This window comes from Alphaproteobacteria bacterium PA2 (assembly GCA_002256425.1).
In the GTDB taxonomy this organism is placed as follows: domain Bacteria; phylum Pseudomonadota; class Alphaproteobacteria; order Caulobacterales; family Caulobacteraceae; genus Phenylobacterium.
Window position 1 is genome coordinate 1 of the sequence record NKIZ01000001.1, and the last position, 113,978, is coordinate 113,978.

Sequence of the window (113,978 nt, forward strand, 5' to 3'; positions counted from 1 at the left end):
AGACGGGGAAGGATCAAGCCGTCTGGCCCGCTCGCTCCGAATTCGCAGGGACACTTTCGCCCACCTCGCTTAATTACGAGTAAACAAGACAGTATTGATCAGATTTTTCTTATGGTTTACTGAAATTTACAATTATATTCTGTTAACCATGTTACAAAACTGAGGCCAATTCGGGCGTTTGGACTTAATGATTCTCGCGCGCGCGTGAGTCTGCTGAAATTCAGCCTTTGTTGACCATTCCCGGGGATTCTGGGGAGGAAGGTTTTCTCGGGAAAAATTCATGCGACGCCTGCTTGCGACAATTCTCGGCTCACTGATCGTGGGTCTGGCCCCGGCGTCCGCCATTGCACAGGACCTGCTGACCGTCCCCATGGACCACAGCGTGAGGTTCGCCCTGCCACCAGGTTCCAAGCGGGTCATGCTTGGCGCGCCCGGCGTTGTCGACATTACAGTTCTGGACATGAGCACCGCCGTCCTGCTTGGCCGCACCTATGGCGCGACTAACATTCTGGTCCTGGACGCCACCGGCCGCACCCTGATGAACCAGGAAGTCGTGGTCGCAGACTCAGGGGTCGGCAGGGTCACCCTGGTGACAGGCTCGGCGGGTGGAGAAGGTCCAGCAACAGTATCTGTCCAGAACTTTGCCTGCAGTCCGCGCTGCAACCGTTACCCCTTGCCTGGGGAATCCCAGGTGGATGCGGGCATCTATACCGGTGAGTACACGGCCTATCCGGGTCGCGTTGGTGGAGGCGGCTCCGGTCCGGCCGCACCCGCTGCACCTGCGGGCCCCCTTGGCGCCATGACCGCCCTGGCCGGCGTTTCCCAGGCCATGGGCTCGGTCGCCGGCGCCGGAAAGGGCGTCGGCCCTTAAACTTCCGATTCAGCTAAGTCTGATATCGAAAAGGCTCTGTCATGAAGAGTCTGACCTGATGCAAACTGAAAAGCCTGATCGGAACCTCATCAAGAGGTTCCTGAAAGCAAAGCGGGGAGCCGTGGCGGTTGAGTTCGCCATCATCCTCCTGCCGTTCCTTGTCCTGATGTTCGGGACAGTTGAACTTGGCATGGTCTTCATGACGTCCTCGACCCTCCAGAACGCCACGGACGAAGCGGCGCGCAGGATCCGGACCGGCGAATTCCAGGCGACGAGCACGACCAAGGCCCAGTTCAAGACCCTGGTCTGCAACAATATGAGCTGGCTGAAGACATCCTGCGCCGGAAACCTGACCGTCGACGTTCAGACGTTTTCGGACTTCGGCGGCATTGGCGGCGCGGCGGGGATCGACCCGGCCAACTTTGACCCCAATGACACCTGCTGGTCTCCGGGTCAGGCCGGGGACATCGTTCTGGTGCGGACCTATTACAAGTGGCAGATCTTCACACCCTTCCTGGACCAGTCCCTGGTCAATATGGGCGACGGCAGCAGCCAGCGCCTGATCACCACGGCCGCCAGCTTCCGCAATGAGCCCTGGTCAACGACAGCCCCGGCAGGTGCAGCATGCTAAAACGGCTTTCCAGGGATCAGCGCGGTTCCGCCGCTGTCGAGTTCGCCTTCATCGCGCCCATCATGCTGCTCATGTATTTCGGCCTGGCTGAGATGACCCAGGGCATGATGGCCAGCCGTCGGGCCCACCACGTCGCCTCGACCATTGGCGACCTTGTGACCCAGTCTCCTTCGATGAACCAGGCTTCGATCGACGACGTCTTCCTGATCGGCGACGCCATCCTGAAGCCCTTCCCGACCGGAACCCTGTCCATGCGGGTCAGCAGCATCAAGGCTGATGCCGGCGGCAACCTTTCGGTGGTCTGGACGAAGCACAAGGGCAGCTTTGGTGATCTCACCAGCGCGGCGAGCCTGCCGTCGGGCCTCCTGACCCCTGACGAAAGCGTCGTGGTCGCGGAAAGCTCGTACACCTATACCTCACCCATCCAGCAGACCCTGCCCTCGCCGGTGAGCTTCAAGGCGACCTATTATCTCAAGCCGAGAAAAAGCAAGGAAGTGAAGTGGCTGCCCTAGGGCCGCCTCGCCACTGACCTGAGTTGCAGGAACCTGCCCCGTCCGCTGCGACCAGCGGACCCGGTTTCCCCATGAGCGCCGCAGCTCCCGAGCCTGATGTACCCACATCAGGAATGACAGGGTCTCGACTCCGGCGCATTCCAGTCCGAAGATCGGGGAAACAAACCCAGGGAAGGGAGTGAAACTCATGGGGCTCTTGAGCGGTAAGGTCGCCATCATAACGGGCGCTGGCGGGGGTCTGGGCGAGGCCTATGCCAAGCTCTTCGCCAGGGAAGGCGCCAGCGTTGTCGTCAACGACCTGGGCGGATCCCGGGACGGCTCGGGCGAAGGGTCGGTCTCTGCGGCGCAGAAGGTGGTCAATGACATTGTTGCGGCTGGCGGCCAGGCCGTGGCCAATGGCGACGATGTCTCGACCATGGAGGGCGGCGAAAACATCCTCAAGACGGCCCTCGACGCCTTTGGTCAGGTGGACATTCTGGTCTGCAACGCCGGAATTCTCAGGGACAAGTCCTTTGCCAACACCAGCGAGGCCGATTGGGACCTGGTGGTGAAGGTGCATCTGAAGGGCACCTATTGCTGCACCATGCCGGTCTGGAAGTGGCTGAAAGATAACGGTAAACCCGGCACAATCATAATGACCAGCTCGACCTCGGGCCTCTATGGCAATTTCGGCCAGTCGAACTACGGCGCCGCAAAGGCCGGGATCTACGGCTTCATGCGCGTGCTTTCCATCGAGGGACGCAAGTACGGGATCCGGGTCATGGGCCTCGCGCCAGGCGCCTTCACCCGCATGACCGCCGACCTGCCTGGCCGTGTCGGTCGCGACCCGGAACCCATGAGCCTGCCTGAGAACATTGCGCCAGGCGTGCTGTACATGGCCTCGGACCTGGCGGCCGATCACACCGGCAAGGTCCTGGGCGTTTCATCGCGCGGCGTTCGGGAAATCAAGATGCTGCAGACCGACGGCTTCAACCCGGGACGGCCCTACACCGCCCAGGATGTCGCAGAGCATGCGGCTGACGTCTTCTTCCCGGCGGCGCCGGAGCGGACTGCGGCTAGCTAGGACCGAAGGATGCAAGCCGGGCGTCCAGCCGATCACGGACGCCCGGCCATTCATCGGCCAGAACCGAGAAAATGACCGTATCGCGGATTCGACCCGTCCAGGTCACCCGGTCCTGTCGCAATATTCCCTCCTGGACCGCTCCCAGCTTGAGCACCGCCGCCCTCGACCGGGCGTTTATGGCGTCGACCCGGTAGACCACCCGCCGGGCGCCTGAGTCGAAGGCATGGCCCATCATCAGCCGCTTTGCCGCCGGATTGACCGCGCCGCCCCGGACCTGGGGGTGGTAATAGGTGCCGCCCACCTCGACACTGGCATCGGCTGAATCCGCGCCTATGTGGCAGGTCATGCCCATGCAGCGGTCCCCAGCCATGACGGCGTACTGCATCCAGCTGCCGTCAGCCTGGCTCTTGACCAGGTGGTCCTCCCAGCGCCGGTCAAAGGCTTCGCCCAGCATGGAATAGGGATAGAGCAGGTTCCAGGTGTCCGGATCAGCGGCGCAGGCTGCGCGCAGGTCTTCCCTGTGTTCGGCGCCCAGGGGCTCGAGCCTGACCCAGGTGTTCTCCAGACCCTGCAGGGTGAGCTTCATGCCCCATGGCCTTTCAGATAGAGTTGGGCGGCCTGGAACAGGTAGGTGACACCCACGGCGGTGACGATCCAGCGGGTCCAGGACTTGAAGTTCACATCGCTCATCCGGTCGAGGATCCGCCCGCCCGCCACCGTACCCAACATGGACAGGGGAATGGCCAGGGCGAAGACCGGCCAGGGCGGAAGTCCAACAGAGCCGTTGGCGAACAGGGGCGCGCCATAGACCAGGATCTTGGCCAGATGGCTGAAGACCTGGGTTGCAGCCTTGGTGGCGACAATGGCGTGACGGGTGAGGGCTGTGCGCACGAAGAAGATGTCCAGCAGGGGGCCGGCAACACCTGCGGTCAGGTTCAACCCTGTTACCAGAAAGCCCGAGACCAGGGCGTGAAGCGGTCTGGCCGCATCCAGCCTCAGCCAGGATTGCGGAATCCACAGCAAGCCCGGCACCAGACCCAACATGAGGAAGAGCGCCATTTTCGAAGGGGAAAAGGCGATCATGGCCACCACAATTCCTGCAGCCAGAGACGACAGGCCGTAGAAGGCGACAATGTCCCACCGCACATGTCGGGCGTGCAGTATGGCCCGCCAGCCATTGGCGACCAGCTGCAGCAGGCCATGGGTGACGAAGGCGGCCGAGACCGGCATGAGGAAGGCCAGGCCGCCCATGAGGACAAGGCCTCCGGCCATGCCGAACACACCTGACAGCATGGCGGTGAGAAAGGCCAGGATCGCCAGGATCATGCCACTGACAAAAGCGCTCACCGGGAAATCCTCTTGTAGAACAGGACGGTTCCGGTCAGAGCGCCGTCCGGCATCAGGGCGAAGTCGGGAATGACGCCGACCCGGGTCCAGCCGCCTCGGGCATAGAGCCGCTCACCGGCGCCGCCTTCGGCCGTGTCGAGGGTCAGAAGGGTCAGGCCCAGGTCCCGGGCGGCGTCTTCCGCAGCTGTGAGCAGGGCCTCGCCTACCCCCTGACGTCGACCGCGCCGATGGACCAGCATCTTCGCAACATCCCCCCGGTGCGGCTGATTGTCGACGCCGGCGGGAATGACCTGGACCACACCGAGGATGCCGTTGGAATCCGCGGCCGTGATCACCACACGGCCGTCGACTTCAGCGGCGTCGGCCACGCCCATCCAGAAATCTGTCGCCCGCCGCAGGGTCAGGGCCGCCATGAAACTGACCGACGCTCCGCCGTCGACGCAGTCCTTGAGCACGTCGCCCAGGGCGTCGGCCGCGGCGCGGACCTCAGATGGCTTCAGCCGGGCGATCTTCAGGGCGTGGGTCATGGGATGGCGAAAACTCTATACGGTTTGCGCGCACCTGGTCGAGCCCGGGCCTGCAACCTGCGTCCATTGACAGGTGGCAGTCCTGCAGCGCTATGAAGACAAACTACATATCGCTGGCTAAAGATGGCTCCATGTTAAGAAGCCTGTCCCTTGCGTTGACGATGCTCATCCTTGCGGCTCTCCCGTGCACCGGGGTTGCAGGACAGGTGCGCGTCGCGGTCGCCGCCAACTTCGCGGAGCCGGCCCAGGACCTTGCGACGGCCTTCAGAATCCGGACGGGAGACACTGTTGTCCTGAGTCCGGGTTCGAGCGGTCAGCTCTATGTCCAGATCGCGCACGGGGCGCCCTACGAGGTCTTCCTCAGCGCCGATGTGGATCAGCCAGCAAGGGCGGAAATCAACGGGCTGTCGGTGAAGGGAACCCGGTTCACCTATGGGACAGGCAGGCTGGTCCTGTACTCCACAAGGTCGGGTCTGGTGATGGACAAGGGTGCAGTCCTTGGGGCGGGTGACTTCAACAAGCTTGCTATCGCCGATCCGGCGACAGCCCCCTACGGCAGGGCGGCGGTCGAGACCCTCAGGAAGATTGGCCTTTATGACCGGGTGAGCCCGAAACTGGTCACCGGCACTTCCATCACCCAGGCCTTCCAGTTCGTGGAAACTGGCGCCGCCGACCTCGGATTCGTCGCCCTGTCCCAGGTGATCCGCAAGCCGGGCGGCTCGCGGTGGCTTGTCCCGGTCAGCCATCACGCCCCCGTCGCCCAGCAGGCCGTCCTGCTCAAGAGGGGCGACTCCAATCCTGCAGCCCGGCGCTTCCTGGCCTTCCTGAAGTCCCGGGAGGCCAGGTCGATCATCTCCAGCTATGGCTATGAGGTTCCCTGACCGTGCAGGAGGTCATCTGGACAACCTTCAGGCTGGCGACCGTGACAACGGTGCTGCTTATCCTGGCTGCAACGCCAATAGCGTGGATGCTCTCCCGTCGGCGAAGCTGGTGGAAGGACGCCCTGGGCGCCCTCCTGTCCCTGCCCATTGTCCTGCCGCCCACTGTGCTGGGCTTCTACCTGTTGCTGGCCCTGGCGCCCCAGAGCCCGATCATGGCCCTGTTGCATCCCCTGGGCGTCCAGTCCCTGGCCTTCACCTTCACGGGCCTGGTCATTGGCTCCATGGTCTACTCCCTGCCCTTCGCCATAACCCCGATCCGCAACGCCTTTGAGGCCATGGGTGAGGGTCCAATGGAGGTGGCGGCGACCCTCAGGGCATCGCCCCTGGACGCCTTCATTTCGGTAGCCCTGCCCCAGGCCAGACGCGGCTTCGCCAGCGCCGCCATACTGGTCTTCGCCCATACGGTGGGTGAGTTCGGGGTGGTGCTGATGATCGGCGGAGCCATTCCGGGGCAGACCGAAGTGGTGTCTGTCCGGATCTATCAGCTGGTGGAGTCCCTGAAATTCGGCGAGGCCCACCTGCTGGCGGCGGGCCTGATGGCCTTCGCCTTCTGCGTCCTGATGGCCATTTCCATCCTCGACCGCCCGGGCAAGGCGCCATGACCCAAGGGCTGACAGCACATCTGACGGGGCAGGTCGGAACCCTGTCCCTCGACATCGACCTCTCCCTGCCTGCAACCGGCGTGACCATGCTGACAGGCCCTTCGGGGAGCGGAAAGTCGACCCTGGTGCGGGCCCTGGCCGGCCTGATCCGGCTGAAGGGTGACGTGCGGATTGGCGGGGAAACCTGGCAGGACACGGACATTTTCCTGCCCCCTCACCGCCGCGCGATCGGTCTTGTCTTCCAGGACGCCGGCCTGCTGTCGCATCTGAGCGTTCGTGGCAATCTGGAATTCGGCCGCCGCAGGGCGCCGCAGCCATACGCCATCCAGCTTGACGACGTGGTGGACCTGATGGGGCTCTCCGGCCTCATTGACCGCAGCACGGTCAGACTTTCAGGCGGCGAGCGGCAAAGGGTCGCAATCGCCCGCGCCCTGCTGACCCAGCCCCGTCTGCTGCTGATGGACGAGCCCCTGTCCAGCCTGGACCCGGAAAGCAAGGCGGCGATCCTGCCCTATCTGCAATCCCTGCATCAGGCCCTGGACCTGCCAGTCCTCTATGTCGCCCACGCCCGCGACGAGATCGCAGCCATCGGAGACCGGATCGCCGTCATGGCGGCGGGGCGGATCCTGAGCCTGGAAGATGCAAGGCCAGGCCCGGGCCTGGAAGGTCGTACGCAGGGCGAGATCAACGCCCTGGCCCGCGCGGCGCTGGACGCAGGGCTCTCGCCCCGCGTCAGCGACTGATCCTACTTTACCGGAAGGTTCTCGGCGCCGGTGCAGACAGCGGCCAGCAGGGCCTTGTCTTCGGCTGACTCAACCTTCTTGGACGGGGCGGAACGCCAGTCATCCGGAATGGCCAGGGGCTTCTTGGGCGAATAGCCCGAAACGAGAAGTATGGTCTGCGCCTTGCAGTCCAGGGCGACCACCGAACCCACGCCGTCCGCAGCGCCAGGCGCCGAGGGACCCATGCGCGGCGAGGCGGCGACCTTGCCGACGGCCGACAGGGCGACAACCCGCTGGGACTTGGCGTCCCGATAGGAATAGTCGGCGTCATAGGACCACTGCAGGTTATTGGCGCTGACGGCGGAATAGCCCTTCCAGGTCTCGGCATGGACGGCGCCGGCTGCGGCCAGGGTTGTGAACAGGGCGGTGGCGATGACGCGACGCATGGATTTTTTCCTCAAAATTCCCTCGGCGCGGACCCTAACGGCAGACTTGGGCGGCACCAAACGCTTTTCTGCCGCGCAGTTTTGAGGAACCCGCGCCTTGACTCTGCGGGTCGCCATCCCTAACTCCCCACCGGGTTTGGCACTCATGGGCCGCTAGTGCTAACAGCGCGCCTCGAGGTCAATCCGACCCATACATCAACCGTTCCGTACGGAGAGAAAAAGACATGGCGTTTCGTCCCCTGGGAGATCGCGTCCTCATCAAGCGCATCGAGGAAGAAGAAAAGACCAAGGGCGGGATCATCATTCCCGACACCGCCAAGGAAAAGCCGCAGGAAGGCGAAGTCGTCGCCGTGGGCCCCGGCGCCCGTGACGACAGCGGCAAGGTCCAGCCCCTGGACGTGAAGAAGGGCGACCGCATCCTGTTTGGCAAGTGGTCCGGCACCGAAGTGAAGATCGACGGTCAGGACCTCCTGATCATGAAGGAAAGCGACGTTCTGGGCATTGTTGAATAGCCCTCGACCTACGTCGTACATCCCAACACCTATTTGAAAGAGCACACAGAAAATGGCCGCTAAAGACGTCTATTTCGGTTCCGACGCGCGCGATCGCATGCTGCGCGGCGTGAACATCCTCGCCAACGCCGTGAAGGTCACCCTGGGTCCCAAGGGCCGCAATGTGGTGATCGAGAAGTCCTTCGGCGCTCCGCGCTCCACCAAGGACGGCGTCTCCGTCGCCAAGGAAATCGAACTGTCTGACCGTTTCGAGAACCTCGGCGCGCAGATGATCCGCGAAGTCGCCTCCAAGACCAATGACAAGGCCGGCGACGGCACCACCACCGCCACCGTTCTGGCCCAGGCCATCGTCACCGAAGGCCTGAAGGCCGTCGCGGCCGGCATGAACCCGATGGACCTGAAGCGCGGCGTCGACAAGGCCGTCACCAAGGTCGTCGAGGAAATCAAGAACACCTCGCGCAAGGTCACCGCCAACTCCGAAATCGCCCAGGTCGGCACCATCTCGGCCAATGGCGACGCCGCCGTCGGCGACATGATCGCCAAGGCCATGGACAAGGTCGGCAATGAAGGCGTGATCACGGTTGAAGAAGCCAAGACCGCCGAAACCGAACTCGACGTCGTCGAAGGCATGCAGTTCGACCGGGGCTATCTGTCCCCCTACTTCATCACCAACGCCGAAAAGATGGAAGTCGAGCTCGACGAGCCCCTCATCCTGCTCTTCGAAAAGAAGCTCACCTCCCTGCAGCCCCTGCTGCCGGTCCTGGAAGCCGTGGTCCAGTCGGGTCGTCCCCTGCTGATCATCGCCGAGGACGTTGAAGGCGAAGCCCTGGCCACCCTGGTGGTCAACAAGCTGCGCGGCGGCCTGCGGGTTGCAGCGGTCAAGGCTCCGGGCTTCGGCGATCGCCGCAAGGCCATGCTGGAAGACATCGCCATCCTAACCGGCGGCGAGCTGATCAGCGAAGACCTGGGCATCAAGCTGGAAAACGTCACCCTGGACATGCTGGGCAAGGCCAAGAAGGTCTCCATCACCAAGGACGACACCACCATCGTTGACGGCTCCGGCGCCAAGGACGGCATCGAGGCCCGTATCGGTCAGATCAAGCGTCAGATCGAAGACACCTCGTCCGACTACGACAAGGAAAAGCTGCAGGAACGTCTGGCCAAGCTGGCCGGCGGCGTTGCGGTCATCCGCGTCGGCGGTTCGACCGAAGTCGAAGTCAAGGAACGCAAGGATCGCGTTGACGACGCCCTGAACGCCACCCGCGCTGCGGTGGAAGAAGGCATCGTCCCCGGCGGCGGCGTGGCTCTGCTGAAGGCCTCCAAGGTTCTGGACGGCTTCAAGGGCGACAATGCCGACCAGGAAGCCGGCGTGGCCATCGTCCGTCGCGCCCTGCAGGCTCCGATCCGTCAGATCGCCGAAAACGCCGGCGTTGAAGGCTCGATCGTTGTCGGCAAGGTCCTGGAAAACAGCTCGGCCTCCTTCGGCTTCAACGCCCAGACCGAAGAGTATGTGGACATGATCGCCTCTGGCGTCATGGACCCGGCCAAGGTCGTCCGTACGGCTCTGCAGGACGCGGCCTCGATCGCCGGCCTGCTGATCACCACGGAAGCTGCCATCGTCGAAAGCCCCAAGAAGGCTAACGCCGGCGGCGGCGGCATGCCCGGCGGCGGCATGGGCGGCATGGGCGACATGGACTTCTAGGTCCAGACCCAGTCGATCAGGATCGAGGGCGGAGCTGAAAGGCTCCGCCCTTTTTCGTTGGGCCCTAGGCCCTGCGGGGGGTCATGTCGCCGATCACCATGGCGCCGACCCAGTTGGTCAGTCCGGTGACGACCGCCGCCAGAATGCCGGCCAGCAGACCCTGAACCACAAAGCCCTTCAGCAGGAAGGCCACCAGCAGGATCATCCCGCCGTTCAGGACCAGCAGGAACAGGCCCAGGGTGATGAAGGTCAGGGGCAGGGTCAGGATGAACAGTATGGGCCGGACGATGGCGTTGACGATCCCCAGCAGCAGGGCGGCCAGGATCAGGGTCGTATTGTTGTCATAGGAAACCCCGGGCACAAAGTGCGCCGCCAGGGCCAGGCCCACAGCGCCGAAGGCCAACCGAACCAGGAATTTGAACATTTTCGCGTCTCCCAAGGGGGTGTCTGCAGAAACATGGGCCGGGAGACGAGGCCGTGCAATGCCTGGCGCCCGCCATCAGGATTTCACGCATGTTTCAGTGACGGCGCCAATTTCGCCCCTTGTGGCGCCTAGGCTGGGACAAACGTGAAGGACCAGGACCCATGTCTCCCAGATTCCCCGTCATCGCCCTTGCCGGGCTGACCATCATTTCCGGCGCCGCCGAGGCCCAGCCAAGGGACGCGCGGCCGGGGCCGCCGGGTGATGGACCTCCGGGGCAAGGACGGCTCTTCATCAGCCCGTCCGGCGAGCCCTTCCGTCACGGCCAGGGTGCGGCGGCCTGGTTCGCCCAGACCGATGCCGATCACGACGGCGCCGTGACCCTCGTTGAATTCCGCAAGGACGCCTCAAGGGCGTTTGCCCTGCTGGACAGGAATTCGGACGGCGTGATCGATGGGCCTGAGACCACGTACTATGAAAATGAGCTTGTCCCCGAAATCAGCCAGACCACCGGAGATGGTGACCGGGGTCCATCGGGAGAGAGGGGCGGACGCGGAAGCCGCGGCCGACCGCCTCCTGGCGGGCCAGGGCCGGACCGCGAAGGCAGGGGTGAACCACCTCCGTCAGGAGGTCGCAATGGCGGGACACCGAGGCAGGGGGCAGGCCGATTCGCCTATCTTGATATCCCCGAGCCCATACGCGCCGCAGACCTCAACCTCGACTGGCGGGTGACAGGCGCCGAGTGGCTGAAGGCCGCAGACCGCCGTTTCGCAATGCTGGACACCGGCGCGCTGGGCAAACTGACGCCGGAGACCCTGCCGCGCCTGCCTGGTCCCCCGCCCCCGCGGGGCTCTAGGCGACCGCCACGGTGAGGTCGGGAATGGTCTGGGACAGCCTGCCGCCAACGCGCAGCGGCTCTACTCTGACAGCCAGACCCGTCCGGTCATCGGTTTCCACAAAGACCCCGCAGACAGTCGCGGGCCCTTCGGCGGGCTTGTAGCGGCCCCCGGCTATGCGGGTGGTGAAACGGCGAAGGGGCTCTTCCTTCTGATTGCCGATGACGCTGTCATAGTCGGCGCAGGCCCCGGCGTCGGTCTGATAGGCAGTGCCGCCATTCAGGATCTGGCAGTCGGCTGTGGGGACATGGGTGTGGGTGCCCACCACAAGACTGGCCCGGCCATCGCAGAAGTGACCCATGGCCATTTTCTCCGACGTCGCCTCGGCGTGCATGTCGACCACCACGGCGTCAGCCGCCATGCCCAGGGGGCATTTGTCCAGCTCGCGGTCGACAGCGCTGAAGGGGTCATCCAGGCTGTCCATGTGAACCCGGCCCAGCAGGTTGATCACCAGTATGCGCTTGCCGCTGTCGGTCTCGAACAGGTTGGCGCCGCGACCCGGCGCGTCCGACAGGACCGAATAGTTCAGGGGCCGGATCAGTCGGGGTTCGCGGACAATATAGGTCAGGGCTTCCTTCTGGTCCCAGGAATGGTTGCCCAGGGTCAGGCAGTCGGCGCCGGCCTCGAACAGCTCCCGGGCGGTGTTTTCGGTAATGCCGAAGCCCGCCGCTGCATTCTCGGCATTGACGATGACGAACTCCAGGCCAAGGCGGCGCTTGAGGTCCGGCAGATGATCAGCCAGCCCGTCCCGACCGGCTCGGCCGACGACATCCCCGAAAAAAGCAAAACGCATCCGACTAGGTCCTAGGTTCTTTGGGGGACGATATAGCCGGTTTCCGTGAGAATGGCGTCCAGGGATTGATCGTGCTCGATCATGGGGGCTTCCTCCACCTCCAGACCGGCATAGGCCAGGCCGATGGCGAGCACCCGTCCCTGTCGCCTCAGGGCTTCCAGGGTGCGGTCATAGAAGCCTCCACCCTGCCCCAGCCGTCCGCCGCGACGATCGAAAGCCAGCAGGGGGATGATGAGGACATCCGGGGTCACGCTCGCTGCAGCCTCGGTCGGCGCCGGAAGTCCCATGGCGTCCGGGGCCAGACCATCGCCCTGGCAATAGGCCCGGAAGATCAGGGGCGAGGCGGGCGCCAGGCAGACCGGCAGGGCCAGCAGTGCGCCGCGTCCCTGCAGGACTTTCAGGACAGGTCCGGGATCCAGCTCACCGCCCATGGGCAGATAACCACCGACCGTGGCAGGCTTGAGACCCTTGGGCAGAAGCTCTGCGGCTGCACCCGCAGCCCCGGGAAAGCGATCGGCGAGGTCCCTGCGCAGACTGCGCTGGACGCGGCGGAGGTCGTGCTTGGAGGCCATGGCGACCCCTTTTACGGATGGGGTGGCGGCGCCGCGAGAACCGTGAAGGGCGGTTTAATCCCCTCGACCTGGATAACCAGGTGGGCGCCGTAATGCCCAGGCCCACGGGCCAAGACAGGGACAGCTCCCTTCGAGACAATTAAGGTCGCTGGGATAAGTTGCCTTCGACGCGAGCCGCAGCAAGACCCGCCGCCTGATAGAATAGGCCATTGCGCGGAAAATGTGAGGGGCGATCTGCCCTTTATTCAGCCGCCAGCTTTTCCAGCTTCCGGGCGGCGTTTTCCAGGGCCAGGGTCGAGCGGGTTTCCAGCCGGGCGTATTCCGACTGCAGGCGGGCGTGCTCGGTCTGCATGACCGACAGTCGCGCCCTGGCGTCGGTCAGTTCGTCGGCCAGCAGCAGGGCGCCCATCAGGAACAGACGGGTGTCGCCCAGCTGGCCCATATCCTTGGAAACACTGCGAACCTGCTGGTCAAACAGCCGGGCCAGCTCCATCAGGTGGGCTTCCTGCCCGTCCTCGCAGCCAACCGCGTAGGGCCGGCCATTCACTGTCACCGTCACCTGGGCCATCAGGCGTCCTCGCTTTGCGGTTCAAGGGCGGCGTTGATTTCCTCGATGGCCTTGGCGAGGGCTGCAGAAGCCTCGGCGCCGGCCAGTTCCAGTTCCTTTTCCCGGGCCCGAGCCTCGGCCAGCTCCCTGGCCAGGCGCTCACGCTCGGCGTCCGAACCCGGGGTCACGGGCGCACCCGAGGCGAGCTTCTGCTCAACCAGGGAAATCGCGCGATCCAACCGTTTGACGGCCTGATCGAATAGGCTCTCCTCGCGGTCCATGTCCTGCTCCGAAGTGTGTCCGGAAGACTATAGCGCGGGCAGGGCGGCGTCTGAAACCCGTTACCTTCCTTGACCCTGAATTGCTTGCGTGCGACCCCGCGCCCGCAAGTTCCTTTTCACGCCCCGGAAGCTCAACATGCCCGCGCCCATTCAGACCATGGCCAATGCGATCCGCGTCCTTTCCATGGACGCTGTCCACCATGCGAAATCCGGCCACCAGGGCATGCCCCTGGGCATGGCCGACGTCGCCACTGTCCTGTGGACCCGGTTCCTGAAGTATGATCCGGCGCGGCCGGCCTGGGCCGACCGGGACCGGTTCGTCCTGTCAGCGGGCCACGGGTCCATGCTGCTCTATTCCCTGCTGCATCTGACGGGGTTCAAGGCCATGACCATGGACCAGATCCGCAACTTCCGTCAGTGGGGCTCCAACACCCCCGGCCACCCGGAATACGGCCACACTCCCGGCGTCGAAACCACCACTGGTCCCCTGGGCCAGGGCATCGCAACTGCGGTGGGCATGGCCATGGCCGAGCGCCACCTGGCCAACCGCTTTGGCGCAGACCTGGTGGATCACCGGACCTGGGTCATCGCCGGCGACGGCTGTCTGATGGAAGGGATCAGCCATGAGGCCGCTTCCCTGGCCGGTCGCCTCAAGCTGAGCAAGCTAACCGTCCTGTTCGATGACAACAACACCACCATCGATGGCTATGCGACCCTGGCCGAAACCGGCGACCAGCTGGCGAGGTTCAAGGCCTATGGCTGGGCGGTGAAGGCCGTCGACGGCCATGACTTTGCAAAGATCGCCGCCGCCATGCGCTGGGCGACCAAACAGGACCGCCCCACCCTCATCGCCTGCAAGACCAAGATCTCCAAGGGCGCCGGCCCCAAGGAGGCCGATCCCCACAGCCACGGCTACGCCCTGATGGACGCCGAAATCGCTGACGCCCGCAAGGCCATGGGCTGGGACCTGCCGCCCTTCGAGCTGCCTGATGAGGTGCTGAAGTCCTGGCGGTCCGCGGGTCGCAAGGCCGGCAGGGCGCGCAAGGCCTGGCAGGCACGTCTGGATGGATCCAGCCACAAGCCGGAGTTTGAACGGGCGATCAATGGCGACCTGCCCGCCGACGCCTTCGCAAAACTCGACGCCTATATTGAACAGGCCGTGACCACCAAGCCGGCGGCGGCGACCCGCCAGCATTCAGGCTCAGCCCTCGAGCATCTGGTTCCGGCCATTCCGGAACTGATCGGCGGCTCGGCTGACCTGACCGGTTCGAACAACACCTATGTCAAGGGCACCAAGGCCTTCGACCTGCCCGACTATGACGGCCGCTATGTCCACTATGGCGTCCGCGAGCACGGCATGGCTGCAGCCATGAACGGCATGGCCCTGCATGGCGGGATCATTCCCTTCTCCGGCGCCTTCCTGGTGTTCTCGGACTACAGCCGTCCCTCCATCCGTCTGGGGGCCCTGATGGGGACCCGGGTGATCCACGTCATGACCCACGACTCCATCGGGGTCGGCGAGGACGGTCCAACCCACCAGCCGGTGGAGCATGTGGGCGCCCTGCGGATGATCCCGAACCTGAACGTCTATCGCCCGGCTGACGCAATCGAGGCGGCCGAGTGCTGGAAACTGGCCCTGTCCACCAAGACCACGCCGTCGGTCATGGCCCTGTCCCGCCAGAAGGTTCCTGCGGTGCGCACCGAGGCGGCAAATGAGAACCTGTCGGCCAGGGGCGCCTATGAGCTGAAGGCCGCCAGCGCCGCCGCCAGGGTGACCATCTTCGCTTCCGGCACCGAAGTCTCCATAGCCGTCGCCGCCCGGGACATGCTGGAAGCCGAGGGCGTGCCCACCCGTGTGGTCTCGACCCCCTGCTGGGATCTCTTCGAAACCCAGAGCGCCAGGTACAAGGCTGAGGTCATCGGCAAGGCCGATGTCCGCGTCGCGGTGGAAGCCCAGGTCTCCTATGGCTGGGAGCGGTTCATCGGTGAGAACGGCGCCTTTGTGGGCATGACCGGCTTCGGGGCCAGCGCCCCGGCCGAGCGGCTCTACAAGGAGTTCGGGATCACTGCTGAGGCGGTGGTCGCCGCCGCCAAGGCCAAGCTCGGCTAGGATCAGATCATGCGCCTGGGAACGCCCCTTTCGCCCTCCGCCGTCCGGGTCATGCTGCTGGGGTGCGGCGAGTTGGGCAAGGAAGTGGCCATCGAACTGCAGAGGCTGGGCTGCGAAGTGATCGGGGTGGACCGTTATGCGGACGCTCCGGCCATGCAGGTGGCTCACCGCAGCCACGTGATCGCCATGACCGACGCTGCGGCCCTCCGCGCCCTGGTGGAGGCTGAAAGGCCGCACCTGATTGTCCCGGAGATTGAGGCCATCGCTACGGACGAACTGGCGCGCATTGAAGCCGATGGCCTTGCCACGGTCATTCCTACCGCCCGGGCCGCCCAGCTGACCATGAACCGCGAGGGCATCCGCCGCCTGGCGGCAGAGACCCTTGGCCTGCCCACCAGCGCCTATGCCTTCGCCACCAGCGAGGCCGAACTCGCCCTGGCGGCGAGGGAGGTCACAGGCTTTCCCTGCTTCATCAAGCCGGTGATGAGCTCATCCGGCAAGGGTCAGTCTTTTGTCGAAGGACCGGAGGGCATTGCCGCAGCCTGGGCCTACGCCCTTTCGGCGGGCCGGGTCTCGGAGGCCAAGGTGATCGTCGAGGGCCGGGTGGATTTCGATTTCGAGATCACCCAGCTGACCATTCGCGCCCGGGACGCCGACGGAAACATCCAGACCCATTTCTGCGCCCCCATCGGCCACAGACAGGTCAAGGGCGACTATGTGGAAAGCTGGCAGCCCCAGGCCATGTCGCCGACGGCCCTTGACCGCGCCCGGGCCATAGCCAGGGCTGTAACCGATGATCTGGGCGGGCTTGGCCTGTTCGGGGTCGAGCTGTTCGTGAAGGGCGACGAGGTCTGGTTTTCCGAAGTCAGCCCCCGACCCCACGACACCGGCCTGGTCACCCTGGCCACCCAGAGCCTCAGCGAATTCGCCCTTCACGCCCGGGCCATTCTCGGTCTTCCAGTGGACGCCGCCCTGCGGGAGCCGGGCGCCAGCGCGGTGATCTATGGCGGGCTGGAAGGTGTCGGCGTGGTGTTTGAGGGCGTGGATGAGGCCCTGGCGATCCCGGGGTCGGACCTGCGCCTGTTCGGCAAGCCGGAGGCCTTCGAGCGGCGGCGGATGGGCGTCGCCCTGGCTCGCGCTACAGACACCGATGAAGCGCGACGACTGGCCAAGGCGGCGGCGGATAAGGTCAGGGTCGTCCAGGGCTGAAACCCGGGCCTCCCCGCCACATCCTTCCTAAATCAACGCGTTGGGATCGATCCGGGTGGTCTGGGGGTTGACTTCCCTGGGCTGAACCCGAAAAACCGCGCCCAATCCAAGCAAATTCGATCAAGGAGTTGTCCATGGCCGTCCGCGTCGCAATCAATGGGTTTGGCCGTATCGGCCGCCTGGTCCTGCGCTCGATCGTGGAGCATGGCCGCACGGACATCGAGGTCGTGGCGATCAACGACCTGGGCCCGGTGGAAACCAACGCCCATCTCCTGCGCTATGACAGTGTCCACGGCCGGTTCCCGGGCAATGTCACCGTCGACGGCGATACGATCGATGTGGGCTTCGGCAAGATCAAGGTCACCGCAATCCGCAATCCGGCCGAGCTTCCGCACCGCGAGCTGGGCGTCGACATCGCCCTGGAGTGCACCGGCCTCTTCACCTCCAAGGACAAGGCCAAGGCCCACCTGGACGCCGGCGCCAAGCGGGTCCTGGTTTCCGCCCCCTGCACCGACGCCGACAAGACCATCGTCTTCGGGGTGAACCACAACACCCTGACCAAGGACGACCTGATCGTCTCCAACGCCTCCTGCACCACCAACTGCCTGGCCCCGGTGGCCAAGGTCCTGCACGAGCTGGCCGGCATCGAGCGGGGCTATATGACGACCATCCACTCCTACACTGGCGACCAGCCGACCCTGGACACCATGCATTCGGACCTCTACCGGGCCCGGGCCGCCGCCATGTCCATGATCCCGACCTCCACCGGCGCGGCCAAGGCCCTGGGCCTGGTCATCCCGGAACTGCAGGGCAAGCTGGACGGCTCGTCCATCCGCGTCCCGACCCCCAATGTTTCCGTGGTCGACCTCACCTGGGTGCCCGGCCGGACCCTGACCCGGGAAGAAATCAACGCCGCCCTGACTGCAGCGGCCAACGGCCCGCTGAAGGGGGTTCTGGCCGTGACCAATGATCCCCTGGTCTCGATCGACTTCAACCATGTGCCCGCCTCGTCCACGGCGGCCCTGGCCCAGACCCAGGTCATTGATGGCGGCCTTGGCCGTATCCTGACCTGGTATGACAATGAGTGGGGCTTCTCCACCCGGATGAGCGACACGGCCCTGGCCATGGCAGCCCTGATCTAGGCCCAGATGACCTTCTCCACCCTCGACGACGCCCATCTGGCGGGAAAGCGCGCCCTGGTGCGGGTGGACTTCAATGTCCCCATGCACGAGGGCCAGGTTTCTGACGACACCCGCCTGCGGGCGGCGGTCCCGACCATCGAGAAGCTGAGGGCCGGGGGCGCGAAGGTTATCCTTCTGGCCCACTTCGACCGGCCCAAGGGCCGCTGGGTGGAGTCCATGAGCCTGGGCCCCATCGCCCCGGCCCTGGAAAAGGTCCTGGGGCATCCTGTGGCCTTTGCGCCGGACTGTGTCGGCAAGGACGTCGCAGCCGCCGTCGAGGCCATGAAGGCCGGAGATGTCCTGCTGCTGGAAAATGTCAGGTTCTATCCTGGCGAAGAGGCCAACGACCCGGCCTTCGCCAAGGCCCTGGCGGAGAATGGCGACCTCTATGTGAACGACGCCTTCTCGGCGGCCCACCGCGCCCACGCCTCGACAGAGGGTCTGGCCCATCTCCTGCCCGCCTATGCCGGCGAGCAGATGCGTCTGGAACTGTCGGCTCTGGACGCCGCCCTCGGCCGACCGCAAAGGCCGGTCATGGGCATTGTCGGCGGCTCCAAGGTCTCCACCAAGCTGGAACTCCTGCGCCATCTGGTGACAAAGCTGGACAAGCTGGCCATTGGCGGCGGCATGGCCAACACCTTCCTCTTCGCCCAGGGCCACGATGTCGGCGCCTCGTACTGCGAAAAGGAAATGGCCGACACCGCCCGCGACATCATCCGGCTGGCCGGTCAGAACAACTGCAAGCTCTTCCTGCCCCTGGACATTGTCGTCGCCGAGAAGATGGCGCCTGGCGCCCCGGCCCGGGTGCGCCATCTGGGCGCCCTGGATGATGACGAGCGGATTCTGGATGCGGGACCGGAAACCGTCGAGCGTCTGTGCCGGGCCATGGCCAACTCAAAGACCCTGATCTGGAACGGGCCTCTGGGCGTGTTCGAAATGCCGCCCTTTGACAAGGGCACGGTGACGGCCGCGAAATTCGCGGCAGAACTGGTCAAGGAAGGCAAGCTTGTGGCTGTGGCCGGAGGTGGCGACACTGTGGCCGCCCTGCACGCAGCAGGCGTTGCAGACGACTTCACTTTCGTCTCTACGGCTGGCGGCGCCTTTCTTGAATGGATGGAAGGCAAGGAGTTGCCGGGAGTGGCGGCTCTCTCGAAACAGAACAAACGATAAAGGAGCGCGCACCATGGCCCGGGTCACACTGAGACAACTTCTCGATCACGCCGCCGAGCAGGGCTATGGCGTTCCCGCCTTCAACATCAACAATATGGAACAGGGCCTGGCCATTATGGAGGCCGCCCAGAAGACCGACTCGCCGGTCATCATCCAGGCCAGCCGTGGCGCCCGCTCCTACGCCAATGACATCGTCCTCAAGCACCTGATCGACGCCCTGGCGGAACTCTATCCGCACATTCCGATCTGCATGCACCAGGACCACGGCAATGACGAAGCCACCTGCGCCACCGCCATCCAGCACGGCTTCACCTCGGTGATGATGGACGGCTCCCTGGCCGCCGACGGCAAGACCCCGGCTGACTACGACTACAATGTGCGGGTCACCAAGGCCGTGGTGGACATGGCCCACTGGGTCGGCGCCAGCGTTGAGGGCGAACTGGGCGTTCTGGGCTCTCTGGAAACCGGCATGGGCGAGAAGGAAGACGGGCACGGCTTTGAAGGCAAGCTCGGCCACGACCAGCTGCTGACCGATCCCGATCAGGCCGTGGACTTCGTCAAGGCTACCGGCGTCGACGCCCTGGCCATCGCCATGGGCACCAGCCATGGCGCCTACAAGTTCACCCGCAAGCCGGACGGCGACGTCCTGGCCATGAACGTGATCGAGGAAATCCACCGCCGCCTGCCCAATACCCACCTGGTCATGCACGGCTCATCCAGCGTGCCGCAGGACCTGCAGGACATCATCAACCAGTATGGCGGTCAGATGCCCCAGACCTGGGGCGTGCCGGTGGAAGAGATCCAGCGGGGCATCAAGCACGGCGTCCGCAAGATCAATATCGACACCGACAACCGCATGGCCATGACCGGCGCCATCCGCAAGATCCTGGTGGAGAACCCCGGCGAGTTCGATCCGCGCAAATACCTCAAGCCCGCCATGGACGCCATGAAGGCCGTCTGCCTGCAGCGCTTCGAGGAATTCGGCACGGCGGGACAGGCGTCAAAGATCCGCCCGATCCCCCTGTCGGACATGTCCAAGCGTTACGCCAAGGGCGAACTGACCCCGAAGATCGGCTGATCCGGACACCGGTCGGGCGGCTCCGCGCCACCCGACCCGCAGACGTCAGTCGACGTTCGCGCCGCGCATTTCCTTCACGAACAGGCCGCCGACCACCACGGTGAAGGCCGCGACGACAATCGGGTACCAGAGCCCGTAATAAATATTGCCTGTGGCCGCGACCATGGCGAAGGCCGTGGTGGGCAGGAAGCCGCCGAACCAGCCATTGCCCACATGATAGGGCAGGCTCATGGAGGTATAGCGGACCTGGGCCGGGAACATTTCCACCAGGGCGGCCGCCACCGGGCCGTAGACCATGGTCACATAGAGCACCAGCAGGAAGAGCAGGCCCACCACCCTGGGCTTGTCCATCTTCGCCGGGTCTGACTTGGCCGGATAGCCCGCCTTGGCCAGCTGCGCTGTCAGGGCCTTGCCCCAGGCCGTCCTGGCCTCGGTGAAGGCCTTTTTCTCCATGGCTCGGCCATCGAAGCTGGCCACCGTGGTCGTCCCGATCCTGATGGAGGCCACCGTCCCCGGCGCCGCCGCCTGGTTGGAATAGGAAACGCCTGCCGTTGCCAGGGCGGTCTTGGCGATGTCGCAGGACTTGGCGAAGGTCTGCTTGCCCACCGGGTCGAACTGGAAGGTGCAGTCGGCGGGATCGGCGATCACGGTCACCGGCGCGGAGGCGGTGGCTGCAGCCAGCTGTGGATTGGCCGCGACAGTCAGGGCCTTGAAGATCGGGAAATAGGTCAGGGCCGCCAGCAGACAGCCCACCAGAATGATCGGCTTGCGGCCGATCCTGTCTGACAGCCAGCCGAAAACCACAAAGAAGGGCGTCCCCAGCAGCAGGGCCAGGGCCACCAGCTGATTGGTCAGGACGCCGTCGACCTTGAGGGTCTTTTCCAGGAAGAACAGGGCGTAGAACTGGCCGGTATACCAGACCACAGCCTGGCCGGCGGTGAGGCCCAGCAAGGCGAGGATCACCAGTTTCAGATTGCTCCACTTGCCGAAGGCGTCGGTCAGGGGGGCCTTGGAGGTGGTGCCCTCATCCACCATCCGTTGAAAGACGGGGCTTTCGTTCAACTTTAAACGAATCCACAGACTGACCGCCAGAAGGAGGCTGGAAACCAGGAAGGGTATCCGCCAGCCCCATTCCTTGAAGGCCTCTTCGCCTACCTGGGTACGCACGAGGATGATGACGATCAGGGAGAGGAAGAGACCCAGGGTCGCCGTGGTCTGGATCCAGCTGGTGTAGAAACCCCGACGCCCGGGAGGCGCATGTTCGGCCACATAGGTGGCGGCGCCGCCATACTCACCCCCCAGGGCAAGGCCCTGGACTAGGCGCATGAGGATCAGGGCGATGGGCGCCGCGACGCCTATGGTCTTGTAGTCAGGCAGCAGGCCAACCGCGAAGGTCGACAGACCCATGAGCAGCATGGTCACGAGAAAGGTGTTCTTCCGACCCCAGAGATCCCCAAGCCGCCCGAAGACCAGGGCGCCGAACGGCCGCACCGCAAAGCCGGCCGCAAAGGCCATGAGGGCGAAGATATAGCCTGTGGTCTCGTTCACCCCTGAGAAGAAGTGCCCGGTAATGAAGCTGGCCAGGGAGCCATAGAGATAGAAGTCGTACCATTCGAAAATGGTGCCGGCCGACGATGCGCCGATGATCAGGCCATCATTGCGCGCGCCTGTCTTGGCGGTCTCTGTGGTCATGGTTCCCTCCCCCGGAATCTCGCGGGAGGTTAGGGGCGGAAATCTCAGCGGTCCAGCGGAGTCAGGGCCTTGAGCTGCAGACCTGCCCAGACACTGGCCGGGCGCTCGGCAAGGCGCTCGGCGCATAGGTTGCTGGCCAAAGCGGTTTCTCCGGCGCGGACGGCCGCGACCAGCAGGGTGCGCTGGAAGACATCGCGCTGGGCGTGGCTGCCGCCAAAGATGGAAAGCTGATGCCTCACTGGGGCGATGTGCCGGACCACAGCCGCGTAATCTTCACGCCCAAAGGCGACCAGGCCCCTGGCCACCGCCAGACCCGCCGTAGCCGTCGCGAGCCAGTTTGTCCCGCCACTGTCCGGCGTGCGGACGAGTTCCTCCAGCTCGGCGACCCTCCGCTCTGCTTCAGCAAGCCGACCGGCGCACACCATGGCCAGCAGGGCATGAAGGTCGTTGAATACATACCAGGGCGCCGGATCCTTGGCCGCCCAGGCGTCAGCCAGCCGGGACCAGCGATCCCCCACATCGATGCCGTCCAGATGCAGCCGCCAGAGCAGGCTGCCGCCATCGGCCATGGAAAGCGCTGTATCTCCCGTATCCGGCCCGGTGAGCACGGTGTCCAGGGCTGCGAAGGCGCCGGCATGATCCATCTGCTCCAGACCGAAGATCGCCCGGTGCCAGGCGCAGTGGATGCGCAGCAGGGTGTCCCGGGTCCAGGCCGGTCTACGCTGGTCGAGGAAGTCGATCCCTGTCTCGGTCTGGCCCAGCATTTCATTCACATGGGTCACGGCGTGGATGGCCCAGACATCCTCCGGGTCAGAGGCCAGGGCCGCCATGCCCGCAGTCCGGGCCCGGTCATACTCGCCGCATTCCTCAAGCCCGAAGGCCGCCATGCCCAGGACATAGCCGCGGCGCTCGCCCTCATAATGCGGCAGGGCGCGGGCGACCCGATCGCGCAGGTTCTTCGCCTCGCCCAGGAAGAAATCCAGCTGGTGGCCGACCAGCAGGGCCAGACAATCTGTCGGCGCCTCGGCCAGGCGGGCGTCGAGGATCCGGCTTGCGGCATGCCAGTCGCCAGCGATCCACTGCTCGATAGCGGCGGCGTGAGCCCGGTCTTCGTCAGACCGGGGCGCAAGACCCTCCAGGGCCCGGGCGCCGCCCAGGGCGTCCCTCTTCTCGCTGGCCATCAGGCCCAGATAGGCGCGCAGGGCCCTGGGCATGAAGGCCTCCGGGTCCCGGGACATGGCTGAATGTGTCGTCGCCACAACAAGGGGGTCGAACCGGAAGAGCTGGTCGATGGCGGCGTCCATCAGGTCGGCAGAAGCTTGGGTCATGCGGGCTCCGGGTTCAGCGTTTCTGCTTGTCCCTGTCATTCCAGGCCTCTGGCAAGCCTCGATTTGATGACCGGGGGTTTTGATTGCAGATTCATATTGACAGTATGACAGTCATTTTGGCAGTATTACTGCCATGCAGTCCTCGCCGACACTCCGAGCCCGCAATCGCGACGCAACATCCCAGCTGATCCTGGAGGCAGTGGGCCAGTGTCTGCGTGACACCAGCCTGACCGACCTGACCTTTGCACAGGTGGCCAGGGCCTCTGGCGTCGGCGAGCGGACGGTCTATCGCTACTTTCCTACCAAGGATCACCTGCTCGATGGCTGGTGGCGCGTTCACAAGCAAAGCCTGGGGCAGGAGACCTTTCCCAGCACCGCATCCGAACTGGAGGCCTTTCCCCTCAAGGCCTTTCCAAAGTTCGACGCCGACGCCGAGGTCATGCGCGGGGCCGTCCTCTCTCCGCAGGGGCGCGCCATGACACTGGCGCGGAACACGGATCGTATGCAGGCCATTCGTCTGGCCGTCCGGTCCGAGGTCGGCGAGCTCTCCGAGGAGGACGAAACCGCCCTCTGCGCCGCCCTTCAACTCCTGCAGTCAGCGACCGCCTGGCTGACCATGCGCGACTACTGGGGACTGACTGGCGACCAGTCCGGCGCTGCCGCCAGCCGGGCCATCCAGGCCCTGTTCAAACTCGCCCGCCAGGGCGAATACCCGGAGTTAAAGTCATGATCCTTCACGCTTCCATCTGCGCCCACGATCCCCTGAACGTCGCCCGGGTCCTGGCCGAACTCTGGACAGGCGAGGCCCTGCCCTTCGCCCCGGTGCCAGGCGCCTGGATCGCCATGGCCGGCGACGACCGCGGTTCAGGCATTGAGGTCTATCCAGCGGGGCGCGCCCTCATGCCCGGGTCTGGTGAGAACATGTTCGAGACCGTGGACCTTCCCCAGATCCCGGCCTACGGCTCGACCCATCTGGCCATCCAGAGCCCGCTGTCCCTGGACGAGATCAAGGCCATGGCCGCCCGTGAGGGCTGGCGCGCCGTGCAGTGTTCCCGGGGCGGCATGTTTGACGTCATCGAGTTCTGGTTGGAAGGCAGGACCATGATCGAAGTCCTGACCACCGACATGCAGGCGGACTATACGGCGACCTCGTCCATCGAAGCCTGGCGGGAAGCCATCGGCCAGATGGGCTGAAGGACCTAGCCTTCCTGTTCCGCCACAGCCCGGGCCCGGTGCAGGTCGGAAATCCGGGCGCGGGTGGCGGCATGGTCATGCTTCGAAATGCTGAACTGGGCGTAGAGCAGAACAGCGATCAGGCCCGGTATGAGCGAGATCGGGCCCATGAACAGGGCCAGCTGATGGACGATCTCCGGCGCCACAGTGCCGGGCTTGGCGCGTTCCGGGAAGGCAATCAGGGTCAGGACCAGTCCTGCCAGGGCCGCGCCGACAGCGGTGTCCAGTTTGGCGAACAGGGCGCGGGTTGAATAGAGAACCCCTTCCTGACGCAGACCGAACTTGACCTCGTTTTCGTCCGCCACATCGGCCAGGGCGCTCAGAACCGAAATGCTGAGAATGGCGCCAGATCCATAGCTGGCCGCCGAGAACGTCACGAGGGTGATCAGCAGTCGCGGGTCACCGTTCTCGAACATGAAGCCCGAAAGACGCAAGAGGACAGCCAGGCAGGGGAAGATTGCATTGCCAAGGGCCGACCAGATGATGATCCGGCGCTTGCTCCATCGGCCGTGCAGTCGCGGGGTCAGAAGCAGGGCCGCCACGAACCCGGCGGCGCTGCCGACCACATACCAGCGCAGCAGTTCTGAAGAGAGCTCCCAGTAATAGGTCGCCACATAGAGGTTCAGGGTTTCCCGAACCCCCAGCATCAGCGAGGCTGCAAACAGGCCGGCCAGCAGCCACACATAGTTGCGGTTGGCCAGCACCTTGCCGATGTCCTTCAGGAATTCAAAGGGCGAGAAGGGGGCCTGATCGGCCGGTGGCTTGGGCAGGCGGGGAATCTGGTCCCGGGTGAACCAGGACGATGCGAAGAGGATCGCCATGGCCGATACGGCGGCCAGGATGGAAAACGGCAGGTAGGGTTCAGGATTGAGCAGCCCCCGCGGATATTCCGGCGTCGCCTTGAAGAAGAAGGTCAGGGCGATGAGGGAAATGGCCGTTCCTCCGATCCAGGTCGAGAAATTGTTCCAGGCCATGACCTGGCTGCGCTCGATATAGGAATGGGAGAGCTCTCCCCCGAGGGCCAGGTGCGGTGTGTGGAACACCCCCATGGAAACTCTCAGGCCGACAACCGAACAGGTGAACCAGGCAAAGAGGGCGTTATGGTCCAATCCCGCCGGCGGATTGAAGATCGCAAAGAAGAACAGGGCGATGGGGATCGGGGCGGCGAACATATAGGGGTGCCGGCGGCCCCACTTGGATCGTGTGCGGTCTGACAGGGACCCGATGATCGGGTCAGCAAAGCCATCGATCACGAAGGACAGGGAAATGGCGAGACCCGCCATCCAGCCCGGCAGGCCAAGCACCTGATTATAATAGAGCAATCCATAGGAGCTCAGGGAAAACAGGGCGATCGTTTCGGCGGCGCTGCCAATGCCGAAGGCCAGCTTTGTCCGCAGCCTCAGGGGCGGCGCTTCAGCCGATGCGTCTCCGACGGAATGTCCATCGCCCATTTCCGGCCTCCCAGCCAGCTTGTGGTCGCTGGTCAATCCAATAGGAGGGGCGATTGCGACCCCCGTCAAATGGAACCCGGAGGGAAGGCCTAGAAGCTGGAGCCGGGCGTCAGGAGGAACTCCAGCTCTTCGGGAGTCGAAGCTCGCCCAAGGATCTCGTTTCGGTGCGGAAAGCGACCAAAGCGATCGATCACCGCCTTGTGCCGAATTTCGAAGTCCAGGTTCCGCTCCAGACCCGGCTGGGAGAACAGGCGGACAGCCTCCAGATGGACGATGGCGGACTCACTGTGCATGTAGGGCATGTAGAGGAAGGCGCGGGCGTCGGGGCCCAGAGCCTTGTCGGCGCCCAACTCCACTGCGGTCTGGGCGAGGATCAGGGCGACGGGATCATTGCTGAAGGACTGGGGCTGACCCCGATGAATGTTCCGGGAAAACTGGTCGATGACGATGATCTCCGCCAGCCGGCCCTCGGCGGTTGCCCGCCAGGACCAAAGCTCGCCGCGCACGGCGGCGTTCAGCACTTCGCCGAAACGGGCGGCGACCTCTGAGTCAAAGGCGTCAGACTTATGGAACCAGGCCTTGGGGGTGATTTCGCGGAACCAGAAATCGATAACGCTGTCGGCTTCAGCCAGGGTCATTGCGCGCAAATCCTCAAATCACAGGCCGATCCTACAGCAAAAAGGGCGCCCCTGCGGACGCCCTTCCCACTTTTAGTTCAATATTGAACGACCCTAGAGGTCGGAGAACTTCTTGCCGTCGGCGACCAGCTTTTCGAGGGCTGCAGCAGGCTTGAACTCATCGCCCATGGTGGCCTGGAACTCCTGCATCTTGGCCAGCACCTTGGCCGCGCCGATCTGGTCGCCGTACCACATGGGGCCGCCGCGATAGACAGGCCAGCCATAGCCGTTCTGCCAGACCACATCGATATCGCTGGCGCGGATGGCCTTGCCCTCTTCGAGGATCTTCATGCCCTCATTGATCATCGGATAGATGCAGCGCTCGAGGATTTCCTCATCGCCGATGGTCCGGGGATTGGCGCCCGACTTGACGATGAAGTCGTGGATCACCTTCTCGGTGAAGGGGCTGGGCTTGGCGTTGCGATTCTCGTCGTAGTCGTAATAGCCGGCGCCGGTCTTCTGGCCCCGACGATCGGCTTCACACAGGACGTCTCGGATGGTGGCGCCGTTGGACTTTTCCTTGACCCAGCCGATATCCAGGCCGGCCAGATCGCTCATGGCGAAGGGGCCCATGGGGAAGCCGAAGTCATAGAGAACGCGATCGATATCCCAGGGCATGGCGCCTTCCAGCACCAGCTTCTGGGCTTCCCGCTGGCGGGCGCCGAGAATGCGGTTACCGACGAAACCGGGGCAGACCCCGACCAGGGCGGCGACCTTGCCGATCTGCTTGGCCAGCTTCATCGACGTGGCGATGACGGACTTCGAAGTGTGATCCGCGCGGACGATTTCCAGCAGCTTCATGACATTGGCCGGCGAGAAGAAGTGCAGGCCGATCACCGCTTCAGGACGCTTGGTGACCGAGGCGATCTCGTCAATGTTCAGGCCAGACGTGTTGGTGGCCAGGATCGCGCCGGGTTTGCAGATGGCGTCCAGCTTGGTGAAGATGTCCTTCTTGATGTCCATGCGCTCGAACACCGCCTCGATGACCAGGTCGACGTCGGCGAAGGACTCTTCCATGGAGAGGGAGCCGGTGATCAGGGCCATGCGCTCTTCCACCTGGGCGGCGGTGATGCCGCCGCGGGCGGCCGTGCGCTCATAGTTCTTGCGGATGGTGGCCAGGCCGCGATCCAGGGGCTCCTGCTTCTGCTCGACGATCACCACGGCGATGCCGACATTGGCGAAGTTCATGGAAATGCCGCCGCCCATGGTGCCGGCGCCGATCACGCCGACCTTCTTGATCGGGATCAGGGGGGTGTCATCCGGAACGTCCGGGATCTTCTGGGCCTGGCGCTCGGCGAAGAAGGAATAGCGCTGGGCGGCCGACTGGCTGCCGGTCATCAGTTCGCCGAACAGCTTGCGCTCCACGGCCAGGCCTTCGGCGAAGGGCAGGTTCACCGCCGCCTCGATGCAGCGGATATTGTATTCCGGCGCCAGGAAGCCGCGGAACTTGCGGGCATTGGCCTTGCGGAAGTCGGCGAAGATTTCCGGCTTGCCGCGGGCGGCCTCGACCTTGGTGTTGTTGTCGCGGACCTTGACCAGGGGGCGACCCTCGGCGACGGCCTTGCGGGCGAACGCGACGGCGCCTTCCTTCAGCTTGCCTTCCTCGACCAGTTCATCGATCAGGCCCATGGCCAGGGCTTCCTTGGCCGGGGCGTGACGACCCGAGGTCATCATTTCCAGGGCCTTTTCAGGGCCAGCGACCCGGGGCAGACGCTGGGTGCCGCCGGCGCCCGGCAGCAGACCCAGATTGACTTCCGGCAGACCGAAGCGGGCCGAGGGCACGCCCACGCGATAGTGGGCGACCAGGGCCACTTCCAGACCGCCGCCCAGGGCCGTGCCATGAATGGCGGCGACCACCGGCTTGGGCGAGTTCTCCATGGTGTCCTGCACGTCCTGCAGGGAGGGGCCCTTCATGGCGCCGCCGAACTCGGTGATGTCGGCGCCGGCGATGAAGGTGCGGCCTTCGCAGATCAGCACGATGGACTTGGCGGCCGGATCGGCGATGGCGGCCTTGAAACCTTCGAACAGGCCTTCGCGGACATTGGCCGACAGGGCGTTCACCGGCGGCGAGTTCAAGGTGATGACGGCCACATCCCCGTCGAGGGTTAGGTCGGTCACCGAATTGATGGCGGTCATGTCTGGGCGTCCTCACTGGGGTGGATGAGACCGTCTCTCATGGGACGGTCCTGGAAGTTTCAAACGGCTGTTTACAGGGGCCCGGGCGGGGGGGCGAGTCAAAACTGCCGGGTCTTTGCCCGGTTGGCCGGGCAGTCTATGACCGTGATCTCATCAATCTGGAAGGAGGGGCGAAATGGCTCTGGACATGTTCTCGCTGAAGGGCCGCGTCGCCCTGGTCACCGGCGGTTCCCGCGGCATCGGCAAGATGATCGCCGAAGGCTTTCTGGCGCAGGGCGCCAAGGTCTATATCTCATCGCGCAAGGCGATGGTCTGCGACGCGGTCGCCGCCGAACTCTCGGTGAATGGCGCCGAGTGCATCTCCCTGCCCCAGGACATTTCCACGGTTGAAGGCGCCCAGACCCTGGCCCGCCGCATGACCGAGCTGGAGCCCAAGCTCGACATTCTGGTGAACAATGCCGGCGCCGCCTGGGGCGCGCCCTTTGATGAGTTCCCCGAGAGCGGCTGGGACAAGGTCATGGATCTGAACCTCAAATCCCCCTTCTTCCTGACCCAGGCCCTGCACAAGGCCCTGGCCGCCGCCGGCACCCATGAGGCGCCGGCCAAGGTGATCAATATCTGCTCCATCGACGGGATCCGCCTGAACCCGCAGGAGACCTATTCCTACCATGCCTCCAAGTCGGGCCTGATCTATCTGACCCGCCGCATGGCCGCCCGCCTGGTGGAGGACAACATCAATGTCACCGGCATTGCGCCTGGCGCCTTCGCTTCGGAAATGAACCGGGTCGCCCGGGATCAGGGCGACGCCATCGCCAAGCGCATTCCCTCCCGCCGCATTGGCCGGGACGAGGACATGGCAGGCGCGGCTATCTATCTGGCCAGCCGGGCCGGCGACTATGTGGTCGGTGAAACCATCGCCGTCGACGGCGGCGTCGCCCTGGCCAGCTTCGGCGGCCTCTAGCGGTAATATAGGTCACGTTTCCGGCGGGTTTCAGGGCTATAGCTGAGGCCTCACCGGAGATCTGATCCTTGACGGAGCCGACCCCCTCCCCCGCCCGCAGTCCAGCGCTCCGACGCCGGGGCTGGTGGCTGGCTGGTGGTCTGGCCCTGACCGCCGCCCTGGCGGGTGGAGCGGCCTGGCAGGAGCGTCAGACCATCGGGGCCTCGGTCCTGAAATCATGGCTGGAAGACCAGGGGGTCGAGGGGGACATCTCCTTCACCCGGTTTGGCCCCGGCGGCCTGTCTGGCGCCCTGCGGATCGGACCGAAAGACCGGCCGGACCTGACAGTGGATGTGGCCGAGGTCAGCTATGACCTTCGCGGACCCTGGAATGGCGGCGCCCTCGCCGCTGATTTCAAGCAGGTGCGGCTGGTTCGGCCGGTGCTCAGGGGGGAATGGCGGGATGGCGCCCTGCGATTTGGCAGCCTCGATCCCCTGATCCGGAAGTTGCTGGCCCAGCCGCGGGACCCTGACCGCAGGGTTCCGGATCTGGTTCTGGAGAATGGCCGCCTGACCCTGGCGACTCCTGCCGGAAACTTTGAAGGGTCGGGTTCAGGCGAAGCGAAATCGGGCCATCTGGTTCGTCTCGACGTCCGCCTCGCCCCCACAGAAGCGCGGTCAGCGGCCATGCAGGCCAGGCTGAAATCCGCCGAGCTTCACCTGGTTCGGCGGGAAGACCGGCTCGTCTGGGCCGGGGATCTGTACGCCGACTCCCTCAAGGGGGAAGGACTGGCCGCCCACGGCCTCGAATTGCGCCTGACCGGCGAGAGCCCCTATCCGGACCTCAGGACCGGCCGAGCTGATGGCCGCGCGAACCTTGTGCTGACGTCAGGCTTCCAGGACCTGACCACGTCGGGGGTCACGGTGAGGGGCATTTCGCAGACCACGAAATTTGAGGGCGACCTGTTGGGTCAGACGGCGAGCGGCCATATGCAGACCCGCTTCTCGACCGGGACCTTGCGATCCGGGGGGAACCTTGCCCTGGACAGGCTGACAGGGGCCTTCGCCGGTCCTGCCAGACTGACTGCGGACGGCCTGACCCTGACCCTGGGGGGCGGCGCCGAGACTGCTGGCAGCATCAGTGGACGGCGCTTCGTCCTGAAGGCGCCCGGACAGTCGTTAAAGATCAATATTGACAAGGCCATGGTGGCACAGGGCCAGGGCCCCTTTGATCTGGCCTCCGAAGGCGCTGTGGCCAAGATCAATCTTGACCGTTACCGCCTGGAGGGAGGGAGGCTGACCGCGAGTGGGCGCCTGGCCGCCCGGGGCTCCATCGGCCCGATCCAGGACGGCGCCGTCGACCTGAAGGCTGACCTTGCCGTCGCAAATGGCGTCGTCCGGGTGATGGCCCGGGGCTGTGCGCCGGTCACCGCGAAGCGCATTGATATGGGAGCAAATTCCATATCGGGCCTCTCGGCGGAAGTCTGCCCGACACGTATCGAAGCGGGCGCCTCTGGCCTGAAATTGGCGGGGGACTACCGGAAGGTCTCTGGGCAGGCGGCGGATCTGGAGGTCTCGATCACCGACGGCGAGGGACGCATCCGGGCTTCCGGACCTGATCTCGCCTTCGAAACCACCATCTCGCGGGTGAAGGTCAGCGATCTGGCCGCCTCCCGTCGTTTCCAGCCGGTCTTCGCCACGGGGCAGGCCAGAGGCTCTGATACGGCGCTGACAGGAGAATTCCGGGTCACGGACGCCTATGGCCGGCCTCTGGCTGAGGTGGGACTCAGGCATGCCGGAGGCGCCGGAGGCGTTACCGTTGAAACGGGCGCCCTAGTCTTCGCCGAAGGGGGCCTGCAACCCCGTGATATCTCGCCCCTGGCCTCCAGCCTTGGGTCGCCTGTGGCGGGACAGGTAAGGTTCCAGGGAGCCCTGGACTGGAAGGGCGAGAGCCTGACCAGTCGCGGAAACCTGGATATCGCCGGTCTGGATTTCATCAGCGCTGCAGGTCCTGTGAAGGGTCTGAAGGGTCAGATCGCGCTTGGGAGCCTCCTGCCCCTGAAGGCCGCGCCGGGCCAGACCCTGCATGTGGACAGCGTGGCCAGCCTGGCCGCCCTGACCAATGCCGAGGTCACCTTCGGCCTCGACCACGACGCCCTGCAGGTGGCGGCGACAGGGTTCAGCCTGGCCCAGGGACGTGTGGTGCTGGAGCCGTTCGAAATTCCCCTCGCCGCCAATGCGCCGTGGTCAGTTGTCGCCGATCTCAAGGGCGTGCAGCTGTCGGAGCTGGTGGAGGCTTCGCCCTTTGCCGACCGCATGGACCTGACGGCCAGGGTGGACGGCCACATTCCCCTGAGCTTCCGCAAGGGGACAGTGCAGATCGCCGGGGGAGAACTGCACGCCATCGAGCCAGGCCGACTGTCCATCCGGCGCGAGGCCCTGACCCAGGTGCAGGCCAGACCCACATCAGCAGCGGCTCTTGTCGATCCCTATTCCGACTTTGCCTTCCAGGCTCTGGAGAACCTGGCCTTCACCCAGCTGGACGCCCGGGTAGACAGCCTGGCCGATGGCCGGCTCGGCGTCCGGTTCCACATCAAGGGCGAGCACAGCCCGCCGGTGAGTCCTGAAATCAGACTGACCCTTCGCGAACTCCTGACCCAGAAGATCAAACGGACCCTTCCCTTGCCAAAAGGCGTTAAGGTGGACCTGTCCCTGGATACCTCGGTCAATCTGGACCAGCTTCTGGACGACTTCGACAAGTATCAGACGCTTCGAAATTCAGCCGCCGTTCAGCCTTGACCCTGCATCAGAGACCATGACCCGGAGCCCGAAATGACCAAGAGACTTCGTCCCGTCCTCGCCCTGCTCAGCCTCTCGGCCCTGGGCGCCTGCGCCATTCCTGTCCATGTACAGGTCGACCCGATCACCATCTACGCCAAGCTGGACGCCAATGTCCGCCTCCAGCTGGACGAGGACGTGAAGTCCCTGATCCAGAAGAACCCGAACCTGTTCTAGGGAACCCGCACATGCGCAATTCAAACATCTTCGCCATCGCGGCCATTGTCGGAACCCTGATCGCCGGCGCCGCCCATGCCGACATCGCCGCCGCCAAGATCGCGGTCGACGCCGCCAAGGCTGACGGTATCGTTGGGGAACAGGCCGACGGGACCCTGGGCTTCGTGAAGCCGGGGGATGTCGCCCTCAAGGCCGCCGTCGCCGAGATCAACGCCGGTCGCCTGGACGTCTATCGCCAGGCCGCCGCCAAGAACGCCGTCACCGTGGAAGCCGCCGGAGCCGCCGCCTATCAGAGCGTCATCCAGGGCAAGGTGAAGATCGGCGAGTACTACAAGCCGGTCGGCGGCGCCTGGGTCCGCAAATAGGCCCTAGAGCCCGCCGCGATAAGTGGGAACCGGTTATCGCGACAAGCGTGCTCTAAACCTTTGAATCAGAGCGCAGTTTTACCCTTTAGACGATTCCGTCTAAAGGGAACGCGCTCTAGGGCCGGGACTCTTCGATCGCAGCCTCTGCCGTCGCCGCCGCCTCGGCGAGGGTGGCGAGGTTGTGCTCGTGGGTGGACTTGTCGATCCGGTAGAAGGCCAGGACCAGGACCGACAGGACCTTCATGCCGGTGGCGAAGGGCAGGTAGTAGAGGGACATGTGCCGCATGATGTCCGGGCCTACCGTCCCGGCCGGGGCGTTGGTGGGGAAGTTGACCATCGCAATCAGCAAGCCCGCCAGGAAGACGCCGAAGCCGCCGGTGAACTTGGGAAGCAGGCCATTGGCCGCCATCAGCAGGCCCTCTGATCGCACCCCGGTCTTGACGGCGGCGTCCTCGACCACGTCGGCGATCATGGAGGTGATGATGATATAGCCGGCGATGGCCAGGGTGGCGGAGAAGAACTGGTCGGCCAGCAGGATCCGCAGCACCCAGGGCGAGTCGTTGAGCGGCATCAGATGCAGCAGGCGCAGGGTCTGGGGCAGGGCGTCGGCGACTATGGAGGTGCCGAACAGGCCGATCATGGCCGCCTTCTTGCCAAACCGTCGGGAGGCGGGGCCGGCCAGGGCCACACCGGTCACCGAAGCCAGGACACCCGCAATGGCGATGAAGGAAATAGAGGTCCCGTTGAGGCCCCAGAGCTCGATATTGAAGTACTGGCTGAGGGCCGAGCCCATGCCCGCCGCGACCCCTGAACAGAAGCCTGAGAGCATGAGGACCAGGAGGGAGGGGTTGGTGATGGTCCCGGCGATCTCCTTCAGGACCTGGGACAGGGGGACCACCCGTTCCTGGGGCCGGGACAGATAGGGGATGCGGTTATGGGTGCCGAGGGATGAAACCATGATGGACAGGGACATGACTGCAGCGGCCAAAATCCCATACTGGGCATAGCCGGCCCGGTTCAGCATGCCGCCGCGCTCTTCACTGAGGAAGACCTGGTAGAGGGCGATGTTCATCACCAGACCGCCGATGACGCCGAAGAAAAAGCGGTAGCTGAACAGGCTGGTCCGGGCGTTGTAGTCGATGGTCAATTCCGGCGCGAGGGCAGAGCTGGGGACCTCATAGAGGCTGACGGAAATCTTCAGCAGGACCAGCATGGCGATCAGGAAAACGCCGCTTTCCTGGGGGGACCAGTGGGTGGGCGAATTCCAGAAGACAACGCAGGTAATGGCTACCAGGGGCGCTGAAACATACATCAGCGGATGGCGACGGCCCCATTTGGTGCGCAGCCGGTCGGAGAACTGGCCGATGGCCGGGTCAAGGACGGCGTCCAGCATCAGGGTCAGCATGATGGCGGCGCCCACCCAGACCGCCGGCAGGCCGATGACCCGGTTGAGATAGGGTGTCAGGACCGCCGAGGTCAGGGACAGGGTCGTCACCCCGAAGGCGACGGAGCCGAGGCCATAGAACAGCTTGGTCTGGAAGGTCAGGGTCGCAGCGGCCGGCAATTTTGCGGTCGGCGTCTCGGTCATGGCGTTCTTCCCAGCTGACCCCGGGCCGGAGCCAGTCATCCTCGTTGGGAGGAGCCTGCGGGAGGCGCTGCAAACCGTCAACGGATTTGCAGCCCGGGCAAAAGAAAAGGGCGCGCCGGAAACCGGCGCGCCCTGAAGACTTTCAGACCATCCCCAAGGCCGGAGCCCCGGGGCCAGGGTCTTAGAAGAAGCGGTACTGCAGCTCGATGCCGTAGGTCCGCGGGGGAGTCAGTTCCAGGTTCAGGGCGCCATTGGGGACGACCGCACCGGTGGAGCTGCGGGCGTTCCGGTTCGAGGCGACCAGGGCGGCGTCATAACCGTCCGTGTCAGCCACGTTCTTCACATAGGCGATGATCGTGTACTTGTTGCCGACCGGCGCCCAGTGAGCGCGGAGGTCGATCTGATCCCACTTCGGAGCTTCGTTGTACGAGCGGGTGAAGACGTTGGCGTAAGCCTCGTCACGCCACACATAGCTGGCGCCGACCGTCAGCAGGCCGCCTTCCATCTCGAAGCCATAGTTCGCATTGACGGCGACCTTGTTCTTCGGAGCCTGGGGTAGACGGTTGCCGACAACGCTGACAGCGCCGGTCGTGACGTTGTCGTTCACGTCCACCAACAGGGGAGCCTTGAGGATCTCCGTATTGTTGTACGAATAGGCCAGGCTGACCCGCAGGGGCTGGATCGGATGCCAGACGGCGTCCATTTCAAAGCCTTCTGACTTGGCTTTGTCCAGGTTGATGAACTGGCTGACATTGGTGGGGCCGTTGCGGACCGTCACCGGGGCCTGCATGTCACGATAGTCGAGGTAATAGATGTTGGCGTTCAGCTGCATGGTGCGGCCGACATTGGTCTTGAAGCCCAGTTCGTAGGAATTCGCGAACTCGGAATCAGCTTCAGGAGCGGCCAGGAAGGCGCCGGCCGAGAAGCCGAATGCCTTGTAGCCGCGGCTGTAACGACCATAGGCCATGGTGCCGTCGGTGGGATCCCATTGGAAGCCCAGGGTGCCGGTCACGGCGTTGGAGGAGTCGCCCAGGTTACGCTGAGCCACGCCCGTCGCCGGATCGACAATGTACTGGCGGCAGGTGGTCGGAGTCGGGCAGGCCTGGACCGGAGTGGTCACGCCCTTGGCGCCGGCTGCGGTGGTGACCGGAGCCAGGGTGGCCGTCAGGTCCATGGCGCCGTTGCCGAGACCGCCGAGGGCGTTCAGGGCGCCGCCGAGGCCGAGGGCCTGGCCAACGGCGGGAAGCGCCGTCAGGTTACCCTGCAGGCTGCCCCAGTTGGCGGCGGTGCCGGGACCAAAGCCGGCGAGACCGATGGCCGGATAGAGGCCCGCATAGCAGACGTCGGAGTCGCAGACGATCCGGCGATATTCGGTGCCGAACTTGTGGTCGTCCGTATAGCGGAGACCCAGGGTGAACTTCAGCTTTTCAGAAGCCTGCCAGTCCAGCTGGCCGAACAGGGCCTTGGACTCGGTGGTAAGCCCGTAATGGCCGGTGGACCAGGTGCCTTCCGGGTTGGCCGCAGCGCCGAGGATCGGCGTGTTCAGGGGCGTGGCGCCCTGAACGAAGAAGTCGGCGGTGGAGGCGGTGCCGGTGTACTTTTCGTTATAGTAATAGGCGCCGACGATCCACTGCAGGGCCGAGTCATTGGTCGACGAGAGGTTGATTTCGTGGCTGTACCACTGCGGATACTCGAAATAGTGGTAGGTATTGTTGGCGTTGACCGTCTTCGGGCCGCAATTGACGGTCGAACGACCGGCCGAGAACAGGGCGCCGATGGTGCCGCAGATCGAGCCGGGAGCCAGCGGGATCTGGTAGGACAGGACGTTGGTGCCGTCCGTATCGCCGCGCAGGTCATACTTGTAGTTGGTCAGACCACCCACATACTTCACGTCGAAATTGTCGAAGTGATAGGTGAAGTTGGTGGTGAAGGAGTGGACGTCCGTCAGCTTCACCGACTGGGCGTAGTTGGAGTTGAACAGGCGCGGATCGCGGGCCGCCGGATTGCCGACAAAGGTGCCGCCATTGGCCTGAACCAGGCTGCCGGGGACGATATTGCCGGAATAGCCAGCAGCCGGGTTGAAGACCACCGAGAAGTTCGGGTCGATGAAGCCCAGTTCCTGGGCGCCGGCCAGATAGCCTGCGCGGGCGCCGGGGCCGCCACGGTTGTTCCAGCCCAGGGTGAAGTACTTCATCCAGACTTCGGCGTTTTCACCGACGTCAGCTTTGATCTGGAACTGGTATTCGTACTCGTCCCGCTTGTTGCCCTCGGTAGGCATGCCCTTGTTGACGTTTGTATAGAAGCCTTCGCGCTGGTCGCGCTTGTAGCCGGACACCCGGAACTGCAGGCCTTCGGTGATGGGGCCGGAAGCGGCGAACTGCAGGTCGGTGAAGCCGAAGTTTTCGACAATACCGCGGACTTCCGCATAGGGGTGATCGGTCGGACGGGCCGTGATCACGTTGACGGTGCCGCCGATGGCGTTACGGCCGTACAGGGTGCCTTGCGGGCCACGAAGGATTTCGACGCGGTCGGTTTCCAGCGGCGGTCCGCCGGCCAGAACGGTCGAGGTGGTGAACAGGCCGTCGATATAGATCGACACGGCGCCGTCCACGGAGTGAACGTTGGTCAGACGACCGATGCCGCGCATGGAGGCGCGGTCGTTGGCGGACTGATAGACGAAGCCCGGCGTGAAGTTCGTCAGGTCCTGAATGGTGCTGATGCCGACCAGGTCGCGTTGCTTGCTGGTGAAGGCCGAGATGGCGACCGGAACGTCCTGGAGGCTCTGCTCACGCTTTTCAGCGGTGACGACCAGTTCTTCAATGGTGGTGCCGCCGCTCTGGGCGTGCGCCGCCCCAGCGGTGATGGCTGCGACGAGAGTGCTGGTGGCCAGCAGTGCAAACTTACGCATTCCCTTAGGTTTCCCCTTCTAAAGTCCTTGTGGCGCTTTTTTCGCGCCGTGTCGGTTTTCCTGCGTCATTGCAGGACCTACGTCAATTGCCCGCTCGGCGTAGGTTGTGCTGTGCGACATGCAAGCCACAGGGCAAAAATAAGGCTGTTCAGTGGATTTTTTCAGGCAAGCCACTGAATAAAATTGACAAAAGCTTACCGGGCGCGGTCACGCCCTTCCCCTGGTCACAGCGAGAAAAACTATATGTGATTGAAGTACGGGTGGAGGCGAACCCGTTCAGGATCACCCCCGCCGCCGGTCATTCACCATGAAGAACCGGCCTGCAGTCGCCCACAGGCCTGTCTGATCCGCAGCCCGGCGGACGACTTAGGTGGTCAGGACGATCTTGCCCAGATGGGCCCCGCCTTCCAGGTGGGCATGAGCCTTGGCCGCCTCTTCCAGGGGGAAGGTAGCATCGATCTGCGGTATCAGCTTGCCCGCGTCGATCCAGGGCCAGACGGTGGCTTCGACCGCCGCCGCCAGCCGGGCCTTCTCATCAGCGTCCCGCGGACGGAGGGTCGAGCCGGTGACCACAGCGCGCTTCTGCATGATGCGGAAGACGGGCAGGGAGATTTCGCCGCCGCCGAGGGAAGCGATGAAGACGATCCGGCCGCCAGTCTTCAGGGCGTCGAGGTTTTTGCTGAAATAGTCGCCCCCCACCATGTCGAGCACAACGTCCACCCCGCCATTCGCCTTGGCGACTTCGGCAAAGTCCTCGGACGTGGCGTCGATGGAAATGTCTGCGCCCAGGGCCTTGGCCTGGGCGGCCTTGTCTGCACCGCGGCCGGTGGCGATCACCCTGGCGCCGGCGGCCCTGGCCATCTGGATGGCCGTCGTGCCGATCCCGGAAGTCGCGCCATGGATCAGCAGGGTCTCTCCAGCCTTGAGGCCGCCATGCTCGAACACATTGGCGAAGACCGTGAAGACAGTCTCGGGCAGGGCGGCGGCCTGGACCGCGCTGAAGCCCGCCGGGATGGGCAGGGCGTGGCGGGCGTCGACCACGGCGTATTGGGCATAGCCGCCGCCGCCCAGCAGGGCGGTGACCCGGTCTCCGGCTTTCCAGCGGCCGGCGCCTTCAACCACTTCACCGGCGACCTCCAGGCCCATGGTGTCTGGCGAGCCGGGGGGCGGCGGATATCCGCCAAGGCGCTGGAGGATGTCGGGCCGGTTGATGCCCGCCGCCTCAACCCGGATCAGGATCTGGCCCGGGCCCGGCTGTGGACGGGGGATCTGCATGGCCTTCAGGGCTTCAGCGGGGCCACGGCCGCCTTCAACGGCGATGGCGGTCATCATGGGCTGGGTCATGGCGGGCCTTGCTGGTCTTGCGTGAAAATCGGGTCTGGGTGAGATAGTCCCAACTTCGCCAATCGGAAAGGGAGGCGCGAGCATGGAAGAGCCGGTCAGCACGCGGGTCGGACGCGGTCAGCGTCTTGAAGAAGCCATCCGGGAGGACCTTGAACTCTACGGGGTGGCCGAACTGGAAGAGCGCATCGAGATCCTGAAGGAAGAGATCGCCCGGTGCGAAACCCAGATCGGCCGCAAGCGCGCCGGTCGCGCCGCCGCTGACGCCCTGTTCGGATCGTGACCGGTTAGCAGGACATTAAGAGGCAAGGCCGGATACTCTGCGCCGATCCGCGCACGACGCCTTGGCACGGCGGTTGCAGCGAACCGGGCTCGGCGGCGCCGTCTGTGCGCAGATGATCAGGAACGGGATAGATGCACGACGTCAACACCAAGGCCCAGCGGGCAGATGTGATCGCCGACTTTGCGCGTTCCGAGCTGTTCGACCGGACATTCCAGGAAGGCATGGACCTCGTCGAAGAGACCGCAGGCTATCTGGACGGCGCTGGCCGCCAGGAGTCGAAAATGCTGTCGCGTAATGCGGCCCTGGCCTACGCCGCTGAAAGCATGCGCCTGACCACCCGCCTGATGCAGGTGGCTTCCTGGCTGCTGGTCCAGCGTGCTGTACGTGAGGGCGACATGCCGGCGATCAACGCCTGCGAAGACCGCTATCGCCTGGCGGCGGAAGAAATCTCCTCGGGCCGCGACATGCCCGAAGACATGCCGGCCGGGCTGAAGGCCCTGCTGGAGCGGTCGGAACGTCTGTTCGAGCGGGTCCGGCATCTGGATCGCCGCATGTATGTAGAGGTCTCTGTGGCCGAAGCGTCCAATCCCGTAGCGGGACAGCTGGATCGTTTGCGGTCCGCCTTCGGGTCATAGTCGCCCGCGGCAAGCGCGCCGTACGACACTTCCATACACAGAAAACGCCGCGGTTGACCCGCGGCGTTGTCGTTTCCGGGATCCCGGAGGAATTTACTTGCGGGTGAAGGCGCCGAACTTGGCGTTGAACCGCGAAACGCGACCGCCGCGATCCAGCAGGGTCTGGTTTCCGCCCGTCCACGCCGGGTGGGTCTTCGGGTCGATATCCAGGTTCAGGGTCGCCCCTTCCTTGCCGTAGGTCGAGCGCGTCTGATAGCTCGTGCCGTCGGTCATCACCACGGTGATGAAGTGATAATCGGGATGGGTGTCTTGTTTCATCTCGGAGGCTTCCGACGTAAGAGAGCGGCAGTCAGTTTTCGGCCAGCCAGACGAGGCGGGCGCGAGCGAGCGCCGCCTATACAGCAAAGGGCGGGCGAAGAGCAAGGGCGCGATTTTTATGAGTGATTTTTCGGGTGGAGCCCAGGTCGAGGGCAGACCCACGGCGGGGGCCGCCCTTGCCCAGCAGATTTCTGAAGGAGCCGCCCGTCGGGCAAAGGGCAAGAGCCTCAATTCCCTGGGACAGCTGCTGCCCTTCATGGGCGCGCACAAGGGTGACGCCGCCCTGGCTGGCCTCTTCCTGATAACCGCCACGGCTTCGACCCTGGGACTGACCGGAGCGGTCCGGGCCCTTGTTGATCACCTGACCAGCGTCAAGACCGCGGGCGGCCCGATCGACCCCTGGTTCTGGCTGCTGGGCGCGGTGGCCGTCTCCCTGGCTGTCTCCTCCGCCCTCCGCTATTTCTTCGTCACCAAGCTGGGCGAGCGCATTGTCGCCGACCTGCGCAAGAGCGCCTACGGCCACATACTGACCCTGGATCCGGGCTTCTTCCTGGCCACCACCACAGGGGAAGTCCTCTCGCGCCTGACCACAGACATCCAGATTGTGGAAAGTCTCCTGGCGACCTCGGTCTCCATGGCCCTGCGCAATTTCCTGACCCTGATTGGCGCCCTCATCATGCTGCTGGTGGTCAGTCCCCACCTGACCGGCCTCGTCCTGCTGATCATTCCCTTTGTCATCGCCCCGCTTTTCCTGTTCGGGCGCCGGGTGCGCAAGCTGACCACCTCGACCCAGGACCAGTTCGCCCAGGCCATCGGCCAGGCCGGTGAGACCCTGGACGCCCTTGAGACCGTTCAGGCCTTCGGCGGTGAGGCGGCCGGCGCCGCCCGGTTCGGCGCGGCGGTCGAGGCCTCCTTCGCCACCTCCCTGCGCCGCATGACGGCCCGGGCGGTGATGACCGCCGCCGTGATTGGCCTGGTGTTCGGCGGCGTCGTCTTCATTTTCTGGCTGGGGGTCCATGCCGGCCTGCGGGGGGACCTGACCTGGGGCGCCCTGTTCCAGTTCGCCTTCCTGTCTGTGTTCGCCGCCAGTTCCATGGGAGCTCTGGGGGAAACCTGGGGCGACGTACAGAAGGCGGCCGGCGCCATGGAGCGGGTGTCAGAGTTGCTGGCGGCAAGGCCCGGCATTTCGGCGCCGGCTGACGCAACCCCCCTGCCCGCCGACGGCGCCGGCGATGTCAGGTTCGAGAATGTGACCTTCGCCTATCCCGGGCGACCCGACCTGCCCGCCCTCAGCGAATTTTCGCTGCATGTGGCGCCTGGCGAGCGGGTGGCCCTGGTGGGTCCTTCCGGCGCCGGCAAGAGTACGGTCCTGCGCCTTCTCCTGCGCTTCTATGACCCCCAGTCCGGACAGGTGTCCGTGGACGGAGTGGCCCTGACCCGGGCCGATCCCAAGGCTGTTCGCGACCGCATGGCCCTGGTCGCCCAGGACAGCCCGCTGTTTTCCGGTTCGGCGACCGACAATATCCGCTTTGGCCGGGCCGGAGCCTCCCTGAACGAGGTGCGCCTTGCGGCCCAGGCGGCCCAGGCCGAGGGTTTCCTGGACGCCCTGCCCGAAGGCTTTGATACTCCGCTGGGCGAACGGGCCCGCAGCCTGTCCGGGGGCCAGAGACAGCGCCTGGCCATTGCCCGGGCCCTGGTTCGCCAGGCGCCCATACTGCTGCTGGACGAGGCTACCAGCGCCCTGGACGCCGAGAATGAGCGGCTGGTGCAGGCGGCCCTGGACGAGGCCATGGAAGGTCACACCACACTGGTGATCGCCCACAGGCTGGCCACGGTGCTGAAGGCGGACCGGATCGTCGTCATGGATGGCGGCCGGGTTGTGGAGCAGGGTACACACCACGAGCTGATCAAGCTGGGCGGTCTCTACGCCCGCCTGGCCGCCCTGCAGTTTGGAGAGACTGACGCCTAGAGGGCGTTGCGCACCTTGGCCTCAAGGCCCGGAAAATCGCTGAACAGGCCATCGACCCCGGCGGCGAACAGGGCGCGGTAGACGGCGTCCACCTGCCCATGGGCCGCCGGGTCAACGCCGAGGCGCAGCTTGGGGGGCAGGAAGGCGTTCTCGGCGCGGACCGTCCAGGGATGGACCGTCAGGCCGACAGCGTGGGCGTTCCGGACAAGATCGGTCGGGGCGCCGAGACCGTCATCGACCACAGGGACCACCATCTTCCATTCCGGCCCCAGGCCATTGGCGTAGGCGGCGATGGCCTTGAGTCCTGCCGGCGTGACCATGTCGGCATAGGCGACCTTCGGCAGGTCGGCCGGTCCGCCCTCGGCCGACACCAGCTGCACCAGGGGCGCGCGGGTCAGCTTGCGGATGGTCTTGAGGGGCCCGACCTCGAAGCACTGGACATAGACCGGCGCCGTCGGGCTGTTCAGGCCGTGGGCCTTCAGGGCGTCGGCCATCCGGGCCTCGAAGGCCAGGCCCACCGAAGCGAAATAGGTCGGATGCTTCATTTCCGGATAGACGCCGATGGTCCGGCCGACCCGGCGGCTTTCCGATTTCGCCAGGGCGACGACCTCGTCAAAGGTCGGAATGGCGTCGACGCCGTCATGCCTGGCGCTTTCTGCCCGGAGCTGGGGCAGGCGTTCCCGGGCCCGAAGGGTTTTCAGTTCGGCCAGGGTGAAGTCTTCTGTGAACCAGCCTTCGATGGCCTCGCCGTCTATGACCTTCTTCACCTTGCGGGCGGCGAACTCCGGGTGGGCGGCGACATTGGTCGTTCCACCGATCTCGTTCTCATGGCGCACCACCATGACGCCGTCCTTCGTCAGGACCAGATCAGGCTCGATGAAGTCCGCGCCCTGGTCGACGGCCAGGCGATAGGCAGACGCCGTGTGTTCGGGGCGAAGCCCGCTGGCCCCCCGGTGCGCGATGACGACAGGACGTTTTTTCATGGGCTTCGCCGCCGCAATCAGGGCCGGGCTTACGGCCGCCAGGGCGGCGAGGGTTCTGCGGGTCAGGGTCATGGCGTCCATCTAGCGACGCTGTGTGACGCTTCCGTCAAGGCGAGATTGCCAGCCTGCCTCAGGCGGCGGCCTTCAGGCGCTCCACCAGCAGGGGGTGAAGGTCCAGATTGGCGGCGCAGATGCTGCCGGTTTCCAGAACGTCTTCCTCGCCCTCGATGGTGGTGACCTTGCCGCCGGCCTCCGTGATCAGCAGGTGACCCGCCGCCACATCCCAGGGGCTGAGATCCCGCTCCCAGAAGCCGTCCAGGCGACCCGCAGCCACATAGGCCAGGTCCAGGGCTGCAGCGCCGAAACGGCGGACGCCCGCCACCCTCTGGCTGATCTGGTGCAGTTCCTTGAGGAACTTGGCGTGCTGGCCATGGCCAAGGAAGGGAATGCCGGTGCCCAGGACGGATTCATCCAGCCGGGTCCGCGCCGCGACCCGCAGGCGCTTGTCATTGACGAAGCAGCCCTTGCCCTTTTCGGCCCAGAACAGCTCGTTGGTCACCGGATTATAGGTGACGGCCGCCACGACGACCCCTTCGCGCTGCAGGGCGATATTGATGGCGAAGTGGGGAATGGCGTGCAGGAAGTTGGTGGTGCCATCCAGGGGATCGACGATCCAGGTGTGGGTCTTGTCCGTGCCCTCGATCAGGCCCCGCTCTTCACCCAGGAAACCATAGCCCGGTCGGGCCTTTTCCAGGGCTTCGAAAATGGTCTGCTCGGCCTTGAGGTCGGCGGCGGAAACGAAGTCGGCTGCGCCCTTCTTGGAGACCTGCAGCTCATTGAGCTCGCCGAAGTCGCGATTGAGTCCGCGGGCAGCCTTGCGGGCGGCGTCGGACATGACCTTGAGAAGTGCGGTTTGCGTGCTCATGAGGGCGCGGAACCTAGTGGGACCGGGCCCCTAAGGCAAGGCGGCCGGATCAACCCTCTGTGCAAGGCCCTCGGCGATGGCTGCGTTGAGGCCGCGAACGGCGGCTGCCGGGCCTTCCGGATGGGCCCAGACCCCGGCGGAGACAGCGAGGAAATCGGCTCCCGCGGCAGCCAGTCCTGCCGCATTGTCGACCGCCACCCCGCCAATGGCCACGCAGGGGATCTCCATGACCTCCTGCCAGATGCGAAGTATGTCCGGCTCGGCCCGGGTAGGCGCTTCCTTGGTCGTCGTGGGAAAGAAGGCGCCGAAGGCCACATAGTCCGCCCCGGCTTCTGCGGCCTCCATGGCCAGATGCCGGCTGTCATGACAGGTGACGCCCACCATGCGGTCCGGGCCCATCAGTCGGCGGGCCTCCCGGCAGGACATGTCGGACTGCCCCACATGGACGCCATCGCAGCCCAGCCGGGCCGCCAGGTCGGGCCTGTCATTGAGGAGGACCGCCACGCCCCGGGCCTGGGCCACGGGACTGAGAGCCGCCACGGCTGCGCCGATCACCTCGTCAGAAGCGTCCTTCAGCCGGATCTGCAATGCGGCCACATCGCCGGCGTCCAGGGTCTGGGCCAGCAGGTCGGCAAACCCGGCCAGGTCGTCCAGCCGGGGCGGGGTGATCAGATACAGGCGGCAATCAGGAAGTGACATGGCCGCTGATTAGCCCAGCCCGAGGCGGCTGTCTTCCCTGCACCGGACCGACTAGGCCAGGCCCAGGGCCCGCTTCATCGCCTTTACATTGCCGCGGCAGAACTTGGTCAGCTGTTCGGTCGTGGCTTCCAGGGTCGACGGATCCTTGGGGACGAACTTCACTGTCAGCTCGATCCGGCAGGCGTCAGCCGTTCCCGGCGCCACCGAGACAGTGGAGAAATAGGCATCCATGTCCGGGCGATCGAGGGTGTAGGTATAGTGATGTGGGCCTTCGTCGGTCATCAGTTCCTGGATGCTCCGGCCGCCCGGCATGGTCAGGGTGCGCACCTTACCCTTGGGAGTGACCTCGGTAGACTCGGCCTCAACTGCGCCGGCCCACTTCCGGATGCCGGAAAAGTCGCCGATCACGGCCCAGACGGCGTCGGCGCCCAGGGCGATGTCTTCACCATAGCTTACTTCGTTCATGGGGTTTCCTCCTGGAATGTCGTTTCTGATTCAGGTCTTCTTGCGGAACAGCCAGCCCATGGCCGGCTTCTTCCTGGCTGGCGGCTCGCCCTTGCAGGTGTGGTTTTCCCGCGCGTCCAGCTCAACCACGGGGCGGACGACGCTGGTCCAGATGGCGTAGCCTTCCGGCGTCATATGCAGACCATCGGCCACAAAGATATCCTTGGGAACGCCAGCCTCGAGCATGGGAGGCGCCACATCGACGAACCGCAGGTCCTTGCGCGTCGCGCCCATGGCCCGGATCGCCTGGTTCACCTGATCCTGCAGGCCCAGCTGGGAGAGCCGCTGCTTCGAGGGCTTGATGGCGATGAAATAGACCGGGGTCTGCCCGAGCTTGGCCGCCTTCAGTGTCATGAAGGTCTTGAAGTCCGCCAGAACCCGGTCGGCCGTCTTGCCAGCCCATAGATCATTATCCCCCGCATAGAAGAAGATGGCCTTGGCCTTGTAGGGCGTCACAACCTTTTCGAAGAAATAGTCCACGTCGGAGACGTGGGCGCCGCCAAAGCCGCGGTTGATCACCGGATAGGGCGCCATGTCCTCGCTGAGGGATTTCCAGAACCGGATGGAGGAAGACCCGACAAACAGGTAGGCGCAGGACGGCGGCGGGGTCGCCGCGTCCAGTTCAGCGAAGCGGCTGATCTCCTGGGCGAACCTGTCGGGGGAGAGGGTCTCAGCCGCCGTGGGCGCCGGGGCGGGTGGCGGCGTAGGCGGCGCTGCAGGGACCTGGGCCAGGGCGACAGACGTCGTCGCCAGAGCAACAAGCAAAGGGCCGAGCAAGATCGTAGGTGTCTTCATGGGTCTCCAGCTCCCGGGGGGACCCTCATCTTAAGGCCTGCGGACAGAAAGGCGAGAGCGGGTCTCGACAGAGTTCACGGGGTTCCATTAGCTGTAGGTGCAGGATTGGAGATCGAATGTCCGCCCACCATCATGACCCCGAAGCTGAAGCGGAAGACCGCCTGCTGCACAGGCTCCTGTTCTTTTCAGACGCTGTCTTCGCCATCGTCCTGACCCTGCTGGCCCTGGAACTGAAGGCGCCGGAGGGCGAGACCATCGCCGAGCTCATCCGCGGTCTTGCCAGCATGATCGGGGACTTCATCGCCTTTGCAGGATCCTTCGCCGTCGTGGCCTTCTGGTGGATGGGTCATATGAGCGCCATGCGGAGGCTGGCCCGGTTCGACCGGATCGTTGCAGCCCTCAACCTGGTCTTCCTGCTGACGGTCTGCCTCATGCCCTTCTCGACGAGCCTGATGTCCCACGGAAGGTTTTCCGGCTTCGCCTGGGAAATCTACTGCTGGAACCTGATCCTGACCTCCGTGATCATGATGGCCATGAACCTGGCGATTTCGCGGGACAACGGACGCCTTGTGGGCGGAATGGAGCGAGGCGAGCGGACCTACAAGATCCTGCGGGCGGGCTCCCCTGGACTGGCCTTTGTTGTCAGCCTGGTGGTGCTGAAGTTCGGGAGCGTGGAACTCGCCACCCTGGCGCCCCTGCTGATCCCGTTTGAATTCCTGGCCCTATACCTGTTTGCAAGACCCAAGGCGCCGAACACTTGATCCTGCCCGCCGCCTATGTTGAACGGCTTGAGGCCTGGGCGCAGATCACCCAGCTGAACGCAGACCTGCTCAGCCATGACAGCGCCACGGCCACCCTGCAGGCCTGGTGTGACCAAAATGGCGGCGGCCAGAAGATCCGGGCGCTTCGTGTCCGGGGTCAGGACAAGGCGGCCTCTTCCGAGGATCGCGAAGCCCTGGGGGCCGGCGCTGACGAACCCCTGGTCTATCGCCGGGTCCAGCTGGCCTGTGGCGACCAGATCCTGTCCGAAGCCGACAACTGGTATCGCCCTGCCCTTCTGACGCCTGAAATGAACAGGGCCCTGGAAGAAACTGAAACGCCCTTTGGCGTGGTGGTGCGGCCCCTCAACTTCCGCCGCAGGACACTCAGCACAAGCTATCTGTTCCGGCCCCTGCCCCTGAACTGGGAGGGAAGGCCGGCGCCAGTGCGCATCTATCGGGGCAGGCTCGCCACGCCAAAGGACATACTGCAGCACAGGGCCGTGCTGGTCACTGGCGAGGGCAGGCCGTTCAGCCTGGTGGTGGAAACCTATACCGAGGCGGTGCTGGTCAAGCCCTAGGCGGCTTCAAGATCCAGGGTGACAGGACGCTCTTCAAGTCCGCCCGAAGCCGGGACGGCGACCGGCGTGAAGGCCTGCCGGCGGGCGCGGGGCTGGCCGACTTCAAAGCCCAGCTCCTCGGGCGTCAGCAGGAAGCCGCGATAGCGCAGGAACTGGCCGACCTCAGGACGAGAAGTCAGCATGGAGAGGGCCGGCGCAATCAGCAGGGGCAGGACGATGGGCGAAAAGACCAGGCTTAGGTCCGGACGGGCCAGCAGGGCCGCCGCGAAGACCATTCCGGCGCGCAGCTCCCAGGCGTGGAACCGGCAGGCTTCCGCCCAGGTGATCCTGTCGGCCTCGCGCTGCTGGGGACGCCAGCCGGAGTCCTTGCCGCTAAAGATCTCGATCAGCATGCGGGTGTGGCTGACCATCATGATCGGCGCCATGACCATGGACATGAACATTTCCAGGGCCGCGCCCTTGATGATCGAGGCCGAGCCGCCGAAGGCCGCGCGCTCGTTCTCGCGGGACATGACCAGGATGGAGCCGAGCAGTTTGGGACCAAACAGCAGGAGCCAGGTCAGGGCGGTCATCCAGATCAGGGCATAACCGTCATGGCGGGGCAGGACGATGGTCCGCCAGCCGCCGAGGGTGGCGATTTCTTCCAGCTTGGGGGCCGTCTGGAACTGGATCATCAGGGCGGTCAGCAGGGACATGAACCAGAGGGGCGAGGCCCAGTAGGCCATGACGCCAATCACCATCTGAAGCCGGCTCATGGGCGTCAGGCCCGGCGCGGTCAGCAGTTGCAGGTGCTGCATGTTGCCCTGGCACCACCGGCGGTCCCTGGACATGAAGGCCTGCAGGGATGGCGGGGATTCCTCATAGGTTCCGCCGAGGGCTGCGGTCAAGTGAACACCCCAACCGGCGCGGCGCAGGAGGGAGGCCTCCACCACGTCATGGCTCATCACATGGCCGCCGAAGGGCTTGCGTCCCGGCAGGACCGGCAGGCCGCAGCACTGGGCGAAGGCCGCGGTGCGGACAATGGCGTTGTGGCCCCAATAGCTGGACTCAGAGCCCGACCACCAGGCCAGACCGGCGCCGGCGACCCGGCCATAGAGCCGCACGCCGAACTGCTGGGTGCGCTGATAGAGGGTCTCGCCCGCAACGATGGACGGCGTGGTCTGGATCAGGCCGATATCCGGCTTGCGCTCCATGGCGTCCACCAGATGCATCAGGGTCTCGCCGGACATGGTGCTGTCGGCGTCGAGAATGACCATGGTTTCGTAGGCCGCGCCGTGGTTTTGCACCCAGTCGGCGATATTGCCGGCCTTGCGCTCGGTGTTCTTGTCTCGGCGGCGATAGAAGGCCCGGCAGTGCGAGGTCACCCGGAAGGACTGGAAGGCGGCCCACTCTGCAGCTGCGGCGTCCTCCTGGGTGGAGTCCGAGAGGACGAAAATGTCGAAGGCGCTGGCGGCGTCGAGCCTGGCCAGGGACCGCTCAATACCGCTCAGACGTCCAAAGGCCGCCGAGGCGTCTTCGTTATAGAGGGGCATGAGAAGGGCGGTGCGGGTCTGGGGGCGGCGGGCGACTGGACGGAAATCCAGGTCATCATGGGTTCCGCGGACGCGCTGCAGGATGAAACCCGCCAGGGCGCTGACAAACCAGCAGGAGATCGGAATGGTCAGGGCGCCAAACAGGGCCAGGGCCAGGATTTCCAGGGTGCTGAACCCGTCTTCGGCATAGATCTTGGCCGGCGTCAGGAAGGCCAGAAAGGCCAGGACCAGGGTAGAGGCGAAGATCACCGTGCGGCGCAGGGCGATGTTTCCCGGGCTGGTGCTGGGCCGGAAGTCGCCGAGGGAGGTTTCAAAGGACTGGCGCGGCATGTCGAGGGGCGCCGGGCTGGGCATCCAGGTACGTGATTCAGCCTCGGCCTGACCGAAGGCCTCTTCCATCACGCCAATGCTATGGTTGCTCAACGCGTCCATAATGCCCGTCCGCCCATGCGATCACTTTTCGATCACAAAAGCGTTATGCTGCAATGCGAGGGAAACAATCAAGCCCTCTCGTGCAACCGAACAAAAATTAACAAATTCGGGGGCTTCGAGTAGAAATCAGGCGCCCTGAGCGGCTGGCGCCTCAGACATAAGCGCCAGAGGAAAAACGATCACGAAATCGAGAGGTTGCGGTTGCGAAGGCCGGGATTCCCGACCCGCAAGGTTAAGACGCGATGGGGGGTTCACGCCCAAGGGCCAGAAGTCGTCGCTCCAGGACAAAGGCGGCGACTCCGGTCCAGCCTACCAGAACGAAGGCGAAAGCCCGCTCCCACCAGCCGACATTGAAGTCGTTGACCAGACCCTTGAACACCAGATGCTTGGTCAGGACGGTAAGCACCGCCATGGCCACGAAGACCAGGGCCAGGAACCGGCGGAGGGGCGCCAGATCCGCCGTCGTGCGGAAGCCCCACAGCATGGCCAGGGGCGCCAGCTGGATGCCAAGGCCAAGATTGATGGCCAGGTGCCTTGGGTCGGGCCAGGGATAGATGCTGGCGATCACCATGCCGACTCCGGCCAGAACGAAGCATAGCGCGGTGACCAGGGCCGGAAGGCGACCGCCGCCCAGGGCCAGCATGGCCAGACCAAAACCTATGCCGCCGAGGGCCGCGCCAATTCCCGAAACAATGACGCCGGTGTTGAAGATGGCCGGATGGATGGCGTGGGCCCCGCCAAGCTCGCTCAGATACTGACGGGCATGATTGAAGCCCGGATAGGCTGCTACGGCCAGGGCTACGGCGCAGAAGGCAAAGACTGGGGCGAACATCCCGATCTGCAACAGGAATCTGTGGCTTCGATACCGGGCCATGGTCCTACGAGGCTCCCTTGACCTGGGAGAAGGGCTTCAGACCCCAGAGAGGCCTGATCGGGCCGATGCGCCGCACGATCTCATAGACCAGCAAGCTGCCGCCAAGGGTGAAGGTCAGGAACAGGAAGGCTTCAGCCGCCACCGGCAATTGCATGGGCTTGAGCACCCAGATCGCGACGACCAGCAGGGTCTGGTGCGCCAGATAACAGGGAAAGACCGCATCGGTGAGATAGCGCAGCAGGGGCCCGTCCGAATTGCGGATGTGAAGGCTCGCGAAGCCAAGAATGGCGCCGATGGTCGCCCACTGATCAATGGCGAAGACCAGGTTCTTCAGCAGGCCCCCATGCTCGGTCATGGCGTTGGGATCGGCTTCCAGGACGATGAGAGCAGGAAGGGCGCTGACGGCCGTCGCCAGAAACAACCAGCGAAGTCGCTCGAAGTTCGCCCAGACTTCGTCACGCAGGGCCAGTTGGAAACCCAGCAGGAAGACACCGAAGGAGGCGGCGTGATTGTACCAGTCTGCGGTCAGGTGATTTGAGAGACCGAACCTTGCAAACAGCAGCTGGCGGGCCACGGCCAGGTAGATGATCGGGATCACCAGGAGCCTCCAGCCGCTGAACACCCGGATGAAGGCCGCCTCAAGCCCCGCCTGCAGTCTTGGCAGGGCCAGGAGGCCGACAATGATCAGGCTGTAGACAGAGATGTAGAGGACGAACCAGATGTGGTTCAGGGGAATGCCATCGGCAAATCCAGCGGGGCTGAACTCCGACAGCCACCAGGCCCAGAGGCCCTGGTTCCAGCTGCCCTTGTCCATGGCCTCGATCCACGACTGTGGCGGCACCAGCACCAGAACGCCGAAGAAGAAGGGCGGCGCCAGCCGGGCCAGCCGGGCCTTGAGCACCTCACCGGGGGCGCGGCGTCGGCTCATGAAGCGCAGGGCGACGCCGGACACAAAGAACAGAAGGGTCAGGCGCCAGGGATTGGTGACCAGGGCGGCATAGCGCAGGGGCTCGAAGGTGTAACGACTGTGGACGTGCCAGTCCCAGGGCGCATAGACCAGACCCACATGATAAAGGATCAGGAGGCCAAAAGCGGCCACCCGGATCCAGTCTATATCAGCGCGGCGGTTTGCAGGCGGCGTGGACACAGAGTCCCTATGCGTCGGCTCGCATTGGTTTGTCCACGCACAAGCGGCTGATTTTTACGCGAAGTCCCTGGCGAGTTCAGCCCGGGTCGCCGGGTTGAGGACCGCCATATGGGCGTAACTCTCATGGTCGCAGCCGACCATGACCTGCACGCCGGGGTTCCGGAATACCGCCACATGCTCCGCGCTCAGGGGGAAGTGCAGGAAGTGCACGGACGAGGTCTTTCCGTCATCGCGGGTCCGTTCCACGTCGCCCTCGGGCACAGCATAGATCCGGTCCTCGCCCACCTGGATGAAGAGCCGGTCCTCGACTCCGCCCAGCTTGGCCAGGATGACCGCCCGGCGGACCTCGTCCTCGATTTCGAACATGACCGTGGCGATCAGTTCCCGGCCCTGGGGGATCAGGGGATTATAGGCGGCCAGCTCGTCGGCGATCTGGGCCTCGCCGCCTTTCTCGATCAGCAGCATTTCCTGGATCTGGAACAGCATGGTGTCGAAGCACTCGAAATAGAACGAGCAGAACGGACCCAGGTCGATGCGGCGGGCCCGCTTCATGGGCAGGAGGGCGGCGCGACGTTCCTTGCGGACCTTGGCGAACTCGGCGTCCGGGATCAGGTCGGCGCGGGTGATCAGGCGTTGGGTGGCGGGCATGGTGTCAGAAAACTCCGTAGGCGCGGGCCAGGATTTCGATGGGGTGGGACTGACGGGGGGTGAGATTGGGGCCGGTCTCGGCGATCAGCATCTGTCCCAGGTGTTTGCAGGCCAGAGGACAGTCCGAGCACAGCTCGGCCGAGCCCTTCTGGGCCACCTGCCTTGCGGCGGGCTTTCCGACCTTCAGCGCCAGGGGATAGGTGTCCTTCATGACGCCGAAGGTGCCGCCGTGGCCGGAGCACCGCTCGACCACCTCGACCTTGGTGTCGGGGATCAGGCGCAGCATGTCGGCCGACCGGGCGCCCATATTCTGGGCCCGGGCGTGACAGGCGTGGTGGACCGTGACGCCGCCCTCGACCGGAGAGAGGCCCGGCGCCAGGCCGACCGACTTTGACAGGTCGACCACATATTCACAGATGTCGCGGGTGGCGGCAGAGAGCGCGCGGACCTGCTCATCCTCGGGCAGCAGCAGGGGCCATTCGAACTTCATCATCAGGCCGCAGGAGGCGGTCAGGGCGGCCACTTCGTAACCCTGCTCGATATAGGGGGCGAAGGCGGCGGCGACCCGTTTCGCACGACCGGCTACATCGCTGAGGTCGCCGGATTCCAGCTGGGGCATGCCGCAGCATTCCGGATAGACCAGCTTGGCCTCGACCCCCTGCTTGGCCAGGACACGGGCGGCGGCGACCGCCGTGTCGGGGGTGTTGTAGTCGACGAAACAGGTGGCGTAGAGGGCGACCTTGCGCTGACCGAAGGCCGGGCCCGCCGGATCAGGGGCGATCGGCGTCGGCAGCAGGTCTGTCGCGGTCTTGGAGTGATACTTGGGCAGCTCGACCTCGGCGTCGATCTCTGCGATCGCCTCCAGCAGCTTGCGCAGGGGGGTGTTCTTGCGGGCCGTGGCCCAGTTGGCGATCTTCGCCACCGGCTTGGCCATCTTGCCATTGCGGTCGGTCTGACCCAGCTGGTCGCGGACAAAATCGCGCTCTCCAGCCCGGCGCTTGGCGGCCCGGTAGCGCAGGATCAGGTGGGGAATGTCGATGTCAAATTCGTGCGGCGGCACATAGGGGCACTTGGTGAGGAAGCACATGTCGCACAGGGTGCAGGCCTCATCGACCTTGGCGTAGTCAGACTTGGCGACGCTGTCGAGTTCACCGGTCTTGGACTCATCGATCAGGTCGAAGAGCCGGGGGAAGCTGTCGCACAGGTTAAAGCACCGGCGGCAGGTGTGGCAGATGTCGAACTGGCGCTCCATCTCCTTCTCGACGGCGGCGAGGTCGTAATAGGCCTCGTCCTGCCAGGCGATGGGATGACGGAAGGGCGCATCAAGGCTGCCCTCGCGCGCGGGCGCTTTGGGGGTGTCGGCCATGGTGACCTCCAGTTCGGATTGGGTGCGAGGGCCGCGGGGGTTTGCGGCGGATGATCGCCCTTCGCCGGATGACGAAGGGCGACCCGTCAGTCTTAGTCCATGGAGTCCAGGGCGCGCTGGAAGCGGCCGGCATGGGACTTTTCAGCCTTGGCGAGGGTTTCGAACCAGTCAGCGATTTCGTCGAAGCCTTCTTCGCGGGCGGTGCGCGCCATGCCCGGATACATGTCGGTGTATTCGTGGGTCTCACCGGCGATGGAGGCCTTGAGGTTGTTCTCGGTGCCGCCGATGGGCAGGCCGGTGGCCGGATCGCCGACTTCTTCCATGAATTCCAGGTGGCCGTGGGCGTGGCCGGTCTCGCCTTCGGCGGTGGAGCGGAACACGGCGGCGACGTCGTTATAGCCTTCCACGTCGGCCTTCTGCGCGAAGTACAGATAACGGCGGTTGGCCTGGCTTTCGCCGGCGAAGGCGGCTTTCAGGTTTTCCAGGGTCTTGCTGGCGGCGAGGCTCATCGTCTTCTCCGATTTGGATGTCCGCGCCCGGGCGCGGTTTGCAGCGACTCTCCTAGGCCAAACCAGCGCATAGACCCAATCAAAAGAATCTATGCCCAGCATAGGTTCAATCTATGAAAACCGCTGATTGACCTGAACCTCTCGATCAGGATGCTGGGGGCATGCAACTGACCCTGCCCTCTTCCTTCTATCGCGACCCCCAAGCTTATGCCCGGGACCGCGCGGACATCTTCGCCGCCGGCTGGCAGTTCCTGGGCCACGGGAGCGAAGTCGCCCTGTCGGGCGATGTCCTGGCCGGGGATGTGGCCGGATGGCCGGTCCTGGTGGTCCGCACCCCGGAGGGCGGGCTGAAGGGCTTCCATAATGTCTGCCGGCACCGGGCCGGGCCCCTGGTCCCTGACGGCGCCAGCCATTGCGGCGGCGAACTGACCTGCAGGTATCACGGCTGGCGCTACGCCCTGGACGGCCGCCTGCGCAGCGCGGTGGACTTTGGCGCCGCCGAGGGGTTCGACCCCCGGGAGTTTGGCCTCTTCCCGGTGACCATCGAGGTCTGGCGGGGCTTCATCTTCGTCAATGTCGACGGCAAGGCCGGGCCGCTTTCCGAGCTTACCGCCCCGCTGGATGGCCTGTTCGACGCCCATGGGGTCACGACGGGCCCAGCCACCCTGCGCCGCAGTCACGACCTGGACTGCAACTGGAAGACCTATGTGGAGAACTATCTGGAGGGCTATCACATCTCGGCCGTCCACCCGAAGCTGGCCTCCGAGGTCAAGCCCTCCACCTATCGGGTCCGCATGGTGGAGTCCGCCGCGGTCCACGAGGTGGAGACCCTCAGCGGGGTCAATGACGGCCTCTGGGTCTGGCTCTGGCCGAACCTGGCTTTCAATGTCTATCGCTATGGCCTGATGGTCGAGCACATGCGGCCCCTCGGTCACAACCGCACCCGGCTGGACTATCTCTACTTCTATGACCCGGCCACCTCGGACATGGAGGCCGTGCTCGAGACCTCGGATGGCCTGACCCTCGAGGACAAGGTGATCTGCGAGGCGGTCCAGCGGAACCTTGACGCCGGGGTCTATACCTCAGGCGTCCTCTCCCCCCGCCACGAGGGCGCCCTGGCCTGGTTCCAGTCAAAGATCGCCGGGATCCACGGGTGAGCCTGGAGCCAAAGCCAGGGGGGGTCGCAAAACTCGGCGTTCTCGCCGCAATCCTGCTGACGGCGGGCAACATGATCGGCTCGGGGGTCTATCTCCTGCCGGCCACCCTGGGCGCCTATGGCTCCATCACAATCCTGTCCTGGGCCATAGCCAGTTCAGGCGCCCTGGTCCTGGCCCTGGTCTTTGGCCTGCTGGGGGTCTTGCGGCCCACAGGCGACGGCGTGGTGGCCTATGCCGGACAGGACCTGCATCCGGCCCTGGGCCATGTGAGCTGGTTCGCCTACTGGCTGAACTGCTGGGTCGGGACCACGGCCATCGCCGTGGCTGCTGTGGGATACCTGGCCTATTTCATCCCTGCCCTGGCGGCGCCGGGACCAGCCCTGGCCGCCGTCCTGGCCAGCATCTGGCTCTTCACCCTGGCCAATCTGGTCGGCCCCCGACTGGTGGCCCGGATCGGCGGCGCCACCCTGCTGCTCGGTCTGGCGCCCATCATCCTGGCCATGGGGATCGGCATCCTGGCCTTTGACCCGGCCCTCTTTCAGGCCTCATGGAATGTCAGCGGCAAGCCCGACGCCGCCGCCATGAGCCTGGCCGTCACCCCGGTCTTCTGGGCCTTTCTGGGGCTGGAGAGCGCCAATGTCGCCGCCCGGGTGATCGACAATCCCCGGCGCAACCTGCCCATTGTCGCGGTGGGCGGGGTCCTGCTGGCCGCAGCGGTCTATATGGCCGCCTCGGTGGCCATCATGGGCCTGATGCCCGCAAAGGCGCTGGCCGCCTCAACCGCCCCCTTCGCCGACGCCATTGCCCACATAGCCGGCCCCCTGGCGGCCGGGCTGGTGGCCTTCTGCGCCTTCGCCAAGGCCTCGGGCTCCCTCGGCGGCTGGGTCCTGCTCACCGCCGAGACCGGCCGGGCCGGCGCCCAGGCCGGCTATCTGCCGAAATTCGCCACCGAGACCCCAGAGGCGCCCCGCCGCACCCGGGACATCCTCGTGGCCGGCCTGCTGATGAGTCTCGCCAGCTGGGGCAGCATGTCGCCGACCCTGGGCAAGCAGTTCTCCCTGCTGATCAACCTGTCGGTCATGCTGTCCATGGTGCTCTACCTGCTCTGCGCGCTCAGCCTCTGCCGGGCGGCGCGGGATCAGGCCACGGCGCGCAGCCGGCTGGCGACCCTGGCTGTAGGCCTGGCGGGGGCAGGCTTCACCCTGTGGGTCATGGCGACGGCAGACCCGACCCTGCGGGGACCGACCGTCATTGCCGTAGGGATCAGCCTTGGCCTCTGGGGCCTGTCACGGCTGAGGCAAGGGCGACGACCCGACGTGTGACTGCTGACCCGTTTGCGACTAGAGTTGGACCATCCCCTAAGTTCAGAACCCCAGCCATGTTCCACACCCTGATCACCAGGCATGAGGCGGCCCCAGAAAAGGTCATGATGAAGGTGGGCGATCAGGCCTACACCTATGGCCGGATGATCGAACAGATCGCCCGGTGCACGACCTGGCTGAAGACCCTGAACCTGCGTCCCGGTTCCCGGGCCCTGCTTTATGTGACCAATCCCTATTCCCACTGGATCCTGACCTTCGCCCTGGAGCGGGTGGGCGTGACCTCCTGCGCCGTCTCGGTCCCCGAGGCGGTGATCCCCAGTCTCGACTATCTGCAGGCCGAGACCCTGTTCACCCGCACGCCCCCGGCCCAGCCGGTCGGTCAGGCGGTGCACCTGATCGACCAGGCCTGGTTCAACATGCTGGCCGCACTGACGCCAGCGCCTGTCGACCCGCCCCCCCGGTCACCGGACGACATACTGCGGATCATCGTCACCTCTGGCACCACCGGCGAGGCCAAGAAGATCCCCCTGACCCGGGCCGTGGTCGAGGCCCGGATCCGCAATGCCCAGGCCGGCGGCTACTATACCCGGCCCGACCTGAAGATGGCGGCGACCTTCGCGCTCAGCGCCGTGGCCGGCTGGATCCACGCCCTCTACTGCTTCAACGAGGGCGGCATGCTGGTCTCGGGCAAGCCCTGGGCCGATCTGATCACCAGCGGCGAGGTCAATCTGTTCCGCCTGGCGCCCGCCAATCTCCAGGCCCTGCTGGCCGACCTGCCGGCCGACTTCGCCCCGCCTCCGGACCTGCGCCTCTCCATTGTCGGCGGTTCCCTCTCCCCAGCCCTGGCCGAGCGCGCCGCCCGCCGCCTGACCCCCGACATTCTGGTCAACTACGGGGCTACGGAGACTGGCACCGTGGTCATGGGCCTGATCGCCGAGCTGGACCGTCCGGACGCCGCAGGCTTCATCTGCCCCTGGGCGACCGTGGGGGCGGTGGACCCCGAAGGCCGCCCCGTCCCCGCCGATCAGGTGGGCGAGATCCGCATCCGGTCCGACAATCTCTGCGCCGGCTATCTGGAGGACCCCCAGGCCACCGCCGCCATGTTCCGCGACGGCTGGTTCTGGCCCGGCGACCTTGGCCAGATCTCAGAGGACGGCCGCCTGGCCATAGTCGGCCGCACCAATGACCTGATGAATATCGGCGGCGCCAAGGTCCTGGCCACCCGCGTCGAAGCCGTCGCCCTGACCGTAGCCGGCGTGGAAGATGTCGCCGCCTTCCCCGGCCCCGGCGAGGACGGCCTGGCCACGGCCTGGGTGGCCTATGTGAAAGGCCCGGACCTGAACGTCGAAGCCCTGCGGGAACGGATGACAAGGGCGCTGGGCCGCGTTCCGGTCATGCGGGAAGTGGCGGCGATCCCTAGGAACGGCATGGGCAAGATCCAGCGGGATCTGCTGGCGGGGCTGGTTTGAGGGGGAGCGAGCAAGAAGGGCACTAGCCGGGAAATTGTATTTCAACGAAAGTGGCTCCTCTAAGAGGAACGACTACATGACCGCCGGTGCGAGTCTGATTGAAAGCGAGCGCCAAGCCTCGGAGTGTCCGTTTTGTGCGCCGCAGCCTGGTCAGGTCGCGTTCAGAACTTCAGATGTTATAGGTATCTGGGATGGCTTTCCTGTCACCGAGGGCCACCTTCTCATCGTCCCGGCGCGCCATGTGAAGCGGTGGGACGACCTCAACCGCGCCGAACAAGCTGCGCTGATAGAAGGAGTCGATCAAGGCCGAGCACTACTGAAAAGGCTGTTTGGCCCTGACGCGTTCAACGTTGGCTACAATGATGGTCAAGCTGCAGGCCAGACGGTCTCGCACTTTCATATCCACATCATCCCTCGCAGGGTCGGCGACGTAGCAGACCCTCGCGGCGGAGTTCGCCACGTGATCCCAGGCAAAGGAAACTACCTCGCCCCGGTTCCGGCGACCGGTGCGCCAGACCAACTGGCGACAGCGCCGCACAGGCTCGCGCTGATTTCCGGCGGTGAGGATCCGCTGCTTCCGCACTTGGTCCGCCACATTGACGACGCTGCGGCGGTCGATGTCGCCGTGGCCTTCATCATGGAAAGTGGTGCTCGTCTGCTGCTCCCCCACCTGAGGGATCTGCTTGCGCGGGGTGGGAGGCTCCGCTTCATCGCAGGCGACTACCTCGATGTGACGGATCCCTCTGCGCTCCGTCATCTGCTCGACCTCGACGGCCAAGTGGAGCGCTTGGTCTTCGAAGCTGGGCGCGACAGCTTTCACCTCAAGTCATGGGTGTTCCACCAGGGAGACGGCCATGGGCTGGCGATTGTCGGGAGTTCCAATATCTCGGAGACGGCTCTCCTGAAGGGCATCGAGTGGAACTACCGCGCCTGCAGTTCGGAAACCGACGGATGGCGTGACGTCATTGCCGGTTACGACGCTCTCTTAAACTCCCCCCGCATTCGACCGCTCACTTATGACTGGATCGATGGCTATGAAGCCCGGCGATCCCGGACGCCCATCCGCCAGGCCGAAGCGATCGGGGTGCCCGAAGAACAACCGCCACCAGCGCCAGAACCTCATGAGGTGCAACGCAATGCCCTCGCGGCGCTGAAGCGCACTCGAGCAGAGGGATACAGCGCTGGGCTGGTGGTGCTGGCGACTGGCCTTGGAAAGACCTGGTTGAGCGCGTTTGACACGACGGCGGCCGAGTTCCGACGGGTGCTATTTGTCGCCCACAGGGACGAAATCCTGTCCCAGGCCATGGAGACATTTCGCCAGTGCCGCCCACAGGCACGTCTGGGACGGTACGATGGCATCGAGAAGGACCCGACCGCTGACGTTGTGTTCGCGTCCGTCCAGACCCTTGGGCGCTCAGTGCACCTGGAAAGGTTCTCGCCCGACTACTTCGACTACATCGTAGTCGATGAATTTCACCACGCTGCCGCACGGACCTATCGACAGCTGATCGATCATTTCACGCCGAAATTCCTGCTCGGCCTGACGGCTACCCCTGAGCGCACCGATGGCGGTGATTTGCTCGGGCTCTGCCAAGAGAACCTGGTTTTCCGCTGCGACGCATTCGAAGCGATCGACAAGCAATTGCTTTCGCCGTTTCGCTATTTTGGCATTCCGGACGAGGTGGACTACGCCAACATCCCGTGGCGCAGTTCGAAATTTGATGAGGTCGCGCTAACCGAGGCCGTGGCCACCGAGGCCCGAGCCCAAAACGCGCTGGAACAGCATCGTCGGCACGGAGGAACCCGGGCCCTCGGATTTTGCTGTTCTACGGTACACGCCGACTACATGGCCGACTTTTTCAACAAGCACGGCGTGCGCGCCGCGGCCGTTCATTCCGCGGCAGGGTCTTCGCCTCGTACCTCGTCCCTGGATGCGCTTCGAAGCGGAGACTTGGAGGTCGTCTTCTCGGTCGACATGTTCAACGAGGGGGTCGACGTCCCCAGCGTCGACACCGTGCTGATGCTTCGCCCAACAGAGTCGGTAATCATCTGGCTCCAGCAGTTCGGGCGAGGGCTCCGCCTGTCCCAAGGGAAAACCCATCTCAACGTCATCGACTATATCGGGAACCACCGCACATTCCTCACTAAGGTGCGGGCTCTGCTCGGGGTCGAGGAAGGGGATAGGGCGCTAGCGCTCGCCTTGGAGAGCATCCGGTTTGGAAGAGTCGAACTGCCGCTCGGCTGTGAAGTCACATACGAGCTTGAAGCACTCGATATCCTTCAGAACCTACTGCGCAGAACTTCTGAGGCCGACGCGCTGGAGGCCTACTACCTAGACTTTAGAGAGCGGCATGGACTTCGGCCCACAGCTCAGGAAATCCACCACGCCGGGTTCAATCCGCGCTCCACCGGCCATGGCGGGTGGCTAGGCTTCGTGCGGCACCAGGGCGACCTGAACGACCTTGAACGGGATGCCGCGCGTCGCAATGCTGCCTTTCTGGCAATGCTCGAGCGCACACCCATGACGCGCTCCTACAAAATGCTACTGCTGAAGGCAATGCAGCACGCAGACGCGTTTCCGGGTCGCATCGGAATCGATCAACTCACCGACGCATTTGGTCGCTTGGCGCGACAGAACCCCATCTATTCTCGCGATGTCTCCGTCTCGCTCGACAATCGACTGGCGCTACAGCGGCTGCTGCTAGAGCAGCCGATCGCGGCTTGGGTTGGTCAGGCCGCGGGCGCGGAAGGGTTCTTCGCTTATGAGCATGGCGAATTCGTCACCAACTTCACGGCGACGAGCTCAGAGCGACCCGCACTGATCGACCTGACCCGCGAAATCCTGGACTGGCGCCTGGCTGACTACCTTCGCAGAGGTCGTAACGTCGAAGACACCGAGCCCCATCTTGTCGGCGTTGCGGAGACAAGCCCAGCGTGGACCGGGGCAGAGCTGTGGCGCGAGTACATGCGCGAGCAGATCCCACCCCTCTACGGTCACACGTTCAGCACCGGCTCGTGGAACCAAGGCTTTGTGGTCCAGGGCAAGGACGTGTTTCTGCTGGCCACGCTCAACAAGGACGACCTGGTCGAGGCCCATCGATACGAGGATGGCTTTTCTGGTCCGTCACAGTTTCGCTGGCAAAGTCAGAACCAGACCTCGCCGCAATCACGCGCGGGCCGGATCATTTCTGGCCAGGAGTCGGGGTATGCTATCCACCTATTCGTGCGGGCGACGAAGAAGCGGGGTCAGGCCGCCGCGCCGTTCCTATACTGCGGTGATGTTGAGTTCGCAGATTGGCATGGCAATCAGCCAATTTCAGTCACCTGGAATTTGGCAAACCCCGTTCCAGCACACTTGCAACGACTATTGAAGGTTCCCACTTAGGTTAAGTGAGATCGTGCTGTCAGCAGAGCCAAGGCTTTGCAGATCCGCCCTGGAAACCTGAACAAGTCGCCTGTGGCCGGAACTTAGTGGCGGAGAGGGTGGGATTCGAACCCACGGTACCCTTCCAGGTACGCCGCATTTCGAGTGCGGTGCTTTCGACCACTCAGCCACCTCTCCGGAGCCGTCTGGAGGCCTCTGACTTAAGGGGCCCGCCGAGCGAGGGCGGAACCTACTCATCGGCTGGCGGCTTCGCAAGCCTTGTCACGTTTGCGCCGGGCCCATTTTCTGGTCTTTCGCTTCGGGCGGCGGCGGGTTAAGCCGCTGGGGCTTTTAAAGACCAGTTTTTCCGAGGGGGATCATGAGCATCAAGGGCAAGGCCTATATTGCGGGCGCCTATGAGCATCCGCTGCGCGACGCGCCGAATGTCTCGACGGCCCAGCTTCACGCACAGTGCGCCAAGGGCGCTCTGGCCGATGCGGGCCTGAGCATGGACGACGTGGACGGCTATTTCTGCGCTGGCGATGCGCCGGGCTTCGGGGCCATGTCGATGATCGACTATATGGGCCTGCGGAACATCCGCCACATGGACTCCACCGAGACCGGCGGCTCGTCCTATCTGATCCATGTGGGTCACGCGGCCCAAGCCATTGCCGAGGGCAAGTGCACGGTGGCCCTGATCACCCTGGCCGGGCGGCCCCGTCAGGGTCAAGGCGGCCGACCCAACTTCGGCGGCGGCAAGCCGGGAACCCTGTCTGACGGTCCGCCGGAAGCCGGCTTCGAGAACATCTATGGCGGCTCGACCCACAATACCTATGGCATGTGCGCCATGCGCCACATGTACGAGTATGGCACCACCTCGGAACAGCTGGCCTGGATCAAGGTGGCCGCCAGCCATCACGCCCAGTGGAACGAGCACGCCTTCCTGAAGAACGTGGTGACGGTGGAAGAGGTGGTGAATTCCCGCCTGATCGCCGACCCGCTTCACCTGCTGGACTGCTGCGTCGTCACCGACGGCGGCGGCGCCCTGATCGTGGTGAGCCCTGAGATTGCCAGGAGCCTGAACCGGCCCCTGGTCAAGGTGATCGGCGTCGGTGAGGCGCCCAAGGGCCCCAGCGGCGGCCGCGGCCTGGACCTGACCCATTCGGGCGCGGTCTGGTCTGGCCCCATCGCCTTCGAGGAAGCCGGCGTCACGCCTGCCGACATGAAGTACGCCTCGATCTATGACAGCTTCACCATCACCGTGCTGATGCAGCTGGAAGACCTGGGCTTCTGCAAGAAGGGCGAGGGCGGAAAGTTTGTCGCCGACGGCAATCTGATCTCCGGCGTCGGCAAGCTGCCCTTCAACACCGATGGCGGCGGCCTGTGCAACAACCACCCCACCAACCGGGGCGGCATCACCAAGGTCATCGAGGCGGTACGCCAGCTGCGCGGCGAGGCCCATCCCAAGGTCCAGGTCCCAAATTGCGATCTGGCCATCGCCCACGGCACCGGGGGGTCGCTGGGCACCCGCCACGGCGCCGGCACTGTCATTCTGGAAAGGGAGTAAGGATCATGAGCGAAGCTGAAGTCCAGGTCCGCAAGATCCCCGCTCCGGCGGTGACCATCGAGAGCAAGCCCTTCTGGGACGCCGCCAGCGAAGGCCGCTTCCTGATCAAGCGCTGCACCGACTGTGGCGAGGCCCACTGGTATCCCCGGGGCTTCTGCCCCTTCTGCTTCTCGGAAAACGTGGAGTGGGAAGAGAGCCCCGGCGAAGGGGTGATCTATACCTACAGCGTCATGTACCGCTCGCCGACCGGCCCCTACGCCATCGGCTATGTGACCCTGAACGAGGGCCCGGCCGTCCTGACCAATTTCGTGGACTGCGACTTTTCCAAGCTGGCCATCGGCCAGAAGGTGAAGGTCAAGTTCCAGGACACCGACGGCGGCCCGCCGGCGCCGGTGTTTACACCGGTCTAGACCCCGACGAGGACCTTGAGCCGGGCGACCAGCGCAGGGACTTCCCTTGGGTGTTTCAGATGGTGCACCCGCAGGTGAGCGTTGGCGGGGTCTGAAAAGACCTCGCCGTAGCGCCGTCTGTTGCGGTTGAAGTTATCCCAGCTCCACCGGATGGGATGTTCCTTGTCGAGCCATCTGGCGAAGGTCTCCACATTGCCGGTGCCGGGCCACAGCTCCTTACCTTCCATGGCGCGGACAAAGGACCTGCGGATCACGCGCCCCATGACCAGGGGCCGGGGATAGTCCAGCCAGACAGCGTCCGTCGCCGATGCCCGGATCTGCGGCTGGATGGAGCTGTAGTTTCCATCCGTCACCCAGCGGTCGCCAGACAGGGCGGCCAGAACCCGCCTGTGGAATTCCGGCCGGTCATGATTGTTGAGATCAACCCAGCCCGGCTGCCAGTTCACGGCGTCCAGCTCCACATGCGGCAGGTCCAGCGCCGCCGACAGGCGGCGGGCCAGGGTCGACTTTCCCGAGCCGGAACTGCCGTTGATGGTGATCCGCATCAGTCTTTCGTCAGACCCAGCTCCGCCCAGACCTCATCTGTGTTCTCGCCCAGGCGGGGCGGATGGCGACGGATGTTGGAGGGAGAGCCGGTGAACTTCACCGGGGGCTTCATGGCATTGTAGGGCCCGGCGTGGGGGTGGTCATACCGCTCGAAGAAGCCCACGGCCTTGAGGTGGGGGTCGTCGGGCAGGTCGTCCAGGCGGGAGGTCTTGACCACCGGAATGGACAGGGGCTTGAGCAGGTCGAGCCATTCCTGGGTGGTCTTGGTCTGGGTGACCTCGCCCACCAGGCCGTAGAGCTCGTTGATGTGCTTGCCCCGCTGGGAATAGTCGGAGAAGCGCGGGTCCTTGCCGAAGGTTTCGGCCATGCCGGCGGCGGCGAAGAACTGGTCCCACTGCTTGTCGGTATAGGGCAGGAGGCCGATATAGCCGTCCTTGGTCTGGTAGGGCTTGCGGTTGGGATTGGCCACCCGCTGATAGGCCCACTGGCCGGTGGGCGGCTCGAAGGTGTGGTCATAGAGGTGCTCCACCAGGGTGAAGCTGGTGACGCATTCCAGCATGGGCACTTCGATGAACTGCCCCTCCCCGGTCCGCTCGCGATGGAGCAGGCCCGCGGTGATGGCCTGGCACATGAAGAGGCCCGAGACCTTGTCGGCCACAAGGGTCGGCAGGATGCGTGGGGTGGGATTGCCGTCGACCCGGGGCAGGAGATCGGCCAGACCCGAGGCCGACTGGATCAGGTCGTCATAGGCCGGCTCGCCCTCATACGGGCCGTCCGAGCCATAGCCGGCGGCGTGGACATAGACCACGTCCGGGCGGATGGCCTTGACGCTCTCATAGTCCAGGCCCAGGCGCTTGAGGCCATCATACCGGATCGAGACGGCGAAGACTTCGCAGGACTTGATGAGGGCCTCGAGGAAGGGCCGGGCATCCGGCGCCCGCAGGTCCACCAGCACCGAGCGCTTGTTGCGGTTGATGGCCAGGAAGATGGGCCCCAGGTCCCTGGGCGCCCCTTCGGGCACATGGCCGGCCCAGCGCATGATATCGCCGCCGTCGCCACGGCCGGAGCCCGGGTCTTCCAGCTTGATCACCTCGGCGCCCTGATCGCCCAGCATCTGGGTGGCATAGGCGCCGAACACCACACTGGTCAGGTCCAGAATACGGATTCCCGCCAGGGGGCCGGTGGCCTTTTGAGCAAGTTGTCTGGTTTCCGCCACGTCTGGTCTCCCCTAGCCTGAGAGTCTCGTTATGATCACTTGGATAGATCGCGCAAGGCGGCGGAGGAAAGCCCTTGAATTTCGAACTCTCTGAAGAGCACCGCATGCTCAAGGACCTGGTGCAGAAGTTCGTCCGCGACGAGCTCATGCCCCTGGAAACCGCCGTCATGCAGAGGGAGGCCACCGGCCAGGGCATCTATATCAACGCCGAAGAGCGGGCCAAGGTGGACGAAGTCTCGCAGAAACTCGGCCTCTGGGGTCTGGATGCGCCCGAGGATGTGGGCGGCGCCGACCTGCCCCAGGTGGCCCTGATCGCGGTCAATGAGGCCATGGGCTCCACCGTGACGCCCTATACCCTGCCGCCGGACTCCCCCAATCTGCGCATGCTCATGGCCACGGTGAACGAGCGCCAGAGGGAGGCCTATCTGGCCCCCTATGTGGCGGGCAAGACCATCAGCGCCATCGGCATTTCCGAGCCCGGCGCCGGGGCCGACCCGGCGGGCATGATGACCCGCGCCGTCCGCGACGGCGACGACTGGGTGATCAATGGCCGGAAGATCTGGACCAGCCGGGCCGCCGAAGCAGACTTCACCATCCTCATGGCGGTGACCGACAAGGAAAAAGGCTCCCGGGGCGGGATCTCGGCCTTCCTGGTGGACGGCGACACCCCGGGCTTCAACGTCCTGCGGCGCATTCCGATGATCGGCGGGGCCTTCACCTATGAGGTCGCCCTGGAAGACTGCCGGGTGCCGGACTGGAAGCTGCTGGGGGTCGAAGGTCAGGGCTTTGCGCCCATGCAGATCCGCCTGGGCACCCGCCGCCTGCAGATGGCCAGCTGGTGTATTGGTCTGGCCCAGAGGGCCCTGGACATGATGTGCGAGTACGCGCCGCAAAGGGTCACCTTTGGCCAGCCCCTGTCCAACCGTCAGGCGGTCCAGTGGTGGGCCGCCGACGCCGCCACCAAGATCCACGCCGCCCGGCTTATGGCCTATGACGTGGCCTGGAAACTGGACCAGGGCCGCGACGTCCGCCAGGAGATCTCCATGGTCAAGGTCTTCGCCACGGAAATGGCCTGGGAGACCATCGATCACGCCATGCAGGCCTTCGGAGCCATGGGCATGACCAAGGAAATGCCGCTGCAGCTCATGGCCGCCAGCGTCCGCAATATGAGAATCTATGACGGGCCTTCTGAAGTCCACCGCATGGTGGTGGCCCGCAACCTTATGGGAACCAGCCGATGAGCAAGACCGCCACCCAGGAAATCACCATTTCCAAATCCGGCCATGTGGCCACCATCACCATCGACCGGCCGCCGAACAACCATGTCTCGGTGGAGCTGATGCGCGACCTGGCCGACATACTGGAAAACCTCGACGGCGACTCCGAAGTCCGCGCCGTGGTCCTGGCCTCAGCCGGCAAGGCCTTCTGCGCCGGGGCCGATCTGGTCTCATCGGACGGCATAGCCAATAACGGCATGGGCGGGATCAACGCCCTCTATGACCAGGCCGTGCGCCTGTTCTCCATCGAGACTCCCATTGTCGCCGCTGTCCAGGGCGCCGCCGTGGGCGCAGGCCTGGGGCTGGCCCTTGTCGCCGACTTCCGCGTCGCCGCCCCCGAGGCCCGCTTCGCCGCCAACTTCGTCAAGCTGGGCTTCCATCCGGGCTTTGGCCTGACCCACACCCTGCCCCGCCTGATCGGCGAGCAGAGGGCGGCCCTCATGTTCCTCACCGGCCGCCGGGTGAAGGCAGAAGAGGGCCTCGCCTGGGGTCTGGTGGACGAGGTGGTCCCCCTGCACAAGCTGCTGGAGGCCGCCCAGGCCCTGGCCGCCGAGATCGCCGAAAACGCCCCCCTGGCCGTGGTCGCCACCCGCAAGACCATCCGCGGCCATCTGGCCGCCGCCGTACGCGAACAGACCAATCACGAGCACGCCCAGCAGACCATCCTCCGCGCCACGGACGACTTCGCCGAAGGTGTGAGGTCGGTTCAGGAACGCCGGCCCGGGAACTTCACGGGGCGGTAAGCGGCGCCAGTGGCCTTCCGGCTTCCCATGCCCTAGCCTGAGCCAAATCATCGGACTGGGGGAGACGGCTATGGGTGGACGGAACAGGACAGGGGCGGCGATCGCCATGGGCGCCATGGTCTTCGCGGGCGCAGCCCAGGGCGCAGCCCCTGAGGTCGCCATGACCACAGGCGGGCCGGTCAAGGCCACCGCTCGCGGCGCCATGACCTCGTATTTCGCCATTCCCTATGCTGCGCCGCCGGTGGGCGAGCTGCGCTGGCGGGCGCCTCAACCGGCCGCCAAATGGACGGCGCCCATCGCAAAGGCCAAGTCTGACGCCTCCTGCCTGCAGACCGGCGCCGCCTCCTTCCGCTCGGCGGGCGACAGCGAAGACTGCCTCTATCTCGACGTCCACCGGCCCACAGGCGATGGACCCTTTCCGGTCATGGTCTGGATCCATGGCGGGGCCTTCACCAGCGGCAGTTCCGGCTTCTATGCCGACCCGGCGCCCATGGTGACCAAGGGCGTCATTGTGGTGGCCATGAACTATCGCCTGGGCTCCCTGGGCTTCCTGGCCCACCCTGCCCTGCGCGACGCAGACGGCAGCGCCGGCAATTACGGGATCATGGACCAGCAGGCGGCCCTGCGCTGGGTTCAGGCCAATATCGAAGGCTTTGGCGGCGACCCGAAGAACGTGACCATCTTCGGTGAATCCGCCGGGGGCTTCAGCGTGCTGACCCATCTGGCCTCGCCCGGATCGGCAGGCCTGTTCAGCAAGGCGATCATTGAAAGCGGCGCCTACGGGGTCTCGGGCCAGCTGACCCAGGCCGAACTGGAGGCCAGCAGCGCCAAGGCCCTGGCCAAGGTGCTGGAAGCCCGGGACGATGCGCCGGCCACCTGTAATCCGGCCAACGTCACTGCCGACTGCCTGCGGGCCCTGCCAGCCAGTCTGGTGCGGGGCAAGCTGATGAACGCCTTCACCACCGCTGTGCCCAACATCATCCCCTCGGTGGACGGCAAGGTCCTGCCCCAGACCATCAAGGCGACCTTTGCGGCGGGACAGAACAACAAGGTTCCGGTGATCAACGGTTCCAACGAGAACGAGAACACCCTGTTCATCGCTCTTGGTGAACTGGGCGCCCGGTTCGCCGCCAAGCCGCCCAACTTCAATCCGGCCGACCGGTCCTTCCTGATGACCGCTGAGGCCTACGCCAAGGCGGCGGAGGAGCAGTCAAAGGTATCGGGCGTGTCTGCAGCCGACCTGACCGGCAAGCACTATCCGCTCAAGGCCTATGGCAAGGACACCGCCCTGCAGCCCACCCTGGCCTCAGCGGCGGCCGGGACTGACGCCACCTTCTCCTGCAACGGAATCAATGTCTCGGCCCGCATGGCCGCCCAGGGGACCCCGGTGTGGATGTACGAGTTCCGCGACCAGGGCGCACCGTCCCTGGTGGGAACCTTCGGCGGCAAGTATGTGCTGAGCTTCCCGCAGGGCGCCGCCCATGCGTCGGAACTGCCCTATCTGTTCAACATGATGGATGTGGGATCGGCCGACCGGAAGGCCCTGAAGGAGACCATGGCCACCTACTGGACCAACTTCGCCCGCAGCGGCGATCCCAACGGCAAGGGTGCGCCCACCTGGGCCGGGTTCAAGGGCGGCAAGGTCCAGGCCCTGGATGTGCCCGAGGATGGTGGCGTCAGGGCTATGGCGGCCAGCGCCTTCAGGGCGCAGCACAAGTGCACGACGGCGTGGGTGAAGCAGGTCTTCTGACCTGGAAGGGTCGGTCTAGCGGCGACCGGACCGGCGAGGGTCCAGCCGGGCGCCGGCCGTTCGGGCGATCTCGAGCTGGGCGGTCACGGCCCCGGGCAGGTCCCGTTCCGTGGAGATGGCCAGGCTGCCAATGTGTCTGTCATCCAGGGTTTCCACTACTCCGGTGGCGACGGAGGGGTCGGCCAGAAGGCAGGACAGGGTCACTTCTTCCGGCGTCCAGCCCGGCGTGGTCTTGAGGAAGTCCAGGACCGGGGTCTTCTTCTTCTGCTCAACCTTGGGGGTCAGGCTGAGGAAGTCGCCCAGTTCCGACATGAAGGTGCGCCCCAGCACTGACTCCTCGGCAGGTTTCCCGAAAAAGGCGCGGGCCATGACGACGACGTCCATCCGGGCGGCTTCTCCCACCTTCCGGCGCAGGACCGGGTTCTCGACAATGTCATAGAAGGTCTTGACCGCCCGGAACCGGCGATCGGTCAGACAGAGGTCCACGGCCTGCTCGCCGCCGACAATCCCGAGGCGTTCGAAGGCGCCTGCCCGGGCGAAACCGCTCAGCACATCCCAGGCCCCGGGTTCCAGGGTGCGATAGACATCCCATTCGAGCATGAGCTGATCAAGAAAGGTAAGCCCCGTCCAGTCCAGGGCCTGCTCTACAGCTTCAGCTATATCCAGCCCCGAAATGGACTCCCGCCCCGCAGACCGGATGCGCCAGCTGAGTATGGTCTGCGCCCTGTCACGCAAAGCCAGTTCGTCCCCAAGGCCCTCGGCCAGGGCCTGGGAGCCTGTGACGACTTCAAAGGCGTTCACCCCATGGGCCAGACTGCGCCTGACCCGGTCGCGCCACAGGTCACGGCTGCCGGACCCGCGGGGATCGTCCAGCTGCACAGCAATGGAAGAGATGGCTCTTCCCTCAATTCCGTAGGATCGATAGCGCATTTCGCGGAACCTTGATCGCGAACTTCTACCCTGCATAGGCTTTAAGGGGCGTTAATCACCGCCAATAGTCCCTATAATCCAAAGAACCTATAAACGGGCCTGCTACTGCTGATTGAGACCGGCCGCCTCCCGCGCAAGGGTCTCGATCCGGGCCCAGTCGCCCGCAGCGACCGCCTCTGCCGGCGCAACCCAGCTGCCGCCGACGCAGACCACATTGGGCTGGGCCAGATAGTCCGGCGCATTGGCCAGGGTGACGCCGCCGGTGGGACAGAACCGGGCCTGGACGAAGGGACTGGCGAAGGCCTTCAGGGCGCCTGGCCCCCCAACGATATTCGCCGGAAAGAGTTTGAAATGGTCATAGCCCAGGGCGAGACCCGCCATGAGTTCGGTCGCTGTGGCGATGCCCGGCAGGAGAGGGACAGGGCTGTCGGTGAACCTGTGGCCTGCGACCAGTCCGGGACTGACGGCGAAGCGGGCGCCGGCCTTCTCCACCGTATCCAGCATGTGGCGATTGAGGACGGTCCCGGCGCCGACCACACAGCCCTCGACCTCGCCGGCGATGCGTTCAATGCAGGCCAGGGCCGCCGGGGTGCGCAGGGTGACCTCCAGGGCGTAAAGGCCGCCGGCCACCAGGGCCCGGGCAAGGGGAACCGCCCGGGCTTCTTCCTCAATGATCAGGACCGGCACGACAGGCGCCAGGGCCAGGGTGTCCGCCAGTGTGGTCATAGGGGATTCAGCTCCAGTTGCTTGAGCACCCGGGCTGCGCCCACCAGGGCGGCGTAGGGGTGGACGATGAGGGCGGTGGGGATGTCGACCATATAGTCCGTGAGTCGACCCTTGGCCTCGAACCGGCGACGGAAGCCGCCGAGGAGCATGCGGTCGATCAGCCGGGGCGCTATGCCCCCCGAGATATAGACGCCGCCACGGGCGCCATAGGTCAGGGCAATGTCTCCGGCCGTGGAGCCATAGATTTCGAGGAAACGGTCAAGGGTCTGACAAGCCAGGGGATCGCCCTTGAGGCCTTCTGCGGTGACAACCTTCTGGTCCTTCAAGGGCGCAGCGAGCCCGGTGATTTCTCCCAGCGCCTGGTAGAGATCAAACAGACCCTGACCCGAAAGCACCCGCTCGATGGAGACCCGCTCATGGCGGCGGCGGAAGATCTTCAGCACCTCGATCTCGACGTCGTCACCCGGGGCGAAGCTGGCATGACCGCCCTCGGCGGATATCGCCAGATCACCTCGCTCCGACCTGGCGAGCCCGGCCACTCCAAAGCCCGTGCCAGCGCCCAGCACGACCACCGGCCCGCCCTCCGCCCCGCGGATGTCGGGGCCGATCTGTCGCAGATTATCCGGAGCCAGCATGGGCGCGGCCATGGCCTGGGCCGCAAAGTCGTTGAGCAGGCGGGCCGCCTCGAACTCGAAAGTACCGACCAGTTCGCCTTCGGAAATCCGCCAGGCGATGTTTGTGAAGGCGATCTCGCCATCCACCACGGGACCGGCGACCGCCAGGGCGGCGCGCGCCAGCCGGCGACCGCCCGTCAGGCCCTCAAGATAGGTGGCGATGACCTCGGTCAGCGAGCCATAGTCAGCCGCCGCATAGGTCTTGGGATGGCGGATATGGCCTTCCGTATCCACCAGGGCCAGGCGTGCATTTGTGCCGCCAATGTCCCCGACCAGGCCGACATATTGCGTTTTCATCAGGCGACCTCGAACAGGGCGCAGGCCCCGGCTTCGGCGGGCCCCGCCGCACGGCGCATCCAGCCGAACATCTCCCGGCCAAAGCCATGGGTGGCGGACTGGGCCGTGGCGGGGGTGCGCGCGGCGAGAACAGCCGGATCGACCCGAAGCTCCAGGGTTCCGGCATGGGCGTCCAGCCGGATGATGTCCCCGTCCTGGACCAGGGCCAGGGGACCGCCCATCCGGGCTTCCGGCGAGACGTGGATGGCTGCAGGCACCTTGCCCGAGGCGCCCGACATCCGGCCATCCGTGACCAGGGCGACCTTGAAGCCCTTGTCCTGCAGGACGCCCAGGGTCGGGGTCAGGCTGTGCAGTTCCGGCATGCCATTGGCCTGGGGGCCCTGGAACCGGACTACGGCGATGAAGTCGCGATTGAGCTCGCCCCGCTTGTGGGCCGCAAGCAGGTCGTCCTGGTCATGAAAGACCAGGGCCGGCGCCTCGACGATCAGTTGCTCGTCCTTGACTGCCGAGGTCTTGATGACCGCGCGGCCCAGGGGACCGGTCAGCAGACGTATCCCGCCCTCGGGCGCAAAGGGATCCCTGGCGGACCGCAGAATGTCGGTGTTGAGGGACTTTTCCGGACCGTCCCGCCAGACCAGCTGGCCATCCTCGAGGAAGGGCTCCTGCTGGTAGTGGCGCAGGCCGGGCCCCGCGACGGTCATGACATCCTCATGGGCGAGGCCCGCGTCCAGCAGTTCCCGCACCACAACCGACATGCCGCCCGCCGCGTGGAAGGCGTTCACATCCCCCGAGCCATTGGGATAGACCCGGGCCAGCAGGGGGGTGACCCGGGAAAGCTCGTCGAAGTCGCTCCAGTCGACAATGACCCCGGCCGCCCGGGCCATGGCCACCAGGTGCAGGGTGTGGTTGGTGGAACCGCCGGTGGCCAGCAGGCCGACAATGGCGTTGACCACGGCCTTCTCATCAACCACCGCAGACATGGGCGTATAGGCGTTTCCGCCCTGGGCGATCTCCATGGCCCGCCTGGGCGCGGCCGCCGTCAGGGCGTCGCGCAGGGGTGTGTTGGGATGGACGAAGGCGGCGCCCGGCAGGTGCAGACCCATCATTTCCATGACCATCTGGTTGGAGTTGGCCGTGCCATAGAAGGTGCAGGTGCCTGGCCCGTGATAGGCCTTCATCTCGCTTTCCAGCAGCTCGTCCCGGGTGGCCTGACCCTCGGCGTAGCGGGCCCGGACCGAAGCCTTTTCAGCATTGGAAATCCCCGAGGTCATGGGCCCGGCAGGGACGAAGACCACCGGAAGATGGCCAAAGGAAAGGGCGCCCATGACCAGGCCTGGCACGATCTTGTCGCAGACCCCCAGCATCAGGGCGGCGTCGAAGGCGTCATGGGTCAGGGCGACGGCCGTCGACATGGCGATGACGTCCCTGGAAAACAGCGAGAGCTCCATCCCCGGACGGCCCTGGGTGACCCCGTCGCACATGGCCGGAACACCGCCGGCGAACTGGGCCGTTCCCCCCGCGGCTTCCGCCGCCGCCTTGATGATTTCCGGGAAGCGCTCGAAGGGCTGATGGGCCGAGAGCATGTCATTGTAGGACGAGACGATGGCGATGTTGGGCGCGGTCGGATTGCGCAGGCGCTGCTTGTCGCCGTCCGGGCTGGCTGCGAAGGCGTGGGCCCAGTTGGCGCAGGAGAGTTTGGCGCGGCCGGGAGCAGAGGCGCCGGCTTCGGCCATGCGGGCCAGATAGTCGGTGCGGGTTTCGCGGCTGCGCTCAATGATCCGCGCCGTTACCGCAGCTGTGACCGGGTGCATGGCGTGTCTCCTGAAGGGGCTTTGGGAGCAAGGGTCGATGGGCCGGGGTTTAGACCTTAAAGACGTGGCTTGCACCCCCGGGATTTACCCCCGGCGCAGGGGGGCGTGGGCGATCCGCAGTATGTTGGCGGCGCCAGGCGAGCCCATGGGCAGGCCAGCCAGGATCAGGACCCGCGCCCCAGGCGGACACAGGCCAAGTTCCACGGCGTGATCCACAGCTACCTTGGCCAGATCCTCGGCATCCGTAATCGGCGCGATGAGCTGGGTCTCGACCCCCCAGGCCAGGGCCAGCCGACGGGCTGACCGCAGCTCGGTGGTCAGGGCCAGGGTCGGCTGCAGTGGCCGTTCCCGCGACAGCCGAAGGGCGGTCTGACCGGTGGTCGTAAAGGCGGCGAGGCAGCCCGTGCTGGCCGAGTCCGCAGCCCGGCGGGCGGCCGCCACCAGGGCGTCGGCGTCGGCGTCCTCTATGGGATATTCCGCCCGCATCAGCTCTGGCCAGCGGGGATCCTGCTCCACCCGGGTCAGAATCCGGTCCATGATGGTGACGGCTTCAAGGGGGAAGTCCCCGGCGGCGGTTTCCGCCGACAGCATGACGGCGTCCGCGCCCTCATAGACTGCACCGGCGACGTCCGAAGCTTCGGCCCGGGTTGGGGTCGGGGCATGGATCATGGATTCCAGCATCTGGGTGGCGACGATCACCGGAATGCCGCGGGTTCGGGCGGCGCGGACCAGGGCCTTCTGGACCACAGGCACATCTTCGGGCGCCAGTTCGACGCCGAGATCGCCGCGGGCGACCATGACAGCTTCGCAGAGGTCGAGGATTTCATCCAGGGCGTCGAGGGCCGCGGGCTTTTCGATCTTTGCCAGGACGCCCGCCCGACCCTTCACGATCTGACGCAGGTCGGCCATGTCGGCGGCCCGCTGGACGAAGGACAGGGCGACCCAGTCCACCCCCTGGGCCAGGGCGAAGTCGAGGTCCTGGCGGTCCTTGGGGGTCAGGGCGGGAATGGGAATGGTCAGGCCAGGAAGGTTCAGGCCCTTGTGGTCCGACAGGGCCTCGCCGCCAAGCACGGTGGTCTCCGCGAAATCGGGACCGCAGGAATTGACCTTCAACCGGACCTTGCCGTCGTCCAGCAGGATCTCGGCTTCCGGCTTCAAGGCGGCGAAGATCTCACTGTGCGGGACGCAGACCCGGGTTTCGTCACCCAGGGCGGGATTGCGGTCCAGCCGGAAGGCCTGGCCGACCTTTATCCTGATGCGGCCACCGGCGAATTCGCCAAGGCGCAGCTTGGGGCCCTGGAGGTCGGCGAGGACGGCCAGATGCCGGCCAACCTCGATCTCGGCCTGTCGGACATTGGCTATGGTCCGGGCGTGATCTTCATAGACCCCATGGCTGAAGTTCACCCGGAAGACATCGGCGCCTGCCCTCGCCAGGGCGACGACCTGGGCGGGATGGGCTGAGGCGGGGCCAAGGGTGGCGACAATGCGGGCGCGGCGGGCGCGGATCATGGGTTAGTCCTAATCATGCCAGGCGCGTTCGGTGCGCTCGATCAAGGCGAAAGCGCCGGCCGGGCCCCAGCTGCCGGCGGCATAGGGCTTGGGCGCCATGGCGGCGTCGGTCCAGGCCTGGGAAATGCCGTCCACCCAGGTCCAGGCCTCTTCCACCTCGTCCCGGCGGACGAACAGGGTCGAGACCCCGTGGATGACATCCAGCAGCAGCCGCTCATAGGCGATATGGCGCCGGGCGTTGGGGCCGGCGAAGGCCTTGAGCAGGGACAGGGACAGGGGCAAGGACTGAAGGCGCATGCCGCCCTGGGAAAGGCCCGGGGACTTGTTCATCAACAGCAGTTCGATGTCCTCGTCCGGTTGCAGGTCGATCACCAGGCGATTGGCCACAAGGTCATTCTTGGCGGACTCCCCGAAGATCGAATGGGGCACACCCTTGAACTGGATGACGATCTGGGTCCGGCGCTCGGGCAGGCGTTTGCCAGTCCGCAGATAGAAGGGCACCCCGGCCCAGCGCCAGTTGTCGATATCGGCCCGCAGGGCGACAAAGGTGTCTATGCCTGAAGGCTGGCCCCGCTCTTCCTCATAGCCCTTGACCGCCGCACCGGCGACGACGCCTGGGGTATACTGGCCCCGGACACTGTTGGGGGCAGCATCAGCCCGGGTGAAGGGCCGCAGGGAGCGAAGGACCTTGACCTTTTCATTGCGGACCGAGTCCGGCTCCATGTCCGACGGCGGCTCCATGGCCACCAGGCAAAGCAGCTGCAGCATGTGGTTCTGCAGCATGTCGCGCAGGGCGCCATGCTCGTCATAATAGGGCCAGCGATCTCCCACCCCTTCGGTTTCGGCCACGGTGATCTGGACGTGGTCGATGGTCAGATTGTTCCAGAGGGGCTCGAACAGGGTGTTGGCGAAGCGCAGGGCGATGAGGTTCTGGACCGTCTCCTTGCCCAGATAGTGGTCAATGCGGAAGACCCGGTCCTCGGTGAAGACCTCGCCCACCGCCTGGTTGATGGCCCGCGAGCTCTGCAGGTCATGGCCGATGGGCTTTTCCATGACGATGCGGCTGGTGGCTGACGCGAGCCCGGAAGCCTGAAGACTGCTGCAGATCCGGCTGTAGAGACTGGGGGAAACGGCCAGGTAGAACATCGGCGTGGCGGCGACGCCTACGGCAAGCTTCAGCTTTTCGGCGCCTTCCACGGTTGTGGCGTCCGCGACCACATAGTCCAGTCGGGCCTCGAACCGGGCCCAGACCTCATCGGCCAGGCCGCCGACACGCAGGGCGACAGAGTCCTTCGTTCTGGCGATGAAATCGGCGCGGGAGACATCGGCCCGGGCGGTGGCGACAATGCGGATGTCGGGGGTCAGAAAGCCGTCGGCGTCGAGGAAGTACAGGGCTGGAAACAGCATGCGCTGGGCCAGGTCGCCCGTGCCGCCAAACAGAACAATGACATCGACCAAGGCGGCGCCGGCCATGGAATCTTCCCTTTGGTCACGACAACCCTGGGACTTGCGCCCGGGGTCGAATACGCAGTCCGGGATCGGACTGCGAGGTGAGCTGTGCATCGCCGCCTGGGAGCCGGCCAGGCGTCGGATTACGCTGCGTCCGCCCTGCGCCGTAACCACGACAACGTCTCGGGGTCATAAGGCGCTGCGCCGGGTTTTGGAGTGGTTAATTCGGCAGGTTCAGGGACGGAAGACTGAAGGTTTCCTGGGCGTCCAGCTGGGGCTTGCGGAAACCGGCGACTACACCGCTCTGATCGCCGAATTCCATTAGCTGATCCGAGGCCGCGGAATAGGGCGGCCAGGCAGGGCCTGTGGCGCATTCCGGCCGCCCGGTCTTGGCGAAGGCGACCCAGCAGGAGTGCATGAGCCGGGCCATGGCCTGATCCTGTTCTGACACCATGCTCATGGGCGTCCGGCGCCCCCAGTACTGGAAGACATACTGGATCTCGGCGGCGTGGAAGGCCCGTTTGACCATGGGTCGGAAGCGCGTGCCCACATAGGAGAAATGGTAGAGCCAGGTCGGCTGTCCGGCGGCGGCGGTGCGGGCCACCCAACGGGCGGGGGCGCCCATGATCCGGTCGGTGAAAATGGCCCGGGCCAGGGTTTCATCCCCTGCGGCGGCTTCCTGGACATAGATGCTGCGGGCTGCGGCGGGGATCATGGCCGCCATGGACGGGTTCCACGGACCCATCAGGGAGTCTTCGCCGGAATTGGAGCCGATCACCAGGGGCACGTCAGCGGCGCGGCCGGCGGCGAAGGCCTGGCTGGGCGTCTCGGTCATCAGCTTTCCGTCGACAAAGGGCCCGAAGTTTCCACCGATCTTCGCCACGAGGTCAGTGGCTGACAGGGCGCGAAGCCGGGCCGCGTCGGGGGTCTCGACCCCCATGGCGGACACCGCCTTCAGGCCCTCAGCCTCCCGGGCCGCCAGGGTCACCGGCGGAAACCAGCCGCCGCCGGACTGGACCATGGCCTGTCTGTAGAGCCCCTTGGTGGAGGGCGTCGCCAGAAGGGCCAGGGTGCTCATGGCCCCGGCGCTTTCGCCAAACACCGTCACGCGCTTCGGGTCGCCGCCAAAGGCCCTGATGTTGCGCTGGACCCATTTCAGGGCAGCGATCTGGTCCATGAGGCCGTAATTGCCCAGGGCCTCGCCCTTGCCGGCGGCCCTGGTCAGGGCGGGATGGGCGAAATAGCCCAGGGGGCCCAAGCGGTAATTGATGCTCACCAGCACCACCCCGTCCTTGGCGAAGTTGGTCCCGTCATAGACCCAGCCAGCCCCGGTCCGGTGGCTGCCGCCATGGATCCAGACCATGACCGGCGCGCCCTTGGCGCCTGCCGGAGCATAAACATTGAGCTGCAGGCAGTCCTCGCTCATGGGGCCGTTGGCGCCGCCGCTGTTGGGGCTGTTGTCGGCGTTCATGGGCTGGACGCAGGAGGGGCCGACCTTGACTGCGTCCCGCTCGCCGGACCAGGCGGACGCCTTGGCCGGAGGCGCCCATCGCAGGGCGCCGACCGGCGGGGCGGCGAAGGGGATGTTGCGATAGACCGCGACCCCGTCCCTGGCCTCACCGGCCAGGACGCCGGTTTCAACCTTGACCTTGGCAGGTTCCGCCTGCGCGGCAGTGGCGATCAGGGCGATCACGGCGCCGATCAGGCTGGTGGAGAGGCGGCTTGGGCGCATGGAAGGTCCTTCCGGCTTTGGTCGGCGGGAGGATTCCCTCCGGCGGGTCGGCAGGTCAAGGCAAGGTTCAGTGAAAGTCGCGGCTGGCCAGCAGGCGGCCGCCAACGCGGCTGTCCGGGGGGGCGTCTGGATCTTCCTGCTTCATGGCCGCCGCCAGATGGGAAAGGTCGACAAAGCTCTTGGCCACCAGATGGACCACGGCGTCCTGGATCTGCAGCTGACCGTGCACGGCGATGAAACTGCCGCCCATGATCAGCCGGCGGTTGGCGTCGAAGACGTCCTTCCAGACGACGATATTGGCCGTGCCGGTTTCGTCCTCCAGGGTCATGAAGACCACCCCCTTGGCGGTCCCCGGCCGCTGGCGGACCAGGACCAGACCGCCGACGCAGGTCCGCCGCCCGTGGCGCAGGGCCTTCAGCCGTCCGGCCGGAACCGCCCCCAGCCGCTCCAGGTCGGGCCGGAAGAAGCTGCAGGGATGGGCCTTCAGGGACAGGCGGGTGGTGCGATAGTCCTCGGCCACCTCCAGGGGGGCGCTCATCAGGGGCAGCTCCACCTGGACCTCCTTCAGGGTCTGGCGGGCCATGAGCGGCGCCTTGGTCTCGACCTGGGCCTCCCCGGCCAGGCCCTTCACCGCCCAAAGGGCCTGACGGCGGCTGTAGCCCAGCCCGGCGAAGGCGTCGGCCTCGGCCAGCAGTTCCAGGGTGCGGCGGGACAGGCCCCGGGCGAAACCTTCCGGCGTCCGCACGCCCTCGGCACGCAGGGCCATGAGCCGCAGGCCCTCGTCCTGCTTCAGTCCCTTGATCTGGCGCAGGCCCAGACGCACGGCCCGCAGGCGCTTTCCCTCAAGGGGCTCAAGGGTGCAGTCCCAGTCGCTGGCCATGACGTCCGGCGGCCGGACCTCGACCCCGTGCTCCCGGGCGTCGCGGACCAGCTGGGAGGGCTGGTAGAACCCCATGGGCTGGCTGTTGATCAGGGCCGCGCAGAAGGCGTCGGGCCAGCGCCACTTCACCCAGGCCGAGGCATAGACCAGCAGGGCGAAGCTGATGGCGTGGCTCTCGGGAAAGCCATAGGAGCCGAAACCCTCGATCTGGTGGAAGCAGTCCTGGATGAACTGCTCGTCATAGCCCTTGGCCCGCATGCCGGTGATGAACTGCTGCTCGTACTCCCCCACATTGCCGTGGTGGCGGAAGGTGGCCATGGCCCGGCGCAGGCCGTCGGCGTCGTTCTCGCTGAAGCCCGCGCCCTCAATGGCGATGCGCATGGCCTGCTCCTGGAAGAGGGGCACGCCCATGGTCTTCTTCAGGATCTTTTCCAGCTCGTCCGGCGGATGGGGCGGGTTGGGCTTGGGAAAGACAATGGCCTCCGGATCGCTGCGGCGCTTGAGGTAGGGATGGACCATGTTTCCCTGGATGGGGCCCGGCCGGACAATGGCCACCTCGATGACCAGGTCATAGAAGGTCCGCGGCTTGAGCCGGGGCAACATGGACATCTGGGCCCGGCTCTCCACCTGGAAGACCCCGACGGAGTCCGCCTTGCACAGCATGTCATAGACCTGCGGAACCTCCTGGGGGACATGGGCGATGTCGGTGATCACCGTCCCGTCCGGCAGGGGCGGCAGCATGGCGAAGCTCTTGCGCAGGGCCGACAGCATGCCCAGGGCCAGGACGTCGACCTTCATCAGACCCAGGGCGTCAATGTCGTCCTTGTCCCATTCGATGAAGGTGCGGTCGGCCATGGCCGCATTGCCGATGGGCACGGTCTCGTCCAGCCGCCGCTTGGTCAGGACATAGCCCCCCACATGCTGGGACAGGTGGCGGGGAAATTTCAGCAGTTCGGTGGCGAGCGCCGTGGCCCGGCGGATTTCCGGACTGTCGGGATCTAGGCCGGTCTGGCGGATGTGCTCATCGGGGCTCATCCCGCCCCAGCTGCCCCAGACCGTGCCCGACAGGGCGGCGGTGACGTCGTCGGTGAGGCCAAGCGCCTTGCCCACCTGGCGGATGGCCATGCGCGGGCGATAGTGGATGACCGTGGCGACAATGGCCGCCCGGTCGCGGCCATAGCGGCGATAGACATACTGCATGACCTCTTCCCGGCGCTCATGCTCGAAGTCCACGTCAATGTCGGGGGGCTCGCCGCGCTTCTCGGAAATGAAGCGGGAGAACAGCAGGTCCTGATCCTTCTTGGTGGGATCGACGGCGGTTATACCCAAGCAGAAGCAGACCATGGAATTGGCCGCCGATCCCCGCCCCTGGCAGAGGATCTTCTGCTCCCGGGCCCAGCGGACAATGTCGTGGACGGTGAGGAAGTAGTTGGCGAAGCCCAGCTTGTCGATCAGGGCCAGTTCGTGATCGAGGGTGGCCTTTTCCTTAGCCCCCATGCCCTTGTCGAACCGCCAGGCCGCGCCTGCCCAGGTGAGGTCGCGCAGGTGCTGCATGGCGCTCTTGCCCGCAGGAACCGGCTCGTCGGGATATTCGTATTTCAGCTGGGAGAGGTCGAAGCCGATCCGTTCGGCGATGTCGGCGCTGCGCTCCACCGCGCCGGGAAACTTCGCAAACAGCCGGGCCATTTCCTCCGGCGGCTTGAGGCGGCGCTCTGCATTGGCCTCCAGCCTCAGGCCGGCCTCATGGATGGTGCAGGTCTCGCGGATGCAGGTCAGGACATCCTGCAGGGCCCGCCGCTCGGGGCCGTGATAGAGGACGTCGTTTGTGGCGACCATGGGCGCGCCGTAGGTCTGGGCAAGCATGTTCAACCGTGACAGCCGGGGCAGGTCCCGGGCGCCATAGCCCCGGGAGGCCGCCAGCCAGACGGCGCCCCTCAGTTCGCCGGCCATGCGGCGCAGATAACCGTCAAAGGCTTCATCCAGCCGCAGGGGCGGAACCACCAGGGTCAGCTGTCCCTCGGCGTGGGCGAGATAGTCCTCCCAGTTCAGTTCGCACTCGCCCTTCTCCACCCGCCTCTGGCCCAGGGTCAGCAGCCGGGTCAGGCGGCCATAGGCCTCCCGGTCAGAGGGATAGCAGAGCAGGCTGGGCGTCCCGTCCACGAAGTCCAGGCGGCAGCCGGTCAGGGCGCGGACCCGGACGGCGGGCTTCATCTTCTCCACCTGGGTCCAGGCCCGGACCACCCCGGCCAGGCTGTTGCGGTCGGTTATGCCTATGGCCTCCAGCCCCAGGGCCTCGGCGGTCATGACCAGTTCCCAGGGGTGGGAGGCGCCCCGCAGGAAGGAGAAGTTGGTGGTGGTCTGGAGTTCGGCATAGCGGGTCATCCGAACACCCCGTGCAGCCACCAGCGGGCCGGCTCGCCCTCGGTATAGAGCCCTTCCCGGAAGACCCAGAACCGGGCGCCGTCCTGGTCCTCCACCCGGTAATAGTCCCGGACCTGATCGGTGCGGACCGCCTCGATGGGGCCCCGCCACCATTCGGCGCCGATCCGCTCCGGGCCCTCGGCCAGGCGGACCCGGTGGGTGCGCCGCCGCCACTGGAACTGCCGGGGGGGATCATCCGGGGTCAGGGCCAGGACCCCCTCCAGCCGCTCGGGCTTGCGGAACAGGCGCAGGGGGCGGGGCTGCTCGGGGTCCCAGGCCGGAGCGTCGGGTGCAGCCACACCCAATGCCGGCGCAGGCGCAGACGACAGTTCCGGCACATGGCTGGCCACGGGGACATTGCGCCAGACCCTGTCCGGACCCAGCCGGTTGACCAGCCGGTCGATCAGGGGCGCCAGGCTCTGGTCGGGGTCCAGCAGGCTGTCCAGCCGCCGCTGGCGACCGGCCAGGGGCTCCACATCCTCGGCGACCAGGGTGACCACCTCAATGCCGAACCCCGGATCGACGGTCTCGAGCTTGGGGGTGAACAGCTTGGCGATGCGGGCGGGATCGCGGCCCGCCAGGGCCAGGCCGACGGTCAGGGGTCGCGCCCTGCCGTCCACCCCGTGAAAGGCCAGATGGAACCGCCTGCCCCCCTGCCCCTCGGTGTCCAGCCGGGCGCAGAGGACGGCGGCCACATCGAAGGTGACACGGGCCATGTCATCAGGCGCACTGATCGGTTCGGCGAAGGCCAGGCGAGCGAACCAGGGATTGGGTGGCCGCCGCCAGGTCAGGGCCTCCGCCCCCCGGCCCAGGGCCTGATCCAGACGGGTCAGGGTCTGCGCCCCGAACCGCCGGGCCAGGGGCGCCCGGGGAATGTCGATCAGCTGGCCGATCCGCCGCAGGCCCAGACGCTCGATCTGGGTGGCGGTTTCCGGCTCGAGTTGCAGGGCGGCGGGGGGCAGGGGGCTGAGCAGGGCGGCCTGTCCCCCGGGCGGGGCGATGATTTCCGGCTCCCGGCCATAATGGGCCAGGGCCCAGGCCGCGCCCGGGGTGTCGGCCAGGGCCAGACGGACGTTCAGACCATTTCCCGCCAGCCGGGTCCGCAGGTCGGCGAGCAGCCGCCCCTCCCCGCCCCACAGATGGGCCACCCCGGTGACGTCCAGATAGAGACCATCCGGCGCCGCCGGAGAGACGGCGGGGGAAAACCGCACGCACCAGTCGCTCAACTCCGTCAGGGCCTGGGCGTCGGCCTCCGGCTCGGCGGGCGCCGTTTCCAGATCGGGGCACAGGGCCATGGCGTCCGTGGCCTTCTGGCCCAGGCGCAGACCCGCCGCCGCCGCGACCTGATCGACGGCCGTCAGCACCCGGACCCCGCGCACGGAGTCTATGAGCACAAAAGGCTTAGCCTGCGAGTCGCAGGGGTGTCGTCGGCGCCAGTTGTCGATCGCCCAGCGGGGCGACCAGGCGCAGAGGATGCGTCCCATGCTTGGCCTCACAGGTATATGCGTCGACGGCCTCCATCAGCCAGGCGCCCGGACGTCCGGCCCGGCACCGCTCCAGATGAACCTCCCAGCGCGGCGCCCCCAGACCCAGCATGCCGGGCTCGGGCTGGCTGGGAGCCGAGGACACCCGCCAGCGGGTGGCGGCCGCCGTGCCGGTGGACTGACGATCCACCCCGCCATAGGGGCGACGGCGCAGGATGAAGCCCGTGGCGCCCCTCGTCTCACAGGCCAGCTGCAGCCGCCGGCCGGCGGTCAGGTCCACCGCCTCCACCTCGGCGAAGACGGCGCTGACTCCCTCGGTGGCCAAGGCGTCCTCGGCCACGGCCAGGGCCTCGGCCTCGTCCCGGGCGCAGACTTCGATCAGCTTTTCGGCGGGAAAACCCAGCCCCGCCAGACCCGGGGCGAACAGGTCGTCCCGGCGCAGGATCCACACCGCCTCCCCGCGGCGGGCCAGGGGCGCGGCCATGAGGGCGGCGAAGGCGGCCGGCGCAGCGCAGGTCTCGGCCTCCATGCCGCCGCTGACGAATTCATGCCATTGGCCCAGCGGCAGGCCGCCCTTGATGAAGGCCTCATCCAGACGCGCGTCGCCAAAGGGCAGGACCCCGGACACACCCCGCCCGCCCGCCTCCAGGGCGGCGATCTTCGCCTTGAGGGCGAGCAGACCCGCCTCGCGAAAACCGGACATGTCTTTGTTCCTTATTGTTCCGCTTTTGTTCTAGTACGAGAACAAAAGGAGTCAATGGGGCGGGGATCAGGGGGATGAAATCTGACACCTGGCGCCCGAGCGGCCACAGACCGGCAGGAACATGGGTCGCCAATTCGCCATGAGCGGAAATTCCGAACGGCAGGGATGGATGATCAAACGTTGCTCGGTGGCCGTCGGATGGCTGCTCCTGACTCAAAGGCGACGCCGGGAACGTCCCTATCGGGCGGTGACTGTGTCTGAGCACTGGCATCACCTCCCAGCGACGCTGGCCACGCCGCAACTTCCCTAGCGTAGTAGTCAGCGACGTGACGGCTGCGTTCCGCAGCATGGGCCAAGTGGCTGGCCAACTCCTTATTCGCTCGCTGCGACCAGGCACGGCCCTCTTGTTGCAGTCGGCGCAGGACAATCCCCGGCGTATCTTGGGCGCTTGCTCGGAGCTTCTGTGGGTAAACCCCAGAGACGACGTACGGTCGGCGCGCCGCATCGCCATACACTTCATTTTGCGCGGCCCACACGGCGTGAGCCAGCGGCTTGCCATAGTGCTTTCGGAAGACCCGTGTTGCGACCTCGCTTGCCTCTGCGTCCAGCACCGGGACGATAGTGCCGACGTAGGCACGCGCGCCCGCAAACATAAAGCGGCCGGAAAGCTCGCGCCATGACACGCAGGCGTTGTTGAAGATGATGGGCGTGCCATTCGCTGCTATCGATTGCGGGGCCACGATGTAGTTGTGGTCACTCATTGCCATGGCGGCTGAGCCGACGACGCGCGGGATCTGAACCTTCGATGTCGACTCCAAACTCCCGCGAAGGTCGATGAAATCCTTGATCGCGGTCCCGACGTATAGTGATTCCTTCTTGCGGGGGTCGTTCAAGTCGACGCCATCCAGGTACCGAAAATAGATCAGTTCTGTGAGCGCAAATCGGTCGTCATCGTTGTCGCTCGGTTGTCCGATGCCGACCGCGATGTCCACAACGAGGTGACGTGCGATTCCCTCGGCGTCGTCGAAATCGTAGTTGAACCGATATCCCGATGCATCGCCGCAATGGGTTGAGAAGATTATCAGGTCGTAAGGGAAGTGGTCGATGTCCTCCGAAACGGTTGTGACGTCCGCGCTGCGCCCCATGAGACCGCGCACCAGAAGGCGGCGTTCAGCTAGAGCCTCCGCGGTAGTTCTGATCTCTGCCGCCTGCGTCGTGCCTGGATCAACAACGATCGCAACATTTACGCCCGGCGTTTCATTCTGTTCTGCAGCAAAGCCGTTCGCAATCGCAAGGCCAAGGTCCGGATAGGTGAACAGATGCGTCGATGGCCGCTCAGGATGGGCGAGACCGAGCGGTAGCTTCCGACTGATCCAGGTCACTGCGCCGCTAGGCGGAAGCACGACGGGCCCGATGCGTGCACGGAGTTCGTCAAGAACCTCCTCAAAAACCTGCGTCTGAGACTGTTCCCTTTGGTCGAGGATGCCGTAGAGGCGTTCCTGCAGGTATTCGCAGATCTCGTCGGGGATGGGCTTGATGATCTGCAACCCAGCCCCGAGGGAGAACGCATAGTTGGCGGCGATCACCTCGGAAAGAGCGTCTCCGGCCTCACAAACCACGAGATGATCACTTATGGGTGCGATGTAAGTCGTCGTGGGTGCCGCATCATCGAACCGGATCCAACTTCGATCTCTGAGCGCAGTCAGTAAGCCCACGCCGATGCAGTCGCGGCCCCAAGTGATTGGCGCCTTGCTCGCGATGTCTGCCGGGAGCAAAGCCTCGGCTTCCACGAAGGTTGAAACCACAGTGGCAAAACCTTGCGGGAGCGCGTGGCGAATCCGATCAATCGCATCATCGGACAACCCGCCGAGCAGCACTCGGCGGGCTTTCGTTCGGGCGAGCACGTTGTTGCGGCGAATTACTTCGGCAGCGTGATCTGGACGGGTTAGCCGGGGGCCGTCCAGCACCGTGAAATATGTCCCCCGTCGCGCAGCTGAACAGGACAACAGCGCCGCCAGATGCGGGTCGTCTGAAATCAGAGCCGTTCGCTGAACAATGGGTACACGAATCGCCATCGGTCGAAGCTAAAGTATTTCGACGTCGACGCCCAAGCCACACGCGCAGGTAGGTGGCGAGATCTTTAGCAGAGGACACCGTGCCTTACAGCCGCGAAAAGATAGCTGAGATGCATAACGCGCTCGACGAGTGGCGCGGTCGGGAGAATGCGCTAACCCGTTGGCTGCTCGGCTATCCGTTCGCCGACGAAGTCGCGCGAGAGATGATGCGACATGGAATGAGCCGAAGAATTGCCGACCTAAAGCACAGTTTGGATCGCATCTTCGAGATTCTGCCACCGGACGCAGAGGCACCGTCACGGAGGGATCTCTACGACGCGACCGCATTCCTGCAGGCTTTCGTCATCAACACGTTCGGAGCCATCGACAACCTCGCCTGGGTTTGGGCGCGCGAAGCCAATGTACGCGATAAGCGAGATCGTCCGCTCGTGCGAAGTCTGATCGGGTTGACCCCGGACCACCAGATACTTCGCGGCAGTCTCTCCGAGAAGACACAGGCTTACCTCCAAAGCCTGGACCCTTGGTTCGAGTATCAGGAGGAATACAGGCACGCGCTGGCTCACCGGATCCCGCTCTACATTCCCCCGAAGACGTTCAACGATGCCGACGCGGCCGAACACAAACGGCTGGAAGATGAGATGCTGGCGGAAGGGTGGAGTTGGGAGCGCTGGCACGAGGTTGAGGCGGCCCAGCGCAGGCTGGGAGTCTTTGAGCCCGTCATGATGCACTCATACGGGGAGCGAGCTCGGCCGATGTATTTCCATGCCCAGACGCTCATCGATTTCGCGACCGTCATTGAGATAGCGGAGCATGTTGCCGGCGACTTGGACATGTTAGGTGACAAGTGAGCTCGGCGGACTACTGCGGTGTCAGTGCGGCTGCGGACCGCCGGCACTCAAGTCCCAGATCTTAACCCCTACTGCGTCCCCGCCACCAACCGCCCCAGCCTCTTCGGCGCCATGGCCACATAGCTCTGCAGCATCCAGGCCTTGAGGGTGTCCAGTTCGGCGAAGACGTCATCGCCAGGCCCGAAGCAGGCCATGATCCAGTTATTGCGCTTGTACCAGCCGGGCCTCACCCGGACGAACCAGAGGTCTTCGACCATCTCAGCGGAGATGGGCAGTTTCACGGTCAGGGTGAAGTCGTCATCCGTTTCGGCCTTGTCGCCGAAGACGGCGAAGCCCTTGCCGGCCACCCGCATGTAGCGGGTCACGCCAAATCCCGGCGCCAGGTCGGTCTCGGGAAGGCTGAGGCCATAGGCGGTCAGTTCCGCCTCAGCCCGCTGGGCAGGGGTCTGGGACATGGCCTGATATTACCATGCCCCAGACTGCCCGAGGAGGTCTTTGTTTTGGCTCGCATTTTATCCGAAAACCGCTTCACACTTTTCGGAATGCGATCCGCTAGAACCGCAGGGTGCGGGCTTCCTTGACGTTGGGCAGGGCGCGGATCTTGGCGACCAGGGCGTCGCCCGGATCCTGATCCACTCCGACCAGGGCGATGGCGTCTTCACCGGCCGAAACGCGGCCCAGGTTGAAGGTGGCGATATTGACCTTGGCGTCGGCCAGGAGGGCGCCCAGATTGCCGATGAAGCCGGGCTTATCCAGGTTGTTCACATAGAGCATGACGCCGCCGAACGGGGCGTCCAGATCCATGCCCTTGACCTCGATGATGCGCGGGGTGCCAGCCATGACCGAGCCGGCGAAGGAGCGCTTGCCCATGGCCGTGGTGACGGTGATCCGCACCAGGCTCTCATAGATCGGGCTGTCGTCCTGCTTGGACTCCGAGACGGTGATGCCCCGCTCCTTGGCCACGGCCGGGGCCGAGACCATGTTGATCTCCGCCAGTATGGGCCGCATGACGCCGGCCAGGGCGGCGGCCGTCAGGGGGCGGGTGTTGAGCCTGGCCACTTCGCCCTCATAGGCGATGTCGATGGCCTTGACCTCGACGTCGACCATCTGGCCGGCGAAGGCGCCCAGACGCTCGGCCAGGGCCACGAAGGGCTTCAGCTTGGGGGCTTCGTCGGCGGTGACCGAGGGGCTGTTGAGCGCATTGGTGACGGCGCCGGTGAGCAGGTAGTCGCTCATCTGCTCGGCCACCTGCAGGGCGACATTCTCCTGGGCCTCGACCGTCGCGGCGCCCAGGTGCGGGGTGGCGATGAAGTTCTCGGCGCCAAACAGGACATTGTCCTTGGCCGGCTCTTCCACGAAGACGTCAAAGGCTGCGCCGCCGATGTGACCGGAGTCGAGACCGGCCCGCAGGGCCTTCTCGTCCACCAGACCGCCCCGGGCGCAGTTGATGATCATCACGCCCTTCTTGGTCTTGGCCAGGGCCTCGGCCGACAGGATGTTGCGGGTCTTGTCGGTGAGGGGGGTGTGCAGGGTGATGACGTCGGCCCGGGCCAGCAGGTCTTCCAGCTCGACCTTTTCCACGCCGATTTCCACGGCCCGTTCCGCCGAGAGGAAGGGGTCATAGGCGACCACCTTCATCTTCAGGCCGTTGGCGCGGTCGGCGACAATGCCACCGATATTGCCGGCGCCGATCAGGCCGAGGGTCTTGGCGTAGAGCTCAACGCCCATGAAGCGGTTCTTTTCCCACTTGCCGGCCTGGGTGGACTGGTCGGCCACGGGCAGCTGACGGGCCAGGGCGAACATCATGGCGATGGCGTGTTCGGCGGTGGTGATGGAATTGCCGAAGGGGGTGTTCATGACCACGATCCCCTTGGAGGTCGCGGCCGGAATGTCGACATTATCCACGCCGATGCCGGCCCGGCCGATGACCTTCAGATTGACGCCGGCGGCCAGGACATCCTTGTCAGCCTTGGTGGCCGAGCGGACGGCCAGACCGTCATAGTCGCCGATGATCTTCAGCAGTTCTTCCTTGGACAGGCCGGTCTTCACATCGGCTTCGACGCCGCGCTGCTTGAAGATGTCGATGGCGGCGGGCGAGAGCTTGTCGGCGATGAGTACGCGGGGCATGGATTGATATCCTTTTGAATCGGAATGTGTTTCAGCGACTCCGGACCCTGGGTCCGGAGAAGCGATGGGCGCGCCCGACCGGCGGGCGCGCGGGATCGGTGATCAGGCGGCGACCAGGCCCTGGAAGGCCCAGTCGAGCCAGGGGGTCAGGGCTTCGAGGTCAGAGGTCTCGACCGTGGCGCCGCACCAGATCCGAAGGCCCGGAGGAGCGTCGCGATAGCCGCCGACATCGAGGGCCACGCCCTCCTTTTCGAGGGCCGAGGCCAGGTTCTTGGCGAAGTCGGCCTGGGCGTCAGCGGACAGGGCCGTGACCCGGGGATCGACAACCTTGAGACAGACCGAGGTGTTGGACATGTGATCCGGATTGGCCGCCAGGAATTCCACCCAGGGGGTCTTGGCCACCCACTCAGCCAGGGCGCCGAGATTGGCGTCGGCCCGGCGGCGCATTTCGGTGAGACCGCCAATGGACTCCACCCACTTCAGGGCGTCGACGGCGTCTTCCACGCACAGCATGGAGGGGGTGTTGATGGTGGCGCCTTCGAACAGGTCGAGGGTGACCTTGCCGCCCTTGGTCATGCGGAAGAGCTTGGGCATGGGCCAGGCTGGCGTGTAGCTTTCAAGCCGGGCGACGGCCTTGGGCGACAGGATCAGGACCCCGTGAGCGGCTTCACCGCCGAGCGCCTTCTGCCAGGAGAAGGTGACCACATCGAGCTTGGCCCAGTCGAGGTTCTGGGCGAAGGCGGCGCTGGTGGCGTCGCAGATGGTGATGCCTTCACGGTCGGCGGAGATGAAATCAGCGTTGGGAACGCGAACGCCCGAAGTGGTGCCATTCCAGGTGAAGACCAGGTCGGCGTCCGGGCGGACCTTGGAGAGATCAGGCAGTTCGCCATAGGGCGCCTCAAGCACCTCGGCCGGCAGCTTCAGCTGCTTGACCACATCGGTGACCCAGTCCTTGCCGAAGCTTTCAAAGGCCAGCAGCTGGATCGGTTTGGGGCCCAGCATGGACCACATGGCCATTTCCACGGCGCCGGTGTCGGAGCCGGGGACAATGCCCACCAGATAGTCGTCGGGCACTTCCAGCAGCTGACGGGTGCGGTCAATGGCGTCCTTCAGCCGGGCCTTGCCGGGCTTGGAACGGTGGGACCGTCCGAGGACAGCATTCTGGAGATTCTGGGGGCTCCATCCGGGGCGCTTGGCGCACGGGCCGGAAGAGAATTCGGGGCGAGCCGGGCGCATGGCCGGCTTGGCGAGGGTATTCATAGCGATGTCTCCCATCCTTACAGATGAGCAGCGCCCCGTTGGGGGGGCGTGGCCCGACGCGGAGAAACGCCCGTTTCGCCTTAAGGGCAAGTGAAAGTTTTGGAGATTGTCGAAAATTGAGGCGTCGGGGGCCCGTTCAGGCGGCGCCTTCAGCGGTCCTGGAGCCGCGGATATAACCGATGACTCCCGCGGCCAAACTCATGCAAACAAACAGGAAAATGAGATTGTTTGCTCGGGCGAAAGTCAGGTCGTGCTCCTTGGCCATGACGAAATAGTAGGCGTTCAGGCCGAACTGCGCCCCATAGAGCAGCATGACCACACCAAGCCATTTGCTGGTGAATCGGATGGCCAAACCGACGAAAACCAGGGCCGTAACCCCGTCAAATGTCAGCTTGGCCACCGGATGGAGCATGTGAGTCACGGGAAGACCGAGTAGCGTATTGGCGAGGACCAAAATCGCACCGGCACGCTCTGCCGACCCGCCCTTCCACAGTGACCACCCGCAAATAGCGAAAACCAAAATCAGCAAAATGCGGGCTATCAGCAGGTCAGACATGGGTCAGAAACTTCCAAACACCAAGTCTCTCCTAATCTGAGTTTTGAGACCTGTCTAAGGTCTTAGCCGACCTCGCTGGTCTTTCCACGCGCCTGCATGAAGAGCGGCGGAGGCTTCATGATTTCCATCTTCGTCCGGATGCCGAGACGCAGCTGGGCTTCAGCCAACTCGTTATGCACGCCGACCATGGCGGTGCGGGCGGCGCTGAGGGCCGAGATGGCTTCCATCAGCTTGACCTGGACGTCATCGGCGAAGACCACGGAGGTATTGACCTCCTTACGGGCCTTCAGGATTTCGGCCATGAACTCACTGGCTTCCACCAGGGCCTGGTCGACGGAGGCTTCGGTCGCGAACAGCTTTGCGGCGACCTGCTTGGCCACAAACACCTTTTCCATGGGAACTCCTTTTTCCGAGTGGTTAACAACTGGTTAACACACTCGCCTCAGGGGGGAATTCCGGCAAGTGATTTTCGCGTGAATGTGGCGGTGTCGGAACGTCGCACCCATGCGTTTAACGACCAAGTGGAAGAAATCGTTAGGGATAATCCCCCTATAGGTGGCTCAGGATTGGAACCGCCCATGACCGACGACGCCCCCGCGCCTAGCCGCCCCCAGAAATACAGCTTCCACGCCCGGGTGACCGGAGCGGCCATGATCACCGCCCTGGTGGTTCTGGTCCTGGCCTGCGCCACCTTCACCGGTCTTCAGTGGGGGGTCAGCGTCGAGCAGACCCGCACGGATCTGGCCATACTGGCGGAGGTTACGGCCTCCAACGCGGCCGACGATCTGGCCAAGGTCAACCCCGTGGGATCCGAGGAGGCGCTGGCCGCCCTGGTCAGGGCGCCGAACATTCTTGAAGGCCGGTTGACGGACGCCTCCGGGCGGACCCTGGCCACCTACCGCAAATCCGGAACAGCCCTGCCCGCGGTGGTGCGGGTTACCGTGCCGGTTCTCGGCAGAACCGGGAAGATGGGAGAGCTCTCCCTGGCCGCCCGTCAGCCCCTGCTCACCGACCTCCTGCCGAAATTCCTGGCCCTGACCGGCATGCTGCTCTTCGCCGGGCTCGGCACGGCCCTCTTCCTGGCCCGCCGTCTGGCCGGCGGCGTGATAGAGCCGGTCCAGCGCCTGTCCGACGCCATGGTGCAGGTGGCGGCAAGCGGCCAGTTCAGGCCCGTGCCCCACCAGAACGAAGACCCCCTGTTCCGCAATCTGACCAACAGCTTCAACCACCTGCTGGCCAAGCTGGACACCCGGGAACAGGCCCTGCGCGGCACCCTGGAAGACCTGACCGTCGCCCGGGATGCGGCCAATACCGCCAATGTGCTCAAGTCACACTTCCTGGCCAATATGAGCCACGAGATCCGGACACCGCTGAACGGCGTCCTGGCCATGGCTGAGGTCATGGCCGGCGCCGACATGCCCCGGGCGCAGAAGGACCGGCTGGAAGTGATCCGCCAGTCCGGCGCCCAGCTGCTGGCCGTGCTGAACGATGTTCTGGACATCTCCAAGATCGAAGCCGGCAAGCTGACCCTGATCGAAGAGGATTTCGACCTGGAAGCCAGCCTGGTGTCGACGCGGGAGTCCTACGACTTCCTGGCCGGCCAGAGCGGCCTGGGCTTTTCCTTCACCATCACCGACACGGCCAGGGGGCATTGGGTTGGAGACGCTGACCGGCTCAAGCAGATCCTCGGCAACCTGCTGTCCAACGCCATCAAGTTCACCCATTCGGGGTCGGTGAGCGTCGAAATCGACGCTCCGGACGGCTTGCACGCCCTTGTCCTGAAAGTGAGCGACACCGGCATAGGCATTCCGGCCGAGAAGCAGACCAACCTTTTCGAGAAGTTCGTCCAGGTGGACAACAGCGCCACCCGCCGGTTCGGCGGATCAGGTCTTGGCCTGGCCATATGCCGGGAACTGACCACCATGATGGCGGGCTCCATTGAGGTGACCAGCGTCGAGGGCCAGGGCGCGAGCTTCCGGGTCGTCCTGCCCCTGTCCCGCAGCGACGCCCCGGCCCTTCAGGTCTCCGGCCGCCGGCCGCTGGCTGCCGATGAAGACCGGCCGCTGCGCATTCTGGCCGCCGAGGACAACCCCACCAACCAGCGCGTGCTGGCGGCGGTTCTCGAAGCCATGGAGATCGATCTCGACATCGTCGCTGATGGCCGACAGGCTTATGACGCCTGGCGCAACGGCTCCTATGACCTGATCCTGATGGACATCCAGATGCCGATCATGGACGGCATGGACGCCGCCAGGGCCATCCGCAATCTCGAGCATCACGAGGGCCGCTACCCGACACCGATCCTGGCCCTCACCGCCAACGCCCTGTCCCACCAGGTCGAGGAATATCTGGCGGCCGGCATGGACGGCCATGTGGCCAAGCCCATCGAGATCTCCAAGCTTCAGGACGCCATGCGCCGCGCCCTGACGCCGGCGGAGCCTGCGGCGGGAGCCAGGATCGCCGCCGCCTAGGCGGACTCAACCGTCAGCTCGGGCCATCTGGCCTTGGCCGCGGCAGCGATCTTGTCATAGTTCGGCGAGGTGCGCGTCGGGTTGGGCCTCAGACGCATGTCGAACAGGTCCTCCAAGCCAAAGGGCGCGATGACCGTCAGGGTGTCATCAGTCTCAAGCCTGACGCCCACGGCGAACATGGGGCTGACAAACCGGCCCAGGGCCTCAGCGCTGTTGTTCAGGGGTTCGTAGGGCTCGCCAAACTTGCCCTCGAACCAGAGGTGGACCCGGGCCTGATTGCGCACCTCCACCATGTCGCGGAGCGGCGGCTCGAAGGCGGCGGCGACCCGACGGATCACCACATCCTCCGCCTCATAGGAAATGTCCGAGGCGTCGTAATAGCCAAGATCATAGTCCTTGATGCCGAAGTCCAGGTCCCGGCCGGTCCTGTCATTGAGCACCCGCTGATAGATGGCGCCCGAAAACAGCAGGGCGTCCGGAATGGCCAGGTCCCGCACGGTGGTCAGGACCTGCATCAGGGGCGCCGAGCGGCGCACCACGGCTTCAAGGTCTGCTGCGTGTCTCATCTGCCCTCCCGCAGGCTCCAGGCGTGGTCGAGGGGGCCGTGGCCGGCGCCGAGGCCTGGCGCATGGGTGATGGCCTCCTGGACATAGGCCCAGGCCCGGGCGACCGCCGAGGTCAGGGTCATGCCCTGGGCCAGGCCCGTGGCGCAGGCCGAGGCCAGGGTGCAGCCCGTGCCATGGGTATGGCGGGTATCCAGACGGTCGGTCTCGAAACTGGACTCACCCTCCGGCGTCATGAGCAGGTCCACCAGCAGGTCGCCGTCAACATGGCCCCCCTTCATCAGGACGGCCCGGGCGCCCAGCCTGAGCAGGGCCTCGCCAGCCCGACGCTGGTCATCGAGGGTTTCCACCACAAGCCCGGTCAGGGCGGCGGCCTCGGGGGCATTGGGCGTCAAAAGGGTAGCGCGGGGGACCATCAGGGTTCGCACGGCGCTGATGGCGCGGTCGGCCAGCAGGGGATGTCCGCCCTTTGCGATCATGACCGGGTCGATCACAGCGGGAACGCCGGTCGCAGAGTCGAGGATCTGCGCCACCCGCTCGACAACATCCACATCCCCAAGCATGCCGGTCTTGATGGCGTCGGCGCCGATGTCGTCCAGCACCGCCCTGGCCTGGGCCTCGATCATGTCGAGGGGAATGGGATGGACGCCGGTCACCCCCAGGGTGTTCTGGGCCGTGATCGCCGTCACGGCGGTGGCGCCAAAGCCCCCCAGCATGGTGACGGTCTTCAGGTCGCCCTGAATGCCCGCGCCGCCGCCGGAGTCCGAGCCGGCTATGATCAGGACACGTCCGAGAGTTTGAACCATGCCCCGCGATAGCCTGACCACAGGCGCTTTGCACTTGGGAATTTGTCGCCCCCTGCTAGCATTGGTCCATGACGCAAGATCTGAAAGTCGCCCTGGTCACCGGGGCAGGGTCCGGGATCGGCCGGGCCAGCGCACTGGCCCTCCACAGGGCGGGCTTCGCCCTGGTTCTGGCGGGACGACGGGCCGAGGAACTGGCGCGAACTGCGGATCAGGCCCAGGGCGGCCCGGAGGTTCTGGCGGTACCCACCGATGTCTCGGACCCGGATTCAGTGGCAGCCCTGTTTGCCAGGGTCCAGTCCCACTTCGGTCGGCTGGATGTCCTGTTCAACAATGCCGGGACAGGCGCACCGCCCGTGCCCTTCGAGGATCTGGACCTGAAGGCCTGGAAGCGGGTGGTGGACGTCAATCTGACGGGACCCTTCCTGTGCACCCAGGGCGCCTTCCGCATCATGAAGGCCCAGAGCCCGCAGGGGGGACGGATCATCAACAATGGCTCGATCTCCGCCCACGCCCCGCGGCCGAGATCGGCGGCCTATACGGCCACCAAACACGCCATGACCGGCCTCACCCGCTCCACCTCCCTCGACGGGCGGGCCTATGACATCGCCTGCGGCCAGATCGACATTGGCAATGCGGCGACGGAGATGACGGCCCGGATGAGCCAGGGGGTTCCCCAGGCTGACGGAAGCATGGCGGTGGAGCCGGTCATGGACGTTCAGGCCGTGGCGGACGCTGTGGTCTATATGGCCAGCCTGCCCCTTTCCGCCAATGTCCAGTTCATGACGGTCATGGCGACGAAAATGCCCTTCATAGGGCGGGGCTGACCCTGGCGCCGTCAATGGCCGACCAGACCTTGAGGGCCTGAACGGTCTCGCGGACATCATGAACCCGGACCGCCGCCACCCCGGACCGGGCGCCGGCGAGAGCTGCAGCCAGGGAGCCGCCAAGCCGGTCGGCGGGGGCCTTGGCGAGTGGGTCCAGAGTCTGGATCAATCCCTTGCGGCTGGCCCCCAGCAGGACCGGGAAGCCCAGGGCCACGAACCTGTCCAGATGGGCCAGCAAGGCCAGATTGTGGGCGGGGGTCTTGCCAAAGCCTATGCCGGGGTCGATCCAGATCCGGTCGCGGGCCACCCCCGCCGCCATGGCCGCCTGCGCCCGGGCGAGCAGGAAATCCGCAACCTCGTCCACCACATCGGCATAGCGCGGCGATTGCTGCATGGTCTGCGGGTCGCCCTGCATGTGCATGAGCACCACCTGGCAGCCAAGCCCGGCGGCGACATGGACGGCGCCGGGTGATTGCAGCGCCGACACGTCATTCCAGACATCAGCACCGGCGGCGATGGCCGCCCTGGCGACTGAGGGCTTGTAGGTATCGACCGAGATCAGGGCGCTGGTCTGCGGCCTCAGGGCCCCGATGACCGGCAGGATGCGGGCCAGCTCCTCGGCTTCGGAAACGGGCTCAGCCCCGGGACGGGTGCTTTCGCCGCCGATGTCGAGCATGTCGGCGCCCTGGGCCAGCAGGGTCATCGCATGGGAGACGGCGGCCGCGGGATCGTCATGACGCCCGCCGTCGGAAAAGCTGTCCGGCGTGACATTGACGATCGCCATGACCCGGGGGCGGACGCCGTGCGCCAAATCCACGGCGGGCCTCCGGACGAAGCCTAGGCCGTGACCGGTTCGAAACTGCCGGCGATCGGCACCGACACCGAAGGCGGCGGCGGGCGGTCGGCTTCAGCGTCGTCGCGATTGGGGGCGATACCCTTCAGCACATTGACGATCTCGTCGCCCGACAGGGTTTCATATTCCAGCAAGCCCTTGGCCAGGGTGTGCAGATCCTCCAGGCGCTCCAACAGGATGCGACGGGCTTCGTCCTGGCCGCCCTGGACAAGGCGGCGGACCTCGAGATCGATCTTCTGGGCGGTGTCTTCAGACACGTTCTGGGTCCTGGAGACCGAGTGACCCAGGAAGACCTCTTCCTGATTGTCGCCATAGGCCACGGTGCCCAGCTCATCAGAGAAACCCCAGCGGGTGACCATGTTGCGCGCCAGGCTGGTGGCGGCCTGGATGTCGCTGGAGGCGCCCGAGGTGATGTGTTCCTTGCCGAAAATGATCTCTTCGGAAACCCGGCCCGCCATCATGATGGCCAGGCGCGAGGTCATCTGGACATAGTCCATGGAATAGCGATCGCCTTCCGGCAGCTGCATGACCATGCCCAGGGCGCGGCCCCGGGGGACGATGGTCGCCTTGTGCACCGGGTCAGCAGAGGGAACGCTGAGCGCCACCAGGGCGTGGCCGCCCTCGTGATAGGCGGTGCAGCGCTTTTCCTCGTCGCTCATGACCATGGACTTGCGCTCGGCGCCCATCATCACCTTGTCCTTGGCCTCTTCGAAGTCGCGATGCAGGACCATGCGCCGGTTCTTGCGCGCCGCCATCAGGGCCGCCTCATTGACCAGATTGGCCAGGTCGGCGCCGGAGAAACCGGGGGTGCCGCGGGCGATGGTCTTCACATTGACGTCGGCGGCCAGGGGCACGTTCTTCATGTGGACGCGCAGGATCCGCTCGCGACCGCCCACATCGGGATTGCCGACCACGACCTGACGGTCAAAGCGGCCCGGACGCAGCAGTGCGGGGTCGAGAACGTCGGGACGGTTGGTGGAGGCGATGACGATGATGGCTTCGGATGGGTCAAAGCCGTCCATTTCCACCAGCAGCTGGTTGAGGGTCTGCTCCCGCTCGTCGTTACCGCCGCCGAGGCCAGCGCCGCGATGGCGACCGACGGCGTCGATTTCGTCGATGAAGATGATGCAGGGGCTGTTCTTCTTGGCCTGCTCGAACATGTCGCGCACACGGCTGGCGCCGACGCCGACGAACATTTCAACGAAGTCCGAGCCGGAAATGTAGAAGAAGGGCACGCCCGCCTCGCCGGCCACGGCGCGGCCCAGCAAGGTCTTGCCGGTGCCGGGGGGACCGACCATCAGGGCGCCTTTGGGGATCTTGCCGCCCAGGCGCTGAAACTTCTGCGGATCCTTCAGGAAGTCGACGATTTCCGCCAGCTCGTCCTTGGCTTCGTCGACGCCGGCGACGTCTTCGAAGGTCACCCGGTTCTTGTTTTCCGTCAGCAACTTGGCCTTGGACTTGCCAAAGCCCATGGCGCCGCGGGCCCCGCCCTGCATCTGGCGCATGAAGAAGATCCAGACGCCGACCAGCAGCAGGATGGGCAGGAGCTGGATGATGATGGTGCCAAGGGTGATGCCGCCGGGCGGCTTGACCTGGATATCGACCCCCTGGGCCTCCATGCGGCTGACAAGCGCATCCTGATTGGCGGGGGTGGTGGCGGCATAGGTCTTGTTGGCCTTGTCGGTCACCTGGACGCGACTGCCCGAAATCTCGGCCTTCTTGATTGTCCCGGACCCGACCCGCTGCAACAGCTGCGAATAGGTGATGTCAGGATTGGCTGACTTCTGGCTGGTGGTCATCACGCTGTAGAGCCCGGCCAGGGCCAGAACGATGACGCCCCAGATTGCCAAATTGCGCAGGTTCATGGTGGTTCAATTCGCCTTGGAAAAGTTCGCTGGACCCTAGATAGGGAGGCGGCCCGGGATTCACCAGCAAGGGAAACGCCGGTTGCCGGAAAATACGCGCCTGCCGGGGTTCAGGATAGCAAAAAGGCCGCGCGAAGCTCGCACGGCCTTTTGAAGTTCTCAAAGAACGCAGACGTCCTAGCGGACGGGCTTCTTCGGGGCAGGCACCAGACCTTCACGCTGGGCGCGCTTGCGGGCCAGCTTGCGGGCGCGACGCACGGCTTCCGCCTGCTGGCGGGCGCGCTTTTCCGACGGCTTCTCATAGTGCACGTGCCGCTTCATTTCGCGGAACGAGCCTTCACGCTGCATCTTCTTCTTCAGCGCCTTGAGGGCCTGATCGACATTATTGTCGCGCACGAAAATCTGAACCAGAGGTCTCTCTCCTGTCACCCGTTCCCGCTCGGCTGACCCGACGGGCGCAGCGGCGAACGGACAAAATCTTTCCCCCCCGAGCGCAGGGCGACCGGGTTTGAGCGCGGCGGAATAGCAGAAGGAAAAGGCAATGTCCACGGCGGACAAGGCTGTTCGAACGTTCTATTGTCGAGTCTTGTCAAAGGGGAAGGCGAAGATGACCGACTGGGCGACCCGGACCGAGCAGGATATCCTCGATCAGGCCCTGAAGCTTGCGCCGAAACAGGGCTGGACCTGGCCCATGGTGCGCGCCGCCGGCGCGGCGGCGGGGCTGTCGGGACCGGAGACCGAGCTGCTCCTTCCTCATGGGCCAGCCGACCTGGCCGCCCTGCTGTCCCGTCGACACGACGCAGCGGCCCTGACCTCCTTGCCTGACCCCGCAGCCCTGAAGATCCGCGAGCGGATCCGCGCCGCTGTCCTGACCCGCACGGAGGCGGCCTACGCGGATGCGCCAGCCCTGCGCCGGTGGGCCGGATGGCTCGCCCTGCCCGTCAACCTGCCCCTGGCCATGCGCCTGGTCTGGGAAAGCGCCGACAAACTGTGGCGCTGGGCGGGGGATGTGGCGACCGACGAGAACCACTATTCGAAGCGGGCCATTCTGGCCGGCATACTGATCTCCGCCATCAGCCTGCGGCTGTCAGCCGGCGCGGAGGCGACCGAGCGGTTTGTCGACGCCCGGATCGAGAACGTCATGAGCTTCGAGAAATGGAAGGCGGGGATCAAGCCGGGGGACCTGCTCTCCAGCCTGGTCACCTCACTTGGCCGCCTGCGCTACGGCCAAGGCTAGAGCGCGTTCCATTTGGGCGGAATCGTCTGGAGGGTAAAACTGCGCTCTGGTTCAAAGGCTTGGAGCACGCTGATCGCAGAGCGCTCTAGAACCAGCCCTTCCTTCGAAACCAGAGAAACGGGATCAGGCCTGACAGGATCATCAGGCCAATGGCCATGGGATAACCCAGGGGCCAGTCCAGCTCGGGCATGTGCCTGAAGTTCATGCCGTAGATCGCCCCGATCAGGGTCGGCGGCATGAGAAGGACCGTGGCCACCGCGAAGAACTTCATGGTGACGTTCTGCTCGATATTGATCAGGCCCAGGGCCGCATCCAGCAGGAAGGAAATGTGTGAGGCCTGATAGCCCGAGTGTTCGGTCAGGGACTGGATGTCATGCTGGACCGACGCCAGATGAACCTGGTGAGCGGGATCATCTGCGATCTCTGGCGCCAGGGCCGCGAAACTGGCGAGGCGCCCCAGGCTGACGAGGCTGGTCCTGGCCAGGGAGGTGGTCGACTGGGTGCGGGCAAGGGAGGTCAGCAGGGGTTCGAAGGCCCCGCCTCTCAGCCTTGAGAAAATGGCGGTGGACGAGGCCTGCACCTGGCCGGAGCCAGCCTCAAGCACTTCTGCGACCCGCTCGACAATGGCGTCCATCAGCCCAAGAAATGTGTCCGCGCCGGAGGAGGAGTCTGTGGTCGGCGACAGGACCCTCTGGCTGAACACATCGAAGGCCTTGGACTCGATGAACCTGATGGTGATCAGACGGTCGCTGGAAAGGACAAAGGTGACCGGACTGAGCTCGGCGACATCCTGGTCACTTCGGGTCAGCAGGCTGGCGGTCATGAAGGTCGCGCCGCCCTCGCGATAGAGCCGGCTGGAGGGCTCGATCTGCTGCATTTCCTCAGGGGTGGGCAGCTGCAGGCCCAGAGCGTACTCAGCGGCCAGCTCTTCGCTGCGGGATGGCCGGTTCATGTCAGCCCAGACCACGCCCTGCGGCATTCGCCACCCGGCGGCCAGATCCTCGTCGCCCAGGACGTCAAACCTGTGAGCGTCGCGGCGGAGAACCCTCAGCATGACAGGGCCGTGCAGGTCGGGAGCAGAGCGTCAAGGTAAGGGTGCGCCACCCTGGAAAGCGTCAGTTCTGGGGATCTGCGGCCGGCGCCGCCGGGCCAGTGACGGCCTGGATCAGGGCGGCGATCTTGTCGCCCGAGTCCGCGGCCTGACTGAACATGCTCAGGGGGTTTGCGCCCGGACGCACCGCCGAAGCCACCTGGCTTGCGGCGTTCTGCGCCATGGCGATCGCCGTGTTCTGCGCTGAACTGAAGCCGGAGCTGGCCAGCTGCTGGGCCTTGGCGTCCTGATAGATGAAGCCATAGGTGGGGTAGGTCGTGGTGCCGAGGTCGCGGACAGGATCATACCAGACCTTGACCGTCGACCAGTCCCCGGCCGGCGAAACGTCGACGACGGTTACATCTTTTTCGATCTGCCCGCGGGTTCCGCCAATACGCGACCAGTTGGCGTGGCTGATCTGGATGACCCGGTCGGTCAGGACCTGACTGACGACGGCGACATGTCCCAGGGACATGCGGCCGGTGGGCTTGAAGCAAAGGACGGCGCCGGATTTGGGAGCCCGGCCGGTGTCGTAGCGGCCAAGGGCCTGACGCCACCAGGTATAGGCGTCCCCGAAGATCTGGATCCCGGAAGCCAGACGCGCAAAGGGAACGCACTGCCAGTAGATGTCGGCTGAAGCGCTCGAAATCGGCGCAATCGTCATAACCGCTGCGGCGGCCAGGGAACCAATCAGGGTTCTGGTCCGTTTAAGCATGTCAGAGGAGCCCCCACGCGAAACTTGCGTAGGAATACTCATACTGACCAAGGATGGGAAGAGGGTTTATGCCGGGGCTTGCGCAGATTGGTGAGTCCCGCGGGCCACTGGCATCAGCTTCATGCGCTCCCGGGCTGGCTTTTCGATCAAATGATATGACAAGGCCGAAAGAGGAACGAGGCCGAAAAGCAAAACTAACCACAGGCCAAACGTTAACTGGCCGCCATTGACCTCAAAAACCCGTGTCATCGTATTCACGAATACTATCTTCCACGGCACGCAGATCATGTACATCGAGTAGCTGATCTCGCCGAGATAGACCAAGGGCGCCTGGGTCAAAATGGCGGAACGGGTTTGCGCCAGTTGCGCCAAGAAGAGCAGGGTTAACCCCAGACCGATGACGATGACCGAATCCGGGACACCGACTGCGGCGAAAATAATCGTCGCGGCGCCTGAAATCAGGGCGCCTGTAAGGGCTTTTGCGCGGCTTTTGGCCGGACGGGCCACCCAATAGCCATACAGAGCACACCCGAAGGCAAAGCAGGGAACAATCCGCAGGGCGCCCCAAGATATGGTCGCCAGGGTAAGTTTCTGGCCCGTCAGGGCGTTGAACCCCGCATTGAGGCCCAGCACGAGCAGGATGGCCAGAACCAGACCGACGATGGGGCGGTCCTTGAGCTTCAGGGCGACGACGGCAAAGACCGGAAAGGTCAGATAGGCGAACCACTCTGCCGAGATCGACCAGGAAGGGTGATTCCACGACGCTGCAGGCGCCAGTCCCCAAGCCTGGGTCATGGTGAGGTTGGCCGGAAGGCTTGACCAGCTGAGGATGCTGGGGTCGACCTGCATGCCAAGGCGCGTGGCGATCAGGGCCAGGGCGCCCATGCCGATCAGGGTCGCCAGATGCAAGGGATAGACCCTGGCAAGACGCGCCCAGAGAAAGCCCCCATAGTTGAACCGCTTTTCCTCCACGGCCACGCGGTAGACGTGGCACAGGATGAAGCCCGACAGGATGAAGAAGAGCTCGACGCCCAGATAGCCCTTGCCGACGAAGCCCGGCATGGCGGGCGCCCCCGGCAGATCGTGCCAGTAGTGGAACAGGACAACCCAGAGAGCTGCAAAGAACCGCAGGCTGGTAAGGGCGCGGAGATTTTCACCAGGATTCATCAAACTGTTCCAAGTTGAGGCTCGGGGGGCCGAATTGCACCTCGACCAGCAATATGCAGGCCAAACATCACCAGGTTGGAAATGAGATGAAGGAAGTTTGGGGGCGTCGACCGTTCTGATACTGGCAAATTGCCAAGTCTCGACTATCTAAGGGAGCAATCTAACCGAGGACAAATATGTCGGACCTGACTCATCTGCTCGTGGACCCAGCCGCCTGGGCCGCACTGATCACCTTGATTGTCATGGAAGTGGTCCTCGGGATCGACAATCTGGTCTTCATTTCGATCCTTTCGAACAAGCTGCCCATGGAGCAGAGGACAAGAGCCCGGCGGATAGGTCTGGCCCTGGCCCTGATCATGCGTCTGGCCCTGCTCTCGACCCTGGCCTTCATTGTCGGCCTGACAGCGCCGGTCTTCAGCCTGCCCTGGCAACCCGCCGCCGACAGCAGTGGTCACATGCCCTTTGACCTGGCCTTTTCCTGGCGTGACATCATCCTGATTGCCGGCGGCCTGTTCCTGGTGTGGAAGGCCACCACAGAGATCCACCATGCTGTCGACCCGGCGGTCAGCGACGACATCCTGGACAAGAAGGCGCCCGTCGCCATGAACTTCAGCGCCGCCATCGTCCAGATCCTGATGCTGGACATTGTCTTCTCCATCGACTCCATCCTGACGGCGGTCGGGATGACCGATCACCTGCCGATCATGGTCGTGGCCGTTGTGGTCGCTGTCGCCATCATGCTGGTCGCTTCCGAGCCCCTGGCCAATTTCATCAACAACAATCCGACCGTGGTCATGCTGGCCCTCGGCTTCCTGCTGATGATCGGCGCGACCCTGATCGCCGAAGGCTTCGGCGTGCATGTGTCGAAGGGCTACATCTACGCCGCCATGGCCTTCTCCGGTCTTGTGGAGGGCCTCAACATGGCCTCCCGCGCGGCGGCGAAGCGCAAGGGTTCCGTCTAAAGAATTTGGAGCATTTCCCGGTCCGACAACCGGGTCCCACCTATCGGGAAAGCCCTAGAGGAAGCTGTAGGGGTCCACGTCTATGGCCAGCCGGATCGCTCCGGGTGGCCGGACGCGGGCGCGCCAGGCCGCCAGATAGGCCGACAGGTCGACGGTCCGGTCGGCCCGCACCAGGAACCGCTTGCGGCGCCGGCCCCGGACAAGGCCCAGAGGCGCGTCCGCCGGGCCATAGACCTGGACACCCTCGGCATTGGGCGCCGCCTGGGCCAGTGCCTGGACAAAGGCTTCCAGGGCGACAGGGTCCGGGCCCGATACGATCAGGGCCGCCAGTCGCCCGAAGGGCGGCAGACCCGCCATGTCCCGCTCATGCAATTCGGCTGTGGTGAAGGCGTCGCGATCCTGGGCCTGCAGGGCCTGCATGACCGCATGCTCCGGCGCATAGGTCTGCAGCAGGGCGCGACCCGGGCGATCCTTGCGGCCTGCGCGACCCGTGGCCTGGGCCAGGAGTTGATAGGTGCGTTCGGCGGCCCGAAGGTCGCCACCCCTGAGGCCAAGGTCCGCGTCCACAACGCCCACCAGGGTCAGGTTCGGAAAATTGTGGCCCTTGGCGGCGGCCTGGGTGGCGACCAGGATGTCGATCTGCCCCTCCTCCATGGCCGCAATCAGGTTTCTCGCCTCCCGGGCGTCCCACATGGTGTCGGAGGAAAAGACGGCAATACGGGCTTCGGGAAACAGGGTCCGCGCCTCCTCCTCCACCCGCTCAACCCCGGGCCCGATGGAGACAAGACTGTCCACGGCGCCGCAGTGGGGACAGGCCGCAGGCTTGGGCATGGAGAAGCCGGTCAGATGACAGACCAGCCGACCGGAATAGCGGTGCTCCACCAGCCAGGAGTCGGTGTCGGGCGCCGTCATCCGCTCGCCGCAGGCCTTGCACAGGACCAGGGGCGCATAACCCCGACGGTTGAGGAAGAGCAGGGACTGCTCCCCCGCCGCATAGGTCGCCGCAAGGGCCTCCACCAGGGGCGGCGACAGCCAGCAGCCGGAAGGGGGCGGTGTTTGCCGCATGTCGATCAGCTGGAGGTCCGGCAGGCGGGCGACCCCGTGCCGGGCCGTCAGCCTCAGCCAGCGATAGCGGCCGGTTTCGGCATTGCGCAGGGTCTCGAGGGAGGGCGTCGCCGAGGCCAGGACCACACTGGCGCCCTCGATCTTGGCGCGGGCCACGGCCAGGTCCCGGGCCTGATAGATGAAGCCGTCCTCCTGCTTGTACGAGGTGTCGTGCTCCTCATCGACAATCACCAGGGCCAGCTTGCGGAAGGGCAGGAAGAGGGCTGACCGGGCGCCGACGACAATGCGGCAGAGTCCGGTGGCCACGCCATCCCAGACCTTGCGCCTCTGGGGCGGGGCCACATCAGAGTGCCATTCGCCGGGCGCCGCCGCGAACCTGGCTTCGAACCGGGCGATCACTGCCTGGGTCAGGGCGATTTCAGGCAGCAGGACCAGAACCTGGGCCTCGGGATCAGCCGACAGGGCGGCGTGGACGGCTTCCAGATAGACCTCGGTCTTGCCTGACCCGGTAATGCCGTCCAGCAGGGCGACGTTGAAGCCGCCGGTCGCCATCATGGCCTTGAGTTCGTCCGCAGCGGCCGCCTGGCTGGGATTGAGCTCGGCGCCGGCCCGCTCAAGATCCGGTTCCGGAAAGCGGGGGTCGGCCTCGATCAGCCGGACAGCCAGGACGCCCTCATCAATCAGCCCCTTGACCACCCCTGAGGACACGCCCGCGGCGCGGGCCAGGTCGGCGGCGCTTGGAAAGGCCTCGACGGCGGCTTCCAGCACCCGGGCCCGGGCGGCGGTAAGCTTGGCCGGGGGCTGGCCGGTGATCTCTATGACCTTGTCCGGCTTGGCCTTGGGAGCCCGGGCGCCGCGCAGGGCCATGGCCAGGGGCTGGCCGGGATCAGAGACGGCGTACCTGGCCGCCCACTGGACGAACTCGATGGCGTTCGGGGGGAGCGGCGGGGCGTCGATCCGCGCCTCGACAGGCTTCAGGGGGCGATTGCCGCCGCCGGCGTCCCGCAGGGCGGTGACGACCCCGTGCACAAGACGTGATCCCAGGGGCGCGGCCACCTGGTCGCCCACATGCAGGTCCATGCCCTCGGGCTCGGAATAGTCGAAGGCTTCCGGCAGGGGCATGGGCAGGAGGATGGAGGCGATGCGGCTCATCTTGGCGGCACTATAGGATCATCCGGAGGGCTTCGGGTCCCTGATCTGTGGGCAATGCACAGGTTTGCCGGGGAATATGGTTGATTCCGCACCTTCTCCCCGGCCGCTAAGGGGTCTAAAAGCCACGACCTCGCACATTTCGGACCAGGACCATGCAGCTCTTCCTCGACACCACCGACCTCGACCTGCTGGCCGACCTGCAGACCACGGGCCTGGTGGACGGCGTCACCACCAACCCCTCCCTGATCGCCAAGTCGGGCAAGCCGATCCTGGATGTGATCGCAAAGATCTGCGACCTGGTGGAGGGCCCGGTCAGCGCCGAGGTCACCGCGACGGATGTCGCCGGCATGCTGGCAGAAGGCGCCAAGCTGGCGGGGATTGCGCCCAATGTGGTGGTCAAGGTGCCCCTCACCCGCAACGGCCTGGTGGCCGTTCAGGAATTCGCCGTCCAGGGCATCCAGACCAATGTGACCCTGTGCTTCTCGGTGACCCAGGCCCTGCTGGCCGCCAAGGCTGGCGCCACCTACATCTCGCCCTTCGTGGGACGGCTGGATGATCAGGGCGCCGACGGCGTTGACCTGATTTCCGAGATTCGCGCCATCTACGACAATTACGACTTCGATACTGAAATCCTCGCCGCTTCCATCCGCAATACGGCCCATGTGCGCGCCGTGGCCCTTGCCGGATCAGACTGCGCCACCCTGCCCCCGAACGTTTTTCTGGATCTCTTCAAGCACCCGTTAACCGAAAAGGGTCTTTCTGATTTCCTGAACGACTGGGCCAGAACGGGCCAGTCAATCCTCTAGGTCCCGTCCGGGCCTGAAGGACAGGCCTGTAGAAACGGGGACGGGGTGTATGGACGCGATTGGGGCGACCGCCGGGGCGTGTGGATTCGAGCCGGAGGAGGTTCGATCCTTCCTCTTCCAGAATCCGGACTTCCTGCAACATGACTCGGAACTGCTGGGCGAGCTTGGCCTGCGACGGGTCAATTCCGACAATGTGATCGAGTTCGGGCCCGCCGCCCTGGCCCGGGTCCATGAAGCCCATCGGCGGGAAAGCCATGCCCGCCAGACCCTGGAAGCGACGGCCCAGGCCAATTTCGCAGCCCAGGCCCAGACCCACGGCGCTGTCGTCGATGTGCTCGACGCCCGCAATCACGCAGATCTGGCCCGCCGGGTGGATGAACTGGCCCAGGTGCGGTTTGGCCTGACCGCCGGAGTCGTCGCCCTGGAAGGACCCAACAGAACCCCGGCCGGCTGGCTCACCCTGCCCGAGGGCGGCGTGGACGAGGTGATCGGCCACCAGCGGGTGGCGCGTATGGGCTTCCAGCCCACAGCCATCGGCCTGTTCGGCGAGCGGGCGCCCCAGGTGGCGTCCATGGCCATGGTCCGCCTGGCCATATGGGAGCCGGCCCGGGTCGGCGTTCTGGCCTTTGGCTCTGATGATCCGGAAGGCTTTACCCCGGACATGGGGTCGGAACTGGTCGCCTTCCTGGCGAGGGTGGTGGAACGGACCGCCGAGCGCTGGCCGGTGATGCCGTGACCGCCCACGAGGCGCTGGCCCAGTGGCTTGAGCACCTCGACAAGGAACGCCGTTCTTCGCCGCGCACCCTGGAGGCCTATGGCTTTGCGTGTCGCCGGTATCTGACCTTTCTGCAGAAGCACCGGGGCGGCCCCCAGGCCCTAGCCGATCTGGCCACGGTGACGGCAAGCGAGATGCGCGCCTGGCTGGCCGAGCTCCGGCAGGGGGATCACCCCTTGTCGCCGCGGTCCATGTCCCAGGCCCTGTCGGCGGTGCGGACCTTCCACAAGTTCCTCGATCGCCGGCTGGCGACCCCCAACCCCCATGTGGCTCTGGTTCGGGGCCCAAGGGTGCGGCCTTCGGCGCCACGACCTGTCACCGAGGACCAGGCCCTGGGCCTGCTGGCCGAGCCGGGTCTTGATCCCGACCGCGAGGACTGGGAGTCAGCCCGGGACGAGGCGGTGATGACCCTGCTCTATGGCTGCGGCCTGCGGATCTCTGAAGCCCTGTCGCTCAAGGTTTCCGACACGCCCCTGTCAGACCGGCTGCGGGTGGTGGGCAAGGGCTCCAAGACCCGGATCGTGCCCGTCCTGCCCCAGGTGGCGCAGGCTGTGGCTGAGTATGTCCGGCAAATGCCCTTCACCCTGGCGCCGGATGATCTGGTGTTCCGCGCCAAACGCGGCGGGCCCTTGAGCCCACGGCACATGCAGGCGACGGTGCAGGGGCTGCGGGGACGATTGGGCCTGCCTGACAGCGCAACGCCCCACGCCTTGCGCCACTCCTTCGCCACCCACCTGCTGGGGGCGGGGGCGGACCTGAGATCAATCCAGGAACTGCTGGGTCACGCGTCCCTGAGCACCACCCAGAAATACACCGATGTGGACGCCGCCGCCCTGCTGGGCGCCTATGCCAGGGCCCATCCGCACGCCTGATCCCTGAGTGGGTATCAGGACTGCATGGTCCAGCCCTCGACGCCCATGGCGGCCTGACGACCGGCTTCCGAACGGGTGGGATGGGGGTGGCAGGTGCGGGCAATGTCCTCGCTGGCGGCCTTGAAGGCCATGGCGACGCAGTATTCGCCGATCAGCTCGCCGGCCTGGGGGCCGATGATGTGGACGCCCAGGATCTCGTCGGTCTTGGCGTCGGCCAGGACCTTGGCGAAACCGTCGGTCTCGTGATTGATCTTGGCGCGGCTGTTGGCGGTGAAGGGGAACTTGCCCACCTTGTAGGCGACCCCGGCGGCCTTGAGCTGCTCTTCGGTCTGGCCGACCCAGGCCACTTCCGGCGCCGTGTAGACGACGCTGGGGACCAGATTGTAGTCCACATGGCCGACCTTGCCGGCGATGAACTCGATGCAGGCCACGGCGTCTTCCTCGGCCTTGTGGGCCAGCATGGGGCCATGGATCACGTCGCCAATGGCCCAGACGCCCGGAGCGCTGGTCCTGAAGTGGTCGGTGTCGATGACCCCGCGCTTGTCGGGAACAATGCCGACGCTCTCAAGGCCCAGGCCCTCGGTGAAGGCCCGGCGGCCGATGGCCAGCAGGACATAGTCAGCGCTCACGGTCTCGGCGGCGCCGCCGGCCACAGGCTCGACCGTGACCTCAACGCCCGTCGCAGACGCCTTGGCGCCCGTAACCTTGGAGCCCAGCTTGAAGGTCATGCCCTGCTTGGTCAGGCCCCGCTGGAAGGTCTTGGCGGTGTCGGTGTCCATGCCGGGCGTAATGCGGTCGAGGAATTCCACCACGGTCACCTGGGCGCCCAGTCGACGCCAGACCGAACCCAGTTCCAGGCCGATGATCCCGGCGCCGATCACCACCAGATGTTTCGGCACTTCCGGCAGGGAGAGGGCGCCTGTGGAATCAACAATCCGCTTCTGGTCGACCGTGACGCCGGGCAGGCCGGAGGGCTCAGAGCCCGTGGCGATGACCGTGTTCTTGGCTTCGAGGACGGTGACGGCGCCGTCTTCGCCGGTGACCTCGACCTTGCCCGGGCCGGCCAGCTTTCCGTAGCCCTTGATCCAGTCGATCTTGTTCTTCTTCATCAGGAACTCGATCCCCTTGGTCAGGGCCAGGACCGATTCCGCCTTCTGACCCATCATCTGGGGAAGGTTGAGCTTGGGGGAGACCTCAATGCCCAGATGGGCGAAGTCCTTGCCCGCCGCCTCGAACATTTCCGAAGCATGGAGCAGGGCCTTGGAGGGCATGCAGCCGACATTGAGGCAGGTGCCGCCCAGGGTCGGGTTCTTCTCGACCAGGGCGGTCTTCAGGCCAAGCTGCCCCGCGCGGATCGCAGCATTGTACCCGCCGGGACCGCCCCCGATGATGACGACGTCGTATTGGGCCATTTAAGTCCTAGCCTTCCCGGCTGAATGTGGAGTGCGGAGTGAGGCCGATCAGATGTCCAGCAGCAGGCGCTGCGGATCCTCGATGGCTTCCTTGACCTTGACCAGGAAGGTCACGGCGCCCTGACCATCGACGATACGGTGGTCGTAGCTGAGCGCCAGATACATCATCGGACGGATGACCACCTGACCGCCGACTGCCATGGGCCGGTCCTGGATCTTGTGCATGCCCAGAATGCCCGACTGGGGGGCGTTCAGGATCGGCGTGGACATCAGCGAGCCGTAGACCCCGCCATTGGAGATGGTGAAGGTGCCGCCCTGCAGGTCGTCCATGGCCAGGGCGCCATCCCGGGCCTTCTTGCCCAGATCGCCAATACCCTTCTCGACCCCGGCCAGGGTCAGGGCGTCGGCGTTACGCAGGACAGGAACCACCAGACCGCGCTCGGTGCCGACGGCGACCCCGATGTCATAGTGGTTCTTGTAGATAAGGTCCTGGCCGTCGATCTCGGCATTGACCTCGGGCACGTGCTTGAGGGCGTGGATACAGGCGCGGACGAAGAAGCTCATGAAGCCCAGCTTCACGCCGTGGGTCTTTTCGAACACGTCCTTGTAGGAATTGCGCAGGGCCATGACCGCAGACATGTCGACCTCATTGAAGGTCGTCAGCATGGCGGCGTTGTTCTGGGCTTCCTTCAGGCGGCGCGCGATGGTCTGGCGCAGACGGGTCATGCGGACCCGCTCTTCCCGGGCATGGGTTTCGCGGGGCGCGGCCGGGGCGGCCGGAGCGGCGGGCGCCGCAGCGCGGGCTTCCAGGGCGGCCAGGGCGTCGCCCTTGGTCACGCGACCATCCTTGCCGGTGCCGGCGATAGCGCCGCCATCAAGCTTGTTCTCGGCCACAATCCGCTGGGCGGAAGGTGCAAGTGGAGCCGAAGCCTTGGGCGCCGGGGGCGGTGCGGCGACAGGCGCCGGGGCTTCCACCTTGGGTTCGGGGGCCTTGGCCTCAGCGGGCTTGGGTGCAGGCTTGGCGGCGGCGGCGCCCTCGGTCAGGTGACCCAGAACCGCGCCGGGCTCGACCGTGGCGCCCTCTTCGGCAGAGATGGAGTCCAGCACGCCGTCAGCCGGGGCTGCGACCTCAAGGCTGACCTTGTCGGTCTCGAGTTCCACAAGGATCTCATCCTTGCGCACGGCGTCCCCAGGCTTCTTCGTCCAGCGCGCCACCGTCGCTTCGGAGACAGACTCGCCGAGCGCGGGGGTCATGATGTCGGCCATGGGTGGTGCTTTCTGTCTCTTCGGTGGGGGAGGCTGGTTTAGGCGAAGGCGTCGTTGAGGAAGGCCTGGAGTTCCTTCTGGTGCCGGCTCATCTGGCCGGCCGCCGTGGAAGCCGAGGCCGGACGACCCACATAGCGGGCGCGCTTGGCCTTGACCTTCAGGCGGTCCAGGGTGAGCTCGAGCCAGGGATCGACAAAGGTCCAGCCGCCCATGTTCTTCGGCTCTTCCTGACACCAGATCAGTTCGGCGTTCGGGAAGCGCGAGAGCTCGGTCGACAGGGATTTCACCGGCCAGGGATAGAACTGCTCAAGGCGCATCAGATAGACGTCATTGATGCCCCGCTCCTCGCGGGACTCCAGCAGGTCGTAATAGACCTTGCCCGAGCACAGGACGACCCGGCGGATCTTGTCGGGGGCGACCAGCTCGATCTTGGTGTTCTGGGCGCGCTCGGCGTCATCGTGAAGGACGCGGTGGAAGGAAGAACCCTCCGCCATCTCCACCAGCTTGGAGGTCGCCTTCTTGTGCCGCAGCAGCGACTTCGGCGTCATGACCACCAGGGGCTTGCGGAATTCCCGGCGCATCTGACGACGCAGGACGTGGAAATAGTTGGCCGGCGTGGTGCAGTTGACCACCTGCAGATTGTCTTCGGCGCATAGCTGCAGGAAGCGCTCGAGACGGGCTGACGAATGCTCCGGTCCCTGGCCCTCATAGCCATGGGGCAGGAGCAGGACCAGGCCGCTCATCCGCAGCCACTTGCGTTCGCCCGACGAGATGAACTGGTCGATGACCACCTGGGCGCCATTGGCGAAGTCGCCGAACTGGCCTTCCCAGAGGGTCAGGGTCTTGGGATCGGCCAGGGAGAAGCCGTACTCAAAGCCCAGAACCGCCTCTTCCGACAGGGGCGAGTCGATGACTTCGAAATGGGCCTGACCGGGCCGGATGTTGGAGAGCATGGTGTAGTGCTCTTCCGTCGACTGATCGATCAGGTCGCAATGGCGCTGGGTGAAGGTGCCGCGCACACTGTCCTGCCCGGCCAGGCGGACAGGGAAGCCCTCGTCCAGCAGGGTCGCAAAGGCCAGGTGCTCACCCGTGGCCCAGTCCAGGCCCTCGCCGCTGTCTATGGCGGCGCGGCGGGCTTCGATCACCCTGCGGACATTCTTGTGAACGTCCAGGTGGGTCGGGATTTCCGTGATCTTCTGGCCGAGGTCGATCAGCCTTTCCAGGGGCGAGGAGGTGTCGCCCCGGCGATCATCGCCCTCGGGAAGCGCCAGGCCCGCCCACTTGCCGTCCAGCCAGTCGGCCTTGTCAGCCTTGTAGGCCTTGCCCGCTTCGAACTCGGCGTCGAGGAACTGGTCGAACTCCAGGATCCAGGCGTCAACCTCGTCCTGGGTCACCACGCCTTCGCCCACCAGCTTCTTGCTGTAGATCTCGCGGGTGGTCGGGTGGTCCTTGATCTTCTTGTACATCAAGGGCGAGGTCATGGTCGGATCGTCGCCTTCGTTGTGACCGAAGCGGCGATAGCAGAACATGTCGATGACCACGTCCTTGCCGAATTGCTGGCGGAACTCGGTCGCCACCTTGGCCACATAGACCGTGGCTTCGGGGTCATCGCCGTTCACGTGGAAGATCGGCGCCTCGACCATCAGGGCCACATCCGACGGATAGGGCGAGGACCGGGAATATTTCGGCGCGGTGGTGAAGCCGATCTGGTTGTTGACGATGAAGTGGATCGTCCCGCCGGTGCGGTAGCCCTTGGTGCCGGAAATGGCGAAGCACTCGGCGACCACGCCCTGGCCGGCGAAGGCGGCGTCGCCATGCATCAGCAGGGGCAGCACGTGGTGGCGGCCGGACTCGGCGGTTTCCCGCAGGGCGAAGGCCTGCTTGGCCCGGGCCTTGCCCAGGACCACCGGGTTGACGATTTCCAGGTGGGACGGGTTGGCGGTCAGGGACAGGTGGACGGAATTGTCGTCAAAGCTGCGGTCCGAGCTGGCGCCCATGTGATACTTCACGTCGCCCGAGCCTTCGACGTCGGAAGGCAGGGAGGTGCCGCCCTGGAACTCGTGGAAAATCACGTGATAGGGCTTGGCCATCACCGCGGCCAGGACGTTCAGGCGGCCGCGGTGCGGCATGCCGATGATGATGTCACGGACGCCCAGGGCGCCGCCGCGCTTGATGATCTGCTCCAGGGCCGGGACAGCGGCTTCACCGCCGTCGAGACCGAACCGCTTGGTGCCGGGGAAGCGCTTGGCCAGGAACTTCTCGAATCCCTCGGCTTCGATCAGCTTCTTCAGGATGGCGATCTTGCCCTGTTTGGTGAAGGTGATTTCCTTGTCGCGACCTTCGATCCTCTGCTGCATCCAGGCCTTCTGCTGGGGATCGGAGATGTGCATGTACTGCACGCCGATGTCAGAGCAGTAGGTGCGGCGCAGGATGGCCAGGATCTCGCGGACCGTGCCGGTTTCCATCCCCAGGATGTGATCCAGGAAGATCGGGCGGTCATAATCGTTTTCGGTAAAGCCGTAGGACGACGGATCCAGCTCGGAGGCGTCTCCTTCGGGAAAGGCTATGCCCAGGGGATCCAGTTTGGCCCGCAGGTGGCCGCGCATGCGATAGGCGCGGATCATCATGACAGCGCGCAGGGAATCCAGGGTGGCGGCGCGAAGGGCTTCGGTTGTCGGCGCCGCTGTGGTCGCCGCAGCGGGTGCGAGCGCCGCGCGCTCGGCGATCTTGGCGCCCAGCTTGGCCTCGACGGCCGGCCACATGCCGTCCATGGCCGACAGCCAGTCCGGTCGAGGCGCCGGCGCTGAACGGGCCGTCCATGAAGGACGCTGCGCCGCCGCCTTGGCCTCTTCCAGGCGATCAGGGAGGGACAGGAAAAAGGCCCGCCACGACGGCTCTACCGAATTCGGATCAGCCGCCCATCTGGCGTAGAGGTCTTCGACGAAACCTGCGTTGCCCCCGTACAGAAACGAGGTCTCGGTCATGATGTCGTTGATGATGCCTGCGTCGTCCGCCATGTCGTCCGCTTCCAGAGGGGGGCCGCGGAGCAAGTATGCTGAGCGCGGACCGCCCTACGGTTATGTTGACCTCAACGGCCCTTGAGGACGTCGAGGAGGGTTTCACCAAGCTTCGCCGGCGAGGGAGAGACGCGGATGCCCGCCGCCTCCATCGCTGCGATCTTGTCCTCGGCGCCGCCTTTGCCGCCCGAGATGATCGCCCCTGCGTGACCCATGCGCCGACCGGGCGGTGCAGTACGTCCAGCAATGAACCCGACCATAGGCTTCTTAGTTGCTGAATTCTTTATGAACTCTGCAGCATCTTCTTCAGCCGAACCGCCGATTTCACCGATCATGATGATCGATTCCGTCTCCGGGTCCTTCAGGAACATGTCCAGCATGTCGATGAACTCGGTGCCCTTGACCGGGTCCCCGCCAATGCCGACGGCCGTGGTCTGACCCAGGCCCACCTGGGTGGTCTGGAAGACCGCCTCATAGGTAAGGGTGCCAGAGCGCGAAACCACCCCGACCGAGCCTTTTCTGAAGATATTCCCGGGCATGATGCCGATTTTGCAGGCTTCCGGCGTCAGGACGCCCGGGCAGTTGGGGCCGATCAACCGGGACTTCGAGCCCGACAGGGCGCGCTTGACCTTGATCATGTCGGCGACAGGAATGCCTTCGGTGATGCAGATGATCAGCGGAATCTCTGCATCGATCGCTTCGAGGATCGAATCCGCGGCGAAGGGCGGCGGCACATAGATGACGCTGGCGTCTGCGCCAGTTTGCCGCACAGCTTCATCCACGGTGTTGAACACCGGCAGGCCCACATGGGTGGTCCCGCCCTTGCCGGGCGTCACGCCGCCGACCATCTTGGTGCCGTAGGCGATGGCCTGCTCGGAGTGGAAGGTGCCCTGGGCGCCGGTAATGCCCTGGCAGATGACGCGGGTTTCTTTGCCAATCAGGATGGACATTAGGCGAGCCCCCGCACGGCTTTCACAATCTTCTCTGCGCCA

General features: G+C 65.2%; 104 protein-coding genes, 1 tRNA gene and 1 other RNA gene (1 of these 106 running past the window's edge). 43 read left to right on the forward strand and 63 right to left on the reverse strand.

Going from position 1 to position 113,978, the window contains the following annotated elements:
• Positions 1-280 precede the first annotated feature (280 nt).
• The 4 genes from CFE28_00005 to CFE28_00020 all read left to right on the forward strand — a co-directional run bounded on the left by CFE28_00005 (position 281) and on the right by CFE28_00020 (position 3,077).
• Complete coding sequence (locus CFE28_00005; protein ID OYU68518.1) at positions 281-871, forward strand: hypothetical protein; 591 nt, start codon at positions 281-283, stop codon at positions 869-871.
• 58 nt (positions 872-929) lie between these two features.
• Positions 930-1,502, forward strand: a complete 573-nt coding sequence (locus tag CFE28_00010; protein ID OYU68519.1) for a pilus assembly protein TadE — start codon at positions 930-932, stop codon at positions 1,500-1,502.
• A complete protein-coding gene (locus CFE28_00015; GenBank protein OYU68520.1) occupies positions 1,496-2,014 on the forward strand; it encodes a pilus assembly protein TadE in 519 nt (172 codons plus the stop codon). Before CFE28_00010 ends, CFE28_00015 begins: the two co-directional genes overlap by 7 nt.
• Positions 2,015-2,201: 187 nt before the next feature.
• Positions 2,202-3,077, forward strand: coding sequence for a short-chain dehydrogenase (locus CFE28_00020; protein OYU68521.1), 876 nt, complete (start codon positions 2,202-2,204; stop codon positions 3,075-3,077).
• Here CFE28_00020 and CFE28_00025 read toward each other — a convergent pair.
• From CFE28_00025 to CFE28_00035, 3 genes are read right to left on the reverse strand one after another with little or no spacing between them, the layout of a single operon-like run.
• A complete protein-coding gene (locus CFE28_00025; GenBank protein OYU68522.1) occupies positions 3,070-3,663 on the reverse strand; it encodes a GNAT family N-acetyltransferase in 594 nt (197 codons plus the stop codon). The genes CFE28_00020 and CFE28_00025 overlap by 8 nt on opposite strands.
• On the reverse strand, positions 3,660-4,403 hold the full coding sequence (locus tag CFE28_00030) for a hypothetical protein (protein OYU68523.1): 744 nt from the start codon (positions 4,401-4,403) through the stop codon (positions 3,660-3,662). The genes CFE28_00025 and CFE28_00030 overlap by 4 nt, the downstream gene beginning before the upstream one ends.
• A 17-nt stretch (positions 4,404-4,420) precedes the next feature.
• Positions 4,421-4,951: a GNAT family N-acetyltransferase gene (locus CFE28_00035; GenBank protein ID OYU68524.1), complete on the reverse strand. Its 531-nt coding sequence runs from the start codon at positions 4,949-4,951 to the stop codon at positions 4,421-4,423.
• Positions 4,952-5,082: 131 nt separating this feature from the next.
• On the opposite strand from CFE28_00035, the gene modA reads away from it, so the two are divergent.
• From modA to CFE28_00050, 3 genes are read left to right on the forward strand one after another with little or no spacing between them, the layout of a single operon-like run.
• Complete coding sequence (gene modA / locus CFE28_00040) at positions 5,083-5,832, forward strand: molybdate ABC transporter substrate-binding protein (protein ID OYU68525.1); 750 nt, start codon at positions 5,083-5,085, stop codon at positions 5,830-5,832.
• Positions 5,833-5,834: 2 nt separating this feature from the next.
• The gene (modB, locus tag CFE28_00045; protein OYU68526.1) at positions 5,835-6,494 is read left to right on the forward strand and encodes a molybdate ABC transporter permease subunit; all 660 of its coding nucleotides are present in this window, start codon (positions 5,835-5,837) and stop codon (positions 6,492-6,494) included.
• Positions 6,491-7,237, forward strand: a complete 747-nt coding sequence (locus CFE28_00050; protein ID OYU68527.1) for an ABC transporter — start codon at positions 6,491-6,493, stop codon at positions 7,235-7,237. Before modB ends, CFE28_00050 begins: the two co-directional genes overlap by 4 nt.
• A 2-nt stretch (positions 7,238-7,239) precedes the next feature.
• Here CFE28_00050 and CFE28_00055 read toward each other — a convergent pair whose 3' ends face one another.
• Complete coding sequence (locus tag CFE28_00055; GenBank protein OYU68528.1) at positions 7,240-7,662, reverse strand: hypothetical protein; 423 nt, start codon at positions 7,660-7,662, stop codon at positions 7,240-7,242.
• A 224-nt stretch (positions 7,663-7,886) separates the two neighbouring features.
• On the opposite strand from CFE28_00055, the gene CFE28_00060 reads away from it, so the two are divergent.
• Entirely contained in the window at positions 7,887-8,174 is a 288-nt protein-coding gene (locus tag CFE28_00060) for a co-chaperone GroES (protein ID OYU68529.1), read from the forward strand.
• Positions 8,175-8,226: 52 nt separating this feature from the next.
• The gene (groL, locus tag CFE28_00065; protein ID OYU68530.1) at positions 8,227-9,876 is read left to right on the forward strand and encodes a chaperonin GroEL; all 1,650 of its coding nucleotides are present in this window, start codon (positions 8,227-8,229) and stop codon (positions 9,874-9,876) included.
• Positions 9,877-9,940: 64 nt separating this feature from the next.
• Here groL and CFE28_00070 read toward each other — a convergent pair whose 3' ends face one another.
• On the reverse strand, positions 9,941-10,300 hold the full coding sequence (locus CFE28_00070) for a hypothetical protein (GenBank protein OYU68531.1): 360 nt from the start codon (positions 10,298-10,300) through the stop codon (positions 9,941-9,943).
• Positions 10,301-10,461: 161 nt separating this feature from the next.
• On the opposite strand from CFE28_00070, the gene CFE28_00075 reads away from it, so the two are divergent.
• The gene (locus CFE28_00075) at positions 10,462-11,169 is read left to right on the forward strand and encodes a hypothetical protein (GenBank protein OYU68532.1); all 708 of its coding nucleotides are present in this window, start codon (positions 10,462-10,464) and stop codon (positions 11,167-11,169) included.
• Here CFE28_00075 and CFE28_00080 read toward each other — a convergent pair.
• The 5 genes from CFE28_00080 to CFE28_00100 form a co-directional block, all read right to left on the reverse strand.
• Entirely contained in the window at positions 11,150-11,986 is an 837-nt protein-coding gene (locus CFE28_00080; GenBank protein OYU68533.1) for a metallophosphoesterase, read from the reverse strand. The genes CFE28_00075 and CFE28_00080 overlap by 20 nt on opposite strands.
• 11 nt (positions 11,987-11,997) lie before the next feature.
• Positions 11,998-12,558 carry a 5-formyltetrahydrofolate cyclo-ligase gene (locus CFE28_00085; GenBank protein OYU68534.1) on the reverse strand — a complete coding sequence of 187 codons (561 nt, stop codon included), beginning with the start codon at positions 12,556-12,558 and terminating at the stop codon, positions 11,998-12,000.
• A gap of 24 nt (positions 12,559-12,582) precedes the next feature.
• Positions 12,583-12,744: non-coding RNA, 6S RNA (gene ssrS / locus CFE28_00090), on the reverse strand.
• Between the two features lie 55 nt (positions 12,745-12,799).
• Complete coding sequence (locus CFE28_00095; GenBank protein ID OYU68535.1) at positions 12,800-13,126, reverse strand: cell division protein ZapA; 327 nt, start codon at positions 13,124-13,126, stop codon at positions 12,800-12,802.
• On the reverse strand, positions 13,126-13,386 hold the full coding sequence (locus CFE28_00100; protein OYU68536.1) for a hypothetical protein: 261 nt from the start codon (positions 13,384-13,386) through the stop codon (positions 13,126-13,128). Before CFE28_00100 ends, CFE28_00095 begins: the two co-directional genes overlap by 1 nt.
• Positions 13,387-13,543: 157 nt before the next feature.
• Here CFE28_00100 and tkt point away from each other — a divergent pair, with 157 nt between their 5' ends.
• The 5 genes from tkt (at position 13,544) to CFE28_00125 (ending at position 20,134) form a co-directional block, all read left to right on the forward strand.
• Entirely contained in the window at positions 13,544-15,496 is a 1,953-nt protein-coding gene (gene tkt, locus CFE28_00105; GenBank protein OYU71473.1) for a transketolase, read from the forward strand.
• 9 nt (positions 15,497-15,505) lie between these two features.
• Entirely contained in the window at positions 15,506-16,705 is a 1,200-nt protein-coding gene (locus tag CFE28_00110) for a phosphoribosylglycinamide formyltransferase 2 (GenBank protein OYU68537.1), read from the forward strand.
• A gap of 134 nt (positions 16,706-16,839) precedes the next feature.
• Positions 16,840-17,847 (forward strand): type I glyceraldehyde-3-phosphate dehydrogenase, encoded by a 1,008-nt coding sequence (gene gap / locus CFE28_00115; protein OYU68538.1) that lies wholly within the window; start codon positions 16,840-16,842, stop codon positions 17,845-17,847.
• A gap of 6 nt (positions 17,848-17,853) precedes the next feature.
• Complete coding sequence (gene pgk / locus CFE28_00120) at positions 17,854-19,056, forward strand: phosphoglycerate kinase (GenBank protein ID OYU68539.1); 1,203 nt, start codon at positions 17,854-17,856, stop codon at positions 19,054-19,056.
• 13 nt (positions 19,057-19,069) lie between these two features.
• A complete protein-coding gene (locus CFE28_00125) occupies positions 19,070-20,134 on the forward strand; it encodes a fructose-bisphosphate aldolase class II (protein OYU68540.1) in 1,065 nt (354 codons plus the stop codon).
• Between the two features lie 45 nt (positions 20,135-20,179).
• On the opposite strand, the gene CFE28_00130 is transcribed toward CFE28_00125, so the two are convergent.
• On the reverse strand, positions 20,180-21,826 hold the full coding sequence (locus CFE28_00130) for an MFS transporter (protein OYU68541.1): 1,647 nt from the start codon (positions 21,824-21,826) through the stop codon (positions 20,180-20,182).
• Positions 21,827-21,870: 44 nt separating this feature from the next.
• A complete protein-coding gene (locus CFE28_00135) occupies positions 21,871-23,154 on the reverse strand; it encodes a hypothetical protein (GenBank protein OYU68542.1) in 1,284 nt (427 codons plus the stop codon).
• Between the two features lie 133 nt (positions 23,155-23,287).
• Between CFE28_00135 and CFE28_00140 the strand changes: the two genes are divergently transcribed.
• Both CFE28_00140 and CFE28_00145 read left to right on the forward strand, forming a co-directional pair.
• Positions 23,288-23,884, forward strand: a complete 597-nt coding sequence (locus CFE28_00140; GenBank protein ID OYU68543.1) for a TetR family transcriptional regulator — start codon at positions 23,288-23,290, stop codon at positions 23,882-23,884.
• Positions 23,881-24,348, forward strand: coding sequence for a hypothetical protein (locus CFE28_00145; GenBank protein ID OYU68544.1), 468 nt, complete (start codon positions 23,881-23,883; stop codon positions 24,346-24,348). The genes CFE28_00140 and CFE28_00145 overlap by 4 nt, the downstream gene beginning before the upstream one ends.
• 5 nt (positions 24,349-24,353) lie before the next feature.
• On the opposite strand, the gene CFE28_00150 is transcribed toward CFE28_00145, so the two are convergent.
• The 3 genes from CFE28_00150 to CFE28_00160 all read right to left on the reverse strand — a co-directional run bounded on the left by CFE28_00150 (position 24,354) and on the right by CFE28_00160 (position 28,651).
• The gene (locus CFE28_00150; protein ID OYU68545.1) at positions 24,354-25,838 is read right to left on the reverse strand and encodes an MFS transporter; all 1,485 of its coding nucleotides are present in this window, start codon (positions 25,836-25,838) and stop codon (positions 24,354-24,356) included.
• Positions 25,839-25,927: 89 nt separating this feature from the next.
• Positions 25,928-26,476: a hypothetical protein gene (locus CFE28_00155; GenBank protein ID OYU68546.1), complete on the reverse strand. Its 549-nt coding sequence runs from the start codon at positions 26,474-26,476 to the stop codon at positions 25,928-25,930.
• A gap of 93 nt (positions 26,477-26,569) precedes the next feature.
• Positions 26,570-28,651 (reverse strand): 3-hydroxyacyl-CoA dehydrogenase, encoded by a 2,082-nt coding sequence (locus tag CFE28_00160; protein ID OYU68547.1) that lies wholly within the window; start codon positions 28,649-28,651, stop codon positions 26,570-26,572.
• A 175-nt stretch (positions 28,652-28,826) separates the two neighbouring features.
• Between CFE28_00160 and CFE28_00165 the strand changes: the two genes are divergently transcribed.
• The 4 genes from CFE28_00165 (at position 28,827) to CFE28_00180 (ending at position 32,970) form a co-directional block, all read left to right on the forward strand.
• On the forward strand, positions 28,827-29,612 hold the full coding sequence (locus tag CFE28_00165) for a 3-oxoacyl-ACP reductase (GenBank protein ID OYU68548.1): 786 nt from the start codon (positions 28,827-28,829) through the stop codon (positions 29,610-29,612).
• A gap of 68 nt (positions 29,613-29,680) precedes the next feature.
• Positions 29,681-32,389, forward strand: a complete 2,709-nt coding sequence (locus tag CFE28_00170; protein ID OYU68549.1) for a hypothetical protein — start codon at positions 29,681-29,683, stop codon at positions 32,387-32,389.
• Positions 32,390-32,422: 33 nt separating this feature from the next.
• Positions 32,423-32,605 (forward strand): YnbE family lipoprotein, encoded by a 183-nt coding sequence (locus CFE28_00175; protein OYU68550.1) that lies wholly within the window; start codon positions 32,423-32,425, stop codon positions 32,603-32,605.
• Positions 32,606-32,616: 11 nt separating this feature from the next.
• On the forward strand, positions 32,617-32,970 hold the full coding sequence (locus CFE28_00180; protein OYU68551.1) for a hypothetical protein: 354 nt from the start codon (positions 32,617-32,619) through the stop codon (positions 32,968-32,970).
• A gap of 115 nt (positions 32,971-33,085) precedes the next feature.
• Here the strand turns inward: CFE28_00180 and CFE28_00185 are convergent, their stop codons facing one another.
• The 3 genes from CFE28_00185 to CFE28_00195 form a co-directional block, all read right to left on the reverse strand.
• Positions 33,086-34,597, reverse strand: a complete 1,512-nt coding sequence (locus CFE28_00185; protein ID OYU68552.1) for a hypothetical protein — start codon at positions 34,595-34,597, stop codon at positions 33,086-33,088.
• Between the two features lie 142 nt (positions 34,598-34,739).
• Positions 34,740-37,466, reverse strand: a complete 2,727-nt coding sequence (locus CFE28_00190; GenBank protein ID OYU68553.1) for a hypothetical protein — start codon at positions 37,464-37,466, stop codon at positions 34,740-34,742.
• A gap of 366 nt (positions 37,467-37,832) precedes the next feature.
• Positions 37,833-38,795, reverse strand: coding sequence for an NAD(P)H-quinone oxidoreductase (locus CFE28_00195; GenBank protein ID OYU71474.1), 963 nt, complete (start codon positions 38,793-38,795; stop codon positions 37,833-37,835).
• 97 nt (positions 38,796-38,892) lie between these two features.
• On the opposite strand from CFE28_00195, the gene CFE28_00200 reads away from it, so the two are divergent.
• Both CFE28_00200 and CFE28_00205 read left to right on the forward strand, forming a co-directional pair.
• Complete coding sequence (locus CFE28_00200) at positions 38,893-39,090, forward strand: hypothetical protein (GenBank protein ID OYU68554.1); 198 nt, start codon at positions 38,893-38,895, stop codon at positions 39,088-39,090.
• A 131-nt stretch (positions 39,091-39,221) separates the two neighbouring features.
• Positions 39,222-39,725 carry a regulator of CtrA degradation rcdA gene (locus tag CFE28_00205; protein ID OYU68555.1) on the forward strand — a complete coding sequence of 168 codons (504 nt, stop codon included), beginning with the start codon at positions 39,222-39,224 and terminating at the stop codon, positions 39,723-39,725.
• A gap of 93 nt (positions 39,726-39,818) precedes the next feature.
• Here CFE28_00205 and CFE28_00210 read toward each other — a convergent pair whose 3' ends face one another.
• Positions 39,819-40,043 carry a 50S ribosomal protein L31 gene (locus CFE28_00210; protein OYU68556.1) on the reverse strand — a complete coding sequence of 75 codons (225 nt, stop codon included), beginning with the start codon at positions 40,041-40,043 and terminating at the stop codon, positions 39,819-39,821.
• 118 nt (positions 40,044-40,161) lie between these two features.
• Between CFE28_00210 and CFE28_00215 the strand changes: the two genes are divergently transcribed.
• The gene (locus tag CFE28_00215; GenBank protein OYU68557.1) at positions 40,162-42,012 is read left to right on the forward strand and encodes an ABC transporter; all 1,851 of its coding nucleotides are present in this window, start codon (positions 40,162-40,164) and stop codon (positions 42,010-42,012) included.
• Here the strand turns inward: CFE28_00215 and CFE28_00220 are convergent.
• Genes CFE28_00220 through CFE28_00240 form a run of 5 tightly spaced genes read right to left on the reverse strand, consistent with a single transcriptional unit; the run spans position 42,009 to position 45,918 of the window.
• Positions 42,009-43,076, reverse strand: coding sequence for a glycerophosphodiester phosphodiesterase (locus CFE28_00220; protein OYU68558.1), 1,068 nt, complete (start codon positions 43,074-43,076; stop codon positions 42,009-42,011). The genes CFE28_00215 and CFE28_00220 overlap by 4 nt on opposite strands.
• Positions 43,077-43,125: 49 nt before the next feature.
• Positions 43,126-43,920, reverse strand: coding sequence for an inositol monophosphatase (locus tag CFE28_00225; GenBank protein ID OYU68559.1), 795 nt, complete (start codon positions 43,918-43,920; stop codon positions 43,126-43,128).
• Between the two features lie 30 nt (positions 43,921-43,950).
• Positions 43,951-44,619: a thiamine phosphate synthase gene (gene thiE / locus CFE28_00230; GenBank protein OYU68560.1), complete on the reverse strand. Its 669-nt coding sequence runs from the start codon at positions 44,617-44,619 to the stop codon at positions 43,951-43,953.
• A 51-nt stretch (positions 44,620-44,670) separates the two neighbouring features.
• Positions 44,671-45,084 carry a hypothetical protein gene (locus CFE28_00235; GenBank protein ID OYU68561.1) on the reverse strand — a complete coding sequence of 138 codons (414 nt, stop codon included), beginning with the start codon at positions 45,082-45,084 and terminating at the stop codon, positions 44,671-44,673.
• Between the two features lie 30 nt (positions 45,085-45,114).
• A complete protein-coding gene (locus tag CFE28_00240) occupies positions 45,115-45,918 on the reverse strand; it encodes a hypothetical protein (protein ID OYU68562.1) in 804 nt (267 codons plus the stop codon).
• Positions 45,919-46,034: 116 nt separating this feature from the next.
• On the opposite strand from CFE28_00240, the gene CFE28_00245 reads away from it, so the two are divergent.
• Together CFE28_00245 and CFE28_00250 are read left to right on the forward strand one after the other, a co-directional pair.
• A complete protein-coding gene (locus tag CFE28_00245; GenBank protein ID OYU68563.1) occupies positions 46,035-46,679 on the forward strand; it encodes a hypothetical protein in 645 nt (214 codons plus the stop codon).
• Positions 46,676-47,257: a hypothetical protein gene (locus CFE28_00250; protein ID OYU68564.1), complete on the forward strand. Its 582-nt coding sequence runs from the start codon at positions 46,676-46,678 to the stop codon at positions 47,255-47,257. Before CFE28_00245 ends, CFE28_00250 begins: the two co-directional genes overlap by 4 nt.
• Here the strand turns inward: CFE28_00250 and CFE28_00255 are convergent.
• The 6 genes from CFE28_00255 to CFE28_00280 all read right to left on the reverse strand — a co-directional run bounded on the left by CFE28_00255 (position 47,254) and on the right by CFE28_00280 (position 53,765).
• Positions 47,254-49,221, reverse strand: a complete 1,968-nt coding sequence (locus CFE28_00255; protein OYU68565.1) for a glucan biosynthesis glucosyltransferase H — start codon at positions 49,219-49,221, stop codon at positions 47,254-47,256. The genes CFE28_00250 and CFE28_00255 overlap by 4 nt on opposite strands.
• A gap of 232 nt (positions 49,222-49,453) precedes the next feature.
• A complete protein-coding gene (locus CFE28_00260) occupies positions 49,454-50,095 on the reverse strand; it encodes a hypothetical protein (GenBank protein ID OYU68566.1) in 642 nt (213 codons plus the stop codon).
• Positions 50,096-50,099: 4 nt separating this feature from the next.
• Positions 50,100-51,242, reverse strand: coding sequence for an acetyltransferase (locus tag CFE28_00265; GenBank protein ID OYU68567.1), 1,143 nt, complete (start codon positions 51,240-51,242; stop codon positions 50,100-50,102).
• A 54-nt stretch (positions 51,243-51,296) separates the two neighbouring features.
• Positions 51,297-51,890: a hypothetical protein gene (locus CFE28_00270; GenBank protein ID OYU68568.1), complete on the reverse strand. Its 594-nt coding sequence runs from the start codon at positions 51,888-51,890 to the stop codon at positions 51,297-51,299.
• Positions 51,891-51,894: 4 nt separating this feature from the next.
• A complete protein-coding gene (locus tag CFE28_00275) occupies positions 51,895-53,256 on the reverse strand; it encodes a glycerol-3-phosphate dehydrogenase (GenBank protein OYU68569.1) in 1,362 nt (453 codons plus the stop codon).
• 92 nt (positions 53,257-53,348) lie between these two features.
• Complete coding sequence (locus CFE28_00280) at positions 53,349-53,765, reverse strand: rubrerythrin (GenBank protein ID OYU68570.1); 417 nt, start codon at positions 53,763-53,765, stop codon at positions 53,349-53,351.
• Between the two features lie 161 nt (positions 53,766-53,926).
• Between CFE28_00280 and CFE28_00285 the strand changes: the two genes are divergently transcribed.
• Genes CFE28_00285 through CFE28_00300 form a run of 4 tightly spaced genes read left to right on the forward strand, consistent with a single transcriptional unit; the run spans position 53,927 to position 61,098 of the window.
• Entirely contained in the window at positions 53,927-54,922 is a 996-nt protein-coding gene (locus CFE28_00285) for a Rieske (2Fe-2S) protein (GenBank protein ID OYU68571.1), read from the forward strand.
• Positions 54,919-56,244 carry an amino acid permease gene (locus CFE28_00290; protein ID OYU68572.1) on the forward strand — a complete coding sequence of 442 codons (1,326 nt, stop codon included), beginning with the start codon at positions 54,919-54,921 and terminating at the stop codon, positions 56,242-56,244. The genes CFE28_00285 and CFE28_00290 overlap by 4 nt, the downstream gene beginning before the upstream one ends.
• A gap of 56 nt (positions 56,245-56,300) precedes the next feature.
• The gene (locus tag CFE28_00295; protein ID OYU68573.1) at positions 56,301-57,713 is read left to right on the forward strand and encodes a hypothetical protein; all 1,413 of its coding nucleotides are present in this window, start codon (positions 56,301-56,303) and stop codon (positions 57,711-57,713) included.
• Positions 57,714-57,747: 34 nt separating this feature from the next.
• The gene (locus tag CFE28_00300; protein OYU68574.1) at positions 57,748-61,098 is read left to right on the forward strand and encodes a restriction endonuclease subunit R; all 3,351 of its coding nucleotides are present in this window, start codon (positions 57,748-57,750) and stop codon (positions 61,096-61,098) included.
• Between the two features lie 87 nt (positions 61,099-61,185).
• Here the strand turns inward: CFE28_00300 and CFE28_00305 are convergent.
• Positions 61,186-61,275 (reverse strand) — tRNA-Ser (locus tag CFE28_00305).
• Positions 61,276-61,456: 181 nt separating this feature from the next.
• Here CFE28_00305 and CFE28_00310 point away from each other — a divergent pair.
• Both CFE28_00310 and CFE28_00315 read left to right on the forward strand, forming a co-directional pair.
• On the forward strand, positions 61,457-62,644 hold the full coding sequence (locus CFE28_00310) for an acetyl-CoA acetyltransferase (protein ID OYU68575.1): 1,188 nt from the start codon (positions 61,457-61,459) through the stop codon (positions 62,642-62,644).
• Between the two features lie 5 nt (positions 62,645-62,649).
• On the forward strand, positions 62,650-63,054 hold the full coding sequence (locus CFE28_00315; protein OYU68576.1) for a DNA-binding protein: 405 nt from the start codon (positions 62,650-62,652) through the stop codon (positions 63,052-63,054).
• On the opposite strand, the gene CFE28_00320 is transcribed toward CFE28_00315, so the two are convergent.
• Both CFE28_00320 and CFE28_00325 read right to left on the reverse strand, forming a co-directional pair.
• Positions 63,051-63,599, reverse strand: a complete 549-nt coding sequence (locus CFE28_00320) for a hypothetical protein (GenBank protein ID OYU68577.1) — start codon at positions 63,597-63,599, stop codon at positions 63,051-63,053. The genes CFE28_00315 and CFE28_00320 overlap by 4 nt on opposite strands.
• The gene (locus CFE28_00325; GenBank protein OYU68578.1) at positions 63,599-64,816 is read right to left on the reverse strand and encodes a carnitine dehydratase; all 1,218 of its coding nucleotides are present in this window, start codon (positions 64,814-64,816) and stop codon (positions 63,599-63,601) included. The genes CFE28_00320 and CFE28_00325 overlap by 1 nt, the downstream gene beginning before the upstream one ends.
• A gap of 74 nt (positions 64,817-64,890) precedes the next feature.
• Here CFE28_00325 and CFE28_00330 point away from each other — a divergent pair, with 74 nt between their 5' ends.
• The 3 genes from CFE28_00330 to CFE28_00340 all read left to right on the forward strand — a co-directional run bounded on the left by CFE28_00330 (position 64,891) and on the right by CFE28_00340 (position 68,586).
• Positions 64,891-66,057: an acyl-CoA dehydrogenase gene (locus CFE28_00330; GenBank protein OYU68579.1), complete on the forward strand. Its 1,167-nt coding sequence runs from the start codon at positions 64,891-64,893 to the stop codon at positions 66,055-66,057.
• A complete protein-coding gene (locus CFE28_00335) occupies positions 66,054-66,836 on the forward strand; it encodes an enoyl-CoA hydratase (protein ID OYU68580.1) in 783 nt (260 codons plus the stop codon). Before CFE28_00330 ends, CFE28_00335 begins: the two co-directional genes overlap by 4 nt.
• A 70-nt stretch (positions 66,837-66,906) precedes the next feature.
• A complete protein-coding gene (locus tag CFE28_00340) occupies positions 66,907-68,586 on the forward strand; it encodes a carboxylesterase (protein OYU68581.1) in 1,680 nt (559 codons plus the stop codon).
• 15 nt (positions 68,587-68,601) lie between these two features.
• On the opposite strand, the gene CFE28_00345 is transcribed toward CFE28_00340, so the two are convergent.
• From CFE28_00345 to CFE28_00395, 11 genes are all read right to left on the reverse strand, one after another.
• A complete protein-coding gene (locus CFE28_00345; GenBank protein ID OYU68582.1) occupies positions 68,602-69,516 on the reverse strand; it encodes a hypothetical protein in 915 nt (304 codons plus the stop codon).
• A gap of 102 nt (positions 69,517-69,618) precedes the next feature.
• Entirely contained in the window at positions 69,619-70,242 is a 624-nt protein-coding gene (locus CFE28_00350) for a keto-deoxy-phosphogluconate aldolase (GenBank protein OYU68583.1), read from the reverse strand.
• Positions 70,239-71,213 carry a glucokinase gene (glk, locus tag CFE28_00355; protein OYU68584.1) on the reverse strand — a complete coding sequence of 325 codons (975 nt, stop codon included), beginning with the start codon at positions 71,211-71,213 and terminating at the stop codon, positions 70,239-70,241. Before glk ends, CFE28_00350 begins: the two co-directional genes overlap by 4 nt.
• Positions 71,213-73,024, reverse strand: coding sequence for a phosphogluconate dehydratase (locus tag CFE28_00360; protein ID OYU68585.1), 1,812 nt, complete (start codon positions 73,022-73,024; stop codon positions 71,213-71,215). The genes glk and CFE28_00360 overlap by 1 nt, the downstream gene beginning before the upstream one ends.
• Before the next feature lie 84 nt (positions 73,025-73,108).
• Entirely contained in the window at positions 73,109-74,533 is a 1,425-nt protein-coding gene (gene pyk / locus CFE28_00365; GenBank protein OYU68586.1) for a pyruvate kinase, read from the reverse strand.
• Between the two features lie 9 nt (positions 74,534-74,542).
• On the reverse strand, positions 74,543-76,006 hold the full coding sequence (gene zwf / locus CFE28_00370; protein ID OYU68587.1) for a glucose-6-phosphate dehydrogenase: 1,464 nt from the start codon (positions 76,004-76,006) through the stop codon (positions 74,543-74,545).
• A 196-nt stretch (positions 76,007-76,202) separates the two neighbouring features.
• Positions 76,203-77,714, reverse strand: coding sequence for a carboxylesterase (locus tag CFE28_00375; GenBank protein OYU68588.1), 1,512 nt, complete (start codon positions 77,712-77,714; stop codon positions 76,203-76,205).
• 67 nt (positions 77,715-77,781) lie between these two features.
• Entirely contained in the window at positions 77,782-80,976 is a 3,195-nt protein-coding gene (locus tag CFE28_00380) for an error-prone DNA polymerase (protein OYU68589.1), read from the reverse strand.
• Positions 80,973-82,499: a protein imuB gene (locus tag CFE28_00385; GenBank protein ID OYU68590.1), complete on the reverse strand. Its 1,527-nt coding sequence runs from the start codon at positions 82,497-82,499 to the stop codon at positions 80,973-80,975. Before CFE28_00385 ends, CFE28_00380 begins: the two co-directional genes overlap by 4 nt.
• Positions 82,417-83,202 carry a protein imuA gene (locus CFE28_00390; protein ID OYU68591.1) on the reverse strand — a complete coding sequence of 262 codons (786 nt, stop codon included), beginning with the start codon at positions 83,200-83,202 and terminating at the stop codon, positions 82,417-82,419. Before CFE28_00390 ends, CFE28_00385 begins: the two co-directional genes overlap by 83 nt.
• Positions 83,203-83,375: 173 nt before the next feature.
• Positions 83,376-85,079: a hypothetical protein gene (locus tag CFE28_00395; protein OYU68592.1), complete on the reverse strand. Its 1,704-nt coding sequence runs from the start codon at positions 85,077-85,079 to the stop codon at positions 83,376-83,378.
• 308 nt (positions 85,080-85,387) lie between these two features.
• On the opposite strand from CFE28_00395, the gene CFE28_00400 reads away from it, so the two are divergent.
• Positions 85,388-86,125 (forward strand): hypothetical protein, encoded by a 738-nt coding sequence (locus CFE28_00400; protein ID OYU68593.1) that lies wholly within the window; start codon positions 85,388-85,390, stop codon positions 86,123-86,125.
• 68 nt (positions 86,126-86,193) lie between these two features.
• On the opposite strand, the gene CFE28_00405 is transcribed toward CFE28_00400, so the two are convergent.
• From CFE28_00405 to CFE28_00425, 5 genes are all read right to left on the reverse strand, one after another.
• Positions 86,194-86,580 (reverse strand): hypothetical protein, encoded by a 387-nt coding sequence (locus CFE28_00405; GenBank protein OYU68594.1) that lies wholly within the window; start codon positions 86,578-86,580, stop codon positions 86,194-86,196.
• A gap of 97 nt (positions 86,581-86,677) precedes the next feature.
• The gene (locus tag CFE28_00410; protein ID OYU68595.1) at positions 86,678-88,252 is read right to left on the reverse strand and encodes a phosphoglycerate dehydrogenase; all 1,575 of its coding nucleotides are present in this window, start codon (positions 88,250-88,252) and stop codon (positions 86,678-86,680) included.
• Between the two features lie 102 nt (positions 88,253-88,354).
• Positions 88,355-89,512, reverse strand: coding sequence for a phosphoserine transaminase (locus CFE28_00415; protein ID OYU68596.1), 1,158 nt, complete (start codon positions 89,510-89,512; stop codon positions 88,355-88,357).
• A gap of 136 nt (positions 89,513-89,648) precedes the next feature.
• On the reverse strand, positions 89,649-90,068 hold the full coding sequence (locus tag CFE28_00420; protein ID OYU68597.1) for a hypothetical protein: 420 nt from the start codon (positions 90,066-90,068) through the stop codon (positions 89,649-89,651).
• A 62-nt stretch (positions 90,069-90,130) separates the two neighbouring features.
• The gene (locus CFE28_00425) at positions 90,131-90,463 is read right to left on the reverse strand and encodes a hypothetical protein (GenBank protein ID OYU68598.1); all 333 of its coding nucleotides are present in this window, start codon (positions 90,461-90,463) and stop codon (positions 90,131-90,133) included.
• Positions 90,464-90,646: 183 nt separating this feature from the next.
• Here CFE28_00425 and CFE28_00430 point away from each other — a divergent pair, with 183 nt between their 5' ends.
• Positions 90,647-92,539 (forward strand): hybrid sensor histidine kinase/response regulator, encoded by a 1,893-nt coding sequence (locus CFE28_00430; GenBank protein OYU68599.1) that lies wholly within the window; start codon positions 90,647-90,649, stop codon positions 92,537-92,539.
• On the opposite strand, the gene CFE28_00435 is transcribed toward CFE28_00430, so the two are convergent.
• Positions 92,536-93,105: a hypothetical protein gene (locus tag CFE28_00435; GenBank protein ID OYU68600.1), complete on the reverse strand. Its 570-nt coding sequence runs from the start codon at positions 93,103-93,105 to the stop codon at positions 92,536-92,538. The genes CFE28_00430 and CFE28_00435 overlap by 4 nt on opposite strands.
• The gene (gene thiD / locus CFE28_00440) at positions 93,102-93,908 is read right to left on the reverse strand and encodes a bifunctional hydroxymethylpyrimidine kinase/phosphomethylpyrimidine kinase (protein OYU68601.1); all 807 of its coding nucleotides are present in this window, start codon (positions 93,906-93,908) and stop codon (positions 93,102-93,104) included. Before thiD ends, CFE28_00435 begins: the two co-directional genes overlap by 4 nt.
• A gap of 68 nt (positions 93,909-93,976) precedes the next feature.
• Between thiD and CFE28_00445 the strand changes: the two genes are divergently transcribed.
• A complete protein-coding gene (locus CFE28_00445; protein OYU68602.1) occupies positions 93,977-94,732 on the forward strand; it encodes a 3-oxoacyl-ACP reductase in 756 nt (251 codons plus the stop codon).
• Here CFE28_00445 and folP read toward each other — a convergent pair.
• From folP to rpsU, 3 genes are all read right to left on the reverse strand, one after another.
• Positions 94,716-95,516 carry a dihydropteroate synthase gene (gene folP / locus CFE28_00450; GenBank protein ID OYU71475.1) on the reverse strand — a complete coding sequence of 267 codons (801 nt, stop codon included), beginning with the start codon at positions 95,514-95,516 and terminating at the stop codon, positions 94,716-94,718. The genes CFE28_00445 and folP overlap by 17 nt on opposite strands.
• A gap of 53 nt (positions 95,517-95,569) precedes the next feature.
• Positions 95,570-97,450 carry a cell division protein FtsH gene (locus tag CFE28_00455; GenBank protein ID OYU68603.1) on the reverse strand — a complete coding sequence of 627 codons (1,881 nt, stop codon included), beginning with the start codon at positions 97,448-97,450 and terminating at the stop codon, positions 95,570-95,572.
• A gap of 177 nt (positions 97,451-97,627) precedes the next feature.
• Positions 97,628-97,861, reverse strand: coding sequence for a 30S ribosomal protein S21 (gene rpsU / locus CFE28_00460; protein OYU71476.1), 234 nt, complete (start codon positions 97,859-97,861; stop codon positions 97,628-97,630).
• A 196-nt stretch (positions 97,862-98,057) separates the two neighbouring features.
• On the opposite strand from rpsU, the gene CFE28_00465 reads away from it, so the two are divergent.
• Complete coding sequence (locus CFE28_00465) at positions 98,058-98,687, forward strand: rpsU-divergently transcribed protein (GenBank protein ID OYU68604.1); 630 nt, start codon at positions 98,058-98,060, stop codon at positions 98,685-98,687.
• A gap of 85 nt (positions 98,688-98,772) precedes the next feature.
• Here the strand turns inward: CFE28_00465 and CFE28_00470 are convergent, their stop codons facing one another.
• The 3 genes from CFE28_00470 to CFE28_00480 all read right to left on the reverse strand — a co-directional run bounded on the left by CFE28_00470 (position 98,773) and on the right by CFE28_00480 (position 101,659).
• Positions 98,773-99,741 (reverse strand): magnesium transporter, encoded by a 969-nt coding sequence (locus tag CFE28_00470; GenBank protein OYU68605.1) that lies wholly within the window; start codon positions 99,739-99,741, stop codon positions 98,773-98,775.
• 61 nt (positions 99,742-99,802) lie between these two features.
• A complete protein-coding gene (locus tag CFE28_00475; protein ID OYU68606.1) occupies positions 99,803-100,492 on the reverse strand; it encodes a CHAP domain-containing protein in 690 nt (229 codons plus the stop codon).
• 66 nt (positions 100,493-100,558) lie between these two features.
• Positions 100,559-101,659, reverse strand: coding sequence for an acyltransferase (locus CFE28_00480; protein OYU68607.1), 1,101 nt, complete (start codon positions 101,657-101,659; stop codon positions 100,559-100,561).
• 176 nt (positions 101,660-101,835) lie between these two features.
• Between CFE28_00480 and CFE28_00485 the strand changes: the two genes are divergently transcribed.
• Complete coding sequence (locus CFE28_00485) at positions 101,836-102,621, forward strand: hypothetical protein (GenBank protein OYU68608.1); 786 nt, start codon at positions 101,836-101,838, stop codon at positions 102,619-102,621.
• A gap of 54 nt (positions 102,622-102,675) precedes the next feature.
• On the opposite strand, the gene CFE28_00490 is transcribed toward CFE28_00485, so the two are convergent.
• Positions 102,676-104,838 carry a primosomal protein N' gene (locus CFE28_00490; protein OYU68609.1) on the reverse strand — a complete coding sequence of 721 codons (2,163 nt, stop codon included), beginning with the start codon at positions 104,836-104,838 and terminating at the stop codon, positions 102,676-102,678.
• A gap of 152 nt (positions 104,839-104,990) precedes the next feature.
• On the opposite strand from CFE28_00490, the gene fsa reads away from it, so the two are divergent.
• The 3 genes from fsa to CFE28_00505 are packed head-to-tail and all read left to right on the forward strand — an operon-like array spanning position 104,991 to position 107,291.
• Positions 104,991-105,644: a fructose-6-phosphate aldolase gene (fsa, locus tag CFE28_00495; protein OYU68610.1), complete on the forward strand. Its 654-nt coding sequence runs from the start codon at positions 104,991-104,993 to the stop codon at positions 105,642-105,644.
• 49 nt (positions 105,645-105,693) lie between these two features.
• Entirely contained in the window at positions 105,694-106,380 is a 687-nt protein-coding gene (locus CFE28_00500) for a hypothetical protein (protein ID OYU68611.1), read from the forward strand.
• Positions 106,362-107,291 carry a recombinase XerC gene (locus CFE28_00505; GenBank protein OYU68612.1) on the forward strand — a complete coding sequence of 310 codons (930 nt, stop codon included), beginning with the start codon at positions 106,362-106,364 and terminating at the stop codon, positions 107,289-107,291. The genes CFE28_00500 and CFE28_00505 overlap by 19 nt, the downstream gene beginning before the upstream one ends.
• A gap of 14 nt (positions 107,292-107,305) precedes the next feature.
• Here the strand turns inward: CFE28_00505 and lpdA are convergent, their stop codons facing one another.
• From lpdA to CFE28_00530, 5 genes are all read right to left on the reverse strand, one after another.
• Positions 107,306-108,703: a dihydrolipoyl dehydrogenase gene (lpdA, locus tag CFE28_00510; protein ID OYU68613.1), complete on the reverse strand. Its 1,398-nt coding sequence runs from the start codon at positions 108,701-108,703 to the stop codon at positions 107,306-107,308.
• Positions 108,704-108,751: 48 nt separating this feature from the next.
• Positions 108,752-109,969, reverse strand: a complete 1,218-nt coding sequence (locus CFE28_00515; protein OYU68614.1) for a dihydrolipoyllysine-residue succinyltransferase — start codon at positions 109,967-109,969, stop codon at positions 108,752-108,754.
• Positions 109,970-110,007: 38 nt separating this feature from the next.
• Positions 110,008-112,986 (reverse strand): 2-oxoglutarate dehydrogenase E1 component, encoded by a 2,979-nt coding sequence (locus tag CFE28_00520; GenBank protein ID OYU68615.1) that lies wholly within the window; start codon positions 112,984-112,986, stop codon positions 110,008-110,010.
• 71 nt (positions 112,987-113,057) lie between these two features.
• Positions 113,058-113,936, reverse strand: a complete 879-nt coding sequence (locus tag CFE28_00525) for a succinate--CoA ligase subunit alpha (GenBank protein OYU68616.1) — start codon at positions 113,934-113,936, stop codon at positions 113,058-113,060.
• A protein-coding gene (locus tag CFE28_00530; GenBank protein ID OYU68617.1) for a succinate--CoA ligase subunit beta crosses the window boundary here: on the reverse strand, positions 113,936-113,978 show its final stretch. Its footprint extends 1,157 nt past the window's final position; 43 of the gene's 1,200 nt are visible here — the last part of the coding sequence; its start codon lies off the right edge, out of view; the stop codon is at positions 113,936-113,938. The genes CFE28_00525 and CFE28_00530 overlap by 1 nt, the downstream gene beginning before the upstream one ends.

Bases quoted from the DNA above. Each gene is read 5' to 3' on its own strand.
- CFE28_00220 (OYU68558.1), bottom strand. From the start codon at position 43,076: ATGGACGCCATGACCCTGACCCGCAGAACCCTCGCCGCCCTGGCGGCC.
- pyk (OYU68586.1), bottom strand. From the start codon at position 74,533: ATGATCCGCGCCCGCCGCGCCCGCATTGTCGCCACCCTTGGCCCCGCC.
- CFE28_00400 (OYU68593.1), top strand. From the start codon at position 85,388: ATGCATAACGCGCTCGACGAGTGGCGCGGTCGGGAGAATGCGCTAACC.
- CFE28_00235 (OYU68561.1), bottom strand. From the start codon at position 45,084: ATGAACGAAGTAAGCTATGGTGAAGACATCGCCCTGGGCGCCGACGCC.
- CFE28_00195 (OYU71474.1), bottom strand. From the start codon at position 38,795: ATGACCGCCATCGCCGTTGAAGGCGGCCGTGGCCCCGCTGAAGCCCTG.
- CFE28_00140 (OYU68543.1), top strand. From the start codon at position 23,288: ATGCAGTCCTCGCCGACACTCCGAGCCCGCAATCGCGACGCAACATCC.
- CFE28_00165 (OYU68548.1), top strand. From the start codon at position 28,827: ATGGCTCTGGACATGTTCTCGCTGAAGGGCCGCGTCGCCCTGGTCACC.
- thiD (OYU68601.1), bottom strand. From the start codon at position 93,908: ATGGTTCAAACTCTCGGACGTGTCCTGATCATAGCCGGCTCGGACTCC.
- CFE28_00015 (OYU68520.1), top strand. From the start codon at position 1,496: ATGCTAAAACGGCTTTCCAGGGATCAGCGCGGTTCCGCCGCTGTCGAG.
- CFE28_00055 (OYU68528.1), bottom strand. From the start codon at position 7,662: ATGCGTCGCGTCATCGCCACCGCCCTGTTCACAACCCTGGCCGCAGCC.
- CFE28_00420 (OYU68597.1), bottom strand. From the start codon at position 90,068: ATGTCTGACCTGCTGATAGCCCGCATTTTGCTGATTTTGGTTTTCGCT.
- CFE28_00010 (OYU68519.1), top strand. From the start codon at position 930: ATGCAAACTGAAAAGCCTGATCGGAACCTCATCAAGAGGTTCCTGAAA.
- CFE28_00085 (OYU68534.1), bottom strand. From the start codon at position 12,558: ATGGCCTCCAAGCACGACCTCCGCCGCGTCCAGCGCAGTCTGCGCAGG.
- glk (OYU68584.1), bottom strand. From the start codon at position 71,213: ATGAAAACGCAATATGTCGGCCTGGTCGGGGACATTGGCGGCACAAAT.
- CFE28_00035 (OYU68524.1), bottom strand. From the start codon at position 4,951: ATGACCCACGCCCTGAAGATCGCCCGGCTGAAGCCATCTGAGGTCCGC.
- CFE28_00190 (OYU68553.1), bottom strand. From the start codon at position 37,466: ATGCGTAAGTTTGCACTGCTGGCCACCAGCACTCTCGTCGCAGCCATC.
- CFE28_00500 (OYU68611.1), top strand. From the start codon at position 105,694: ATGGACGCGATTGGGGCGACCGCCGGGGCGTGTGGATTCGAGCCGGAG.
- CFE28_00075 (OYU68532.1), top strand. From the start codon at position 10,462: ATGTCTCCCAGATTCCCCGTCATCGCCCTTGCCGGGCTGACCATCATT.
- CFE28_00360 (OYU68585.1), bottom strand. From the start codon at position 73,024: ATGCACCCGGTCACAGCTGCGGTAACGGCGCGGATCATTGAGCGCAGC.
- lpdA (OYU68613.1), bottom strand. From the start codon at position 108,703: ATGGCCCAATACGACGTCGTCATCATCGGGGGCGGTCCCGGCGGGTAC.
- CFE28_00490 (OYU68609.1), bottom strand. From the start codon at position 104,838: ATGAGCCGCATCGCCTCCATCCTCCTGCCCATGCCCCTGCCGGAAGCC.
- CFE28_00465 (OYU68604.1), top strand. From the start codon at position 98,058: ATGACCGACTGGGCGACCCGGACCGAGCAGGATATCCTCGATCAGGCC.
- CFE28_00375 (OYU68588.1), bottom strand. From the start codon at position 77,714: ATGCGCCCAAGCCGCCTCTCCACCAGCCTGATCGGCGCCGTGATCGCC.
- CFE28_00060 (OYU68529.1), top strand. From the start codon at position 7,887: ATGGCGTTTCGTCCCCTGGGAGATCGCGTCCTCATCAAGCGCATCGAG.
- CFE28_00210 (OYU68556.1), bottom strand. From the start codon at position 40,043: ATGAAACAAGACACCCATCCCGATTATCACTTCATCACCGTGGTGATG.
- CFE28_00525 (OYU68616.1), bottom strand. From the start codon at position 113,936: ATGTCCATCCTGATTGGCAAAGAAACCCGCGTCATCTGCCAGGGCATT.
- CFE28_00445 (OYU68602.1), top strand. From the start codon at position 93,977: ATGACGCAAGATCTGAAAGTCGCCCTGGTCACCGGGGCAGGGTCCGGG.
- CFE28_00020 (OYU68521.1), top strand. From the start codon at position 2,202: ATGGGGCTCTTGAGCGGTAAGGTCGCCATCATAACGGGCGCTGGCGGG.
- tkt (OYU71473.1), top strand. From the start codon at position 13,544: ATGGCCAATGCGATCCGCGTCCTTTCCATGGACGCTGTCCACCATGCG.
- CFE28_00415 (OYU68596.1), bottom strand. From the start codon at position 89,512: ATGAATACCCTCGCCAAGCCGGCCATGCGCCCGGCTCGCCCCGAATTC.
- thiE (OYU68560.1), bottom strand. From the start codon at position 44,619: ATGTCACTTCCTGATTGCCGCCTGTATCTGATCACCCCGCCCCGGCTG.
- CFE28_00025 (OYU68522.1), bottom strand. From the start codon at position 3,663: ATGAAGCTCACCCTGCAGGGTCTGGAGAACACCTGGGTCAGGCTCGAG.
- CFE28_00410 (OYU68595.1), bottom strand. From the start codon at position 88,252: ATGCCCCGCGTACTCATCGCCGACAAGCTCTCGCCCGCCGCCATCGAC.
- CFE28_00435 (OYU68600.1), bottom strand. From the start codon at position 93,105: ATGAGACACGCAGCAGACCTTGAAGCCGTGGTGCGCCGCTCGGCGCCC.
- modA (OYU68525.1), top strand. From the start codon at position 5,083: ATGTTAAGAAGCCTGTCCCTTGCGTTGACGATGCTCATCCTTGCGGCT.
- CFE28_00310 (OYU68575.1), top strand. From the start codon at position 61,457: ATGAGCATCAAGGGCAAGGCCTATATTGCGGGCGCCTATGAGCATCCG.
- fsa (OYU68610.1), top strand. From the start codon at position 104,991: ATGCAGCTCTTCCTCGACACCACCGACCTCGACCTGCTGGCCGACCTG.
- CFE28_00185 (OYU68552.1), bottom strand. From the start codon at position 34,597: ATGACTGGCTCCGGCCCGGGGTCAGCTGGGAAGAACGCCATGACCGAG.
- CFE28_00095 (OYU68535.1), bottom strand. From the start codon at position 13,126: ATGGCCCAGGTGACGGTGACAGTGAATGGCCGGCCCTACGCGGTTGGC.
- CFE28_00425 (OYU68598.1), bottom strand. From the start codon at position 90,463: ATGGAAAAGGTGTTTGTGGCCAAGCAGGTCGCCGCAAAGCTGTTCGCG.
- CFE28_00315 (OYU68576.1), top strand. From the start codon at position 62,650: ATGAGCGAAGCTGAAGTCCAGGTCCGCAAGATCCCCGCTCCGGCGGTG.
- CFE28_00275 (OYU68569.1), bottom strand. From the start codon at position 53,256: ATGGCCGACACCCCCAAAGCGCCCGCGCGCGAGGGCAGCCTTGATGCG.
- CFE28_00270 (OYU68568.1), bottom strand. From the start codon at position 51,890: ATGCCCGCCACCCAACGCCTGATCACCCGCGCCGACCTGATCCCGGAC.
- CFE28_00320 (OYU68577.1), bottom strand. From the start codon at position 63,599: ATGCGGATCACCATCAACGGCAGTTCCGGCTCGGGAAAGTCGACCCTG.
- CFE28_00215 (OYU68557.1), top strand. From the start codon at position 40,162: ATGAGTGATTTTTCGGGTGGAGCCCAGGTCGAGGGCAGACCCACGGCG.
- CFE28_00260 (OYU68566.1), bottom strand. From the start codon at position 50,095: ATGGCCCGGTATCGAAGCCACAGATTCCTGTTGCAGATCGGGATGTTC.
- CFE28_00430 (OYU68599.1), top strand. From the start codon at position 90,647: ATGACCGACGACGCCCCCGCGCCTAGCCGCCCCCAGAAATACAGCTTC.
- CFE28_00245 (OYU68563.1), top strand. From the start codon at position 46,035: ATGTCCGCCCACCATCATGACCCCGAAGCTGAAGCGGAAGACCGCCTG.
- CFE28_00030 (OYU68523.1), bottom strand. From the start codon at position 4,403: ATGATCCTGGCGATCCTGGCCTTTCTCACCGCCATGCTGTCAGGTGTG.
- CFE28_00345 (OYU68582.1), bottom strand. From the start codon at position 69,516: ATGCGCTATCGATCCTACGGAATTGAGGGAAGAGCCATCTCTTCCATT.
- CFE28_00475 (OYU68606.1), bottom strand. From the start codon at position 100,492: ATGCTTAAACGGACCAGAACCCTGATTGGTTCCCTGGCCGCCGCAGCG.
- gap (OYU68538.1), top strand. From the start codon at position 16,840: ATGGCCGTCCGCGTCGCAATCAATGGGTTTGGCCGTATCGGCCGCCTG.
- CFE28_00350 (OYU68583.1), bottom strand. From the start codon at position 70,242: ATGACCACACTGGCGGACACCCTGGCCCTGGCGCCTGTCGTGCCGGTC.
- CFE28_00335 (OYU68580.1), top strand. From the start codon at position 66,054: ATGAGCAAGACCGCCACCCAGGAAATCACCATTTCCAAATCCGGCCAT.
- CFE28_00295 (OYU68573.1), top strand. From the start codon at position 56,301: ATGTTCCACACCCTGATCACCAGGCATGAGGCGGCCCCAGAAAAGGTC.
- groL (OYU68530.1), top strand. From the start codon at position 8,227: ATGGCCGCTAAAGACGTCTATTTCGGTTCCGACGCGCGCGATCGCATG.
- CFE28_00130 (OYU68541.1), bottom strand. From the start codon at position 21,826: ATGACCACAGAGACCGCCAAGACAGGCGCGCGCAATGATGGCCTGATC.
- CFE28_00200 (OYU68554.1), top strand. From the start codon at position 38,893: ATGGAAGAGCCGGTCAGCACGCGGGTCGGACGCGGTCAGCGTCTTGAA.
- CFE28_00405 (OYU68594.1), bottom strand. From the start codon at position 86,580: ATGTCCCAGACCCCTGCCCAGCGGGCTGAGGCGGAACTGACCGCCTAT.
- CFE28_00135 (OYU68542.1), bottom strand. From the start codon at position 23,154: ATGACCCAAGCTTCTGCCGACCTGATGGACGCCGCCATCGACCAGCTC.
- CFE28_00125 (OYU68540.1), top strand. From the start codon at position 19,070: ATGGCCCGGGTCACACTGAGACAACTTCTCGATCACGCCGCCGAGCAG.
- CFE28_00110 (OYU68537.1), top strand. From the start codon at position 15,506: ATGCGCCTGGGAACGCCCCTTTCGCCCTCCGCCGTCCGGGTCATGCTG.
- CFE28_00225 (OYU68559.1), bottom strand. From the start codon at position 43,920: ATGAGCACGCAAACCGCACTTCTCAAGGTCATGTCCGACGCCGCCCGC.
- CFE28_00080 (OYU68533.1), bottom strand. From the start codon at position 11,986: ATGCGTTTTGCTTTTTTCGGGGATGTCGTCGGCCGAGCCGGTCGGGAC.
- CFE28_00070 (OYU68531.1), bottom strand. From the start codon at position 10,300: ATGTTCAAATTCCTGGTTCGGTTGGCCTTCGGCGCTGTGGGCCTGGCC.
- CFE28_00155 (OYU68546.1), bottom strand. From the start codon at position 26,476: ATGACCCTGGCTGAAGCCGACAGCGTTATCGATTTCTGGTTCCGCGAA.
- CFE28_00160 (OYU68547.1), bottom strand. From the start codon at position 28,651: ATGACCGCCATCAATTCGGTGACCGACCTAACCCTCGACGGGGATGTG.
- CFE28_00515 (OYU68614.1), bottom strand. From the start codon at position 109,969: ATGGCCGACATCATGACCCCCGCGCTCGGCGAGTCTGTCTCCGAAGCG.
- CFE28_00340 (OYU68581.1), top strand. From the start codon at position 66,907: ATGGGTGGACGGAACAGGACAGGGGCGGCGATCGCCATGGGCGCCATG.
- CFE28_00255 (OYU68565.1), bottom strand. From the start codon at position 49,221: ATGGACGCGTTGAGCAACCATAGCATTGGCGTGATGGAAGAGGCCTTC.
- CFE28_00005 (OYU68518.1), top strand. From the start codon at position 281: ATGCGACGCCTGCTTGCGACAATTCTCGGCTCACTGATCGTGGGTCTG.
- CFE28_00390 (OYU68591.1), bottom strand. From the start codon at position 83,202: ATGTCCGGTTTTCGCGAGGCGGGTCTGCTCGCCCTCAAGGCGAAGATC.
- CFE28_00380 (OYU68589.1), bottom strand. From the start codon at position 80,976: ATGACCCGCTATGCCGAACTCCAGACCACCACCAACTTCTCCTTCCTG.
- CFE28_00240 (OYU68562.1), bottom strand. From the start codon at position 45,918: ATGAAGACACCTACGATCTTGCTCGGCCCTTTGCTTGTTGCTCTGGCG.
- CFE28_00455 (OYU68603.1), bottom strand. From the start codon at position 97,450: ATGAACCTGCGCAATTTGGCAATCTGGGGCGTCATCGTTCTGGCCCTG.
- CFE28_00050 (OYU68527.1), top strand. From the start codon at position 6,491: ATGACCCAAGGGCTGACAGCACATCTGACGGGGCAGGTCGGAACCCTG.
- CFE28_00180 (OYU68551.1), top strand. From the start codon at position 32,617: ATGCGCAATTCAAACATCTTCGCCATCGCGGCCATTGTCGGAACCCTG.
- CFE28_00480 (OYU68607.1), bottom strand. From the start codon at position 101,659: ATGAATCCTGGTGAAAATCTCCGCGCCCTTACCAGCCTGCGGTTCTTT.
- CFE28_00470 (OYU68605.1), bottom strand. From the start codon at position 99,741: ATGCTGAGGGTTCTCCGCCGCGACGCTCACAGGTTTGACGTCCTGGGC.
- CFE28_00520 (OYU68615.1), bottom strand. From the start codon at position 112,986: ATGGCGGACGACGCAGGCATCATCAACGACATCATGACCGAGACCTCG.
- pgk (OYU68539.1), top strand. From the start codon at position 17,854: ATGACCTTCTCCACCCTCGACGACGCCCATCTGGCGGGAAAGCGCGCC.
- CFE28_00100 (OYU68536.1), bottom strand. From the start codon at position 13,386: ATGGACCGCGAGGAGAGCCTATTCGATCAGGCCGTCAAACGGTTGGAT.
- zwf (OYU68587.1), bottom strand. From the start codon at position 76,006: ATGGCCGGCGCCGCCTTGGTCGATGTCATTGTTCTGTTTGGCGGCACG.
- CFE28_00145 (OYU68544.1), top strand. From the start codon at position 23,881: ATGATCCTTCACGCTTCCATCTGCGCCCACGATCCCCTGAACGTCGCC.
- folP (OYU71475.1), bottom strand. From the start codon at position 95,516: ATGGCGATCGTCAATGTCACGCCGGACAGCTTTTCCGACGGCGGGCGT.
- CFE28_00150 (OYU68545.1), bottom strand. From the start codon at position 25,838: ATGGGCGATGGACATTCCGTCGGAGACGCATCGGCTGAAGCGCCGCCC.
- CFE28_00205 (OYU68555.1), top strand. From the start codon at position 39,222: ATGCACGACGTCAACACCAAGGCCCAGCGGGCAGATGTGATCGCCGAC.
- CFE28_00175 (OYU68550.1), top strand. From the start codon at position 32,423: ATGACCAAGAGACTTCGTCCCGTCCTCGCCCTGCTCAGCCTCTCGGCC.
- CFE28_00485 (OYU68608.1), top strand. From the start codon at position 101,836: ATGTCGGACCTGACTCATCTGCTCGTGGACCCAGCCGCCTGGGCCGCA.
- CFE28_00385 (OYU68590.1), bottom strand. From the start codon at position 82,499: ATGGGACGCATCCTCTGCGCCTGGTCGCCCCGCTGGGCGATCGACAAC.
- CFE28_00285 (OYU68571.1), top strand. From the start codon at position 53,927: ATGCAACTGACCCTGCCCTCTTCCTTCTATCGCGACCCCCAAGCTTAT.
- CFE28_00280 (OYU68570.1), bottom strand. From the start codon at position 53,765: ATGAGCCTCGCCGCCAGCAAGACCCTGGAAAACCTGAAAGCCGCCTTC.